Annotated in this window: 107 protein-coding genes, 4 tRNA genes and 1 riboswitch (2 of these 112 only partly in view); of the genes, 51 read left to right on the top strand and 60 right to left on the bottom strand. The window is 65.8% G+C overall.

The features are described 5' to 3' along the window. The 3 genes in view from AB3147_RS05040 to AB3147_RS05050 are tightly spaced (at most 8 nt apart) and all read left to right on the top strand, a layout consistent with a single transcriptional unit that may run on beyond the window. Positions 1-612: the 3' portion of an ABC transporter permease gene (locus tag AB3147_RS05040; RefSeq protein WP_175123213.1), read on the top strand. It extends 303 nt beyond the left edge of the window; the window shows 612 of its 915 coding nt (coding positions 304-915); its start codon lies off the left edge, out of view; the stop codon is at positions 610-612. A gap of 8 nt (positions 613-620) precedes the next feature. After that, positions 621-1,607 (top strand): ABC transporter ATP-binding protein, encoded by a 987-nt coding sequence (locus tag AB3147_RS05045; protein WP_175138816.1) that lies wholly within the window; start codon positions 621-623, stop codon positions 1,605-1,607. Further along, the gene (locus tag AB3147_RS05050; RefSeq protein WP_175138815.1) at positions 1,604-2,599 is read left to right on the top strand and encodes an ABC transporter ATP-binding protein; all 996 of its coding nucleotides are present in this window, start codon (positions 1,604-1,606) and stop codon (positions 2,597-2,599) included. The genes AB3147_RS05045 and AB3147_RS05050 overlap by 4 nt, the downstream gene beginning before the upstream one ends. 49 nt (positions 2,600-2,648) lie before the next feature. On the opposite strand, the gene AB3147_RS05055 is transcribed toward AB3147_RS05050, so the two are convergent. Then, positions 2,649-3,170, bottom strand: a complete 522-nt coding sequence (locus AB3147_RS05055) for a hypothetical protein (protein WP_367351508.1) — start codon at positions 3,168-3,170, stop codon at positions 2,649-2,651. 221 nt (positions 3,171-3,391) lie between these two features. Here AB3147_RS05055 and AB3147_RS05060 point away from each other — a divergent pair, with 221 nt between their 5' ends. The 4 genes from AB3147_RS05060 to AB3147_RS05075 all read left to right on the top strand — a co-directional run bounded on the left by AB3147_RS05060 (position 3,392) and on the right by AB3147_RS05075 (position 7,201). Then, complete coding sequence (locus tag AB3147_RS05060; RefSeq protein WP_367351509.1) at positions 3,392-4,312, top strand: DMT family transporter; 921 nt, start codon at positions 3,392-3,394, stop codon at positions 4,310-4,312. Between the two features lie 115 nt (positions 4,313-4,427). Further along, entirely contained in the window at positions 4,428-6,101 is a 1,674-nt protein-coding gene (gene ettA, locus AB3147_RS05065) for an energy-dependent translational throttle protein EttA (protein ID WP_175123208.1), read from the top strand. A gap of 150 nt (positions 6,102-6,251) precedes the next feature. Further along, a complete protein-coding gene (locus AB3147_RS05070) occupies positions 6,252-6,785 on the top strand; it encodes an isochorismatase family protein (RefSeq protein ID WP_105237533.1) in 534 nt (177 codons plus the stop codon). A 191-nt stretch (positions 6,786-6,976) separates the two neighbouring features. Next, complete coding sequence (locus tag AB3147_RS05075) at positions 6,977-7,201, top strand: glycine zipper 2TM domain-containing protein (protein ID WP_056321146.1); 225 nt, start codon at positions 6,977-6,979, stop codon at positions 7,199-7,201. Between the two features lie 90 nt (positions 7,202-7,291). On the opposite strand, the gene minE is transcribed toward AB3147_RS05075, so the two are convergent. The 4 genes from minE to AB3147_RS05095 form a co-directional block, all read right to left on the bottom strand. Beyond that, the gene (gene minE / locus AB3147_RS05080; protein ID WP_006217654.1) at positions 7,292-7,549 is read right to left on the bottom strand and encodes a cell division topological specificity factor MinE; all 258 of its coding nucleotides are present in this window, start codon (positions 7,547-7,549) and stop codon (positions 7,292-7,294) included. A gap of 3 nt (positions 7,550-7,552) precedes the next feature. After that, positions 7,553-8,368 carry a septum site-determining protein MinD gene (minD, locus tag AB3147_RS05085; RefSeq protein ID WP_008158705.1) on the bottom strand — a complete coding sequence of 272 codons (816 nt, stop codon included), beginning with the start codon at positions 8,366-8,368 and terminating at the stop codon, positions 7,553-7,555. 142 nt (positions 8,369-8,510) lie between these two features. Further along, positions 8,511-9,455 carry a septum site-determining protein MinC gene (gene minC, locus AB3147_RS05090; RefSeq protein WP_175137184.1) on the bottom strand — a complete coding sequence of 315 codons (945 nt, stop codon included), beginning with the start codon at positions 9,453-9,455 and terminating at the stop codon, positions 8,511-8,513. A 160-nt stretch (positions 9,456-9,615) separates the two neighbouring features. Then, positions 9,616-11,382, bottom strand: coding sequence for a glutamine--tRNA ligase/YqeY domain fusion protein (locus AB3147_RS05095; protein WP_175123206.1), 1,767 nt, complete (start codon positions 11,380-11,382; stop codon positions 9,616-9,618). Positions 11,383-11,518: 136 nt separating this feature from the next. Here AB3147_RS05095 and AB3147_RS05100 point away from each other — a divergent pair, with 136 nt between their 5' ends. Both AB3147_RS05100 and AB3147_RS05105 read left to right on the top strand, forming a co-directional pair. Continuing rightward, positions 11,519-12,862 carry a cytochrome ubiquinol oxidase subunit I gene (locus tag AB3147_RS05100; protein WP_175137185.1) on the top strand — a complete coding sequence of 448 codons (1,344 nt, stop codon included), beginning with the start codon at positions 11,519-11,521 and terminating at the stop codon, positions 12,860-12,862. Continuing rightward, positions 12,859-13,914 (top strand): cytochrome d ubiquinol oxidase subunit II, encoded by a 1,056-nt coding sequence (locus AB3147_RS05105; RefSeq protein ID WP_239215395.1) that lies wholly within the window; start codon positions 12,859-12,861, stop codon positions 13,912-13,914. Before AB3147_RS05100 ends, AB3147_RS05105 begins: the two co-directional genes overlap by 4 nt. 83 nt (positions 13,915-13,997) lie before the next feature. Here the strand turns inward: AB3147_RS05105 and recQ are convergent, their stop codons facing one another. Together recQ and AB3147_RS05115 are read right to left on the bottom strand one after the other, a co-directional pair. After that, positions 13,998-15,827 (bottom strand): DNA helicase RecQ, encoded by a 1,830-nt coding sequence (gene recQ / locus AB3147_RS05110; RefSeq protein WP_175123203.1) that lies wholly within the window; start codon positions 15,825-15,827, stop codon positions 13,998-14,000. A gap of 92 nt (positions 15,828-15,919) precedes the next feature. Continuing rightward, the gene (locus AB3147_RS05115) at positions 15,920-17,257 is read right to left on the bottom strand and encodes a fimbria/pilus outer membrane usher protein (RefSeq protein WP_255596164.1); all 1,338 of its coding nucleotides are present in this window, start codon (positions 17,255-17,257) and stop codon (positions 15,920-15,922) included. A gap of 219 nt (positions 17,258-17,476) precedes the next feature. On the opposite strand from AB3147_RS05115, the gene AB3147_RS05120 reads away from it, so the two are divergent. The 5 genes from AB3147_RS05120 (at position 17,477) to AB3147_RS05140 (ending at position 23,088) form a co-directional block, all read left to right on the top strand. After that, on the top strand, positions 17,477-18,178 hold the full coding sequence (locus tag AB3147_RS05120; protein WP_008158717.1) for a response regulator: 702 nt from the start codon (positions 17,477-17,479) through the stop codon (positions 18,176-18,178). Beyond that, positions 18,178-19,767 carry a sensor histidine kinase gene (locus AB3147_RS05125; protein WP_367351510.1) on the top strand — a complete coding sequence of 530 codons (1,590 nt, stop codon included), beginning with the start codon at positions 18,178-18,180 and terminating at the stop codon, positions 19,765-19,767. Before AB3147_RS05120 ends, AB3147_RS05125 begins: the two co-directional genes overlap by 1 nt. Positions 19,768-19,911: 144 nt before the next feature. Then, positions 19,912-20,988 carry a Holliday junction branch migration DNA helicase RuvB gene (ruvB, locus tag AB3147_RS05130; RefSeq protein WP_175123201.1) on the top strand — a complete coding sequence of 359 codons (1,077 nt, stop codon included), beginning with the start codon at positions 19,912-19,914 and terminating at the stop codon, positions 20,986-20,988. 103 nt (positions 20,989-21,091) lie between these two features. Then, positions 21,092-22,057 (top strand): threo-3-hydroxy-L-aspartate ammonia-lyase, encoded by a 966-nt coding sequence (locus AB3147_RS05135; RefSeq protein WP_175123200.1) that lies wholly within the window; start codon positions 21,092-21,094, stop codon positions 22,055-22,057. A 104-nt stretch (positions 22,058-22,161) separates the two neighbouring features. Then, on the top strand, positions 22,162-23,088 hold the full coding sequence (locus AB3147_RS05140) for a complex I NDUFA9 subunit family protein (RefSeq protein ID WP_175123199.1): 927 nt from the start codon (positions 22,162-22,164) through the stop codon (positions 23,086-23,088). A 9-nt stretch (positions 23,089-23,097) separates the two neighbouring features. On the opposite strand, the gene ruvA is transcribed toward AB3147_RS05140, so the two are convergent. The 6 genes from ruvA to AB3147_RS05170 all read right to left on the bottom strand — a co-directional run bounded on the left by ruvA (position 23,098) and on the right by AB3147_RS05170 (position 28,637). After that, positions 23,098-23,670 (bottom strand): Holliday junction branch migration protein RuvA, encoded by a 573-nt coding sequence (ruvA, locus tag AB3147_RS05145; protein ID WP_239215391.1) that lies wholly within the window; start codon positions 23,668-23,670, stop codon positions 23,098-23,100. A 128-nt stretch (positions 23,671-23,798) separates the two neighbouring features. Then, positions 23,799-24,347 (bottom strand): crossover junction endodeoxyribonuclease RuvC, encoded by a 549-nt coding sequence (gene ruvC / locus AB3147_RS05150; RefSeq protein ID WP_142050713.1) that lies wholly within the window; start codon positions 24,345-24,347, stop codon positions 23,799-23,801. Further along, a complete protein-coding gene (gene purH / locus AB3147_RS05155; protein WP_367351511.1) occupies positions 24,347-25,936 on the bottom strand; it encodes a bifunctional phosphoribosylaminoimidazolecarboxamide formyltransferase/IMP cyclohydrolase in 1,590 nt (529 codons plus the stop codon). Before purH ends, ruvC begins: the two co-directional genes overlap by 1 nt. A 101-nt stretch (positions 25,937-26,037) precedes the next feature. After that, positions 26,038-26,277, bottom strand: a complete 240-nt coding sequence (locus AB3147_RS05160; protein WP_006217670.1) for a helix-turn-helix domain-containing protein — start codon at positions 26,275-26,277, stop codon at positions 26,038-26,040. A gap of 36 nt (positions 26,278-26,313) precedes the next feature. Beyond that, positions 26,314-27,339, bottom strand: coding sequence for a tRNA dihydrouridine synthase DusB (gene dusB / locus AB3147_RS05165; RefSeq protein ID WP_175184421.1), 1,026 nt, complete (start codon positions 27,337-27,339; stop codon positions 26,314-26,316). A 116-nt stretch (positions 27,340-27,455) separates the two neighbouring features. Continuing rightward, on the bottom strand, positions 27,456-28,637 hold the full coding sequence (locus AB3147_RS05170; protein ID WP_175137189.1) for a UbiH/UbiF/VisC/COQ6 family ubiquinone biosynthesis hydroxylase: 1,182 nt from the start codon (positions 28,635-28,637) through the stop codon (positions 27,456-27,458). Positions 28,638-28,715: 78 nt separating this feature from the next. Here AB3147_RS05170 and AB3147_RS05175 point away from each other — a divergent pair, with 78 nt between their 5' ends. Next, on the top strand, positions 28,716-29,180 hold the full coding sequence (locus AB3147_RS05175; RefSeq protein WP_239215388.1) for an NINE protein: 465 nt from the start codon (positions 28,716-28,718) through the stop codon (positions 29,178-29,180). 18 nt (positions 29,181-29,198) lie between these two features. On the opposite strand, the gene AB3147_RS05180 is transcribed toward AB3147_RS05175, so the two are convergent. Beyond that, entirely contained in the window at positions 29,199-30,542 is a 1,344-nt protein-coding gene (locus AB3147_RS05180) for an aminopeptidase P N-terminal domain-containing protein (protein ID WP_367351512.1), read from the bottom strand. A 147-nt stretch (positions 30,543-30,689) separates the two neighbouring features. Then, a riboswitch (yybP-ykoY riboswitch) is annotated at positions 30,690-30,881 on the top strand. 43 nt (positions 30,882-30,924) lie between these two features. Here AB3147_RS05180 and AB3147_RS05185 point away from each other — a divergent pair. The 5 genes from AB3147_RS05185 to AB3147_RS05205 all read left to right on the top strand — a co-directional run bounded on the left by AB3147_RS05185 (position 30,925) and on the right by AB3147_RS05205 (position 38,124). Next, positions 30,925-31,929 carry a sodium:calcium antiporter gene (locus tag AB3147_RS05185; protein WP_175123193.1) on the top strand — a complete coding sequence of 335 codons (1,005 nt, stop codon included), beginning with the start codon at positions 30,925-30,927 and terminating at the stop codon, positions 31,927-31,929. A gap of 438 nt (positions 31,930-32,367) precedes the next feature. Next, positions 32,368-32,700, top strand: coding sequence for a hypothetical protein (locus AB3147_RS05190; RefSeq protein WP_175123192.1), 333 nt, complete (start codon positions 32,368-32,370; stop codon positions 32,698-32,700). Positions 32,701-33,129: 429 nt separating this feature from the next. Beyond that, positions 33,130-35,988, top strand: coding sequence for a magnesium-translocating P-type ATPase (gene mgtA / locus AB3147_RS05195; protein ID WP_367351513.1), 2,859 nt, complete (start codon positions 33,130-33,132; stop codon positions 35,986-35,988). Between the two features lie 51 nt (positions 35,989-36,039). Beyond that, positions 36,040-37,143: a porin gene (locus AB3147_RS05200; protein WP_367351514.1), complete on the top strand. Its 1,104-nt coding sequence runs from the start codon at positions 36,040-36,042 to the stop codon at positions 37,141-37,143. A 108-nt stretch (positions 37,144-37,251) separates the two neighbouring features. After that, positions 37,252-38,124 carry a cytochrome c oxidase assembly protein gene (locus tag AB3147_RS05205; protein ID WP_367351515.1) on the top strand — a complete coding sequence of 291 codons (873 nt, stop codon included), beginning with the start codon at positions 37,252-37,254 and terminating at the stop codon, positions 38,122-38,124. Positions 38,125-38,176: 52 nt separating this feature from the next. Here AB3147_RS05205 and galU read toward each other — a convergent pair whose 3' ends face one another. Beyond that, the gene (galU, locus tag AB3147_RS05210) at positions 38,177-39,028 is read right to left on the bottom strand and encodes a UTP--glucose-1-phosphate uridylyltransferase GalU (RefSeq protein ID WP_175123188.1); all 852 of its coding nucleotides are present in this window, start codon (positions 39,026-39,028) and stop codon (positions 38,177-38,179) included. 56 nt (positions 39,029-39,084) lie between these two features. Between galU and AB3147_RS05215 the strand changes: the two genes are divergently transcribed. After that, positions 39,085-40,608 carry a M48 family metalloprotease gene (locus tag AB3147_RS05215; protein ID WP_367351516.1) on the top strand — a complete coding sequence of 508 codons (1,524 nt, stop codon included), beginning with the start codon at positions 39,085-39,087 and terminating at the stop codon, positions 40,606-40,608. 7 nt (positions 40,609-40,615) lie between these two features. Here AB3147_RS05215 and AB3147_RS05220 read toward each other — a convergent pair whose 3' ends face one another. The 4 genes from AB3147_RS05220 to AB3147_RS05235 form a co-directional block, all read right to left on the bottom strand. Continuing rightward, the gene (locus tag AB3147_RS05220; protein ID WP_056568815.1) at positions 40,616-41,716 is read right to left on the bottom strand and encodes a YheT family hydrolase; all 1,101 of its coding nucleotides are present in this window, start codon (positions 41,714-41,716) and stop codon (positions 40,616-40,618) included. Between the two features lie 17 nt (positions 41,717-41,733). Then, positions 41,734-42,156 (bottom strand): YybH family protein, encoded by a 423-nt coding sequence (locus AB3147_RS05225; RefSeq protein ID WP_175123185.1) that lies wholly within the window; start codon positions 42,154-42,156, stop codon positions 41,734-41,736. Positions 42,157-42,196: 40 nt separating this feature from the next. Beyond that, entirely contained in the window at positions 42,197-42,415 is a 219-nt protein-coding gene (locus AB3147_RS05230; protein ID WP_175123184.1) for a zinc-finger domain-containing protein, read from the bottom strand. Between the two features lie 88 nt (positions 42,416-42,503). Beyond that, entirely contained in the window at positions 42,504-43,424 is a 921-nt protein-coding gene (locus AB3147_RS05235; RefSeq protein WP_175123183.1) for a branched-chain amino acid transaminase, read from the bottom strand. 173 nt (positions 43,425-43,597) lie between these two features. On the opposite strand from AB3147_RS05235, the gene AB3147_RS05240 reads away from it, so the two are divergent. The 3 genes from AB3147_RS05240 to AB3147_RS05250 all read left to right on the top strand — a co-directional run bounded on the left by AB3147_RS05240 (position 43,598) and on the right by AB3147_RS05250 (position 46,444). After that, positions 43,598-44,347, top strand: coding sequence for an AzlC family ABC transporter permease (locus tag AB3147_RS05240; RefSeq protein WP_367351517.1), 750 nt, complete (start codon positions 43,598-43,600; stop codon positions 44,345-44,347). Further along, positions 44,344-44,679: an AzlD domain-containing protein gene (locus AB3147_RS05245; RefSeq protein ID WP_175123181.1), complete on the top strand. Its 336-nt coding sequence runs from the start codon at positions 44,344-44,346 to the stop codon at positions 44,677-44,679. Before AB3147_RS05240 ends, AB3147_RS05245 begins: the two co-directional genes overlap by 4 nt. Positions 44,680-44,962: 283 nt before the next feature. Further along, positions 44,963-46,444 (top strand): DEAD/DEAH box helicase, encoded by a 1,482-nt coding sequence (locus AB3147_RS05250; RefSeq protein WP_175184116.1) that lies wholly within the window; start codon positions 44,963-44,965, stop codon positions 46,442-46,444. A gap of 92 nt (positions 46,445-46,536) precedes the next feature. Here AB3147_RS05250 and AB3147_RS05255 read toward each other — a convergent pair whose 3' ends face one another. After that, positions 46,537-46,920, bottom strand: coding sequence for a thioredoxin family protein (locus AB3147_RS05255; protein ID WP_175123179.1), 384 nt, complete (start codon positions 46,918-46,920; stop codon positions 46,537-46,539). Between the two features lie 63 nt (positions 46,921-46,983). Here AB3147_RS05255 and AB3147_RS05260 point away from each other — a divergent pair, with 63 nt between their 5' ends. From AB3147_RS05260 to AB3147_RS05270, 3 genes are all read left to right on the top strand, one after another. Then, complete coding sequence (locus tag AB3147_RS05260; protein WP_218344911.1) at positions 46,984-47,793, top strand: EI24 domain-containing protein; 810 nt, start codon at positions 46,984-46,986, stop codon at positions 47,791-47,793. Positions 47,794-47,824: 31 nt separating this feature from the next. Beyond that, positions 47,825-48,640, top strand: a complete 816-nt coding sequence (locus tag AB3147_RS05265; protein WP_239216271.1) for a competence/damage-inducible protein A — start codon at positions 47,825-47,827, stop codon at positions 48,638-48,640. A 148-nt stretch (positions 48,641-48,788) separates the two neighbouring features. Beyond that, positions 48,789-49,652: an IclR family transcriptional regulator gene (locus AB3147_RS05270; protein ID WP_175123176.1), complete on the top strand. Its 864-nt coding sequence runs from the start codon at positions 48,789-48,791 to the stop codon at positions 49,650-49,652. Between the two features lie 100 nt (positions 49,653-49,752). Here AB3147_RS05270 and AB3147_RS05275 read toward each other — a convergent pair whose 3' ends face one another. After that, entirely contained in the window at positions 49,753-50,730 is a 978-nt protein-coding gene (locus AB3147_RS05275) for a tripartite tricarboxylate transporter substrate binding protein BugD (protein WP_056568785.1), read from the bottom strand. Between the two features lie 381 nt (positions 50,731-51,111). Between AB3147_RS05275 and phaP the strand changes: the two genes are divergently transcribed. Next, positions 51,112-51,690: a TIGR01841 family phasin gene (gene phaP / locus AB3147_RS05280; RefSeq protein WP_105237564.1), complete on the top strand. Its 579-nt coding sequence runs from the start codon at positions 51,112-51,114 to the stop codon at positions 51,688-51,690. Between the two features lie 128 nt (positions 51,691-51,818). Here the strand turns inward: phaP and AB3147_RS05285 are convergent, their stop codons facing one another. From AB3147_RS05285 to AB3147_RS05305, 5 genes are all read right to left on the bottom strand, one after another. Further along, entirely contained in the window at positions 51,819-52,862 is a 1,044-nt protein-coding gene (locus tag AB3147_RS05285; protein ID WP_218344910.1) for a quinone-dependent dihydroorotate dehydrogenase, read from the bottom strand. A 62-nt stretch (positions 52,863-52,924) separates the two neighbouring features. Beyond that, positions 52,925-53,662 (bottom strand): arginyltransferase, encoded by a 738-nt coding sequence (locus tag AB3147_RS05290; protein WP_175137197.1) that lies wholly within the window; start codon positions 53,660-53,662, stop codon positions 52,925-52,927. 84 nt (positions 53,663-53,746) lie between these two features. Continuing rightward, positions 53,747-54,517, bottom strand: a complete 771-nt coding sequence (gene aat / locus AB3147_RS05295) for a leucyl/phenylalanyl-tRNA--protein transferase (RefSeq protein WP_367351518.1) — start codon at positions 54,515-54,517, stop codon at positions 53,747-53,749. Then, the gene (locus tag AB3147_RS05300) at positions 54,514-55,095 is read right to left on the bottom strand and encodes an NUDIX hydrolase (protein ID WP_175123172.1); all 582 of its coding nucleotides are present in this window, start codon (positions 55,093-55,095) and stop codon (positions 54,514-54,516) included. The genes aat and AB3147_RS05300 overlap by 4 nt, the downstream gene beginning before the upstream one ends. 10 nt (positions 55,096-55,105) lie before the next feature. Beyond that, the gene (locus AB3147_RS05305) at positions 55,106-56,038 is read right to left on the bottom strand and encodes a LysR family transcriptional regulator (protein WP_246282845.1); all 933 of its coding nucleotides are present in this window, start codon (positions 56,036-56,038) and stop codon (positions 55,106-55,108) included. Between the two features lie 133 nt (positions 56,039-56,171). Between AB3147_RS05305 and AB3147_RS05310 the strand changes: the two genes are divergently transcribed. Together AB3147_RS05310 and AB3147_RS05315 are read left to right on the top strand one after the other, a co-directional pair. Next, positions 56,172-56,573: a DoxX family protein gene (locus AB3147_RS05310; protein ID WP_105237569.1), complete on the top strand. Its 402-nt coding sequence runs from the start codon at positions 56,172-56,174 to the stop codon at positions 56,571-56,573. 117 nt (positions 56,574-56,690) lie between these two features. Then, positions 56,691-57,146 carry a nuclear transport factor 2 family protein gene (locus AB3147_RS05315; RefSeq protein WP_239216276.1) on the top strand — a complete coding sequence of 152 codons (456 nt, stop codon included), beginning with the start codon at positions 56,691-56,693 and terminating at the stop codon, positions 57,144-57,146. 15 nt (positions 57,147-57,161) lie between these two features. Here the strand turns inward: AB3147_RS05315 and AB3147_RS05320 are convergent, their stop codons facing one another. From AB3147_RS05320 to AB3147_RS05345, 6 genes are all read right to left on the bottom strand, one after another. Next, positions 57,162-57,761 (bottom strand): DUF2946 family protein, encoded by a 600-nt coding sequence (locus AB3147_RS05320; protein WP_367351519.1) that lies wholly within the window; start codon positions 57,759-57,761, stop codon positions 57,162-57,164. A 4-nt stretch (positions 57,762-57,765) separates the two neighbouring features. After that, positions 57,766-58,101 carry a hypothetical protein gene (locus tag AB3147_RS05325; protein ID WP_367351520.1) on the bottom strand — a complete coding sequence of 112 codons (336 nt, stop codon included), beginning with the start codon at positions 58,099-58,101 and terminating at the stop codon, positions 57,766-57,768. Positions 58,102-58,201: 100 nt separating this feature from the next. Next, a tRNA-Cys gene (locus AB3147_RS05330) sits at positions 58,202-58,275 on the bottom strand. 55 nt (positions 58,276-58,330) lie between these two features. Then, a tRNA-Gly gene (locus AB3147_RS05335) sits at positions 58,331-58,406 on the bottom strand. 155 nt (positions 58,407-58,561) lie between these two features. Further along, a tRNA-Gly gene (locus AB3147_RS05340) sits at positions 58,562-58,637 on the bottom strand. A gap of 224 nt (positions 58,638-58,861) precedes the next feature. Continuing rightward, positions 58,862-58,937 (bottom strand) — tRNA-Gly (locus AB3147_RS05345). A 204-nt stretch (positions 58,938-59,141) separates the two neighbouring features. Between AB3147_RS05345 and murB the strand changes: the two genes are divergently transcribed. After that, entirely contained in the window at positions 59,142-60,185 is a 1,044-nt protein-coding gene (murB, locus tag AB3147_RS05350) for a UDP-N-acetylmuramate dehydrogenase (RefSeq protein WP_367351521.1), read from the top strand. A 125-nt stretch (positions 60,186-60,310) separates the two neighbouring features. On the opposite strand, the gene dapB is transcribed toward murB, so the two are convergent. Together dapB and AB3147_RS05360 are read right to left on the bottom strand one after the other, a co-directional pair. Then, entirely contained in the window at positions 60,311-61,102 is a 792-nt protein-coding gene (dapB, locus tag AB3147_RS05355) for a 4-hydroxy-tetrahydrodipicolinate reductase (RefSeq protein WP_367351522.1), read from the bottom strand. Between the two features lie 16 nt (positions 61,103-61,118). Then, complete coding sequence (locus tag AB3147_RS05360; protein WP_175137203.1) at positions 61,119-61,655, bottom strand: outer membrane protein assembly factor BamE; 537 nt, start codon at positions 61,653-61,655, stop codon at positions 61,119-61,121. 154 nt (positions 61,656-61,809) lie between these two features. Here AB3147_RS05360 and fur point away from each other — a divergent pair, with 154 nt between their 5' ends. Further along, complete coding sequence (fur, locus tag AB3147_RS05365; RefSeq protein ID WP_056321269.1) at positions 61,810-62,229, top strand: ferric iron uptake transcriptional regulator; 420 nt, start codon at positions 61,810-61,812, stop codon at positions 62,227-62,229. Between the two features lie 136 nt (positions 62,230-62,365). On the opposite strand, the gene recN is transcribed toward fur, so the two are convergent. Further along, on the bottom strand, positions 62,366-64,027 hold the full coding sequence (gene recN, locus AB3147_RS05370) for a DNA repair protein RecN (protein WP_175137204.1): 1,662 nt from the start codon (positions 64,025-64,027) through the stop codon (positions 62,366-62,368). A gap of 13 nt (positions 64,028-64,040) precedes the next feature. Continuing rightward, a complete protein-coding gene (locus AB3147_RS05375) occupies positions 64,041-64,940 on the bottom strand; it encodes an NAD kinase (protein WP_367351523.1) in 900 nt (299 codons plus the stop codon). Positions 64,941-65,081: 141 nt separating this feature from the next. Between AB3147_RS05375 and hrcA the strand changes: the two genes are divergently transcribed. From hrcA to dnaJ, 7 genes are all read left to right on the top strand, one after another. Next, positions 65,082-66,086, top strand: a complete 1,005-nt coding sequence (hrcA, locus tag AB3147_RS05380) for a heat-inducible transcriptional repressor HrcA (protein WP_062840377.1) — start codon at positions 65,082-65,084, stop codon at positions 66,084-66,086. A 45-nt stretch (positions 66,087-66,131) separates the two neighbouring features. Next, a complete protein-coding gene (hemH, locus tag AB3147_RS05385; RefSeq protein WP_175123164.1) occupies positions 66,132-67,247 on the top strand; it encodes a ferrochelatase in 1,116 nt (371 codons plus the stop codon). Further along, positions 67,237-67,473: a hypothetical protein gene (locus AB3147_RS05390; protein ID WP_218344905.1), complete on the top strand. Its 237-nt coding sequence runs from the start codon at positions 67,237-67,239 to the stop codon at positions 67,471-67,473. Before hemH ends, AB3147_RS05390 begins: the two co-directional genes overlap by 11 nt. A 126-nt stretch (positions 67,474-67,599) precedes the next feature. Next, entirely contained in the window at positions 67,600-68,157 is a 558-nt protein-coding gene (grpE, locus tag AB3147_RS05395; RefSeq protein WP_175123162.1) for a nucleotide exchange factor GrpE, read from the top strand. Between the two features lie 14 nt (positions 68,158-68,171). Continuing rightward, positions 68,172-68,576: a thioredoxin family protein gene (locus AB3147_RS05400; protein ID WP_367351524.1), complete on the top strand. Its 405-nt coding sequence runs from the start codon at positions 68,172-68,174 to the stop codon at positions 68,574-68,576. Between the two features lie 84 nt (positions 68,577-68,660). Further along, the gene (dnaK, locus tag AB3147_RS05405) at positions 68,661-70,586 is read left to right on the top strand and encodes a molecular chaperone DnaK (protein WP_175123160.1); all 1,926 of its coding nucleotides are present in this window, start codon (positions 68,661-68,663) and stop codon (positions 70,584-70,586) included. 109 nt (positions 70,587-70,695) lie between these two features. Continuing rightward, positions 70,696-71,826, top strand: coding sequence for a molecular chaperone DnaJ (gene dnaJ / locus AB3147_RS05410; protein WP_367351525.1), 1,131 nt, complete (start codon positions 70,696-70,698; stop codon positions 71,824-71,826). A gap of 135 nt (positions 71,827-71,961) precedes the next feature. Here dnaJ and AB3147_RS05415 read toward each other — a convergent pair whose 3' ends face one another. The 3 genes from AB3147_RS05415 to AB3147_RS05425 form a co-directional block, all read right to left on the bottom strand. Further along, entirely contained in the window at positions 71,962-72,243 is a 282-nt protein-coding gene (locus tag AB3147_RS05415) for a DUF4148 domain-containing protein (protein WP_313064936.1), read from the bottom strand. Between the two features lie 1,106 nt (positions 72,244-73,349). Next, positions 73,350-73,739, bottom strand: a complete 390-nt coding sequence (locus AB3147_RS05420) for a DUF4148 domain-containing protein (RefSeq protein ID WP_279974832.1) — start codon at positions 73,737-73,739, stop codon at positions 73,350-73,352. Between the two features lie 287 nt (positions 73,740-74,026). Further along, complete coding sequence (locus tag AB3147_RS05425) at positions 74,027-76,774, bottom strand: M16 family metallopeptidase (RefSeq protein WP_367351526.1); 2,748 nt, start codon at positions 76,772-76,774, stop codon at positions 74,027-74,029. A 132-nt stretch (positions 76,775-76,906) separates the two neighbouring features. Between AB3147_RS05425 and AB3147_RS05430 the strand changes: the two genes are divergently transcribed. The 3 genes from AB3147_RS05430 to AB3147_RS05440 all read left to right on the top strand — a co-directional run bounded on the left by AB3147_RS05430 (position 76,907) and on the right by AB3147_RS05440 (position 78,794). After that, a complete protein-coding gene (locus AB3147_RS05430) occupies positions 76,907-77,506 on the top strand; it encodes a GNAT family N-acetyltransferase (RefSeq protein ID WP_367351527.1) in 600 nt (199 codons plus the stop codon). Positions 77,507-77,754: 248 nt separating this feature from the next. Then, positions 77,755-78,135 (top strand): hypothetical protein, encoded by a 381-nt coding sequence (locus AB3147_RS05435; RefSeq protein ID WP_218344900.1) that lies wholly within the window; start codon positions 77,755-77,757, stop codon positions 78,133-78,135. Positions 78,136-78,236: 101 nt separating this feature from the next. Continuing rightward, the gene (locus tag AB3147_RS05440; RefSeq protein ID WP_175123153.1) at positions 78,237-78,794 is read left to right on the top strand and encodes a GNAT family N-acetyltransferase; all 558 of its coding nucleotides are present in this window, start codon (positions 78,237-78,239) and stop codon (positions 78,792-78,794) included. A 46-nt stretch (positions 78,795-78,840) separates the two neighbouring features. Here the strand turns inward: AB3147_RS05440 and AB3147_RS05445 are convergent, their stop codons facing one another. Both AB3147_RS05445 and AB3147_RS05450 read right to left on the bottom strand, forming a co-directional pair. Next, positions 78,841-80,013 carry a vWA domain-containing protein gene (locus AB3147_RS05445; protein ID WP_175184131.1) on the bottom strand — a complete coding sequence of 391 codons (1,173 nt, stop codon included), beginning with the start codon at positions 80,011-80,013 and terminating at the stop codon, positions 78,841-78,843. Positions 80,014-80,038: 25 nt separating this feature from the next. After that, a complete protein-coding gene (locus tag AB3147_RS05450; RefSeq protein WP_175123151.1) occupies positions 80,039-80,920 on the bottom strand; it encodes an AAA family ATPase in 882 nt (293 codons plus the stop codon). Positions 80,921-81,095: 175 nt separating this feature from the next. On the opposite strand from AB3147_RS05450, the gene AB3147_RS05455 reads away from it, so the two are divergent. Together AB3147_RS05455 and AB3147_RS05460 are read left to right on the top strand one after the other, a co-directional pair. Further along, positions 81,096-81,449 carry a c-type cytochrome gene (locus AB3147_RS05455; protein WP_367351528.1) on the top strand — a complete coding sequence of 118 codons (354 nt, stop codon included), beginning with the start codon at positions 81,096-81,098 and terminating at the stop codon, positions 81,447-81,449. A gap of 12 nt (positions 81,450-81,461) precedes the next feature. Then, on the top strand, positions 81,462-81,824 hold the full coding sequence (locus AB3147_RS05460) for a c-type cytochrome (RefSeq protein WP_175123150.1): 363 nt from the start codon (positions 81,462-81,464) through the stop codon (positions 81,822-81,824). A gap of 64 nt (positions 81,825-81,888) precedes the next feature. Here AB3147_RS05460 and AB3147_RS05465 read toward each other — a convergent pair whose 3' ends face one another. Further along, complete coding sequence (locus AB3147_RS05465) at positions 81,889-82,314, bottom strand: DUF1841 family protein (RefSeq protein ID WP_056321316.1); 426 nt, start codon at positions 82,312-82,314, stop codon at positions 81,889-81,891. Positions 82,315-82,519: 205 nt separating this feature from the next. Here AB3147_RS05465 and icd point away from each other — a divergent pair, with 205 nt between their 5' ends. The 3 genes from icd to AB3147_RS05480 all read left to right on the top strand — a co-directional run bounded on the left by icd (position 82,520) and on the right by AB3147_RS05480 (position 86,972). Continuing rightward, on the top strand, positions 82,520-83,776 hold the full coding sequence (gene icd / locus AB3147_RS05470; protein ID WP_056568692.1) for an NADP-dependent isocitrate dehydrogenase: 1,257 nt from the start codon (positions 82,520-82,522) through the stop codon (positions 83,774-83,776). A gap of 155 nt (positions 83,777-83,931) precedes the next feature. Next, on the top strand, positions 83,932-85,203 hold the full coding sequence (locus tag AB3147_RS05475) for an O-antigen ligase family protein (RefSeq protein WP_367351529.1): 1,272 nt from the start codon (positions 83,932-83,934) through the stop codon (positions 85,201-85,203). Between the two features lie 212 nt (positions 85,204-85,415). After that, positions 85,416-86,972: a methyl-accepting chemotaxis protein gene (locus AB3147_RS05480; protein WP_239216290.1), complete on the top strand. Its 1,557-nt coding sequence runs from the start codon at positions 85,416-85,418 to the stop codon at positions 86,970-86,972. Here the strand turns inward: AB3147_RS05480 and AB3147_RS05485 are convergent. The 9 genes from AB3147_RS05485 to kdpF all read right to left on the bottom strand — a co-directional run bounded on the left by AB3147_RS05485 (position 86,935) and on the right by kdpF (position 97,607). After that, complete coding sequence (locus tag AB3147_RS05485) at positions 86,935-87,834, bottom strand: 4-hydroxy-tetrahydrodipicolinate synthase family protein (RefSeq protein WP_367351530.1); 900 nt, start codon at positions 87,832-87,834, stop codon at positions 86,935-86,937. The two genes, AB3147_RS05480 and AB3147_RS05485, sit on opposite strands and share 38 nt — an antisense overlap. Before the next feature lie 3 nt (positions 87,835-87,837). Beyond that, a complete protein-coding gene (locus AB3147_RS05490) occupies positions 87,838-88,164 on the bottom strand; it encodes a hypothetical protein (RefSeq protein WP_279974826.1) in 327 nt (108 codons plus the stop codon). Between the two features lie 139 nt (positions 88,165-88,303). Further along, positions 88,304-89,065 carry a TorF family putative porin gene (locus AB3147_RS05495; RefSeq protein ID WP_367351531.1) on the bottom strand — a complete coding sequence of 254 codons (762 nt, stop codon included), beginning with the start codon at positions 89,063-89,065 and terminating at the stop codon, positions 88,304-88,306. A 160-nt stretch (positions 89,066-89,225) separates the two neighbouring features. Next, positions 89,226-89,918, bottom strand: coding sequence for a two-component system response regulator KdpE (kdpE, locus tag AB3147_RS05500; protein ID WP_367351532.1), 693 nt, complete (start codon positions 89,916-89,918; stop codon positions 89,226-89,228). A 9-nt stretch (positions 89,919-89,927) separates the two neighbouring features. Further along, positions 89,928-92,789, bottom strand: coding sequence for a DUF4118 domain-containing protein (locus AB3147_RS05505; protein ID WP_367351533.1), 2,862 nt, complete (start codon positions 92,787-92,789; stop codon positions 89,928-89,930). Positions 92,790-92,840: 51 nt separating this feature from the next. After that, positions 92,841-93,449 carry a potassium-transporting ATPase subunit KdpC gene (gene kdpC, locus AB3147_RS05510; RefSeq protein WP_218344893.1) on the bottom strand — a complete coding sequence of 203 codons (609 nt, stop codon included), beginning with the start codon at positions 93,447-93,449 and terminating at the stop codon, positions 92,841-92,843. A 40-nt stretch (positions 93,450-93,489) separates the two neighbouring features. After that, positions 93,490-95,718, bottom strand: coding sequence for a potassium-transporting ATPase subunit KdpB (kdpB, locus tag AB3147_RS05515; protein ID WP_438860965.1), 2,229 nt, complete (start codon positions 95,716-95,718; stop codon positions 93,490-93,492). Between the two features lie 21 nt (positions 95,719-95,739). After that, entirely contained in the window at positions 95,740-97,518 is a 1,779-nt protein-coding gene (gene kdpA / locus AB3147_RS05520) for a potassium-transporting ATPase subunit KdpA (RefSeq protein ID WP_367351534.1), read from the bottom strand. Then, positions 97,518-97,607, bottom strand: coding sequence for a K(+)-transporting ATPase subunit F (gene kdpF, locus AB3147_RS05525; protein ID WP_056321339.1), 90 nt, complete (start codon positions 97,605-97,607; stop codon positions 97,518-97,520). Before kdpF ends, kdpA begins: the two co-directional genes overlap by 1 nt. Positions 97,608-98,345: 738 nt before the next feature. Here kdpF and AB3147_RS05530 point away from each other — a divergent pair. Next, entirely contained in the window at positions 98,346-98,624 is a 279-nt protein-coding gene (locus AB3147_RS05530) for a DUF4212 domain-containing protein (RefSeq protein WP_175123140.1), read from the top strand. Next, positions 98,624-100,714: a sodium:solute symporter family protein gene (locus tag AB3147_RS05535; RefSeq protein ID WP_218344890.1), complete on the top strand. Its 2,091-nt coding sequence runs from the start codon at positions 98,624-98,626 to the stop codon at positions 100,712-100,714. The genes AB3147_RS05530 and AB3147_RS05535 overlap by 1 nt, the downstream gene beginning before the upstream one ends. Here AB3147_RS05535 and AB3147_RS05540 read toward each other — a convergent pair. Genes AB3147_RS05540 through trxB form a run of 5 tightly spaced genes read right to left on the bottom strand, consistent with a single transcriptional unit; the run spans position 100,711 to position 104,454 of the window. Beyond that, entirely contained in the window at positions 100,711-101,841 is a 1,131-nt protein-coding gene (locus AB3147_RS05540; RefSeq protein WP_218344889.1) for a hypothetical protein, read from the bottom strand. The two genes, AB3147_RS05535 and AB3147_RS05540, sit on opposite strands and share 4 nt — an antisense overlap. Then, positions 101,828-102,475 (bottom strand): hypothetical protein, encoded by a 648-nt coding sequence (locus AB3147_RS05545; protein WP_255596150.1) that lies wholly within the window; start codon positions 102,473-102,475, stop codon positions 101,828-101,830. The genes AB3147_RS05540 and AB3147_RS05545 overlap by 14 nt, the downstream gene beginning before the upstream one ends. 32 nt (positions 102,476-102,507) lie before the next feature. Next, complete coding sequence (locus AB3147_RS05550) at positions 102,508-102,837, bottom strand: DMT family transporter (protein WP_056568656.1); 330 nt, start codon at positions 102,835-102,837, stop codon at positions 102,508-102,510. Further along, the gene (locus AB3147_RS05555) at positions 102,834-103,508 is read right to left on the bottom strand and encodes a Smr/MutS family protein (protein WP_218344888.1); all 675 of its coding nucleotides are present in this window, start codon (positions 103,506-103,508) and stop codon (positions 102,834-102,836) included. The genes AB3147_RS05550 and AB3147_RS05555 overlap by 4 nt, the downstream gene beginning before the upstream one ends. Beyond that, positions 103,495-104,454, bottom strand: a complete 960-nt coding sequence (gene trxB / locus AB3147_RS05560) for a thioredoxin-disulfide reductase (RefSeq protein ID WP_218344887.1) — start codon at positions 104,452-104,454, stop codon at positions 103,495-103,497. The genes AB3147_RS05555 and trxB overlap by 14 nt, the downstream gene beginning before the upstream one ends. Before the next feature lie 42 nt (positions 104,455-104,496). On the opposite strand from trxB, the gene AB3147_RS05565 reads away from it, so the two are divergent. Together AB3147_RS05565 and lolA are read left to right on the top strand one after the other, a co-directional pair. Further along, positions 104,497-106,878: a DNA translocase FtsK gene (locus tag AB3147_RS05565; protein ID WP_175137219.1), complete on the top strand. Its 2,382-nt coding sequence runs from the start codon at positions 104,497-104,499 to the stop codon at positions 106,876-106,878. Further along, a complete protein-coding gene (lolA, locus tag AB3147_RS05570; protein ID WP_175123354.1) occupies positions 106,878-107,501 on the top strand; it encodes an outer membrane lipoprotein chaperone LolA in 624 nt (207 codons plus the stop codon). The genes AB3147_RS05565 and lolA overlap by 1 nt, the downstream gene beginning before the upstream one ends. Before the next feature lie 392 nt (positions 107,502-107,893). Here lolA and AB3147_RS05575 read toward each other — a convergent pair whose 3' ends face one another. The 4 genes in view from AB3147_RS05575 to AB3147_RS05590 are tightly spaced (at most 39 nt apart) and all read right to left on the bottom strand, a layout consistent with a single transcriptional unit that may run on beyond the window. After that, the gene (locus tag AB3147_RS05575; RefSeq protein WP_175123134.1) at positions 107,894-108,331 is read right to left on the bottom strand and encodes a RidA family protein; all 438 of its coding nucleotides are present in this window, start codon (positions 108,329-108,331) and stop codon (positions 107,894-107,896) included. Positions 108,332-108,370: 39 nt separating this feature from the next. Next, the gene (locus tag AB3147_RS05580; protein ID WP_218344886.1) at positions 108,371-109,840 is read right to left on the bottom strand and encodes an N-acyl-D-amino-acid deacylase family protein; all 1,470 of its coding nucleotides are present in this window, start codon (positions 109,838-109,840) and stop codon (positions 108,371-108,373) included. A gap of 13 nt (positions 109,841-109,853) precedes the next feature. Beyond that, the gene (locus AB3147_RS05585) at positions 109,854-110,726 is read right to left on the bottom strand and encodes a MurR/RpiR family transcriptional regulator (RefSeq protein WP_175123132.1); all 873 of its coding nucleotides are present in this window, start codon (positions 110,724-110,726) and stop codon (positions 109,854-109,856) included. A gap of 29 nt (positions 110,727-110,755) precedes the next feature. Next, a protein-coding gene (locus tag AB3147_RS05590) for an ABC transporter ATP-binding protein (protein ID WP_175184148.1) crosses the window boundary here: on the bottom strand, positions 110,756-111,271 show its 3' portion. The gene runs 483 nt beyond the window's last position; 516 of the gene's 999 nt are visible here — the last part of the coding sequence; the start codon falls outside the window, past its right edge; its stop codon occupies positions 110,756-110,758.

Here is a 111,271-nt window from a genome sequence, read left to right on the forward strand (position 1 = left end):
TCGGTGCTGCTGTCGATGGTGATCGGCATCGTGCTGGGCTTGATCTCCGGTTATGCCGGCGGCCGCATCGACGCGTTCATCATGCGCGTCGCCGACGTGCAGCTCTCGTTCCCCGCCATCCTGATCGCGCTCCTGATCGACGGCGTGGCGCGTGCGGCAGTGCCGCGCGAACTGCACGAGATCATCGCCTTTCCGGTGCTGATCGGCGCCATCGCGCTGGCCGGCTGGCCGCAGTACGCGCGCACGGTGCGCGGCTCGACGCTGGTGGAAAAGAACCGTGAATACGTGCAGGCCGCCCGCGTGATCGGCGTGGCCTCGCCCGTCATCATGTTCCGCCACGTGTTGCCCAACGTGCTGGGTCCGGTGCTGGTGCTGGCCACGGTTCATCTGGCCACCGCCATCATCACCGAGGCGACGCTGTCGTTCCTGGGGGTGGGGGTGCCGCCGACCGCGCCGTCGCTGGGCACGCTGATCCGGATCGGCAACGATTTCCTGTTTTCCGGAGAGTGGTGGATCACCATTTTCCCGGGCGCGGCGCTGGTGCTGCTTGTGCTGTCGGTCAACCTGCTGGGTGACTGGCTGCGCGACGCACTGAACCCGCGGCTGAACTGAGGTAAACCATGAGCGCATTACTCGAAGTCCGCAACCTGCGCGTGGAGTTTCCCACGCGCCGCGGCACGCTACGCGCCCTGGACGACGTGTCCTTTTCCATCCAGGCTGGCGAAGTCCTGGGCGTGGTGGGCGAATCCGGCGCCGGCAAGTCGCTGACCGGCGCCTCCATCATCGGCCTGCTCGAACCCCCGGGCCGCATCGCGGCCGGCGAGATCCTGCTGGCCGGCCGCCGCATCGACAACCTGCCCGACGAACAGATGCGCCGCGTGCGCGGCCGCGAGATCGGCGCGGTGTTCCAGGACCCGCTGACGTCGCTGAACCCGCTGTACACGGTGGGCCGGCAACTGGCTGAAACCATCGTCACCCACCTGGACATGACCTGGTCGCAGGCGCGCAACCGTGCGGTCGAGCTGCTGGCGTCCACCGGCATTCCCGCCGCGCGCGAGCGCATCGACCACTACCCGCACCAGTTCTCCGGCGGCATGCGCCAGCGCGTCGTGATTGCGCTGGCCCTGGCCGCCGAGCCGAAACTGGTGGTGGCCGACGAACCCACCACCGCGCTGGACGTGTCGATCCAGGCGCAGATCATCGAACTGCTCAAACGCCTGTGCCGCGAAAACGGCACGGCGGTCATGTTGATCACGCACGACATGGGCGTCATCGCCGAGACCGCCGACCGCGTGGCGGTGATGTACGCCGGCCGCGTGGCCGAGATCGGGCCGGTGGCCGACGTGATCCACAAACCGCGCCATCCCTATACGTCGGGACTGATGGGGTCCATTCCCACGCTGGAAGGCCACACCGAGCGGCTGGTGCAGATCGACGGCAGCATGCCGCGCCTGAACGCCATCCCGCCGGGCTGTGCGTTCAATCCCCGCTGCGGCCAGCGCCTGCCGCGCTGCGCGCACGACCGCCCCGAGCTGATGCCCGCGGGCACGTCGCGCGCGGCCTGTTGGCTGCATGACGAAGGCAATACGTTGGAGGTGGCCGCATGAGCACGCCCTTGGTTCAAGTAAAGGACGCGGCGCGCTGGTTCGACGTATCGCCGCCCTGGCTGGAGCGCACGCTGGCGCGCAAGCCCAAAGTGATGCTGCGCGCGGTTGACGGCGTGTCGTTCGACATCGCCCGCGGCGAAACGCTGGCGCTGGTGGGTGAATCCGGCTGTGGAAAATCCACGGTCGCGCGCATGCTGGTCGGGCTGTATGGCCTGACGCGCGGCGACATCCACTTCGACGGCCAGCCGCTGTCGCGCATGTCCGAGCCCGGCGGGCGCGCTTTGCGCAAACGCTTGCAGATGATCTTCCAGGATCCCTATGCCAGCCTGAATCCGCGCTGGCGCGTGGGCCGCATCATCGCCGAGCCGATGCTGACGCACACGCAGATGTCGCCCGCGGACCGCGTGGCGCGCGTGGGCGAACTGCTGCGGCAAGTGGGCCTGGATCCCGCGGACCAGAGCCGCTATCCGCACCAGTTCTCGGGCGGGCAGCGTCAGCGCATCTCGATCGCGCGCGCGCTGGCGGTCAATCCGGAATTCCTGGTGTGCGACGAGCCCACCTCGGCGCTGGACGTGTCCGTGCAGGCGCAGGTGCTGAACCTGATGAAAGACCTGCAGCGCAAGCTGGGGCTGACGTACCTGTTCATCTCGCACAACCTGGCCGTCGTGCACCACGTGGCGGATCGTGTGGGCGTGATGTACCTGGGCCGCATGGTGGAAGTGGCGCCGCGCGACGAACTCTTCGCGCGGCCGCGCCATCCTTACACGCGGATGCTGCTCGAGGCGATTCCGGACATCAACGGCGCGGGCAAGCCGCGCACGGCGGTGGCGGGCGAGGTGCCCAATCCCCTGAATCCCCCGTCCGGCTGCACCTTCCATCCGCGCTGCCCGCACGCCAACGACCGTTGCAAGGCCGAAGCGCCGGTCGCGAAGCTGGCGGGGGTGTCGATCGTGGCCTGCCACGCGGTCGAGGAAGGCCGGATCACCGTGTGATTCTGTAAACGCCGTGGACCGGGCGCCTGTCCGGGCCGCGGCGCGCCGCTCAATGGCGGTGGTTGTGGTTGTGGACGTCGTCGTACGGCGTGTCGTCGTCTTCGTCGTCCCCGCCGTCGTCTTCTTCGTCTTCCTCGTCGGGATCGGGCTGCGGTTCCTCGGTCAGGGCAAAGGGCAGCACGTCTTCCAGGTTGTCGGACCAGGCGGATTCTTCACCGTCGTGGTCCAGCTTGATGAAGCGCTCGCCGTCGTTCAGCGAGATCTGGATCGCCCACAGGTACAGACAGTCGTAGGTGTCGTCATCGGACTGCGGCAAGCCGCCACGGTTGCCGAGCAGGCGCGCGCCCGGCCCGCCCATCTGCACATGGGTCTGTTCCTCGTCCGTCTCGGCCTTCTCGTCCATTGGGACGCCGTAGGTCACCCATTCGGTGCCTTCATCGCCCAGCACCACTTCCGCCAGCACGGGTTTGCCCAGATAGGCGCTGAGTGCATCCGCGGTCTTGGCCAGCATGTCCAGTTCGGGTGCGCTGAAATGGGTCAAGGAAGCGGGAGGAGTGGCAGAGGCGGACATGAAGGTTCCTGGGCGCGATGAAGCCGCGACGGCACGGCAGATACGTCAGGCGCTATTGTCGCGCGAACCGCGCTGCGGTGCATCGGGCGCTTGGATTACGAAGAAACGCGGGCGGTCTTCGGATGGCGTGCCGGGGCGCCAACATATCAGTGACGTATACAGCGGGTCGGACGGAGCCTACACTGGCCTGCTTTTCGTCTTTCTGCCTTCCCGTTTCATCCATGCGCTCCGACGCCCCGCAGCTCCCCCTCCGATTTTTCCTGTTTCCGCTTCTGGCCGCCCTGATCTGGTCGGTCAATATGATCGTCACCAAGATGGCCGCGGGCGTCATCGCGCCGGCGGCCATCGGCTTTTATCGCTGGGCGCTGGCGGGCATCGTCCTGACCCCGTTTGCCCTGCCCGGCGTCTGGGCGCAACGCCGCCAGGTGCTGGCGCACCTGCCGAAATTCGCCGTGCTGGGCGGACTGGGCATGGCGCTGTACCAAGGCCTGGCGTACGTGGCGGCCGCGTCCACCACCGCCACCAACATGGGCTTCATCACCGCGATGATCCCGCTCATGACCATCGCCGTCATGGCGGTCATCATGCGCGAGCGCCCCACGGCCATGGCGGTGCTGGGCAGCCTGGTGTCGCTGGCCGGGCTGGCGCTGCTGATCGGCGAGGGCGACCCGGCCCGGCTGCTGTCCGTGGGCGCCAACCACGGCGACGTGCTGATGGGGCTGGGCGCGCTGGCCTATGCGCTCTATGGCGTGCTGCTGCGCCGGTGGGCGCTGCCTGTGGGGCCGTGGCAGTCGCTGTACGTGCAGGTCGCGTTCGGCATTCTGTTCCAGCTTCCCGCCTTTCTGATGGCGGCGCCGTCGCCGCTCAATGCCGCCAACGTGCCGCTGGTGCTGTATGCGGCGGTGTTTCCGTCGCTGTTTGCGCCGTATCTGTGGATGCAGGGCGTGCGCCATCTGGGCCCCAACCGCGCCAGCATCTTCCTGAACGTCATGCCGGTGTTCACCGTGGCCATCGCGGCGCTGCTCCTCGATGAAAAGCCGCATCTGTTTCATATCGCGGGCGGTGCGCTGGCGCTGGCCGGCGTGATGCTGGCGCAGATGCGTACGCCGGGTCTGCCGGGCCGGCCCGAGAAGGCCAACTGAAGGCGGGCAAAGGCCCGGATCAAGGCGAGATGGGGCCGGATCACCGCTGCCGCACGCCGGTCAGGGATCCGGCCTACAATCAACGGTTTCTCAGCTATATCTCACCTACGAGCCCATGGCCCAATACGTCTACACCATGAACCGCGTCGGCAAGATCGTGCCGCCCAAGCGGCAGATCCTGCGCGATATCTCCCTTTCGTTTTTTCCTGGCGCCAAGATCGGCGTGCTGGGCCTGAACGGCTCGGGCAAGTCGACGCTGCTGAAGATCATGGCGGGCGTCGACCGCGAGATCGAAGGCGAAGCCGTGCCCATGCCGGGCCTGAACATCGGCTACCTGCCGCAGGAACCGCAGCTCAACCCCGAGCACACGGTCCGCCAGGCGGTTGAAGAAGGCCTGGGCGCCGTCGTCACCGCCAAGAAGCGCCTGGACGAGGTCTACGCCGCGTACGCCGAACCCGACGCCGACTTCGACGCGCTGGCCGCTGAACAGGCCGAACTCGAAGCCATCATCGCCGCCGCCGCCTCCAGCGGCGCGGACGACATCGAACACCAGATGGAAATCGCCGCCGACGCGCTGCGCCTGCCGCCCTGGGATGCCACCGTCGGCAACCTGTCCGGTGGTGAAAAGCGCCGCGTGGCCCTGTGCCGCCTGCTGCTGTCCAAGCCCGACATGCTGCTGCTCGACGAACCCACCAACCACCTGGACGCGGAAAGCGTGGAGTGGCTGGAGCAGTTCCTGCACAAGTTCCCCGGCACCGTCGTCGGCGTGACCCACGATCGCTACTTCCTGGACAACGCGGCCGAATGGATCCTGGAACTGGACCGCGGCTACGGCATTCCCTGGAAGGGCAATTACAGCTCGTGGCTGGAACAGAAGGAAGACCGCCTCAAGCAGGAAGAGTCCTCCGAATCGGCACGCCAGAAGACCATCAAGAAAGAACTGGAGTGGGTGCGCCAGAATCCGAAGGGCCGCCAGGCCAAGGCCAAGGCGCGTCTGGCGCGTTTCGAGGAACTGTCCTCGTACGAATATCAGAAGCGCAACGAAACCCAGGAAATCTTCATTCCGGTGGGCGAGCGCCTGGGCAACGAGGTCATCGAGTTCAACAACGTCAGCAAGGCCTACGGCGACCGTTTGCTGATCGACAACCTCAGCTTCAAGGTGCCGCCGGGCGCCATCGTCGGCATCATCGGCGCGAACGGCGCCGGTAAGTCCACGCTGTTCCGCATGATCGCCGGCCGCGAGCAGCCGGATTCGGGCGAAGTCAAGATCGGCCAGACCGTGAAGCTCGCCTTCGTCGACCAGTCGCGCGACGCGCTGGAAGACAAGAAGACGGTGTTCGACGCCGTGTCTGATGGCGCCGACATCCTGACCGTCGGCAAGTTCGAGATGTCCTCGCGCGCCTACCTGGGCCGCTTCAACTTCAAGGGCGGCGACCAGAACAAGGTCGTGGGCCAGCTCTCGGGCGGCGAACGCGGCCGCCTGCACATGGCCAAGACGCTGATCGCCGGCGGCAACGTCCTGCTGCTTGACGAACCGTCCAACGACCTCGACGTCGAAACGCTCCGTGCGCTTGAAGATGCGCTGCTCGAGTTCCCCGGCAGCGTCATGGTCATCAGCCACGATCGCTGGTTCCTGGACCGTATCGCCACGCACATCATGGCCTTCGAAGGCGATTCGCAGGTCGTGTTCTTCGACGGCAACTATCAGGAATACGAAGCCGACAAGAAGCGTCGCCTGGGCGAAGAGGGCGCCAAGCCCAAGCGCCTGCGGTACAAGGCATTGAAGTAAAAACGACAGGCTCCACCGCCAAGAATCCCGGCCACGCGCCGGGATTTTTTTTTCTGGTGTCAGACACCGGAATCGGTCCTACCTTTGCAGGGGTGTCAGACACCGCCCCACAGCGTTATGCTGACCCCTTGCCCCCAGGAGTCCCTCACCATGCTGCTGTCCGCCTCCGATTCCACCCTGTTGATTGTCGACATGCAGGGCCGCCTGATGCCTGTCATCCACGAAGGCGACGCCGTGCTGAACGCCGCGCACAAGCTGGCGCAGGCGGCGCGGTTGCTCGATGTGCCGGTCGTCGCCACCGAGCACCACAGCAAGATGCTGGGCGTCACCGTGGACCCATTGCGCGAGCTGGTGCAGGCCACGTTCCAGAAGATGCACTTTTCGTCAGCGCGTGAACCGGGTTTTGACGGCTGGCTGCCCGCCTCGCGCAAGACGGTGCTGGTGGCCGGCTGCGAGGCGCATATCTGCGTGCTGCAAACCGTGATCGGTCTGGTGGACCTTGGCTACAAGACGGTGCTTGTCGCGGATGCGGCCGGATCGCGCAAGCCGTCGGACCATCATGCCGCGCTGCGCCGCGCGCGCGCTCACGGCGCGGAGATCGTCACGACAGAGATGGCGATTTTCGAGTGGATGGAGACGTGCGAGCACCCGCGCTTCCGCGACGTGTTACGTCTGGTCAAATAGCCGCCGGCCCTTGCAACATCGTTCCCAGGGGAGTGCAAAAGTTCGCTCTCCCTTTGACACAATTCCTGGGTAAACCTAACACCGTGTCCCCGGATAATTTGCGATCCTGAAAGCTCTAAACCCCTAAAGGTCCGCTCGCTCGCATTTTGATTCTCCGGTGCGGCCCCGGGTAAAAGAATAGGAGCTACATCATGAAAATCGCATCGCTTTCCAAGATCTGTGCCGCTGTGGCGCTGGCTGCCACCATGGCGGGTTGTTCATCGTGGGATGGCATGAGCCATCGCCAGAAGAGCACCGTGGGGGGCGCCGCTCTCGGCGGCGTCGCGGGTGCGGTGATCACTAACGGCGGCGTGCTCGGCACGGTCGGCGGCGCTGCGATCGGCGGTGTGATCGGCGACCAGGTCGGCAAGCGTTAAGCGTTCCTGGTCCCAAAAAGCAACGCCCGGCAATGCCGGGCGTTTTTTATGCGCAACGCGCGCCGGCAAGGCCGGCGCACAGCAGAGACGTCACGTCTCGTTCTGCGGCATTTCGATCTTCACTTCCAACACTTCCAGCGTGTCCTGGCGTTCCAGGTGCACCTTGATGTCTTCAGGATTGATCTTCACGTACTTGGAGATGACCGCGATCAGTTCCTGCTGAAGCTGCGGCAGGTAATCGGGCGAATCCCCGCGGCCACGCTCGTGGGCAAGGATGATCTGCAACCGTTCTTTGGCGACGGACGCGGAGGTCTTCTTTTGACCGAGCAGAAACGACAGGAAGGACATCGCTTACTTGCCTCCGAACAGGCGTTTCAGGAAACCCGGCTTTTCGTAGTCGGTAAAGCGCAGGGCCTTGTCTTCGCCAAGGTAACGGCTGACGACGTCCTTGTAGGCTTCCGAGACGTCGGTGTCTTTCAGGTGAATGGCCGGCAGGCCCTGGTTCGACGCCTGCAGCACGGCTTCCGATTCGGGAATCACGCCGATGAGCTTGATGCGCAGGATGTCTTCGATGTCGGTCAGCGACAGCATCTCGCCGTCGGACACGCGCTTGGGGTTGTAGCGGGTCAGCAGCAGGTATTCCTTGACCGGCTCGTCGCCCTCGACCGCGCGCTTGGACTTGGCAGCCAGGATGCCCAGGATGCGGTCCGAGTCACGCACGGACGAGACTTCCGGGTTGGTCACCACCAGCGCGTCATCCGCAAAATACGCGGCCATCAGCGCGCCGGTTTCGATGCCGGCGGGCGAATCGCAGACGATGTAGTCGAAACCCATTTCCTTCAGGTCATTGATGACCTTTTCCACGCCTTCCTGCGTCAGCGCATCCTTGTCGCGCGTTTGCGAGGCGGGCAGGATGAAAAGGTTTTCAAGCTGCTTGTCCTTGATGAGCGCTTGCTTGAGGGTCGCTTCGCCCTGGATCACATTGACGAAGTCATACACCACGCGACGCTCGCAACCCATGATGAGGTCGAGGTTGCGCAGGCCGACGTCGAAGTCGATGACAGCGGTCTTGTGGCCCCGCATCGCGAGGCCCGCGGAAAAACTGGCGCTCGTCGTGGTTTTGCCCACGCCGCCTTTGCCGGAAGTCACCACAACAATGCGTGTCATGACGATCAAACCCTTATGTTCGAATAAATCGCGTTATCGTAAAGCAAAAAGCCCGTGTAAGGCTTCTTACAGGATGTGTTGAGATTTGAGCGGGCCGCGGCCGCGCCGCCGTCTCGCAGGATGCCGCGCCCGGAGCGCGGCATCAGGCCTTCAGCGCTTCGATGCGCAGCGTGTCGCCATCCAGGCGGACCAGCGCAGGCTGGTTCTGCAGCGTGCCATCAAGCTTGTCTTCGACCACGCGGTAGACGCCCGCCACGGCCAGCAATTCCGCATCCAGATGCGTCGTGAAGATGCGTGCCGACGTGTCGCCGCGCGCGCCGGCCATGGCCTTGCCGCGCAACGGACCGTAAACGTGCACGTTGCCGTCGGCGATGACTTCGGCGCCCTGGCTGACCATGCCGATCACCACCAGATCCGTATGCCGTGCGTAAACGCGCTGGCCCGAGCGCAGCGGCCGCGTGACCACCAGCGCCGACGACGAGTGCGGGGCGGCGGCCGTCGGGCTGGGCGCGGACGTGGTGCTGCTGGCCGCGCGGGCGGGCAGGGGATCGGCGTCGGCCGCGGGCTTTTCGGCCTGCGCTTCGGCCTTTGCATCGGCAACGTCAGCGGCCGCCGTCTTGTCCTGCGCCGCGGTATCGGCGGCAGACGTCTGCGCGGCAAGCGCCGACGTGTCGGTGGGTGCGGGCGCGATCTCGACGGCGGCGGCCGGCACGGACGGCACGGGCGTCGCGACGTCATTCGGCGGCGCGGTGTCCACCACGGGGGCGGGTCGCGCGGCAGGCGTGGACAGTTCGACCGGGGTCAGGCCGGCATCGCGCGCGGCTTGCAGATTGGCGCCTTCGGCCACCACGCCGATCGGAGGCAGGTTGTGGCCGCGCAGCGACGCGACCAGCGCCGGCCAGTCGATCGTTTCCTCGACCCGGCTGGCGTCGATGACGACGGGCTCGTTTTCAAAGAAGCTGCCGGCATCCGCCATACGCTTGGCCAGCGCTGCGTTCAGGCGTTCGGGATCGGCGCTATGCAAAACCACCCGGATGGCATACAGGGTGGCGCTCTTGAAGTCCAGGGCTAGGGATTCAGTGTTCATCTTGATTGTGGCTGGCGGTCCGGGCGGCGGAAAACGGCGCGCGCAACCGGCTGCGGGATGTCGGGGATGATAACCCGCCAGGGGCGGCCTGCGCCGGGCGCAGGGCGAAAGAAAAAGGCGCCACAAGGCGCCTTTTCCCGGTATTGCGCACGCGGGCGCGTCAGCCTTGCACCCACGAATCGCGCAGGGTCACGATGCGGTTCAGCACCGGCGCGTCGGGCGTCGAGTCCTTCAGGTCAGCCGTGAAGTAGCCCAGGCGCTCGAACTGCCAGGTCGCGCCCGGCGTGGCCACCGTGCCCGGTTCCAGCCAGGCCGTGACGGTCTGTTTGGAGTTGGGGTTCAGGCAGGCCAGGAAGTCCTTGTCGCCGCCGTCCGGACGCGGATCCGCGAACAGGCGGTCGTACAGGTGGATCTGCGCGGGCACCGCGTGCGCCGCGCTGACCCAGGTGATGTTGCCCTTGACCTTGACGCTGTCCGCGCCCGGGGTGCCGCTCTTGGTGTCGGGCAGGTATTCGGCCTGCACTTCGACGACCTCGCCGGCCTCGTTCTTGGTGAAGCCGGTGCAGCGCACGACATAGCCGTACTTCAGACGCACCGTGTTGCCCGGGAACAGGCGGAAATACTTCTTGGGCGCTTCCTCGCGGAAGTCGTCGCGCTCGATCCACAGCTCGCGCGACAGCGGGAACTCGCGCACGCCGGCTTCCGGGTCGTGCGGATTGCGCGGCGCGGTGCAGGTCTCGGTCTGGCCTTCCGGGTAGTTGGTGATGACCAGCTTGATCGGGTCCAGCACGGCCACCGAGCGGGCGGCGATGGGGTCCAGGTCGTCGCGCACGGCCTGTTCGAGCAGGCTGTAGTCGATGCGCGAATCGGACTTGGAGACGGCGGTGCGGTCGCAGAACAGGCGGATCGACGCGGGCGTGTAGCCGCGGCGGCGCAGGCCGAAAATGGTGGGCATGCGCGGGTCGTCCCAGCCGTCCACATGGCCTTCCTTCACCAGCTGCAGCAGCTTGCGCTTGCTGGTGACGACGTAGCTCAGGTTCAGGCGGGCAAATTCGTACTGGTGCGGCAGCGGCTGGGCCAGCTTGCCCAGTTCGGCCAGGCGCGTCAGGATCCAGTCGTAGAACGGGCGCTGATCTTCAAACTCAAGCGTGCAGACGCTGTGCGTGATGCCTTCCAGCGCGTCTTCCACCGGGTGCGCCCAGCTGTACATCGGGTAGATGCACCACTGGTCGCCGGTGCGATGGTGCGTGGCGTGGCGGACGCGATACATGACCGGGTCGCGCAGGTTGATGTTGGGCGACGCCATGTTGATCTTGGCGCGCAGCACCAGGCTGCCGTCCGGATGCTTGCCGTCGCGCATTTCGCGCAGCAGCGCGATGGACTCGGCGGCCGGGCGGTTGCGCCAGGGCGAATCCGTGCCGGGTTCGGTCAGCGTGCCGCGGTTGGCGCGGATTTCTTCCGCGCTCTGTTCGTCGACGTAGGCGTGGCCGGCTTCGACCAGGGCTTCGGCAAACTCATACATATAGCCGAAGTAGTCGCTGGCGAAGTACAGGTTCTCGCGGCCGTCGGCCTTCCAGTCAAAGCCCAGCCAGTGGACGGCCTCGATGATGGCGTCGACGTATTCCTGGTCTTCTTTCTCGGGGTTGGTGTCGTCGAAACGCAGGTGACAGACGCCGCCGAAGTCGCGCGCCAGGCCGAAGTTCACGCAGATGCTCTTGGCGTGGCCGATGTGCAGGTAGCCGTTGGGCTCCGGCGGAAAACGCGTGCGGATGCGCGCCGGGTCCGCGTCTCCCTGCTGCTGCATGGCCGCCGGGCCAGGCTTGCCCGCCCAGCGCTTGCCCTGGAAGCGGTTGGCTTCGAGGTCGTCTTGGACGATGTTGAGCAGGAAGTTTGATGCGGCGGGGGTCGGCGTCGGGGCGGTGGTCATTCTTGAAAGAATAGGAAAAAGCAGCGACAAAGCGTCAATTTTGCCACGTTCCGCAGCGCGGCCATTTTTGCCACGCCTTCAACCGGTTTCGATCGGCCCCCATAGTCATGTAACTGGCTCTACACTACGGGCCATTATGGATATCTCGACCCTATCCCTGGCCCGGGCGCAGTTTGTGGCCAGCCTTAGCTTCCTGGCGCTTTTCCTAGCCGTCTCTCTGGCGCTGGCCTGGGTGCTGCTGTTCTTCAAGATCCGGGCCCGGTGGTCCAGCCACGGTGGCTGGACGGCGGCCTACCGCTTCTGGGTCCGCATCTTTGCGCTGTCCTTCGTGTTGACGCTGGCCGCCAGCGTGCCCGTCCTGATCCAGATCGGCAGCCTGTGGGCGGGCCTGATGGACAAGATCGGCAACGTGGCCGGTCCGCTGCTGGGTTACGGCATCCTGTCCGTCTTCATCCTCAAGTCCTGTTTCCTGGGCGTCATGCTGTTCGGCCAGCGCCGCGTGTCCGATGGCGCGCACACGCTGGCCGTCCTGATGGTGGCGGCCGGGCAGCTCGTCGCCGTGTTCTGGGTGCTTGCCCTGCAATCGTGGATGCAGACGCCGGACGGCGCGCTGCTGGTCGACGGCCGCTACCAGGTCTATGACTGGCACAAGGTCGTGCTCAATCCCTCGGTTGGCTGGCGCATGGCCGTGGTGATGGTCGGCGCGGCGCTGGCCGCCTCGTTCCTCATGATGGGCGTGACCGCGCTGCAGGCGTTGCGGCGGCCGCTGGGCGAGGGCGAGCGCAGCGCGTTCAAGACGGCGCTCGTGGTGGCCGTGGTGGCCGCGTTCCTGCAGGTGCCCGTGGCGACCGGCGCGGGTCAGATGATGGCAAAGCTGCAACCGGCCAAGGCCGCGGCCGCGGCGGGCTTCTGGGAAAGCGGCCCCGTGCCGCAACTGGTGCTGTTCGGCTGGCCCGACGCGCGCGGGCACGTCAACGAAGGCGACCTCACGATCAATAACGCCGGCGGCATGTGGCTGCATCGCAATGCGGACGGCACCTACCAGGGCCTGGACAAATATTCGGGCATGCTGCCGCCGGTGGCGCTGACCTTCTGGTCGCTGCGCGTGGCCGTCGGCCTGGGACTGCTGATGCTGGCCGTGGCGTGCGTGACCTTCCTGTGGACGTTCCGGCGCGGCATGGACCCGTCGGTCCTGCCGCCTTGGTGGCAGCGGGTCCTGTGCGGCATGATGTTCTCCGGCGGCATCGCCGTGGTGGCCGGCTGGTGGGTCTCCATCATCGGGCTGCAGCCTTTTGTCGTGAACGGCACCGTTACGCAGTCCGAGGTCCTGGGTTCCGTGCCCTCCAGCACCGTGCTGTACGGGCTGGCCGGCTACGGACTGCTGTACGCGCTGCTGCTGGCCGCGTTCGCCGGCATGCTGTTCCATGCGGCGCGCTACGGCGTCGTGCCTGTGCGCAAGCTGAGCGGAGGTGCGCCATGATCGCCATGCTGGCTGCGTCGCAAGGCCTGAGCCCCGACGATCCTTCGTTCTGGATGCCGCTCGCCTTCATGGCGCTGCTGTTTGTCGTGATTGCCGCGGGCATGGTCCTGGACGGCTTCGACCTCGGCGTGGGCATCCTGCTGCAGATCGCGCCGGAACACGAGCGTGGCCGCATGATGAGCCTGCTCAGCCCGTGGCGCGACGCCAACGAGTTCTGGCTGCTGCTGGGCATGGGGCTGTTTGCGGCGGCTTTCCCGTTCGCCTGGGGCGCCGTGCTGGGCAAACTTTATGGGCCGCTGACGTTCATGGTGCTGGGCGTGGTGCTGCGCAGCGTCGCCTTCGAATTCCGCATCCGCGCCCGCAACGAAATGAAGCCGCGCTGGATCTTCGCATTCTGGATCGGCTCGGTCATCACCGCGTTCGGCCAGGGCACGCTGCTTGGCCGCATCGCCACGGGCTACCAGTCCGACGCGGGTTATGGCTGGTTTGCGATGTTCGTGGGCCTGTGTGCGGTGGCCGCGTACGTGTTGCTGGGCGCGTCGTGGCTGGTCATGCGTGTCGAGGGCGACCTGCAGCGCCGCGCGGCCAACTGGGCGCGCCACGCCATCCGCTGGACGGCCGTGGGCATGGTGTCGATCGCGGTCACGCTGGGCCTGGCCAACGCCGGCATCTTCTACAAGTGGAGCAACATTGCCCACCTGAGCCTTGCGGCGTCGGTGTGGGTGCTGATGCTGGCCGGCTTCGTGGCCGCGGAAATGCTGCTGGCGCGGCTGCCGGGCCGCGCCGACCGCTTCAGCTGGCTGCCTTTCGTGCTGACGGTGGCGCTGTTCCTGCTGATGCTGAGCGGGCTGGCGTACAGCCTGTTCCCGTACCTGATCCTGGACGACATGACGCTGTGGGACGGCGCGGGCGCGCTGGGCTCGATGCGGCTCGTGATGGCGGGCGCCGTCGTGGGGATTCCGATGGTGCTGGTGTTCAACATCCTGGCGTACCGGTCGGTCTTCGGCAAGGAGCGCCGCCCCGTGCCGCTGCTGCCGCCGCCGTCGTATTGAGCCGCTGCTGTTGTACTAAGCGATTCGACGCAGGGCGGATTGCCGGACAGGCATTCAGCCCGGCCTCGGGCGCTACCCGGGCGCTACAGCACCGGCCGCGCCACCCGCTGCAGGATTTCTTCGCCGTAGGCTTCCAGCTTGCGGGCCCCCACGCCGTTGATGTGGCTCAGTTCGTCCATGGACTCGGGCTGCGCCAGCGCGATCTCGCGCAGCGTGGCGTCGTGGAAGATCACGTAGGCAGGCACGCCGTGGCTCTTGGCGACTTCGCCGCGCCAGGCGCGCAGTGCCTCGAACACCGGCTGCAGTTCGGCCGGCAGGTCGATCGCCGCCGCCTTGGGCCGTCCGCTGCCCGTCTTGCCGGAACGCGGCTTCTTTTCGGATTCGCGCCGCAGCATGAGCTGGTGCTCGCCCTTGAGCACCGCGCGGCTGCCTTCGGTCAGGGCCAGCGTGCCGAAGCCTTCGTTGTCCACGGTCAGCAGGCCCTGCGCCAACAGCTGGCGCAGCACACCACGCCACGCGGTGTCGGAGAGGTCGGCGCCCACGCCGAACACGCTGAGCGACTCGTGGCCATGCTGCTTGGTGCGGTCGGTGACCTTGCCGCGCAGGATGTCGATGATGTGGCCGGCGCCGTAGCGCTGGCCGCGTTCTTTCCAGAGCCGGTACACGGCTGACAGCACCTTCTGCGCCGCCACCGTGCCGTCCCACGCCTGCGGCGGATCCAGACAGACGTCGCAATTGCCGCAGGCGGTGATCTGCTGCCCAAAGTAAGCCAGCAGACGCACGCGCCGGCATTCCACCGTTTCGCACAGGCCCAGCATGGCGTCGAGCTGCTGGCCCAGGCGCCGGCGATAGGACTCGTCGCCGGGCGATTCGTCGATCATGCGGCGCTGCTGCACCACGTCTTGCAGGCCATAGGCCAGCCAGGCGGTGGCGGGCAAGCCATCGCGGCCGGCGCGGCCGGTTTCCTGGTAGTAGCCTTCGACGGATTTGGGCAGGTCGATGTGCGCCACGAAGCGCACGTCAGGCTTGTCGATGCCCATGCCGAACGCAATGGTGGCAACCATGACCACGCCGTCCTCGCGCAGGAAGCGCGATTGGTTGGCCGCCCGGATCTGGGGGCTGAGGCCCGCGTGGTACGGCATCGCATCGATGCCCTGATTGCACAGGAATTCGGCTGTTTCTTCGACCCGGGCGCGCGACAGGCAGTACACCACGCCGGATTCGCCTTCGTGCTCGGTGCGGATCATGTCCAGCAACTGCTTGCGCACCTCGTTCTTTTCGACGATGCGGTAGCGGATGTTGGGACGGTCGAAGCTCGAGACGAAATGGCGCGCTTCATCCAGGGACAGGCGCTGCGCGATCTCGGTGCGGGTGACGGCGGTGGCGGTGGCCGTGAGCGCGATGCGCGGCACGTCGGGCCAGCGCTCGTGGAGCATGGACAGGCCCAGGTATTCGGGCCGGAAGTCATGACCCCATTGCGACACGCAGTGCGCTTCGTCGATGGCGAACAGGGCGATGCGGCCGCGGTCCAGCAATTGCAGGCAGCGGTCGGTCAGCAGGCGCTCGGGGGCGACGTAGAGCAGGTCGAGCTCGCCATCCAGAAAGGCCTGTTCAACTTCGCGCGCCACCCGCCAATCCTGCGTGGAATTCAGGAACGCCGCGCGCACGCCCAGTTCGGTCAGCGCGTCGACCTGGTCCTGCATCAGCGCGATCAGGGGCGAGACGACGATGCCGGTGCCTTCGCGCACCAACGAGGGAATCTGGTAGCAGAGCGACTTGCCGCCGCCCGTGGGCATGAGAACGAGCGCGTCGCCGCCGCCGATCACCTGTTCGACAATGGCTTGCTGGTCGCCGCGGAAGGATTCGTAACCGAAAACGCGCTGCAACACGCCGAGGGCGCGCGCGTCAGACATGGGGGTAGGCCGGAAGCATCATGGCAGCGATTTTAAGCCCCAAATCCCGGCCGCCCGTTCCGGAGGGAGATTTTGGCCACGCTATCCGGCACTTACCAGCTGAGCCAGGTGCCGCGCATGAAGGTGTCGACCGGCATGCTCAGGTTGGCGCGCCAGCCGTAGTCGCCCGTCACGATGTCGCGGTCGGCGCCGACGGCCAGCTTGACCTTCGGAGCCACGAACATGCTGTGGGACAGGCCCACGCGCTGTTCGGCCAGGACCGAGCCTTCGCGCAGCCCGGAATACGTGCCGCTCAGCGTGCCCCAGCCGGACAACGGGACGCCCGCCGATACGGTGTTGCGCGTCTGGGCCGTGGACGCGACGCCGTCGGAATAGGTGGACAGGTCGCCGTAGCCTGCGCCGATCTGCTCGTTGGTGTAGCCCAGCGTCACCGTGTCGGCCACGTCGATGCTGTAGCCGAAGCGGTAGCGGTAGCCGCTGGCCGCATCGAAGGTGCTTTGGGTGGCGCCGGCCCGGAAGGTGCCGAATTCGCCGGCGTTGTACGTGGTGCCTACGCCGCGGGTGGTCAGGGACGGGGCGCTCTGCATCTGGCCTTCGACCGTCACCACGGGCGTCAGCCCGTAGCGCACGCTGCCGCTGCCGACGGACGCGCCGTAGTCCACGGCGCCGGACTTGGCGGCTGGGTCCATCAGGTTCAGTTTGCCCACCGATGACGAGTAGCCGAAGCTGCCCTCGGGCAACGTGGCGCCGCTGCCGCCCCAGTTGGCGATCTGCAGTCCGCCCACCGGCGCGCCGCTGCCCCACGCGGGCGCATTCGGATTGACGTTGCCCACGGTGAGAGAAGGGCCGACGGTGTTGTTGTAGACCCAGTTGCGGCTGCCGCCATAGCGCAGGCCATCCAGTCCGCCGACGGACGAGAACCAGGGGCGCGAGGGGCGGGAAACCCCGGAAATCACCACCACGGGTATTTTCGGGAGATCGCCGTCTTCCAATGCAAACGAGTAGTCCGGGGGGATGTCGACGGCGGAAGCCGGCGTTGCCAGGGGATCGCAGGACAGCGGGACCGTCGGCGCGTTGCCCGTCAGGCCCATGCCGGTGCCGGGGATGAAGCCTTCGGCCGGGTCGTCAGCGCCATCGCGCACCGTGGTGTCCATGCCGGGTTCCGTCGCGTGCAGGTCGCACGGCGTCGGATCCAGCGGCACGGCCCGATCTTCCAGCGACGGGGCGGGGCGCACCGGCAGCGACTGAACCGGCGAGAGCACGCCGATGCCGCGCGCCACGCGCGTGACGTCGCCCGCCGGGGGCGGCGTCCAAGTAAAAGGGGACACGTCGGGCTCGTCACCAAAAGCGGGCGCCAGCGGCCAGGCCAGGCCCGCCGTCAGCGCCGCGTGCAACAGCCCTCTGCGCCAGGGGTTAGCTGTGGCGGCCATGGGGACAGTGTAGGGAGCACCCTGCCGGGCATCTGTAAACGATCTTTAGGAAAGTCCACGAAGGGCGGCAGGCGAAGCGACATTCTAGGGCCAGTTCGGGGGCGAGGGGACCCCCGTTGCAAAAAGCCCGACACATCATCCGTACATCGTGCAACGGGTATATTTCAGATGATTTCCCGCCCCTTGCGGGCGACGGCGACGCGCCGCACTATGACGCCCATGGACAATTCCCACACCAAGCTGCTGGTCGTCGACGACGATCCGGCGCTGCGCCAATTGCTGGCCGACTACCTGAACCGGCATGGCTACGACACTTTGCTTGCCCCGGACGCGACCGACCTTTCCTCGCGCATTACCCGTTACGCGCCCGATCTGCTGGTGCTCGACCGCATGCTGCCCGGCGGCGACGGCGCCGATGCCTGCCGCCGCCTGCGCGAGCAGGGCGAGGACATTCCCGTCATCCTGCTGACCGCGCGCGACGAAGCCGTGGACCGCATCATCGGCCTGGAGGCCGGCGCCGACGACTACGTCGGCAAGCCCTTCGATCCCCGCGAACTGCTGGCCCGCATCGAGGCCGTGCTGCGCCGCAAGCGCGGCCCGTCCGCGCTCACCAAGGACGCGCCGGTCTCGTTCGGACCATTCGTGTTCGATCCGTCCACGCGTCAGCTGTCCCGCGACGGCACCGTCGTCAAGCTGACGGGCGGCGAGATCAACCTGCTTGAAGCCCTGGTGCGCAACGCCGGCAAGCCGCTGTCGCGCGAACGCCTGCTGGCGCTGGCCCGCGACGACGACGCCGGCGAGCGCAACGACCGCGCGATCGACATCGCAATCCTGCGCCTGCGCCGCGTCATCGAAGACGATCCCAAGCAGCCGCGCTGGATTCAGACCGTCTGGGGCATCGGCTACCGGTTCTCGCCCTGATGCGCTTTTCCCCCGGCATTCTGGTGCCCCGCTCGCTGCGGGCACGGCTGATCCTGCTGATCCTGGGATCCGTCCTGCTGACGCAGGCCGCCACGTTGGTGACCGTGTCCTACTTCCGGCACAAGTTCATGGAAGACGTGGCCATCGGCTACATCGTCACCACCATCCGCACGCTGCGGGCCGCCGTGTCCCAGGTGCCGGCCGAAGACCGCGCCGATTTCGTGCGGGCCGCGTCGCAGAACCAGTGGCGGTTGTGGTCGCGTGTGCTGCCCGCCGAAGCCAAGCTGCAGCGCTTCAACGGCCGCCGTCCGCCACCGCCACGCGCCGCGCCGCGCCCGCCGCCTCCGCCGCCGCCGTCCTCCCAGGATGCCCAATTTCACGGGCCGCCGCCGCCCCCGCCGCCCGAAGTCCGCGACGACGAGCGCGACACGCACGCCGCCCAGGCCGACGGGCGCGGCGACGCGCAGCGCACCGGCGATGGCGCCCGCGACCGCGAGGAGTCCAACCGCCGCTACAAGCCCGAGCCCGACGACATCCGCCGCGATCTGCGCGTGCTGGTCCAGCAGCTCAACGAACGCCTGAACGACGGCACGCGCGTGGCGTTGTCGCGCGGCCCCACGCCGGAAATCTTCATTTCGCTGGCGCCCAACCCGGCCACCGAAGACGCACCGCGGCTGCGCGAGTGGCTGGTCATTCCGCTGGAACGGCTGGACCCGCCCGTGGCTACGCCCTTCATCGCCGCCTGGCTGGGCGGTCTGGGCCTCCTGCTGCTCCTGGCCGTGGGCTTTTCGTGGCACATCACGCGGCCGATCACGCGCCTTGCCGATGCCGCGGACCAGTTGGCCGCCGGCCAGCCGCAGCGCGTGGAGCCATCGGGGCCACATGAAACCCGCGTGCTGGGCGAACGCTTCAACGCCATGCTGGATGCGTTGTCCGAATCCGACTCGGTGCGGCGCACCCTGCTTTCCGGCCTGCCGCATGACTTGAAGGGGCCGCTGTCGCGCATGTGGCTGCGCGTTGAAATGGCCGACGATTCCACGCTGAAGGAAGGCCTGCGCACCGACCTGCGCGACATGCAGCACATGGTGGATCAGTTCATCGGCTTCGTGCGAGGCACCGATCCGGCGGCCTACCGCTATGCGCCCATCGTGCTGGCCGAATGGCTGACCGAGCGCGTGGGCGCCTGGCAGGGCGCCGGCACCGCCATCGGCCTGGACACCGCCCAGGATGCCAGTGGGGCGGTGGTGCAGGCCGACGCCGTGGCGTTGGGCCGTCTGCTGGACAACCTGATCGGCAACGCGCTGAACCACGGCGCGCCGCCGGTGGACATCGCGCTGCGCCGCGAAGAAGGGCACGCGGTGCTGGACGTGGCCGACCACGGCCCGGGCATCGTACCCGAACGCCGCCTGGAGGCCTTGCGGCCGTTCAGCCGGCTGGACGACGCGCGCACCCGCACGGGCAGCGTGGGCCTGGGCCTGGCCCTGGCCGAGGCCATCGCGCGGGCGCACGGCGGATCGCTCGAACTGCGCGAGGCCGAATCCGGCGGCCTGTGCGTGCGCGTGCGCCTGCCGCTGTCCCAGGCTGCCTGACCGCAGGCCGCCTGATCGCAGGCCGCCTGATCGCAGGCCGCCTGATCGCAGGCCGCCTGCCCGACGTGTCCTCGGGGCGGCCCCGGGGCGGGCCGCGCTACGGTACGATTCATCCTGCTTCGTCCTTTGCCCGTACCCCGCACCATGGCCATCCAGTCCGATTCGCTTTCCTCCCGTCCCGACGCCCCTCGCATCGTGGCGCCGCAGCCGGTGTCGCCCAACGAGGAGTCGATCGAACGCGCGTTGCGGCCCAAGGCGTTACAGGAGTACGTCGGGCAGCAGCGCGCCCGCGAACAGCTCGAGATCTTCATCGCAGCGGCCAAAAAGCGCGGCGAGGCCCTGGATCACGTCCTGCTCTTCGGCCCGCCGGGCCTGGGCAAGACCACGCTCGCGCACATCATCGCCCACGAAATGGGCGTGCAGTTGCGCCAGACCTCAGGCCCGGTCCTCGAACGCCCGGGCGACCTGGCCGCGTTGCTGACCAACCTGGAAAAGAACGACGTCCTCTTCATCGACGAAATCCATCGCCTGTCGCCCGTCGTCGAGGAAATCCTCTACCCGGCGCTGGAAGACTTCCAGATCGACATCCTGATCGGCGAAGGCCCGGCCGCGCGCAGCGTGAAGCTGGATCTGCAGCCCTTCACGCTGGTAGGCGCCACGACGCGCGCCGGCATGCTGACCAATCCGCTGCGCGACCGCTTCGGCATAGTCTCGCGGCTCGAGTTCTACAACGCTGCCGATCTCGGCCACATCGTGACGCGCAGCGCTGGCTTGCTCAATGCCGTCATCACGCCGGACGGCGCAGCCGAGGTGGCGCGGCGCGCGCGCGGCACGCCGCGTATCGCCAACCGTCTACTGCGCCGGGTGCGCGACTACGCCGAGGTCAAGGCGGGCGGCACGATCGACGCCGACGTCGCGGGCCGCGCGCTTGCCATGCTGGAAGTCGATCCGCAAGGGCTGGACCTGATGGACAGGAAGCTGCTCGAAGCCATCGTCCACAAGTTCGATGGCGGCCCGGTCGGCGTGGACAGCCTGGCCGCGGCCATCGGCGAAGAGCGCGACACGATCGAGGACGTCATCGAGCCGTATCTCATCCAGCACGGCTACCTGCAACGCACGCCGCGCGGGCGCACCGCCACGCTGACCACCTGGCGCCACCTGGGCCTGGCGCCGCCTGCGGGCACCGCCACCGGCGGCAGCGGCGACCTCTTCGGCAAATAATCCGCGCCACGCGCCGTCATGCCAACGGGCGGCGCGCAAACCGCGCGACGGGTTTATGATCCGAGGGTTTCGTTTCCCCCTCGCGATCTAAGGACCTTATTCCATGCAGCCCGAATTGCCCTCCTATGATGACGTCGTGCGCGCCAGCGAGCGCCTGGCCGGCAACGCACACCGCACGCCCGTCCTGACCTCGGCCACCGCCGATGCCATCGCCGGCGCGTCGCTGTTCTTCAAGTGCGAGAATTTCCAGCGCATGGGCGCGTTCAAGTTCCGGGGCGGCTACAACGCCATCGCGCGCCTCACGCCCGAGCAGCGTGCCGCCGGCGTGGTGACGTTCTCGTCGGGCAATCACGCGCAGGCCATCGCGCTGGCCTCGAAGCTGCAAGGCGTTCAGGCCACGATCATCATGCCGCTGGACGCGCCCGCGGCCAAGCGCGCGGCCACGGAAGGCTACGGCGGCAAGATCGTCACGTACGACCGCTACACCGAAGACCGCGAGACCATCGCCCGCCGCATCCAGGCCGAAACCGGCGCTACGCTGATCCCGCCGTACGACCACGAGGACGTGATCGCGGGGCAGGGCACCGCCGCCAAGGAGCTGTTCGAGGAAGTCGGCGAACTGGACTACCTGTTCGTGTGCCTGGGCGGCGGCGGCCTGCTGTCGGGCTCGGCCCTGTCCGCCTTCGCGCTCAGCCCGCGCTGCCTGGTGTACGGCGTCGAGCCCGAAGCCGGCAACGACGGGCAGCAGTCCTTGCGCAAGGGTGAAATCGTCCGAATCCCCGCGCCCAAGACGCTGGCCGATGGCGCCGCCACCACGCACCTGGGCAACATCACGTTCCCCCTCATCCAGAAGTACGTGCGCGACATCGTCACGGTGACGGATGAACAGCTCGTCACGACCATGAAGTTCTTTGCCGAGCGCATGAAGATGGTCGTGGAACCCACGGGCTGCCTGGCCGCGGCGGCCGTCATGCAGAACGTGGTGCCGGTGCGCGGGGCCCGGGTCGGCGTCATCATCAGCGGCGGCAACGTCGACCTTCCGGCCTACGCCCGGCTGCTGGCGGGCTGACGCGCATCAAGCGGCGCGCGCGGCGTGCGCCCTGCGCGCGCTTGCGCCTGCCGACCTGGCAAGGCAGAATCGAACCTCGATCCTGACGAACCGGAGGCTACGCCATGCGTATCCTTGTCATTGGCGGCACGGGCTTCATCGGCCGCCACTTGGTAGCACGGCTTTGCGCGGACCCGCATCAGATCGTCGTGCCCACGCGGCTCATTGCACGCGGACGCGACCTGCAATTACTTCCCACCGTCACGCTGCTTCAGGCGGACATCCATGATGACGCCGCGCTCGACGGCATGGTCCGGGGCTGCGATGCCGTCGTGAATCTGGTGGGCATCCTGCATGGCAATCTGGGCCGGCCATATGGGTCGGACTTCGCGCGGGCCCACGTGCATCTGCCGCAGCGCATTGCGCAGGCCTGCGTGCGCCACGGCGTGCGTCGCCTGCTGCACGTCAGCGCGCTGGGCGCCGATTCCAGCGGCGACAGCATGTACCAGCGCTCCAAGGGCGACGGCGAGGCCGCCATCAAGGCGGCCTACCAAGACCGCGGCGATATCGGCTGGACCATCTTCCGCCCGTCGGTGCTTTTCGGCCCCGACGACAACTTCACCAATATGTTCGCGTCGCTGGCGCGCTGGCTGCCGGTATTGCCGCTGGCTGGCGCCAACGCGCGCATGCAGCCCATCTATGTGGGCGACGTGGTGACCGCCATGACGACGGCGCTGGCCGACTCGCATACCTGCGGCAAGACCTACGAACTGGGTGGACCGCAGGTCTACACGCTGGGCGAGATCGCGCGGCTGTGCGCCGCCTGGAGCGGCCATCCGCGTCCCGTCATCAGCATCCCGATGGGGGTGGGTCGCATGCAGGCCCGGCTGTTCGAATGCATGCCGGGCACGCCGCTGATGTCGCGCGACAATCTGGATTCCCTGCGCCGCGACAACGTATGCGGCGGGCCGATCGCCCCCGAGCTGCATGTGGTGCCCACGGGGCTGGAAGCCGTGGCGCCGCGCTACCTGCAGCACGGCAAGACGGCCTAGCGCGATTACTCAGCGCACCAGCGCCTTCAGCGCCTGCTTGATGCCGTCGGACACGCCCACGCCCTCGGGCAGCGTCTTCAGCGCCGACAGCGATTCCTTCTCGGAGTAGCCCAGCGCCAGCAGGGCATTCAGGATGTCGGACTGGTTGTCGTGCGTGACGTGCGCCGCGGCGCCGATGTCCGCGCCCAGCTTGCCGCGCATCTCCAGCAGCAGGCGTTCCGCGGTCTTCTTGCCGATACCCGGCACGCGGGTCAGGCGGCCCGACTCCTGCAGCGTGATGGCCTGCGCCAGATCCGAGACCGACAAACCCGACAGCACCGACAGCGCGGTTCGCGCCCCGATCCCGCTGACCTTGATGAGCTCGCGGAACGCGCTGCGCTCGCCCGCCGACGCAAAGCCATACAGGATGTGCGCGTCTTCGCGCACGGTCAGGTGCGTGTAGAGCGTGACGCGCGCGCCCGTGTCGGGCAGCGAATACAGCGTGCTCATGGGCACGTCGATGTCGTACCCGATCCCGCCCACATCCACGCAGATCGTGGGGGGCAGTTTTTCGATCAGGGTTCCGGTGATTCTTCCGATCATGGTGAGAGGCCTGGCAATGGTGGAGCCGCGCAATGCGCGGCAGATGCGGGGATTCTATACGTGCGGGCGCGCGAGCGGGCGGGGCCGCGTAGGCGTGATGTGACGCAGCGAAAAAGGGAAAGCGGGGATCAGCCGATCAGCCGGCCGTTGCGGATGCGGGTCTTGCCGCCCATGCGCAGCGCGCTGCCCAGGCGTTCCAGCTTGTCCTGCAGCGGACCCACGTGCGCGTGGCAGATCGCGCAGGCCAGCGCGTCGGCCGAGTCGGGGGCGGGCACGCCGTCCAGCGCCAAGAGGTGCTGCACCATCATCTGCACCTGCTCTTTCGCCGCGCGGCCGGTGCCGACCACGGCTTTCTTGATCTGCAGGGCGGTGTATTCGTGCACGTCGAGCGAACTGTCGGCCAGCGCGCACAGCGCCGCGCCGCGCGCCTGCCCGAGCAGCAGGGTGGAAGCGGGATTGGTGTTCAGGAAGACGATTTCCAGCGCGGCCACGTCGGGTTGCGTGTCGCGGGCCACCTGGCGCAGATTGTCCAGGATGACCTTCAGGCGTTCGGACAGCGTCAGCGCCGGCGGGACCACGATGGTCCCGCTGGCCACGTAACGCAGCCGCGAGCCTTCGGCATCGATCACACCGAAGCCGGTGCGGCGCAGGCCGGGATCGATGCCGAGGACGCGCATCAGTGGCGGAAGTGGCGGGTGCCGGTCAGCACCATGGCGATGCCGTGCTCGTCGGCGGCGGCGATGACTTCGTCATCGCGCACGCTGCCGCCCGGCTGGATCACGCAGGTCGCCCCCGCCGCCACCACGACGTCCAGGCCGTCGCGGAACGGGAAGAACGCGTCGGACGCCACGGCCGAGCCCTTCAAGGTCAGGCCGGCGTTTTCCGCCTTGATGGAGGCGATGCGCGCCGAGTCGATGCGGCTCATCTGGCCGGCGCCCACGCCCAGCGTCATGCCGCCGCCCACGAACACGATGGCGTTGGACTTGACGTACTTGGCGACCTTCCAGGCGAACGACAGGTCGTTCATTTCCTGTTCGGTGGGCTGGCGCTTGGTGACAACGTTCAGGGCGTCACGCGGCACGTTATAGGCGTCCGGCGTCTGCACCAGCCAGCCGCCGCCCACGCGCTTGATGTCGAAGGCGTTCTGGCCCGTGCCCATCGGCACTTCCAGCACGCGCACGTTCTTCTTGGCGGCCAGGATGGCCAGCGCGGCGCCGTCGTAGGCAGGGGCCAGCAGCACTTCCAGGAATTGCGCGCTGACGGCTTCGGCGGTCGCGGCGTCAACCGGGCGGTTGAAGGCGATGATGCCGCCAAAGGCCGACGTCGGGTCGGTCTTGAAGGCTTGCTGGTACGCGCCCAGCGTGTCGGTGGCCACGGCCACGCCGCACGGATTGGCGTGCTTGACGATGACGCAGGCGGGCGCCTCGAAGCTGCGCGCGCATTCCCACGCCGCGTCGGCGTCGGCGATGTTGTTGTAGGACAGTTCCTTGCCCTGCAGCTGGCGGTAGCTGCCCAGCAGGCCCGCCGGACGCTGCGCGTCCACGTAGAAAGCGGCGCTTTGATGCGGGTTTTCGCCGTAGCGCAGGGCTTGTTCCTGCTTGACCTGCAGCGTCAGCGTGCCGGGCCATTCGTTGCGGGCGGGCACGGCTTCCTGCACGGGTTCGGCTTCGGTCAGGCTGGTCAGGTAGGCGGCGATGGCGCCGTCATACGAGGCCGTGTGTGCGTAGACCTTGGCGGCCAGCGCCAGGCGCAGGCCGTAGGAGGTCGAGCCGCCCTTGTCCATTTCGGCCAGGACGCGCGAGTAGTCGACCGGGTCGATCACGACCGTCACGCCGCCGGCTTCGGTGCCGTGGTTCTTGGCGGCAGCGCGCAGCATGGCAGGGCCGCCGATGTCGATGTTCTCGACGGCGTCGGCAAACGTGCAGTCGGGCTTGGCGACCGTCTCACGGAACGGGTACAGGTTGACCACCAGCATGTCGATGCGATCGATGCCGGCCGCCTTGATCGTATCCATGTGCTCGGCGCTGTCGCGGCGGGCCAGCAGGCCGCCGTGGATCTTCGGGTGCAGCGTCTTCACGCGGCCGTCCAGGATCTCGGGCGAGCCGGTGTGGGCTGCCACTTCGGTGACGGTCAGGCCGGAATCGGCAAGCAGCTTGGCGGTGCCGCCGGTCGACAGCAGGCGCACGCCACGCGCGGCCAGGGCGCGGGCAAATTCAACGATGCCGGTCTTGTCGGACACCGAAAGCAGGGCGGTTTCGATTTTCATGATGGGACGGAGTGGGGCGGAGACGCCTTTCTCGTTCTGGTCGGATGGGAAATCTGGAGGGGGCGGCGGCGCCAAGCATGCGCCGCCCGCGCGGGGGAAAGCTAAACCTGGATATTGTGCGCCAGCAACTTCTTGCGCAGGGTGTTGCGGGTGATGCCCAGCATCTCGGACGCCCGGGACTGGTTGCCGCCCGACCGCTCCAACGCTACTTCAAGCACCGGGCGCTCCACGCAGCGCATGACCATGTCCCACATATCGTGGGGCTCGGACTCGCCCAAGTCTTCGAAATAGCGCTCCAGGCTGGCGCGCACGCATTCTTCCAGGACATCTTTCTTGCTCATTTGAGTACAGATATTTTTATGTTGGTGTTTAGGCGGTCATGCCGCCAATAGGGCTTCTGCGGCCGGCGCCGGGGTAGGGGCGCCGTCGCGTGATAGCGTGTCGAACCAGTCCGCCACCGCCCGCCATTGGTCGCGGGTGTTGTCGATCAGGTTCATGCCGGCGCAGAACGAATCCGCGCCCGGCAGGCCGTCCACATACCAGCCTATGTGCTTGCGCGCGGTGCGAACGCCGGTGTGCTCGCCATAGAAACGGTAGTGGTCGTCGAGATGTTCGAGCAGCAGCTCGCGCATTTCCCTATAAGAGGGAGGGGCCAGTGTTTCGCCCGTGCGCAGGTAGTGGTCGATTTCGCGGAAGATCCACGGACGGCCCTGGGCCGCCCGGCCAATCATGACCGCGTCGGCGCCAGTGTAATCCAGGACATGCCGGGCTTTGGCGGGCGAGTCGATATCTCCGTTCGCAATCACGGGGATGCCGATTTCGGCCTTGACGGCGCGGATGGTGTCATATTCCGCCTCGCCCGTATAGAGGTCGGCCCGCGTGCGGCCGTGCAGCGTGAGGGCGGCAATGCCGGCGTTTTCGGCCAGCTTCGCGACGCGCAATGCATTGCGGCTGTTGCGATCCCACCCGGTGCGGGTCTTCAGGGTGACGGGCACGCCAAGTGGCGCGCAGGCGGCGACCACCGCGTCCAGGATGCGGACGATCAGGTCTTCATGGCGCAACAGCGCCGATCCCGACGCCACATTGCACACCTTCTTGACCGGACATCCCATGTTGATGTCGATGATCCGGGCGCCCTTGTTGGCGTTGAAGACGGCCGCCTCAGCCATCATGGCGGGGTCCGCCCCGGCGATCTGCACGGAAATCGGGGCGATCTCGCCATCGTGGTTCAGGCGGCGCGAGGTCTTGACGCTGTCCCAGAGTTTCGGGTTGCTGGCGGCCATCTCGGACACCGCGTAACCCGCCCCCAGCTTCTTGCAAAGCTGGCGGAAAGGACGATCCGTCACGCCCGCCATGGGCGCGACAAGAACGTTGTTGGGAAGGGTCCACTGGCCTATGCGCATGCTCACATTTTAACCGGCTCGATCGAACCCCCATTTTTGGGGCGCGAGGGCCTGGTAACAAACAGGGAAGAAAAGAGGGCGATCCAGCCCCTATGCGGGGCCGGATCGAAGGGAGGTCAGGCGCGGAATCCCTGCAGCAGGTGCTGCGCGAGCGGGGCGCGCAGCGGGGAGGCAAGGTCCATCCCCAAGAGCGCGGCGCCGCAGGCGTGTTCGACGGGCGCGAGGCCGGTGGCGAAGATGCGCGGCATGAAATCGGTGAGCCCGGCGGTGATGAAACGATCCAGATGGCGCGCGCTGGCGAATTCGGCGAGCGCGGGGCCGGGGTTTGAGCCGGCGTTGGCAGCGCGACTCGCCAGCCAGCCCGCCAGGGTCTGCGCCAGCCGCGCCGCGTCGCGCAGGCCCAGGTTCAAACCCTGCCCCGCCACCGGGTGCAAGGTCTGGGCCGCGTTGCCGATGGCCGCCACGCGGCCGTGCACCTGTGCGCGGCGGGCGGACAGCGCCAGCGGGAAAACGTGGCGGGGCGCATGGCTGGACAGACGGCCCAGGCGTTCGCCGAAGGCCTGCGTCAGTGCGTGGGAAAACGCGGCGTTATCCAGCGCCGCCAATTCGGCCGCGCGGTCCGGCGCGCTGCACCAGACGACCGAATAGGCGTCCGGCGTCTGCGGGTGCGGCAGCAGCGCCAGCGGGCCCTCGGACGTGAACCGTTCCCAGGCCCAGCCGCGCCGGGGCAGGGTGGCCTGCGCGGTGGTCAGCACGGCGTGCTGGTCGTAGTCGCGCCGCACATCCGTGGCGCCGGCGCCGTCGGATTGCACCGCAACGCCGCAAAGGATTTGTGTTTCGCCCTGCTGGATGCGCACGCCGTCGGCATCCTGGAGGCCGATCTGCGCCGGCGGACCGGCCAGCACGGTGACGCCGGACGCCGCGACGCATTCGTCCAGCTTGGCGTACAGCCCGGAATAGGCCACCACGCTGCCCAGTTGGGGCACGTTGAAATCGGTGTGCTGGATCAGCGTGCGGCCCAACCGGCCGCGCTGCGACACATGGATGTTGCGGATGTCGGCCGAGCGTTCGGGCCAGGCATGCAGCGACTCCAGCAGCACCCGGCTGCCGTGGTTCATGGCGAGCACGCGCGGATCTGCGGCCGGGATGGCCGCGGCCGGCGTGACGGGGACCGGTGCGCTGCCCGCGAGCAGGGCGATGCGCGCCGGATCGGGCGCCACGCGCGCCAGCATCAGGGCCAATACGCGGCCCACGGGGCCGGCGCCAAGAATCGCAATGTCGTAGGCGGAGGAAGTCATGCCCGGATTTTACTCGTCCACTACAATCGCGGCAGCCGCCGCAGCCCGGCGCCACGGCTCCCTTACCGGTTGATTGACATGACGCAGGCTCAGGCTTCCTCTTCGCTTTCCGCCGTATCCGCCCGCCGCCCCCGCAGCAAGGTTGTGGTGGGGCTGCTGGCCTGCCTGCTTGGCGCCTTCGGGGCGCATTGGTGGTATCTGGGCCGGCGCCACGCGTGGCTGGTCACCGCGTTCGCCGCCGTGTGCCTGTTCTGCGCATTCCGCTTCTACCCGGTCTGGTACGACAACCCCGCGTTCTTCCTGCTCTTCATCCCGATGATCGACGGCTTCATCGAAAGCGCCGTCTACTCGCTGATGCCGGACGAGAAATTCGATCGGCTCTGCAATCCGGGCTTGGACAAGGTGTCGTCGACAGGTTGGGGCCCGGTGCTGGTGGCGATCCTGGCCTGCCTGGTCGGCGCCATCGTCACCATGTTCGCTATCGCCATGGTCGTGGTCTACGTGTGGGTGGCCATGGGCTGGCTCGACGGCTACGTGCTGTAAGTCTTTTGCTCCGCCGCGCTATTCGCGCATCAGCGCCTCGATCTCGGTGGCCTGCACCGGGACGCCTCGGGTAATCAGTTCGCAGCCCTCGTCCGTGACCAGCGCGTCGTCCTCGGTGCGGATGCCGATATTCCAGTAGACCTCGGGCACGTCGTCCGCCGGGCGCACATAGATGCCCGGCTCGATCGTCAGCATCATCCCGGTTTCCAGCGTGCGCCACGGCCGCTCCGCGCCGGTTGCCGTGCCCGGCTGGCGGTAGTCGCCCACGTCGTGGACGTCCAGCCCCAGCCAGTGGCCGGTCCGGTGCATGTAGAAGCGGCTGTAGTCGCCCGATTCCAGCACGCCGTCCAGCGACCCCTTCAACAGTTTCAGATCGAGCATGCCTTGCGCCAGGACGCGCAGGGCGGCCTCGTGCGCGTCGTTGAAGGTGCGGCCCGGCGCGGTCGCCTGGGCCGCAGCATCCTGCGCCGCCACCGTCAGGTCGTACAGCGCGCGTTGCGGGCCGCTGTAGCGGCCGTTCGCTGGAAACGTGCGTGTGATGTCGCTGGCGTAGCTGTCGACCTCGCAGCCCGCATCGACCAGCACCAGATCGCCGTCGCGCAGCACCGCCTCGCCGGCCGGATAGTGCAGCACACAGGCGTTGGCCCCGGCGGCGACGATGCTGTTGTACGCCACCGACTGCGCGCCATGCCGGCGGAATTCATAGAGCAGCTCGGCTTCGATTTCGTATTCGCGCATGCCCGGCCGCGCAACGCGCATGGCCCGCGCGTGCGCGCCCGCCGATATCTTGGCCGCGCGCCGCATCGCCGCGATCTCCGAGGCGTCCTTGATCAGCCGCATGTCGGCCAACAGCGGACGCACGTCCTGCTGCCGCGTCGGTGGCGTGTGCCCGCCGCGGCTCTTTTCCTGTGCCGCGGCCAGCCAGCGGCGCAGGCGGCCATCCGTGCGCTTGTCGCCGGCCAGCGGCGCGTACAGCGTGGGGTGGTCCAGCATCAGCGCGGGCACCAGCTCGTCCAGCGCGTCGATGGGGTGGGCGTCGTCAAAGCCGAAGTAGGCCGCGGCAGCCTCGGGGCCGAAGCGCTTGCCTTCCCAGAGTTCATGCTCGACATGGCGCGGCCGGCAGAACAGCACGGCCCGGTCCGTGGCGCCGGCAACCAGGACCAGCCACGCGTCCGGTTCGGTAAAGCCGGTCAGGTAAAAAAAGTCGCTGTCGTGCCGGAAGGGGTATTCCGCGTCGCGGTTGCGGATGGCTTCCTGCGCCGTCGCCAGGATCGCGATGCCGCCACCGTCTGCGCGCATGCGCTCCATCAGGCGCTGGCGCCGCGCGGCGAAAGGGGCGATGTCGTCGGGAGGCAGGCTCATGGCGGGCGGGTCGGGGCGGGCACCCCGGCAAGGGCGAAAGATGGGGCCTACTTTACCCGCCATCCCGCGAATGCAACACCCCGGCGCGCGAATCCGCGAGGACGGCGCGGTGATGACTGGACGGCGCGCGAACCGCTGCTACAATCGCCGCTCTGTCATTGGGGAGTAGCCATCCTTTTCCCCTAAAGGAGTCAGCGTCAACAGACTTGGTGGTTCAGTGCTGCGGAGCAGCCGCTAGAACCCCATGGCGCTGACGGCACCCACGTCCGGCTTGCCGCCGCGTGGATCAGCCAGGCGAGACCTTTGGCCGCGTAGCGTTCACCCTTGGCCGGGCGAGCCGCTGCGTCGCGCCAATGGTATCTGCTCGTCCGGCCGCGTTCCCATGTTGCTCACCCTGTTTCTGTTCTTCCTGTCCGCGGCAGTGATCTACGTCGCGTGCGAGTTCTTCGTCAACGGCGTCGAATGGGTCGGTCATCGCTTCCAGTTGGGCGCGACCGCCACCGGCACCGTGCTGGCGGCCTTCGGCACCGCGCTGCCGGAAAGCGCCGTCACCTTCATGGCCGTTGTCTTCGGCGATACCCCAGAACAAAAGGACATCGGCGTCGGCGCCGCAATGGGCGGTCCTCTCGTGCTGGCCACGCTGGCCTACGCCGTGGTCGGCCTGGCCCTGTGGCGCGCGCGCCGCGGCCAACCCGCGCAGGCAGACTGTATCAACGCGGACCAGCGCCGGCTGGCCCGCGACCAAGCCTGGTTCATGGGCATCTTCATCTTCAAGGTGGGCCTGGGGCTGCTGGCCTTCGCCTGGAAGCCGTGGCTGGGCTTCGTGTTTCTGGCCACCTACGCGCTCTACATCAAGCGCGAGCTGAGCAACGACGAGGAATGTCTGGACTGCGAGGATCTCGAGCCGCTCAAGCTGCGACCCCGCGACGAGAACCCGACCATGTTCTGGGCCGCCACGCAGACCATCATGGCGCTGGTGGTGATCGCCGGCGCGTCGCACGTCTTCGTGAACCAGATCGAACTGCTCGGCATTGCGATGGGCGCGTCGCCGCACGTGGCCGCGCTGCTGCTGGCGCCGGTGGCTACCGAATTGCCGGAAATCATGAACGCGCTGATCTGGGTGCGCCAGGGCAAGGAGCGTCTGGCGCTCGCCAACATCTCGGGCGCCATGATGATCCAGGCCACCATCCCCAGCGCGCTCGGCATCTTCATGACGCCGTGGGTGCTGGATGCGCCCCTGCTGGCCGCAGGTCTCTTCACCATGGTGTCCATCGGCCTGTTGTGGATGCGCTTCCGCCGCGCGGCCATGAGCGTGCCGGCGCTGTCGGCGGTGGGCGGACTGTATGCGCTGTTCGCCGGCTATCTGGGCTGGCACTTCTACGCCTGAGCGCAGTTGCCGGGCAGGCCGCTCCGTGCCTGTCCGGCTTTGCTTCATTTGTGTGTCAAAAGTGCGTCAGACCCTTGTCCATCAGTACAAACCCGCGTAAACTCGCCGTGTTTTCCATCCCAGGAGTTGTCTTCGTGAATACCGATTCCGGCGAAAGTTGTCGATCTTGCATCGACGTCGCTGTCTGACAGGATCCACGCAGAACTCCGTCTGCCGCATCCTGTCATTCAGGTTGCGGTGTATCCCAAGCGCCAGGCATCAGCCCGGCCCATAGTGCAGGCCTTCGGTCTGCCGGGACTCCCCCCGACATAAACCGCCAGAACCGCCGCTAGTCGCAGCGCCAGCGTTCGTGCACGTTCGTCGTGCCCGCCGCAAGGGCGTTGTCCGGCTGCGCTCGTGTTCGCGATCACGCTCCGCCTTCTTGTCATGGAGGTCGTTATGCGTTTCTTCGACTTGTTCCTGCGCCGCGCTGGCGTGGACCGTGCCACCGCCCTGGGCCGCCGTCGCGGCACGTCCCGGCTGACGGTGATCTGTCCTCGCGGTGAGCTCGGCGCCCTGCGCAAGCAGATCTGCCTGGACTTCAGCGCCGCCGGCCTGGATGTCGCGCAAGTGCAGATCGATCAAGGCCAGGAGCCGGATCTCGCATCGGCTTGCATCACCGTCAATTGCCCCCCGGAGCTGCGGGCGGAACTGATGACGCAAGCGCGCCGTCTGAGCGCCAACCCTGCTGTCCGTCACGTGCATTTCGGCGCGCAGGCCGCATTGGCCTGATCGCGCCTTTTCTTTCAACCCAGGAGAAATCATGCCTAGCGCCTTAGACCCAGAGCCTCGATTGCGCCCTGTGCGCGGCTCCGGCATGCCTATCTGACCCGTCATCTCCCTGCGAGCCGACTGGCCGGATAGACATCCCGGTCCGTACGGAACCCGCAGCCTGGAATCCCCGGCCCAGCACGCGCCCTGCGCGCCCCGGCGCCCGGTCCTGATTCCACCGCCCGCTCCCTTTCCGTTTTCCGCACCCGGCGCGCCATAGACGCGATCCGGACACCGGCAACATTGCTCCGGCGCCTGCGCACGCCCGTCAGTGGCGGTCCCACGGCATTTCCTCGGAAACGCCGCGGCCCGCTGCTGCCCGCGCGCGGCCGCCGCCGGCAGGGTCGTCCGTGTCTCCCGCAACAACTTTAATAAATGCGGAGCACTCCCATGTTTGCTTTCCTGAAGTCCTTTTTTTCTTCCGCTGCGCGTCTGCGCCGCACCGGCCGGCATTTTCGCCGCGCCCCCATTCTCGAGCAAGGCGGGGATCAGGCCGCGGCTTCGTCCGAAGCCGCCCGCCGCGCCAGCCAGCGTATGGTCGAGACGTCCCGGCTCGGTTTCGATTCGCTGTTCGAGCGGTTCGGCAGCGGCTGGGGCGGCCTGTCCGACGCCCAGGCGCTGGCCGCGCGCGAACGCCACGGCGCCAACGAGGTCGACCACGAAAAGCCGCTGTCCTGGCCAGCGCACCTGTGGCTGTCGTACCGCAATCCGTTCAATCTGCTGCTGACTGCGCTGGCCGTGCTGTCGTGGCTGACCGACGTGCGCATGGCCGCGCCCGAGGAACAGTCCTGGACGGCCGTCGCAATCATCGGCTCGATGGTGGTGATCTCGACGGTGCTGCGCTTCGTGCAGGAGCAGCGCTCGAACCGCGCCGCCGAAGCCCTGAAGGCGATGGTGCGCAACACCGCGACGGTGCTGCGCAGCGATGCCGGGTCGCCGGCCGCCGGAGCGCCGGCCGCCGGAGCGCCGGCCGCCGGAGCGCCAGCCTCGGGATCGCCGAACGCGGGCAATGGCCGGCGCTTCTTCGGCGCCGCCCTGCATGCCACCGGCTCGCACCAGTGCGAAGTGCCGCTGGCCGACCTGGTGCCCGGCGACGTGGTGCTGCTGTCCGCGGGCGACATGGTCCCCGCCGATTGCCGCATCCTCAACGCCAAGGACCTTTTCGTTGCGCAGGCCGCGCTGACGGGCGAATCGCTGCCCGTCGAAAAGCACATGTCCCCGCGTGAGCAATCGGCCAATGCCCTCGAGCTCGAAAACATTGCCTTTATGGGCACCAATGTGGTCAGCGGGGCGGGCAGCGCGCTGGTGGTGGCCACCGGCTCGGACACGTACTTTGGCCAGTTGGCGGGCCGCGTCACGCAGACCTTCCGCGCGCCCACGCAGTTCCAGCAGGGCATCAATCGCGTGAGCTGGATCCTGATCCGCTTCATGCTCGTCATGGCGCCGGTGGTGATGCTGATCAACGGGTTCACCAAGGGTGACTGGCTCGAGGCGCTGCTGTTTGCGCTGGCCATCGCGGTGGGACTGACGCCCGAAATGCTGCCCATGATCGTCACCGCGACGCTCGCCAAGGGCGCCGTGCGCATGTCGCGCCGCAAGGTGGTGGTCAAGCGCCTGGATGCGATTCAGAACCTGGGCGCCATGAACGTGCTGTGCACCGACAAGACCGGCACGCTGACGCAGGATCGCATCGTGCTCGAGCGCCATACCGACGTGTATGGCGCGGCCAGCGACGACGTGCTGGCGTACGCGTATCTGAACAGCTACTACCAGACGGGCCTGAAGAACCTGCTGGACGTGGCGGTGCTGGAGCATGCCGAGGTCGCGCGCAGCCTGGATCTGGCGGGCCGTTACCGGAAGATCGACGAGATCCCGTTTGATTTCTCGCGCCGCCGCATGTCCGTCGTGGTGAATGAGACCGAGAACGGCCGCGACCACCACGAACTGATCTGCAAGGGGGCGCTCGAGGAAATGCTCTCGGCCTGCACGCGGCTGCGCGTCGGCAATGAGGTGCATCCGCTGACCGACGCCCGCCGCGCCGATATCCGCCGCGTGACCGCCGGTCTGAACCGCGATGGCCTGCGCGTCATCGCGGTGGGCGTCAAAGAGTTGCCGCCCACGCAGCAGGCCTATGGCATCGCAGACGAATCCGATCTGGTGCTGGTGGGGTACATCGCCTTCCTGGATCCGCCCAAGGAGTCGACGGGACCCGCGCTGGCCGCGCTGAAGGACTCGGGCATCGAGGTCAAGGTGCTGACCGGCGACGTTGAACTGGTCACGCGCAAGGTCTGCCGCGAAGTGGGACTGGACGTGCGCAAGGTGTACCTGGGCGCCGAGATCGAGGCGATGGACGACGAGGAGCTTGCCGCCGCCGTGCGCGAGGCCAACGTGTTCGCCCGCCTGTCGCCCATCCACAAGGAACGCATCGTGCGCAGCCTACGCGCGCAGGGCAACACGGTGGGGTTCATGGGGGATGGCATCAATGACGCGCCGGCGCTGCGGGCAGCCGACGTGGGCATTTCGGTGGATTCGGCGGTGGATATCTCGAAAGAGGCTGCCGACATCATCCTGCTGGAAAAGAGCCTGATGGTGCTGGAGGACGGCGTGATCGAAGGCCGCAAGACCTTCTGCAACATGCTCAAGTACCTGAAGATGACGGCCAGCTCGAACTTCGGCAACGTGTTTTCAGTGCTGGTCGCAAGCGCCTTCCTGCCGTTTCTGCCGATGCTGCCGATCCACCTGCTGCTGCAGAACCTGATGTACGACATTTCGCAGACGGCGATCCCGTTCGACAACGTCGACGAGGAACTGCTGAAGCAGCCGCAGCGCTGGGACCCGGACGGCCTGGGTCGCTTCATGGTGTTCTTCGGCCCGATCAGCTCGATCTTCGATATCGCCACCTATGCCGTCATGTGGTACGTGTTCCAGGCCAATGCGCCCGAACACCAGACGCTCTTTCAGTCCGGCTGGTTTGTCGAAGGCCTGTTGTCGCAGACGCTGATCGTGCATATGATCCGCACGCGCCGGATTCCCTTCCTGCAAAGCCGCGCCTCGTGGCCGCTGATGGGTATGACGCTGATGGTGATCGCGCTGGGCCTTGTGCTGCCGTTCTCGCCGTTGGCGGAATACTTCCAGCTGCAGGCGCTGCCCTGGAGCTATTTCCCCTGGCTCGTCGGCATCCTGCTCGGGTATTGCGTGCTGACGCAGGCGCTGAAGGGTTTCTGGGTGCGCCGCTACGGCTGGCAGTAGGCTGATGCAACCGGCGGCGGGCTCAACCCGCCGCCAACGCAAGGAAAGATCATGAGAATTGCATTGTGCGCCGCCTTGTCGGCGGCCGGCCTGATTCCGCCCTGTACCGCGCTGGCCGCGGATGCCGGGGCCGGACTGCAACTATATGGCGTGGTGGACGCGGGCGTTGCCGTGACCCGGGTGTCGGGGCAGGGCAGTCACAGCGGCCTGCTGAACGGCGGGCTGACCGACTCGCTCTGGGGGCTGCAGGGGACGGAAGACCTTGGCGGCGGTTGGGCCGCCAGCTTCCAACTGGAAAGCGGCTTTGACCCGTCCAGCGGCACCGCGGCCGACGGCAGCCGCCTCTTCAACTATGGCGCCTGGGTCGGCCTGGCCCATGCGGACTATGGCGACTTGCGGTTTGGCCGCCAGTACACCGTTGGTCAGACCTACGGCGACGCGCTGGAGATCGCCTCCTGGAAAGACATGGGCATGGGCGCCACCTTCAAGGCGTCCGACAACTACCAGTTCAGCAACATGGTGAACTGGTATTCGCCGCAGTGGCGCGGGTTCCAGGCCGGGGTCGGATACGCCTTCGACGCGGATGGGCAGGACAACTTCCGCACCAACCAGAACACTCGGGCAATCAGTGTGGGCCTGAAGTATGAGGACGGCCCGCTGCTGGCCGTGGCGACTTGGGAGCAACTGCGCCTGGCCGATCCGCCCGCGGCGGCCGAGGGGCGTCCGCAGGCGATGCAACTGGGCGCCTCGTACGACTTTGAGGTGGCCAAGGTGTCGGTGGCCTGGTCGCGCCAGCGCAACGGTTACGTGGGACTGGACGGCGGCGACCCGGATGGCTTGGGCGTCGGGCTGGGCCCGGCGGCCTTCGTGCAGGGCCGCACGGTCGATGCCTGGCTGGTCGGGGTCAGCGTGCCTGCCGGGCCGGGAGCGGTGCTGGTGCAATGGTCTCTGGCCAAACCCGACTGGCGTTGGGCCAATGGCATGACGGCGCGCAATGCGCAGGTCGCGACGCTGGGCTATACCTACGACCTGTCCCCACGCACGACTCTCTACGCCTTCGCCGGCTACGCGTCGAACTACACGCTGGACAACCAGTTCGACCCCGGCAACGCCCACACCACGCGCATCGGCACGGGCGTGTCGCACCGCTTCTGACGCATGCCGCCGCCGGCGGCGCCCGGCAGCGGACAATGGCGGGGTCTACTACAATCGCCTGAGATCGGCGCCCGGCGCGCCGGTTCTTGTCTTCGCGTCGTTTCTCGGATGGCCCGCATGGATAGTCTCGAATGGCTCGTACCCTGGGAGTTCTCTCCCACGCTGGTGGCTTCCTTCCTGGTGGCCATCGTGCTGTTCGTACGCGGCCAGCGGGTCCACCACGTCACCCGTGCGCGCAGCATTCTGTTCTGGACGGGGATGGTCCTGCTGTACCTGTCGCTGCACACCCGCCTCGACTATTACGCCGAGCGCATGTTCTTCATTCATCGCATCCAGCATCTGGTCCTGCATCATCTGGGACCGCTGCTCGTCATGGCGGCCTTCCCCGGACAGGTGATGCGGGCGGGCCTGCCGATGCGGTGGCGCGTGCGACTGCGCGACTTCCTGCGCACGGGCACGGGCCGCGCCACGGTGGCCGTGCTGACCAACAAGATTTTCGTGCCGGCCCTCTTCGTGTTCCTCGTGCTGGTCTGGCTGATCCCGTCGGTGCAGTTTTATTCGATGCTGGATTGGCGCCTGTACCGGCTCATGAACTGGTCGGTGGTGATCAGCGGCTTCATGTACTGGAACCTGATTCTGGACCGTCGTTCCGCGCCCCCGGCGGCCATGTCGCCCGGCGGTCGGGTGATCTCGCCCGTGGCGACCATGTTGCCGCAGATGGTCGCGGGCGCCGTCATCGCCTTCACGGAAAGCGACATCTACCCGCTCTTCGAGCTGTGCGGCCGTGCCATCGCCATGTCGGCGCAGACCGATCAGACGATCGGCGGGCTGACGATGTGGATCCCCGCCGCGCTGGTGGAAGTGATCGGCCTGATGGTGGCATTGGGAACGCTGATGCGTCTTTCCGCCAAGGGGCGGCTGCGCAAGGCGGATCGCGATGCGCGCGCGCGCGCCAAGTCCGGCGCGGCGCTTTCGTCGTAAGCCCGGCCGGGAATGCCGCGCTGATTGGCGCATTCCCGTCAGGCCGTGCGGGTCATTCCGGCAGCAGGCCGTGATACTTCTTGCCCAGCGCCACGGTGGCCTGGAACATGCCCGCCTTGTTGCCGCAGTCGTAGCGCACGCCGTCGAAGCGATGCGCATAGACCTCGCGCTCGCGCATCAGCGAGGCGATGCCGTCGGTCAACTGGATCTCGTTGCCCGCGCCCATCTTGGTCGAGCGCAGATGGTCGAAGATCGCGGCTTCCAGCACATAGCGGCCCACAACAGCCAGCGTCGACGGTGCGGCCTCCGGGTCCGGCTTTTCGACGATGTGCGTGACGCGCTCGGTGCGGCTGTCCGCCGGCGTTTCGCCAGTATGGGTGGCCACGATGCCGTACTTGCGCGTGTCGGCGCGCGGCACGTCCTGCACGCCCAGCACGCTGGCGTTGCGCGCCACGGCCACATCCACCAGTTGCTTCATGGCAGGCGTATTGGCGTCGATCAGGTCGTCGGCCAGCAGAACGGCAAAGGGTTCGTCACCCACGGCGGGCGCGGCCGACAGCACGGCGTGGCCCAGGCCCAATGGGGCCGACTGGCGGATATAGAGGCAATTGACGTGCGCGGGTAGAATGCCCCGCACCATTGCCAGGAGTTCATGCTTGCCCTTGCTTTCCAGGTCGGTTTCCAGCTCGGGTGCAGAATCGAAATGGTCCTCGATGGCGCGCTTGTTGCGGCCGGTCACGAATATGAGATCAGTGATGCCGGCGGCGACGGCCTCTTCCACCGCGTATTGAATCAGGGGCTTGTCGACCACAGGCAGCATTTCCTTGGGCATCGCCTTGGTGGCGGGCAGGAAGCGTGTACCCATGCCGGCGACAGGGAAAACGGCTTTACGGACGGGACGCATTGATACCTCGTTGAGGATTCGATGAAACATTTTAAGCTCATCGCTATCATAGGCTTATGAACCGCAGGAACATGCCATCCATTTGCTCGATTGCGAAACGGGGCGCGATCGCTAGCCTTTGCGCGGCGCTCGCCATTCCCGTTGCTCCCGTCACCGCGTGGGCGCAGCCGGTCGGGTTGCCTTCCATGGGCGCCGCCTCGTCGTCCGACCTGTCGCCCATGCTGGAGCGCACGCTGGGCGAAGCCATCATGTCGCAGGGGCGCCGCGACCCCACTTACATCGACGACTCCGAACTCAGCCAATACCTCACGACGATGGGGCGCAAGCTGGCGCAGTTTGCGCCGGGCGGCGTGCCCGAGGTCGAGATGTTCGGCGTGCGCGATCCCGAAATCAACGCATTCGCGATGCCGGGCGGCTTCATTGGAATCAACACGGGTCTGATCGTGTCGTCGGCCAGCGAGTCCGAACTTGCGGCCGTGGTCGCCCACGAAATCGGCCACGTCGTGCAGCGCCACATTGCGCGCGGCATGACCCAGCAGAATCAGAACGGCATGCTCATGCTGGCCAGCCTGGCGGGCGCGTTGCTTGCGGCGCTGGCGGGCGGCGGCGGCAATCTTTCCATGGGCGTGGCCGCCTTCGGCCAGGCGGCGGCCATCAACCGGCAATTGGGCTTTTCCCGCGACGCCGAACGCGAGGCCGATCGCGCCGGCCTGCAGATGCTCACCAAGGCCGGCTACGACGCCGCCGGCATGTCGCAGATGTTTGCGCGGCTGATGAACGCTTCGCGCCTGAACGAAGGCGCGGGCGGCGGCTCGTGGGCCAGTACCCACCCGCTGTCGATCGAGCGCATGTCCGACGTGCAGAACCGCACCCGCGCGCTGCCGGCAACGCGCCATCTGGACAGCGACGACTTTTGGTACATCCGCGCCAAGATGCGCGTGGTGCAGGGCCGCGATACCGTGGGCTTGCGCACCGCCGGGCAGCAATTGCAGGACGAGGCCCAGGCGCTCTCGGGCGTGCGGCAGTCTGCCGCCTATTACGGACTGTCCCTGCAGAACTATCAGCGCAACAATCTTGCGGAAGCGGAACGCTATTGGAATCTGGCGTCCGCCGATGGGCGCAGTTCGCCCCAGTTGGCGAAGCAGGGCGTGGACATCGCGCTGGCGCGCAAGGATTTCCCGCAGGCGCTGTCACTGGCCCAGGCGGGCACCAAGCGCTATCCGGACCACCGGGCGCTGGGCATCGCGTACGCGCAGGCGCTGCAGGGCAATGGGCGGCACGCCGAGGCGCAGGACTACCTGCGCGCCAAGATCAAGCAGTGGGGCAGCGACGAGCCCAGCCTTTACCAGATGCTGGCGCAAAGCGAAGAGCGCAACGGCAAGCCCGTACAGGCGCGCCGCGACCTGGCGCGTTACTACGTCATGACAGGCGCCTATGCGGCCGCGGAATCGCAGCTGCAACAGGCGCGCGGCCTGTCCAAGGACTTCTACGAGCAGTCGCAGATCGACGTGCAGATCAAGGAAGTGAAGGACAAGCTGGCCGAAGAGCGCCAGCTGCTCGAGCGCTTCAAGTCGGGCTGACGGGCGCTTAGAGACCCGTTTCGAAGAACCGCCCCAGCCGCTGCGGCAGCCAGTTCAGATGCCCCGGGAAGCTGCCTGTCGGAAAGCCCGCGTGCCCGCCATCGGAAGGCTGGTGCAGCAGGATGCCCGGCGCACACTCGTCAGGTTTCGGCAGCGAAGCGGCAGGAATGAACGGATCATTGCGCGCGTTCAGCACCAGCGTCGGCACCGCAATCTTTGGCAACCACGGCTTGCTGGAGGCGCGCGTCCAGTAGTCCAGCGCATTGCGAAAACCGTGCATCGGCGCGGTATAGGTGTCGTCGAACTCGCGCAGGTCGTGCGCGTGCGCGATTCGCATGACGTCGATGGAACCCGGAAACCGGTGCGCTTTTTCCAGGACCTTGTGCTTGAGCGTCTTCAGAAAGTGCGCCGTATACACGCGCCGGTTGAAGATGCCGGTGGATAGCGTCTTGCCGCAGGCGACCAGATCCAGCGGCGCCGACACGCCGGCGCAGGCGGTCAGCCACGTGGTGTCTTCCTGGTGTTCCCCCAGGTACTTCAGCAGCGCGTTGCCGCCCAGCGATACGCCGACAGCATGCCAGCGCGCGTGGGGAATGCGCTGGCGCACAGTGTTGAGCAGAAATCCGACCTCGGCCGAGTCACCCGAGTAATACGCGCGGGCCAGCCGGTTGGGCACGCCAGAGCAACCCCGGAAATGCGCGATGACCACGATCCACCCGCGCGCCCGGAAATAATGCGCGACGGACTGCGCATAGCGGCTGTTGCTGCCGCCTTCCAGGCCGTGGAACAGGATCAGGGCAGGGGTGTCGGGCGTTTGCGGCAGCGACTTCCAGTCTGCGTCCGTCATCCAGCGCGCCGCGGCGGTCTTGCCATTGCCGACCGGACGTTGGCCGCTCACCGGCGCGCCATCGGCGGCCTTGTGCGGAAACAGACCAGGGCCTGTCCAGTCGAAGTCGACGAAGTCCGTATCGGGCGTGTCGACGCGATCGCGCACGAACGCGATGCGGTGATACTGCGCGAACAGGGCGGCGTAGACCGTCTGGCTGTCGCCCCCGGGAAGCCAGGGGGGTACAGGGCAGGGCGTTGTATCAAGACGAGCAGCGGCCAACTGGGAATCCACCGCGTTCAATGAAGCATGTCGGGCACGTCGTGCAGGTCGAGCACCCCGGCTTCGGAGGGCGCCTGCGAGGCATGGTGCATGACCATGCGCCAGCCCGTGGGGCCCTTGTGGTAGATGTTGGTGGCATAGCAGTTGGCGAACTGCGTACCCTCACGCGTGCGCACCGCGACCTGTTCCACCAGGACATGCACCGCGCACATCATGCTGAGCATGACAAGCGGGCGCAGTGGACGCACATGCAACGGACCGTTGGCCAGCACCTGTTGCCAGGACTCGTGCACCGCGGAATGGCCGACGACGCGCAGCCCTCCCGGATGGATGCATACGACTTCCTCGTCGTCGGCCCAGACCTGCATCAGGCGGACGGCGTCCGCCTGCTCAAGGGCTTCGTAGAACGCGTGTTCTGCTTCTTCGGGCGTGGCGAACATGGCTGCTGAAACGGTTAAGCGTGTTATGGGGCGGTGCCGCTCAATGGTGGCCGTGCAACACCGTGCCGGCCTTCAGGCGGTACTCGGCGCCACAGTAGGCGCAGCTTGCGGAACCGGTGCGGGCCACGTCCAGGAAGACGCGGGGGTGCATGCTCCAGAGCGGAGCCTTGGGGCCGGGACAGAACACGGGAAGGTCTTCGGCGCCGACCTCGATGACTTCGTTAGCGCGGGAGCCGGCGGCCGGGGCAGCAGCGGTCATGGATATTCCTGAAAAAAAACCGATAGACGGCAGGTTGAAACAATGATGCGGTCTTGCTGGGCAAAAGCGCGCCAATCAGAATTGAGAATCAGACTTTACTTAGCCAGTGATGGTACTTCGGGTTGCGGCCATTCACCACGTCAAAAAACGCGTTCTGCAATAGTTCGGTGACTGGACCACGCCGGCCCGAGCCGATCTGGCGGTTGTCGACTTCGCGGATGGGCGTGACTTCAGCGGCCGTGCCGGTGAAGAACGCCTCGTCCGCGATGTAGACGTCGTCGCGGGTGAGCCGTTTGGTGACCACACGCAGGCCGAGGTCGGCCGCCAGGGCGTGTATGGTCGAGCGGGTGATGCCGGTCAGGGCGGAAGCGATCTCGGGTTCGCAGAGCACCCCGTCCTTGACCAGAAAAAGATTTTCGCCGGAGCCTTCGGCCACGAAGCCGTCGGTGTCCAGCAGCAGGGCCTCGTCGTAGCCGTCCTGCAGGGCTTCGGTATTGGCCAGGATGGAATTGGCGTAGGTGGTGGCGACCTTGGCGCGCGGCATCGTGACATTCACGTGCTGGCGCGCAAATGACGACACCTTCACGCGGATGCCGCCGGACAGCGCCTCTTCGCCCAGATACGCGCCCCAGGGCCATGCCGCGATGGCCACGTGCACCCGGGCGCCCTTGGGCGACACACCCATTTTTTCGGGGCCGTAGAACACGAGGGGTCGCAGGTAGCCGGATTCAAGCTGGTTTTCGCGCACGACCGTCCGCTGTGCCTCGTTGATCGTGTCGCGATCGAACGGCATGGGGATCTGGTAGATGTGCGCCGAATTGAAGAGCCGGTTGGTGTGGTCTTCGAGGCGGAAGATTGCCGTGCCGAGGGTGGAGTTGTAAGCGCGCACGCCTTCGAAGACGGACAGCCCGTAGTGCAGCGAATGCGTCAGGACATGCGTCGTCGCGTCTCGCCATGGGACGAGCTTGCCGTCATACCAGATGAAACCGTCGCGGTCAGCCATCGACATGGTCTTCTCCACACAGTGCGCACCAAACCTGCCGCCGTGCGCCAGGCCATGGGGGCCAAGAATCTCGAGGGCGCTATTGTATCAAGCAGCGAGGTTACAATACGGGCCTATTCGCGCAGTTCATTCCCATCGAGTATCCATGTCGTCCTGCCTGAATCGCCAGGGGCCAGCCGTTGTCCTCTGAAACCGCGCTTCCTGAATCCGAAGACCCAGCCCTGGTCCGCCAGGAACGCGTAACCGCCTTCCGTGCCGGCGTCCATGCCATCGTGCCCGCCCTGATCGCCACCGCGACCTGGGGATTGGTCACCGGTGTGGCGATGGTCAAGTCCGGACTGACGGAATCCATGGCGCTCGCCATGACGCTGCTGCTGTACGCCGGCTCGGCCCAGCTCACCTCATTGCCGCTCATCGCCGCGGGCGCGCCGCTCTGGCTGATCTTCGCGGCCGGCTGCGTCGTGAATCTGCGTTTCATCATCTTCGGCGCCGCCCTGCAGCCCTATTTCCGCCACCTGTCGTGGCCCAAGCGACTGGGACTCGGCTATTTCACCACTGACATGGGCTTCGTGCTGTTCATGCCCCGTTTTGGCGACTCGGTCGAACGCGGGACCCGCGAGCAACTCTGGTTCTTCCTCGGTTCCATCGTGCCGGGCTGGCTGGTCTGGCAGTCGTCGTCGATCATCGGCATCTACCTGGGCGCGCAGGTTCCCACCGATTGGTCCCTGGATTTTGCCGCCGTGCTGGCGCTGCTGGCCATCACGGTGCCGCTGGCCAGTTCCAAACCGATGCTGGTGTCGATGCTGGCCGCCGGCATCGTCGCCTGGGTGGGGCAGGCAATGCCCCTGCGCCTCGGGCTGGCTGCGGCGGTGATCTCCGGTGTCATTGCCGGCATGTGGGCCGAACGCTTCTTCAAGGCGCGTCCATGACAAATTGGTCCTGGGAACTCTACGTCTATTCCGCCATCCTGCTGCTTGCCCTGTGCAGCGTATTGACGCGCGCCGGGTTCATGCTGTTTGGCGATTACATTCCGCTGTCCGACAATGTGCGCCGCGCCTTGCGCTACGCACCCGCCGCGGCGCTGACTGCCATCGTGGTTCCCGATCTGCTGCCCTGGAAGGCCGGGCTGGGCCCTGTGTTCGACTACAAACTGGTCGCCGGGCTGGTCGCCATCCTCGTGTTCCTGCGCACCCGCAGCGCGGTGCTCGTGATCGTGGTCGGCATGCTGGTGCTCTGGGGTTTGCGCTGGCTGGCCAGCTGACGGCCACAAATCCAGGGTCACATCGTCCGTCTGATGGACACTCGAGGCACTTTTTTTGCCTCGGTGGGCCGTTGGATCGTGCTGCCGACCGGCCCTCAAACAGACCGTTTGACCGTGTGGTAAGGCGGCTGCGCTAAAATTCATCAATCCACAGCAATCCGGGCCTGGTACTGCCCTCATAAGTATCGAATCCAGCATGGATGCCCCGATGCCTTATGTAGCAGTGCATGCAGCACTCTCGTTTTGTTCTTTTTCACTGGTCCCGGTACTTGCCTAACCCCTGATGACTGAATCCACTCAAACCGCAGCACCCACCGCTGACGCGCCCGCGCCGACGTTCGACGATTTCGGGTTGCACCCCCTGTTGTTGCAGTCCATCGCCGAAACCGGCTACACCACCCCCACGCCCATCCAGGCGCAGGCCATTCCCGTCGTGGTGTCGGGTCGTGACGTCATGGGCGCCGCGCAGACCGGCACCGGCAAGACGGCGGCCTTCACGGTGCCGATCCTGCACCGTCTCATGCCCCTGGCCAACACCAGTGCTTCGCCCGCCCGGCATCCGGTACGCGCGCTGATCCTGGCGCCCACGCGTGAACTGGCGGACCAGGTCTTCGAGAGCGTCAAGCGCTACAGCAAGAAGACGCCGCTGCGCTCGGCCGTCGTGTTCGGTGGCGTGGATATCGGTCCGCAGAAAGAAGCGCTGCGCCGCGGCTGCGAGGTGCTGGTCGCCACGCCGGGCCGCCTGCTCGACCATGTTGAACAAAAGAACGTGAACCTCAGCCAGGTCGGTATCCTGGTGCTGGACGAAGCAGACCGCATGCTCGACATGGGTTTTCTGCCCGATCTCGAACGCATCATCCGGCTGCTGCCCGCGCAGCGCCAGGGCCTCTTGTTCTCGGCCACGTTCAGCAACGAAATCCGCAAGCTGGGCCGTTCGTACCTGAACCAGCCTGTGGAAATCGAAGTGGCGGCGCGCAACGCCACCGCGACGACCATCACCCAGATCGCCTACAAGATGACCAGCGACGCCAAGCGCGCCGCCGTCGTGCATCTGGTGAAGTCCCGCGGCCTGAATCAGGTCATCGTTTTCTCGAACACCAAGATCGGCACCGCGCGTCTGGCGCGCGACCTCGAACGCGACGGCGTCAAGGCTGAATCGATTCACGGCGACAAAACCCAGGCCGACCGCATGAAAGCGTTGGAAGCCTTCAAGGCGGGCGAGCTCGAAGTGCTGGTCGCAACCGACGTGGCCGCGCGCGGCCTGGATGTGGCGGGCGTGCCTTGCGTCATCAACTACGACTTGCCGTACAACGCCGAAGACTACGTGCACCGCATCGGCCGCACGGGCCGCGCGGGTGCGTCGGGCGAAGCCATTGCCCTGTTCACCGCCGATGAAGAGCGTTTCCTGCTCGACATCGAAAAGCTCATCAAGCGCGAAGTGCCCCGTGGCACGCTCGACGTGCCGGCCGATCTGATCGCCCGCAGCCATCGCCGCAGCGACGGTGGTTCGCATTCGCGCGAAGGGCGCGAGAGCAGCCGCGAAAGCCGCGGCGACCGTGGCGATCGCGGCCGTTCTTCGGACCGCCGCTCCAGCCATCATGGCGGCGGCTCGCGCCAACCGGTCGACGACTTCTTCCTGAAGCCTTACGAGCCCTCGACGACTGCCGCGCCGGCCGAAGAACAGGATTCGCGCAGCAATGCCGCGCCGTCGTCGGCGCCCAAGCGCCAGCTTGCCGTCCTGCTCGGCGGCAGCCGCAAGCCCTGATCGCACGCGATACCGGTCGCCGGTCCTCGGACCGCAAAAAAACCCGCAAGGCCTTCAGGCGTTGCGGGTTTTTTGTTGGGCGCGGCGCGATGTCAGGCGGCCAGCATTCGCGGCAGATCGGGCAGGGCGGTGGTCACGGCCGCGCTGTCTTCGTCAAGGCTTTCCAGCAGACGCTCCAGATGGCCGATATGCGGCAGCATGGGGCCGTAGAACACGACACGATCGCCGATCTGCACCAGCAGCGTAGGGAAGTTTTCGACGTCCACGTCGCCCAGCAATTCAGCGTGATCCTCGATGTCGACCCAGGCAAAGACGTGTTGCGGCAAGGCGCCGGCCAGGGCCTGCAATTTGGGCTTGTATTCTTCGCAGGTGTCGCACCAGGCGGCGCAGAAACAGGCGATGAGCCAGGTGTTGGGCGTGGCGCTCAGCCGCGCGCGCAGCGGGGCGAGATCGGTACCAGGAGTAAGCAGAGACATGTGAGCGGATCGGGGCGGGTTTGACTATCATACCCGGGTTGTTCACCCCTCAATTTGATTGCCATGACCGTCCTGCGTACTGATCCGCCCACCCCCGGAAACGGCCGCCTGTCCGGCGCCGGCGCGGGGGCCGTAAGCGTGGGGCAGGCGTTCAAGCGCGCGCTCGTGTCGCAGTGCCACCCGACCATGCTGTTCGCGGTGCTGCTGCCTTTCCTGATCGCCCTTGTTGGCGCCATCCTGCTGCTCTGGTTTTTCTGGACGCCCCTGACCGACTGGTTGCGCACCGAGGTGTCGCAATGGGACATCGTCAATCGCGTCGACCAATGGTTAGTCGCGGTCGGCCTGTTCTCGCTCAAGATCTGGCTGATTCCGGTCATCGCCGCGGCCATCCTGTTGCCGGTGTCCGGCATCCTGGGCCTGGCCATCGCCGCCGTCTTTGTCATGCCGCTGGTGCTGCGTCACGTCGGTCAGCGCGAATACGCCACGGTGGGCCGCCGCGGCAAGTTCTCCACCGCGGTCAGCGTGTGGAACGCCGTGTGGGTGTCCGCGGCGTTCGCCGCGGGGTGGGTGCTGACGCTGCCGCTCTGGCTCGTGCCGCCCATGGCCGTCGTGCTGTCCATCTTCTGGTGGGCCTTCGCGTTCTCGCGGATGATGCGCGTCGACGCGATCGTCGAGCACGCGAGCCCGGATGAACGCAAACTGATCCTCGAACGGAACAACGGCGGCTTCTGGACCATCGGTCTGATTTGCTCGCTACTGAACCTGCTGCCGCCCGCGTGGATTATCCTGCCGGTGTTTTCCGCGCTGGTCTACGCGCACTACGGCCTGGAAGCCCTCAAGCGCCTGCGGCAGGATCGCGTCATCGACGTCTGACCGGCGTCTTTTCTTATCAATGGAATCGGACATGGCTGCAGAACCCACCGCCCGCCGTATCGGCCTCATCATCGTTGGCGATGAAATCCTGTCGGGACGGCGCCAGGACAAGCATTTTTCCAAGATCGTCGAAATGCTGGGCGCGCGCGGCATGCACCTGAGCTGGGCCGAATTCCTGCCTGACGAGCGCGACCGTCTGGTCGACGCCTACAAGCGCAGCTTCGCCAGTGGCGACGTCGTGTTGTCGTGTGGCGGCATCGGCGGCACGCCCGACGACCACACCCGCCAGGCCGCGGCCGCTGCGCTTGGCCTGCCGCTGGCACTGCATCCCGAAGCCGAGGAGGCCATCGCATTGCGCACGCGCGAAATGGCGGAAAAGGGGCAGGGCACCGCCGACATGAGTGCGCCGGAAAACCAGCAGCGGCTGCAGATGGGCATGTTCCCCGAAGGCTGCGAGATCGTCCCCAATCCGTACAACCGGATCCCGGGATTCTTCATCAAGGATCACACCTTCGTGCCGGGCTTTCCCGTCATGGCGTGGCCGATGCTGGAATGGACGTTGGATACCCGCTATCGTGCGCTGCAGCATATTCGTGCCCACGTCGAGCATTCCTTCCTGGTTTTCAGCATGCCCGAATCGCGCATCACGCCGTCGATGGTTACTGTGGAAAGTCGTTGGCCCGACGTCCGCGCATTCAGTCTGCCCAGCGTCGGCGAGGCGGGCGGCACGCCCCACATCGAGCTGGGCGTGAAGGGCGAACCCGAGGCTGCCGCAGCGGCGCTGGAATTCCTGCGCGCCGAAGTCCTGCGCCTGGGCGGCAAGCTGGCGCCCCCGGCGGCGGCCTGATTTGCGCGCCGGCGGGGCACCGCCGGTCGCGCCCGCTGCGCAAATACCATTTGCCAAACCGGCCGGTAAATTTCACAATACGGGATAAGAACTGTTTGCTGCATTGCCGCAACGCGTGTCTTGCGTGGCGGCGCCAGCCCAAAATTCCATGGCCCGTCTTCCCACCCCTCGCAATCCGCTGGACGCCGAAACCGAAGGCGCATCCGCCCATCCGATCGCCATTCAGGTCATCGAACGCGCGATGCGTCTGCTCGACGCCCTGGCCGCGCAACCGGATCCGGTCACGCTCAAAGAACTGTCGGCCACCACCGGTCTGCACGCCTCCACCGCCCACCGCATCCTGAACGACCTGGTTGTCGGCCGCTATGTCGAGCGGGTCGACAACGGGCTGTATCAGCTGGGCATGCGCCTGCTGGAGCTGGGATCGCTGGTCAAGGGCCGTCTGAACGTGCGCGAGGCGGCCATTCCCGCCATGCGGTCGCTGCACAAGCTGACGGGGCAGACCATCAATCTATCCGTCCAGCAGGGCGACGAGATTGTCTACATCGACCGCGCCTGGAGCGAACGCTCCGGCATGCAGGTGGTGCGGGCCATCGGCGGCCGCGCGCCACTGCACCTGACGTCCACCGGCAAACTGTTTCTTTCCACCGGGGACACGCGCCAGGTGCGCGCCTATGCGCTGCGCACGGGACTGGCCGGCCATACGCGCAACAGCCTGACCGATTTGGACAAGCTGGAACGCGAATTGGCCCTGGTGCGCCGCCACGGCTACGCCCGCGACAACGAAGAGCTGGAACTGGGTGTTCGCTGCATCGCGGCCGGCATCTTTGACGACACCGGCAAGCTGGTGGCGGGGCTGTCGATCTCGGCGCCGGCCGAACGGCTGCAGGACGACTGGATCAAGGCGCTGGTCGAAACTGCCGCCAGCATTTCCGAAGCGCTGGGCTACGAACCCTCCGTGTCCTCGGGTTTCAACGGATTGGGTCTGGCGGCCGAAGCCATGCGGCCGTAGCTGCGGCGCACGCCAGAACAGAAAGCCCCCGTGAGGGGGCTTTTTTATGGGCCGTTGCCGCAAGAGGCGCCGCCGAAGCGGGCGGCCTCTTGAAGCGGGCTTATTGCTTCTCGATGCCGGCCTTCTTGAACAGCTCGGCCCATTGCGGGACCTGCTGCTTGACCTTGGCGGTCAGCGCATCGGGGTTGGCTTCCGACGTCAGCACGGTGGCGCCGAGTTGCTTCATGCGCTCCTGGAACTTGGGATCGGCCAGACCGGCCTGCAAGCTCTTGACCAGCTTGTCCACGACAGGCTTGGGCGTGCCCTTCGGCACCCACATGCCATGCCAGATGCCCACTTCAAAGCCCTTGTAGCCGGACTCGTCCATGGTCGGCAGCTTGGGCAGCGTGGGAACGCGCTTCAGGCTGGTCACGGCGTAGGCCTTCACCTTGCCGCCTTCGATCTGCTGCGTGGTGTTGGTGGTCTGGTCGCACATCAGATCGACCTGCTTGCCCAGCAGGTCGTTCATGGCGGGCGCGGTGCCCTTGTACGGGATGGTCAGCAGTTGCACGCCCAGGGCTTCGACCAGCATCGTGCCGCACAGGTGGCTGGCGGCGCCGATGCCCGCGTTGGCGAGCGAGACCTTGTCCTTGTTCTTTTTGACGTAGTCGGCCAGTTCGGCGATGGTGTTGGGCGGGAAGTCCGAGCGGGCGACGATGGTCATGGGCACGTCGACCACCAGGCCGACCGGCTCAAAGCTCGTGAAGGGGTCATACCCCGGATTCTTGTACAGCGACGGGGCGGTCGAGAAGCCGGCGTGCATCAACAGGATGGAATAGCCGTCCGGCTGGGCACGGGCGACCTGAGTGGTGCCGATGGTGCCGCCGGCGCCGCCCTTGTTTTCAACGACGACCGTCTGGCCCAGGCTGGGCCGCATGGCTTCCGCAAGGGAGCGGGCGACGTTGTCCGTCGGGCCGCCTGCCGCGAACGGCACCACCATGTTGATGGGGCGTTCCGGATATTCCGCGTGCGCGGCGCCGGCCGCGAACAGGGCACCGGCCGCGAGCAGGGCCGAAAGCGTGCGGGGAATGAAAGTCATGAGGTCTCCGATTGCAGGGTTTTGCTTGCTGCGATTGGTTATCTTTCGCTGACATATCATTGGTATTTGTCTGTCATCAGCGTGAAAACAGTGTAGAAAAGAATTGATACCGCGTCATGTCCGGTATTTCCCGAGTTCCGGGAATTCGTTGAGCAGAATCAAGCCCCAGCAGGCGGGCGCACCGTTAAAGTGCAAACACTTGTTGCGCCGCACAAAAACTGCTTGACAAGTTTTTTACCCAGTCTAGAATGGCAATTGTGCAGTGCATCAAACGGGCCGGCGGTAGCTTGTAGTACCAGTTTCCGCGCACGTTTCTTATTTCGTCGCAGACAACCATCCTTACTGCCGGACAGCCTCCGGCTACCCTGAGAGGAGCATTCTATGAGCGCAATTCCGCAACAAGTTCTGGACCGTCAAAAGGCCAGCATCAACACCATCGTTGCCGCCCAGACCGCCGTCTTCGCCGGCTTCGAAAAGCTGGTCGAACTGAACCTGAAGGTCGTGAAGGCCACCCTGGACGAAGTCGCCCAGAAGTCGCAGCAAGCCGCTGAAGTCAAGGATCCGCAGGAAGCCGCCGCGTTCGCGACGGGCCTGCTGCAACCGGGCGCCGAAAAGGCCCTGGCCTACACCAAGCACGTGTATGACATCGTTGCCGGCGTGCAAGGCAGCCTGGTCAAGCTGACCGAAGAACAGATCGCCGAAAGCCAGCAACAGCTGAGCGAAGCCGTCGACCAGTTCTCCAAGAACGCCCCGACCGGTTCCGAAAGCGCCGTCGCCCTGATCAAGTCCTCGCTGGCCACCGCGACCAGCGCCTACGATTCGATGACCAAGGCTGCCAAGCAGGCCGCTGAAGTCGCCGAGTCGAACCTGAACGCCGCCGCCAACGCGACCTTCAAGGCCGCCACGGACGCCGCCGACGCCGCGACCAAGGTTGCCGGCCGCAGCCGCCGCAGCGCCTAAGTATTTGGCGCACGGTGCTGCGCAAAGCGCAGTAATGTAGTACTGTTGAGTGACAGAGCAGAGCTGGAATTAGGGCCACCCACAGGGTGGCCCCTTTTTTTGCCTGCGTTTTCTGTCTTTATCGGCTGTCAGCGGGACGCGACGGCGCGCACGCATTCGCCGACCAGCCCGGGGCCACGGTAGATGAGGCCCGTGTAAAGCTGCACCGCGTCGGCGCCGGCTTCCATCTTTTCGCGGGCTTCCCGTCCGGACAGCACGCCGCCCACGCCGATGATGGCCAGGCTATTGCCCAGCCGTTCCTTCAGGCGGCGGATCACCGCCAGCGACAGTTGATGCACGGGCGCGCCGGACAGGCCGCCAGCCTCCTCCGAGTGGGCCTGGCCCTTCACCGCGTCGCGCGACAGCGTGGTGTTGGTGGCGATGACGCCATCGATGCCGTGGCGCGGAAGGATTTCGGCGATGGCGTCGATTTCTTCCTGTGACAGGTCCGGCGCGATCTTCACCGCCATCGGGACCCGGCGCTGGTGCCGGTCTTCCAAGGCGCGGCGCTTGTCGGCCAGCTGCGCGAGCAGCGCAGAAAGCTCGTCGCCGCTTTGCAGCGCACGCAGGTTCTTGGTGTTGGGCGACGAGATATTCACGGTGACGTAGTCGGCATGCGGGTACACGCCGTCCAGGCCGATCAGGTAGTCGTCGGCGGCCCGTTCGATGGGCGTGTCCGCGTTCTTGCCGATGTTCAGCCCCAGGATCCCGCCTTGCTTGCGCCACGAGCTGCGCTGCACGTTGGCAAGAAAGGCGTCGAGCCCCTGATTGTTGAAGCCCAGCCGGTTGATCAGCGCATTGGCGCGCGGCAGGCGGAACATGCGCGGCTTGGGGTTGCCGGGTTGCGCGCGCGGCGTCACCGTGCCGACCTCGATAAAGCCAAAACCCAGGTTGCCCAGCGCGTCGATGTAGGCGCCGTTCTTGTCCAGGCCGGCGGCCAGCCCGATCGGGTTGGCCAGCTGCATCCCCATCAGCGTGCAGGGCGCCTTGGGCTGCGCGTGCATGAGCTTGCGCGTGGCGCCGCATTCATAGGCGCGCTGCAGGCCCGAGAGGGTGACTTCGTGGGCGGTTTCCGCGTCCATGGCGAAGAGCGCCGGGCGGGCCAGGGGATAGGCGTGGAAGAGGATAGACATGGGCCGGGATTGTAGAGCGATTTGCTCCGTCCCCGTCGATTGCAAACGACGCCGCAACAGATTCAGGCGGGCGGGCGCTCGGGACTGTCGCGCCATTCCCCGTCGACCAGGAACTGCGCCGGACGGAAGGCCGATTTGTAGGACATCTTGCGGCTGTCCGCAATCCAGTAGCCCAGATAGAGCCACGGCAGGTTCAGCGCGCGGCACTGTTCTACCTGCCAGAGAATGCTGTACGTGCCCAGGCCATCGGCGATGTCCGGGTCATAGAACGTGTAGACCGACGACAGGCCGTCGTCCAGCACGTCGATGATGGAGACCATCACCAGCACACCCTCGGCGTTGCGGAACTCGACCAGCCGGGTGTTGACGCGGCTGGTCAAGAGGAACTGCGCGTACTGCGTGCGGCTGTCCTCGTCCATGCCGCCGCCCGGATGCCGGCCCTGCTGATACCGGGTATAGAGCCGGTAGTGTTCCGGCGACCATGCCAGCTCCGCGACGAACGACTGCAGATGCTGATGATCGCGCCACGCACGGCGCTGGCTGCGGTTGGGGGCGAATCCGGCCGTATCCACGCGCACGGGAATGCAGGCCTGGCAGTTGTCGCAATGGGGACGGTAGGTAAATAGACCGCTGCGGCGAAAGCCTTGTTCCACCAATTGGGAATACGTGCCCGCGTTGATCAGATGCCCGGGCGCGGCAACCTGCGACCGGGCCTGGCGACCCGGCAGATAGCTGCAGGGGTAGGGGGCGGTTGCGTAAAACTGCAGCGTGGAGAAGGGAAGTTCTTTCAGCTGGCTCATTGGAGCTGGCTCATGGGAGCTGGCGTATCGGATATCCCGCGTATGGGCGGCAAACCCGGCACGGGAGTGGCTCCATATTAACGCTTAACTCGGGCTGCAATCCGTCCCCTCGGGTGTATCCGGATGCAGCTGGCCCCGCGTGTCCAGCCGGCCGCGTGACCACGGAATGCCGGGCTGTTGAGTGGCTTGCCGAACATGCCGCAGAAAGCGTTCCCGTGGCACGGGAGCCGCGCCCATGCTGGCCAGATGCCGCGTCTGCTGCTGGCAATCGATCCATTCGACGCCCTGCGCGTCCAGGTAGCGAACCAGATGCGCGAGCGCGATCTTCGAGGCGTTCGCGACGCGGGTGAACATGGATTCGCCGAAGAACATGCGTCCCAGGCTGATGCCGTACAGTCCGCCCGCCAATTCCCCGTCGATCCAGGTTTCGATGCTGTGCACGACGCCGGCGTCATGCCACTGCCGGTAGGCGTCCTGCATGGCAGCGGTGATCCACGTGCCCGGCTGGCCGTCGCGCGGCGCGGCGCAGGCCGCCATTACCTGGGGAAACACGGTGTCGACCCGCACCTGCACACTGGGTGTGGCTTCGTATTCCCGGGCGGCGATCTGGCGGAGCAGCTTGCGCAGCGAGTGCGACGGCGCAAAGTCCTTTACGGGCAGCACCATGCGCGGGTTCGGACTCCACCAAAGCACGGGCTCGCCTTCCGAGTACCACGGAAAGATGCCGTTGGAATAAGCCTGGGTCAGCCGTTCCGGCGACAGGTCCGCGCCCGCGGCCAGCAGGCCGTCCGGATCCGTCAGCGCGAATTCCGCAGGAGGAAACGGGGTGTCGGCGGCGAGCCAGGGCAGTTTCAACGGTGGGATTCTAGGGTGTAGTGATGCGGGCCGAAGGTGCCGCGTTTGCGGTCCTCGAAGAACAGGCGCAGGGTGCTGGCGACGGTGCGGAAGGCCAGGTCGTCCCAGGGAATTTCGGATTCGTCGTACCAGCGCGCTTCCAGGCTTTCCGGGCCCGGGTCCAGTTCCGGACCCACCGCCTGGGCGAGATAGAACACGTGCACCTGCTCGATCTGCGGGACGTCGATGATGGTGTAGATGTCGCCCAACTGGATTTTGGCGCCCGACTCTTCCAGCGTTTCCCGCGCCGCGCCTTGCGCCGTGCTCTCGCCGAGCTCCATGAAGCCGGCGGGCAGGGTCCACGTGTTGTAGCGGGGTTCGATCGCGCGGCGGCAGAGCAGGATGCGGTTTTCCCAGACGGGCACGGTCCCGACCACCAGCCGCGGATTCTGGTAATGGATCGCCCCGCAGTGATCACAGATGTCACGCTCGCGGTTATCGCCTTCCGGCACGCGGCGGTTTACCGGAGAGCCGCACTGGCTGCAAAAGTGGGAACGGCGCGGGGCGGGGAAGTATTCGAGGGGCGATTTGGCGGTCATGGGTACGATTCTACCGGCTGCGGCGGGTCGTGGCGCGCCGGGCAGGCGGCGTGGGCGCGGGGCTGCCGAACCGCGCTTCCAGGTGTTCGACGAACGACCGGACCTTGGGCGACAGAAAGCGGCGGTGCGGGTAGACGGCGACCATGGAAATCGGCGTGTGGGCATAGCCGGTCAAGAGGGCGGTCAGACGTCCGGCGCGTATGTCATCCCCGACCAGGAATTCCGGCTGCAGGATGATGCCGTGGCCGGCCAGTGCAGCGGTGCGCAGCACGTCGCCGTTATTGGCCCGCAACGCCGCGTTCACGCGCACCAGATGCGTCACGCCGTCCTTCTCGAAATGCCATTCGTTGCCCGTGCTGGCGTAGGCGTAGTGCAGGCAGCGATGCTGCTTCAGGTCTTCAGGCACGGCCGGCGCGCCGTGGCGCTCCAGGTACGACGGCGCTGCGCAGACCAACAGTTGCTGCGGCGCCAGGGGTCTGGCCACCAGCGACGAATCCACCAGCGGGCCGATGCGCACCGCAACGTCGTAGCCGTCCTCGACCAGATCCACCACGCGGTCGTTCAGGTCCAGGTCGATCACCACGTCCGGATAGCGCTGCAGGTATTCGGCGATGGCTGGCCCCAGATGCAGGATGCCAAAGGACACGGGCGCGCTGACCCGCAATCTTCCGCTGGGCCGCTGGCCTTCCGCCTGCAGCGACAGCTCCAGGTCGGCAACTTCCGCCAGAATGGGCCGGACGCGGTCATAGAAGGCGCGTCCGGCGTCCGTCATGCTGAGCTTGCGCGTCGTGCGATTCAGCAGGCGTACGCCGTACTTCTGCTCCAGATAGGCGATCTGCCGCGTCACCACAGATCGCGCCTGGCCCATCTTGTCGGCGGCTGCCGCGAATGAGCCCAGTTCGACGACCTTGGCATAGGTCTGCATGGCCGTATGGGTGTCCAAGATTGTTTCCTATCGAGGAACAATAATTTGCAATTCTGCATGTTTATCTTTGTTTTTGGAATCGCAAGAATACGGCCCATGAAGGATCTGCCTGCTCCGGGCGATTCGCTTTTCTGCACAAGGATGGATTGCAATGATTGATTCCCGTACCGCGCCGTATGCCGCGCTGCTCTTGCGCGTGGCGCTGGGCGTGATGTTCCTGGCCCATGGCCTGACCAAGCTGCTGGTGTTCACGCTGCCCGGCACCGCCCAGTTCTTCGCCAAGATCGGTTTTGCCAGCTGGTTGGCCTATCCGGTCACGTTTTTCGAAGTGGCCGGCGGCATCCTGCTGATCCTGGGCGTGGTGCCGCGCTGGGTCGCTGCGATTGCCGTGGTGCAGCTCTTCGCGGCGTCGACGGTCCATTTTGGCAATGGCTGGGGCTTCGGCAACCCGGGCGGCGGTTGGGAATATCCGATTTTCCTGACCGTGGCGGCTGCCGTCCTGGCGCTGTTGGGCGACGGCAAGTTCGCGCTGGTCAAAAGCGGCCGCCGCTAAGCCATAGCGGCGTCAAGCCACTGAGCGCTACGCGCATCAATCTGTTTACCGGGCCGGACGTGGCCCGCGCGAAGGCGGGGCCATAGAATGGCTTCGCCTTTTTTATCTGGAGTCGATATGTCCCGGCCTATGTTCATGCGCACGTTTGCCGCACTGCTGTTTTCCGTCCTGGCCTGCGCCGCGCAAGCCACGCCCGAACAGGAAGCCGCCAACAAGGCTGCCGTCCTGGCGTTCTATGAAAAAGGCTTGAACCAGAAAGACGCGGACGCCGCGCTCAAGTACGTGGGCGATCGTTATGTGCAGCACAATCCCAACGCGGCCGACGGCCCCGAGGGCTTCCGGCAATTCATCGCATTCCTGCGCGACAAGTATCCCGCCTCGCACAGCGAAATCAAGCGCGTGTTCACGGATGGCGATTACGTCATCCTGCATGTCCACGCCGTGCGCGAGCCGGGTACGCGCGGCAACGCCATCATCGACATCTTTCGCCTGGAAGGCGGCAAGATCGTCGAACATTGGGATGCCGTGCAACCGATTCCCGAGAAGGCCGCCAACAGCAACGGGATGTTCTGAGTTTGCGCTGACCCGTCAGGCCGCGGGGGCGTGCGGGGCGGGGTCAAATCCCAGGCGCGCGGCGATATCTGCCTGCGCGATTGCGTGCAGCGGCGCCGCCGCGTACACGTCAGGCCAGTCGGCTGTCATCGCATCGCTGGTTGCCAGTTCGGCCAGCGCGTCCAGCAGCGGAGCGCCAGCTTGCGTCCGCATCATCTCCAGCAGCGGCTGCAAATCGCGGTCCAGCACGATGCCGGCGCCCATCGGCGTCGATGCGTAGAGCTGGCCTTCATCATCCAGCCACCACGCGCTGACTGCGTCGACGGTCGCATCCGTGTGCGTGATGAGGCCACGATTGTCATCGGCAAGGCGCAACACCAAGGGCGCTGCGTCCAGACGTACGAACACCCGCTGCGGGCCGTTCTGGAAAAACCAGCGGCCGTCATCGTCGCGTTCGTAATTGCGGCTGATGAATTCCAGGATCTGCGTATTGGTGATCGGCTCGCCCGGTCCGCCCTCATTGGCCTGTCCTTGCGGATGAAGGCGCCAGCGGCCGCGCGCATCCAGCGACAGCCATCCGTAGACAGCCGGCACATTCGGCCAGCGGGCGAGGGCGTCCTTTACCGATTGATCCATGGTCTCAGGGGCGGATGACGATCGTGGGCGAGATGACGATGCCAGGTTGCACCGGCATCACGGGCACCGCCACGGGTTGCGGTGCGTAGCCATAAGCATAGTCGTCACGGCATTTGCGCTTTTCGCTGTAGTCGCCGTTGCGCTTCCACTTGCGCTCGACCTTGCAGGCGCCATCCCAATACTTTTCCTTGTACTCGCCGCCCTTGTGGCGGTGGTGATGGTGCTTGTCATGCGCCTCGGCAGCCAGCGGCGCTAGTGCGATCAGCGCGGCGGCGGACAGGCTCAGGAAAGCGGGGCGGGCAATAAAGTGGCGCGGTTGCGATACCGGGATGTTGTGCATGGACTCATCGTTCAAATGAAAACGGGGTCACCATAACAATCATCCGGCTGACCGGGCGTAGGGATGGGTAACGAGATGCTGGGGAGGGGGGAAAAGATGCTGGAGGCGCAAGCCGGAATCGAACCGACGTACACGGATTTGCAATCCGCTGCATAACCACTCTGCCATTGCGCCAGCACTTGCAAGAAAAAAGGAAGCGCGGTGTTGGCCGATGCTTCCTCTTTGTATTTGGAGCGGGAGACGAGTCTCGAACTCGCGACCTCAACCTTGGCAAGGTTGCGCTCTACCAACTGAGCTACTCCCGCGGGGGTACTGCTGGGGTACTGCTGGGTATTACTTATTACTACTAAGCTACAAGCTTTCGCTTGTTCTGATGAATGCCTGTATTGGTATCAGGGCTGTTCACCAAAGACAGCGATTGTACATACTTTTAAGGGTCTTTGCACGGCAGACCGAAATCTGGAGCGGGAGACGAGTCTCGAACTCGCGACCTCAACCTTGGCAAGGTTGCGCTCTACCAACTGAGCTACTCCCGCATTTGCTAATACCCTCATCGCTGGCTGTGCGCTTGAGTCTTCAAGAAGAATCTTCAAGAATCTGGCGGCTGTCCAATCAGCGAGGCGAGAGTATACATTAATTTTTTCATCCATCAAGCCGGCTCGCATGTGCTGCATGAACTGGCTTTTCAGGCATGAAAAAAGGGCCTTTCGGCCCTTGCTTTCAATGATGTGCAGCTTTGAGAAAGCTGCACATCAAAATCTGGAGCGGGAGACGAGTCTCGAACTCGCGACCTCAACCTTGGCAAGGTTGCGCTCTACCAACTGAGCTACTCCCGCATTGGTTCCGCAAACTGCTCAGAACCGCTTTTCTTATTCACTCTGATCAACTTGGTTATCGATCAGAAGGCGCGCAGTCTAGCACGATTTTTTGAGCTTGTCCTGAGCCGCTGTGGCCGTTTCGATTCGAACTTCAAATCGGGTCAAGCACTCAATCAAGTAAACTGAGCGAAGACAGAAACTATAGCACACCACGTAGCACCCATGTCAAATTCCTTCGCCGGACCCGCGTCCGATTCGTTGTCTCCGGCCGTGCAGGACCTTACTCGTCTGAATACGCTGGGACTCGCGTCCCGGGCCGACGCCTTCGTCGCGCTGCGCGATCCGGCGCAATTGCCGGCCTTGTCGGCGCTCGCGCAAGCGGCGCCCTCGCTGCTGGTGTTGGGCGGCGGCAGCAATGTGGTGTTGCCCGAGCGTGTGCCGGGCGTGGTCGCGCGCGTCGCGTTCGAAGGCGTGCGTCTGCTGGAGGCGCGGCCGGACGCATGGATCGTCGAAGCCGCGGGCGGCGAAAGCTGGCACGGATTCGTAGCGGCCTGCGTGGCGCAGGGATGGGACGGCCTGGAGAATCTGGCGTTGATCCCCGGTACCGTCGGCGCCTCGCCGGTGCAGAACATCGGCGCTTACGGCGTCGAGCTGCAGGAGCGGTTCCACAGTCTGACGGCCTGGGATGTGCGCGAGGCACGCTTCGTGGAAATGCGGGCGGCACAGTGCAGGTTTTCATACCGCGACAGCACGTTCAAACATGATGAACCTGGCCGCTGGATCATCGTAAGCGTGCGTTTTGCTTTGCCGCGCCCCTGGCGGCCCGTGCTGGAATATCCCGATCTGCAACGTCATGCGCGGCTGGCGGACGGAGCGCCCAGCGCGCGCGACGTGTTCGAGGCGGTTTGCGAGATCCGGCGAGCCAAGCTGCCGGACCCCGCCGTCACTGGTAATGCGGGCAGCTTCTTCAAGAATCCGATCGTGCCGGCTGCGCAGCGTGAAGCGCTGGCGGCGCGTTTTCCCGGCCTGGTGTCGTATCCGCAGCCCGATGGCCGCTACAAGCTGGCCGCCGGCTGGCTGATCGATCAATGCGGCTGGAAGGGCAAGGCGTTGGGCGCGGCGGGTGTGCATGACCGGCAGGCGCTCGTGCTGATCAATCGAGGCGGCGCCACGGCCGAGGACATCATGGGCCTGGCGCGAGCGGTGCAAGACGCCGTGGCTGACCGTTATGGCGTGCGGCTGGAGCCGGAACCCGTCGTGGTGTGACCGGCCGGACCTGGCTGGCCGCGCCTAGCCGGCCGCGCTTAGCCGGCCGCGCCAAAACAACGGCAAGAACACGGCATGAAAAAAGGACCCCGAGGGGTCCTTTATTTTTAGCGCCGTGAACCGGATCAGAGGCCCAGCACCGACTGCATGTCGTACAGACCGTTGCTCTTGCCGTCGAGGAAGCGCGCCGCGCGCAGCGCGCCTTCCGCGTAGGTGGCCCGGCTGGACGAGCGGTGCGTGATTTCGATGCGCTCGCCGATGCCGCAGAACGACACGGTGTGATCGCCGACGATGTCGCCGCCGCGCAGCACCGAAAAGCCGATGGTGCCGGGTTTGCGCACGCCGGTGTCGCCGTGGCGGCTCCAGGTGGCGACGTCGGGCAGGGCAACGTCCCAGGCGGACGCAATCGTTTCGCCCATCTTCAGCGCCGTGCCCGAAGGCGCGTCGACCTTGTTGCGGTGGTGCGCTTCGAACACTTCGACGTCATAGCCGGCGTTCAGGATGCGGGCCGCCATGTCCAGCAGCTTGAGCGTGGCGTTGACGCCCACGCTCATGTTGGGGGCGAACACGATGGCGGTCTTTTGCGCAGCGACTTCGATTGCGGCGCGGCCATTGTCGTCAAAACCGGTGGTGCCGATGACGGCCTTCACGCCGTGCTTGACGCAGGCTTCCAGGTGCTTGAGCGTGCCTTCCGGGCGGGTGAAGTCGATCAGGCAATCGGCGCCGGCAAGGGCGTCCAGGTCATCCGTGATGGCCACGCCCGTCTGCTTGCCCAACTGGGCGCCGGCATCGCGGCCCAGCAAAGCGGAGCCCGGAACGTCCAGCGCAACAGCCAGCTCCAGGCCGTCGGCCTTCAGAATGGCCTCGATCAGCATCTGGCCCATGCGGCCGTTGGCGCCGGCGATAGCAATACGCATAAAAAAGTCCTTCGGTTTAAAGCAGCGGCTCGGGCGCGTTGCCCGGCTGGCCTGGGTATTGGTTGAGCGGGCTGACGGGCGCATCGGCGTCGCGCTTCTGTTCGTCCTGCTCTTGCTTGATACGCTCTTCGTCCCGATTCAGACGCTTGTCGGCCTTTTCGTCGGCAACGGCATCCGGCGTGTTGATCTGGTAGGGCTGCAGATCAGGCTGCTTGTCGCCTTCCCAGCGCACGAGGCGGTCGTTTTCAAACCAGACGGTGAACTTGCGCTCTTGCGAGTTGCCGTACCCGGGCTTGAAGTAATACGGGTAGTCCCAGCGGTTGGCGTGCAGCACGCTGGTGAGCGTGGGGCTGCCGAGCGCGAAGCGGACTTGTTCGCGGGTCATGCCGGGCTGGAGCAGTGCGACCTGTTCCTGCGTGATCCAGTTACCCTGCTGGACCGGAGCTTTGTAAGGGAAGCCCCATTTGTTTGAGGTGCAGCCCGCCAAGGCGACGGCCAGGGCGGCGACGGCCAAACCGGTCTTCAGAGAGCGGGAGGGAATACGTGCAAACATGGACACTACGCGCCCCTATTATTTGGAAGCAAGCAAAACCGTTATCATAAAGGTTTCATCAGGATAGTTCCGCGAGGCGGCATGAATTCGGCGAGCCGGCTTGCGGTGACCCCAGTCCTTGCCCATGCCAACGCGGACGGAGAGCGATTACACCATGAGCGACCAAAGCGAACTGAAAAACATGGGTTTGAAGGCGACTTTTCCTCGCCTGAAGATTCTTGATATTTTCCGCAAATCGGGTGAACGGCACCTGAGCGCCGAAGACGTCTACCGCGCCCTCATCGGCGAAAACGTCGAAATCGGCCTGGCTACCGTCTATCGCGTGCTGACCCAGTTCGAGCAGGCCGGCATCCTGGCGCGCAGCCAATTCGACAGCGGCAAGGCCGTTTTCGAATTGAACGACGGCGACCACCACGACCACTTGATCTGCACCAATTGCGGCAAGGTTGTCGAGTTCTCGGATCCCGAGATCGAAAAGCGCCAGCAGAAGATCGCCAAGGACAACGCCTTCGCACTGGAAAGCCACGCGATGGTGCTGTACGGCATCTGCGGTAGCTGCCTCAAGGGCCGGTAAGCCAAAGTCGGTAGGCTAGCGGCCGGTCCGTCCGGCTGCTTAGGTGAAAAACAAAGCCCCTTCGATGTGAAGGGGCTTTTTGCATTTGGCCATTGCGTGCGCGTCGGTCGAGGGATGCCCCCACGCGGGGTCAGACTCAGGGCGCAGTCTGCCCGAAGCCTTCCAGCATTTCGCGCGCGTGTTCCCGGGTGGTGGCGGTGAGCTTCATGCCGCCCAGCATGCGCGCGATTTCCTCGACGCGGGCCGGGGCGTCCAGCGGTTCGATGCTGGAGCGCGTGGTGCCGCGCGATTCGGCCTTGCTGACCAGGAACTGGTTGTTGGCGCAGGCAGCAACCTGGGGCAGGTGGGTGACGCACAGCACCTGATGGCGTTCACCCAGCTCGCGCAGCAGCTTGCCGACGGATTCGGCGACAGCGCCGCCCACGCCGCTGTCGACTTCGTCGAAGATCAGCGTGGGGACGCGCGCCGCGCGGCTGGCGATAACCGATAGCGCAAGCGAGATGCGGGACAGTTCGCCGCCCGAAGCGACCTTGGCCAGTGGCCGCGGGGTGGTGCCGGCGTGGCCGGCGACCAGAAATTCGACCTGTTCGCTGCCGTGCGCGGAGGGTGCGGACGGCGCAAGCGCCGGTTCGAAGCGGCCGCCCTGCATTGCGAGCGTCTGCATGGCCTGGGTGACCTGCTTGCCCAGATCCTTGGCAACCTTGCGGCGCGCGGTCGACAGCTTGGCGGCGACTGCGTCGTATTGCGCCTGCGCCGCGGCCGCCTGGGCGCGCAGCGCGTCGATGTCGCCGGCGGCCTGCAGGGCCGCCAGCTCCGCATGCAGGGATTCCCGCAATTCGCACAACGCGTCGGGTTCGGTGCGGAACTTGCGGGCGGTCTCGAACACCAGCCCAAGACGCGCTTCCACGTCCGCAAGCCGCTTCGGATCAAGTTCGACCCGGCTGACATAGTTGTTCAGGTCGGACACGGCTTCGCTGATGGCGATGCGGGCTGATTCCAGTTCGTCATGGACGCCCTTCAGGCCCGGATCGTGCCGCAGCATCTGCTGCAGACGCTGGTTTGCAGCCGTCACCCGGTGATGCGCGGAGTCGCCTTCGCCGTCCAGCGTTTCAAGGATCTGCGAAGCCCCGTCCAGCAGCGATTGCGAATGCGACAGGCGCGTGTGCTCGGATTGCAGGGCTTCCCATTCGTCCGGCCCGAGGTTGAGCTGGTCGAGTTCGTTGACCCGCCATTGCAGGCTTTCGCGTTCCGTCGCGAGGCTTTCCGCGTCTTTTTCAGCGGATTCCAATTGGCGCGCCAGTGCGCGCCATTGCTTCCATGCCTGGCCGACCGCCTGACGCAGATCGCCATGGCCGCCGTGCGCGTCCAGCAGGTCGCGCTGGGCATCGGGACGCATCAGACTTTGGTGCGCGTGCTGGCCGTGGATGTCGACCAGGCTGTCGCCGAGTTCGCGCAGCTGCGCCACGGTGGCCGGTGTGCCGTTGATGTAAGCGCGGCTGCGGCCTTGCGCATCGATGACACGCCGCAGCGAGAGTTCGTCGTCGGCGTCGATCTCGCGTTCGGCCAGCCACGCATGCAGGGCCTTGGGGGTGTCGAAGACGGCGGTGATGTCAGCGCGGGTCGCGCCTTCGCGCAGCATGCTGGCGTCGCCGCGCTCGCCAAGGGTCAGGGCCAGCGCATCGACCAGGATGGATTTGCCGGCGCCGGTTTCGCCGGAAAAGACGGTAAAGCCGGGACCGAAATGGATTTCGGTCTGTTCGACGATGACGAAGTCGCGGATGTGCAGGGTGCGCAGCATGTGGGGGCGCTAACTACTCTACGTTGTCGGAGGCTTCGGGCATCAGGTTCCAGTGCAGCTTGCGGCGCAGGGTGGAGAAGAAGCTATAGCCTTCGGGATGCACGAATCGGATGGTGTAGGGCGCGCGCTGCACGACGATGCGGTCGCCCGGTTGCAGGTCGGACCAGGTCTGCATGTCGAAATGCACACTGGCGCCGACTTCGACGCGGCCCATGGCAGTGAGCGTCATGTTGAGCACACCGGTGTCCGGGATGACGATGGGGCGGTTCGACAGCGTTTGCGGCGCCACCGGCACCAGCACCATGGCGTTCATGCCCGGATGCAGAATGGGGCCGTTGGCCGACAGCGCATAGGCGGTGGACCCGGTGGGCGTGGCGATGATCAGGCCGTCGGCACGCTGCGTATACATGAAGGCGCCGTCCAATTCGACCCGGACCTCGATCATGCCGCCGCGTCCCGCACGGTTCAGGACCACGTCGTTCAGCGCCGAGGCGGAGTACATCTTTTGATCGCCGCGCCACACGCTGCCTTCGAGCAGCATGCGGTCTTCGATCTGGAAGCTGCCCTCGAGCACCCGGGCAAGCGCTGCGTGCGCGTCCTGCAAGGCGATGTCGGTGATGAAGCCCAGGCGCCCGTGGTTGATGCCGACCAGCGGCATGCCATACGGCGCGAGATGGCGGCTGGCGCCCAGCACGGTGCCGTCGCCGCCCATGACCACGGCCAGCGAGGCGGTCTTGCCGATTTCCTCGAGCGTGGCGATGGGATATTCGGTCAGCCCGGTATTGCGCGCCGTGTCCGCGTCGATCAACACTTGCCGGCCCGCTTGCGTCAGCGCGTGCGCAAGGGCTCTCAGCGGTGTGTCCAGGCCGGTGTCCTGGTATCTGCCGATCAGGGCGACGGTGGGAAAGTGCATGGCTGCGTACAAATGAAAAGGGGCAAAACCGTAAAGCTGAATGTACCCAGAATGGGCCAATTAGCCGATTATATGGGGCCGTATATCGGGTTGCGGGACAAAAATCGCCCCAACCGAAAAAGATTCCCTAAAATAGCCGCTATGGATGACCGCGCACGCGCATTACTGAAAGCGTTGATAGAACGCTACATCGCCGATGGGCAGCCAGTCGGCTCGCGGACGCTATCTAAAGTCTTCGACTTGTCCCCAGCCACCATCCGCAACGTCATGGCGGACCTGGAAGAGCTGGGGTTGATCCATAGTCCGCATACTTCCGCCGGCCGTGTACCCACGCCGCGCGGATACCGCATGTTCGTCGATTCGCTGCTGTCGGTACAGTCGTACCAGCTTCAGCCGCACAACATGGGCGAAATGCTCTCTGCCGCCGAACCCACCCGCGCCGTCAATGCGGCCGCCGCGTTGCTGTCGAATCTGACGCAATTCGCGGGCGTGGTGCTCACGCCCAAGCGGGCCCAGGTGTTTCGTCAGATCGAATTCATCCGCCTGTCCGACAAGCGCGTCCTGTTGATCATCGTGACGCCCGATGGCGACGTCCAGAACCGCATTCTCTTCGTCCAGCGGGATTACGCTGAATCCGAACTGCTGGAGGCCGGCAACTTCTTCAACATGCACTTCGCCGGCAAATCGTTCAATGCCGTGCGCCAGACGCTCTCGACCGAGCTGGCCCAGTTGCGCGAAGACATCTCGCGCCTCATGCAGGCCGCCGTCGAGGCCAGCGCCGAAGCCGCCGAGGACGGCGACGCCGTGGTCATTTCCGGCGAGCGCAAGCTGCTGGACGTGACCGACATCGCGTCCGACATGGACCGGTTGCGCAAGATGTTTTCGTTGTTCGAGAAAAAGACCGACCTGCTGCAGTTGCTGGATGTCTCCAGCCGGGCGCAGGGCGTGCAGATCTACATCGGTGGCGATTCGCAACTGGTGCCCCTGGAAGACGTTTCCGTCATCACCGCGCCGTATGGCGTGGATGGCAAGGTGGTGGGCACGCTGGGCGTCATCGGTCCGACCCGCATGGCCTACGAGCGCGTCATACCCATCGTGGACATCACGGCGCGCCTGCTGTCCAACGCCCTCAGCCACAACCAGTAGTTCCATTCAAAGCTACATCCTCCTTGCGGAGGAAGGGGAGTTTTTGTGTTTCTTCGCCTGTTCAAGTATCTCTGGCCTGAGCGCTACCTTCCTGAACCCGAGCAAGAAGACCCCTTCAACGAAGATCCGCCGCCGCGCGTGCCCGGCAAGGTCGGCGTACTGCTGGTGAATCTGGGGACGCCCGACACGCCGACGGCCAAGGACATCCGCAAGTACCTGGGCGAATTCCTGTCCGACCCCCGCGTCATCGAGATCCCGCGCTACCTCTGGAAGCCCATCCTGCACGGCATCGTGCTCGTGCGCCGCCCCAAGCGGCTCGAGCCCCGCTATGGCGGAATCTGGATGAAGGAAGGCTCGCCCCTGATGGTCTACAGCCAGCGGCAGACCGACGGCGTGCGCGCCGCCCTGCAGGCGGCCGGGGTGGATGCCGCAGTCGAGCTGGGCATGCGCTATGGCAATCCCTCCATCCCGCACGCCATCTCCAACCTGCGCAAGCAGGGCTGCGAGCGCATCCTGACCGTGCCGCTGTATCCGCAGTACGCCGCCAGCACCACCGCCACCGTCGTCGACGCGGTTACCCGCTACATGGGCAAGCTGCGCGATCAGCCGGAAATGCGCTTCATCAAGCGGTTTCACGACGACCCCGCCTACCTGGACCCGCTCGCCGCGCGCATCGAGCGGTACTGGAGCGAACACGGCAAGCCGCAGAAGCTGGTCATGAGCTTTCATGGCCTGCCGCGCTACTCCATCGAACTGGGCGACCCGTATTACCGCGACTGCATGGAAACGGCCCGGCTCCTGGCCCAGCGACTTTCGCTGCCCCGCGACCAGATCGAAGTGACCTTCCAGAGCCGGTTCGGCACCGCCCGCTGGCTGGAGCCCTACACCGAACCGACCCTCAAGGCACTAGCCGCATCGGGCGTCACCGAGGTCGATGTGGTGTGCCCGGGATTTGTGGCAGACTGTCTCGAAACCCTGGAAGAAATCAGCCTGGAATGCCGCGACGCCTTTCTCGAGGCCGGTGGCAAGCAGTTCCGTTACATTCCCGCCATCAACGACGATCCGGCCTGGATCGCGGGGTTGTCAGGGCTGGTGGAACGATACTTGCAGGGGTGGATTCCAGACACCACGGACTTGAAGGAGAAGGCGCATGCACCATGATCCCAAGACTGGCGAACCGGTCAAGAAGGGCAAAGTCAGCACTCCCGTCGACGAAGACCGCGTCGAACACGACCTGGACGAGGCCCTGGCCGACACCTTCCCGGCCAGCGACCCCGTCGCGATCCCTTCGGATCCGGACGCGGACGACAAGCGGGTGGACCGCGCACTGAAGGAAAGCTTCCCCGCCAGCGACCCCGTCGCTCCCGCGCAGCCAAGCAAAAAGTAGGAAACCGCGGCCAGGCGCCCGGCCGCGGCGCCGGGTCCTGGGGAATATTTCGCTTACCCGGGCTTGAATTAGGGGTATTGGCCCCCATTCATGTCTCCGAAAGCCATTCTTTTTGGAGGATTCCCCATGACGGCACCCCACGAGCCTGCTGACCAGGCGCCCGAAGTCGGCCAGAACGCCGATGCGGCACCCGCCGCCCAGGACGCCGCGCAGGCCGAGCTGAACGAGTTGCGCGCCCAGCTGGACGCCGCCCAGGCTACCGTCAACGAGCAGCACGACCAGCTTCTGCGTGTGCAAGCTGAAGCCGAGAACGTGCGCCGCCGCGCCCAGGAAGAAGTGTCCAAGGCGCGCAAGTTCGGCATCGAATCGTTCGCCGAAAGCCTGGTTCCGGTCAAGGACAGCCTGGAAGCTGCCCTGGCCCAACCTGATCAGACGGTCGAAACGCTGCGCGAAGGCGTCGAAGTCACCCTAAAGCAGTTGGCCGCCGCATTCGAGCGCAACCTGCTCAAGGAAATCGCACCGGCGCAGGGCGACAAGTTCGATCCGCACCAGCACCAGGCCATTTCGTCCATTCCGCATGAACAGCCCGCCAACACGGTGGTGCAACTGCTGCAGAAGGGCTACGTGATCGCCGACCGCACCCTGCGCCCTGCGCTCGTGGTCGTCTCGGCTGGCCAGGGCTGAACCGCGTATCCGCCATGACCGACGCGCGCTTCGACCCGGCCCAGGTATTCCAGGTGTTCGGCATGCGCCATGTCGATACTGCGGGATTCGACGCGGACGTGGTGCAAGCGCCTGGCGCCGACCTGCGCTGTGTCTTCCTGTGGGGCCAGGATTGCTACAACTGCAACCTGTTCAAGCAGGCGGCGCTGCTGCACCAGGAAACGCTGCTGGGGCTTGGCCTTACGTGGTTCGAAGCCGATGTCTACGCGGATGAACCGCTGGGCCGCCGGTTTTCGTTGCATGGCGTCCCCACTTTTGTGCTGTACCGGTCCGGCAAGCGCCTTGGGCGCATCACCGGCTGGCCCGGATTGCCCCAGTTCACTGCGGCAATCCAGCGCCTGCAGGACCCGGGCCCGGAAATTTCCAGCCCGGCGTCTTGAAAAACCCCACGGGCAGCCCCAGTTACGGGGAGACAAGCAGTTTTCCCCAAATTTTCATAGATTTAATAATCAAGGTAACCCACCATGAGCAAGATTATTGGCATTGACCTGGGAACGACCAACAGCTGCGTGGCTGTCATGGACGGCGGGCAGGTCAAGATCATCGAAAACGCGGAAGGTGCTCGCACCACTCCCTCCATCGTTGCCTACATGGATGACGGCGAGACCCTGGTCGGCGCGCCTGCCAAGCGTCAGGCCGTGACCAACCCGCGCAACACGCTGTACGCAGTGAAGCGCCTGATCGGTCGCAAGTTCGAAGAAAAAGCCGTGCAAAAGGACATCAATCTGATGCCCTACGCCATCGTCAAAGCCGACAACGGCGACGCCTGGGTTGAAGTGCGCGGCAAGAAGATGGCGCCTCCCCAAGTGTCGGCCGACGTGCTGCGCAAGATGAAGAAGACCGCCGAGGACTACCTGGGCGAAGAAGTGACCGAGGCCGTCATCACCGTGCCCGCGTACTTCAACGACAGCCAGCGCCAGGCCACCAAGGACGCCGGCCGCATCGCGGGCCTGGAAGTCAAGCGCATCATCAACGAACCCACCGCTGCGGCGCTGGCGTTCGGCCTGGACAAGACCGAAAAGGGCGACCGCAAGATCGCCGTCTATGACCTGGGCGGCGGCACGTTCGACGTGTCCATCATCGAAATCGCCGATGTGGACGGCGAAAAGCAGTTCGAAGTGCTGTCGACCAACGGCGACACCTTCCTGGGCGGCGAAGACTTCGACCAGCGCATCATCGACTACATCATTGCCGAGTTCAAGAAGGAACAAGGCGTTGACCTGTCCAAGGACGTGCTGGCGCTGCAACGCCTGAAGGAAGCCGCTGAAAAGGCCAAGATCGAACTGTCGTCCGCGCAGCAGACCGAAATCAACCTGCCGTACATCACGGCCGATGCTTCCGGTCCCAAGCACCTGAACCTGAAGATCACGCGCGCCAAGCTGGAAGCGCTGGTCGAAGAACTGATCGAACGCACGATCGAGCCCTGCCGCGTCGCCATCAAGGACGCCGGCGTCAAGGTTTCCGACATCGACGACGTGATCCTGGTCGGCGGCATGACCCGCATGCCCAAGGTCCAGGAAAAGGTGAAGGAATTTTTCGGCAAGGATCCGCGCAAGGACGTGAACCCCGATGAAGCCGTCGCCGCTGGCGCCGCCATCCAGGGCTCCGTGCTGTCGGGCGACCGCAAGGACGTGCTGCTGCTGGACGTCACGCCGCTGTCCCTGGGTATCGAAACCCTGGGTGGCGTCATGACCAAGATGATCCAGAAGAACACCACGATCCCGACCCGGTTCTCGCAGACGTTCTCGACGGCCGACGACAACCAGCCGGCCGTGACGATCAAGGTCTTCCAGGGCGAGCGCGAAATCGCTGCGGGCAACAAGGCCCTGGGCGAGTTCAACCTTGAAGGGATCCCGCCGTCGCCGCGCGGCATGCCGCAGATCGAAGTCACGTTCGACATCGACGCCAACGGCATCCTGCACGTGTCCGCCAAGGACAAGGGCACCGGCAAGGAAAACAAGATCACCATCAAGGCCAACTCGGGTCTGTCGGAAGACGAGATCCAGCGCATGGTCAAGGATGCCGAGGCCAACGCCGAGGAAGATCACCGCGTCGCCGAACTGGCTCAGTCGCGTAACCAGGCCGACGCGCTGGTGCATGCCACCCGCAAGTCGTTGACCGAGTACGGCGACAAGCTTGAAGCTGCCGAGAAGGAAAGCATCGAGGCCGCCATCAAGGACCTGGAAGAAACGCTGAAGGAAGGCGACAAGGCCGCGATCGACGCCAAGGTCGAAGCCCTGTCCACGGCTTCGCAGAAGCTGGGCGAAAAGATGTACGCCGACATGCAGGCGCAGCAAGCCGCCGGCCAGCAGCAAGCGGCCGACAACGCGAAGCCGGTGGACGACAACGTCGTCGACGCCGACTTCAAGGAAGTCAAGCGCGACCAATAATGGCCGGGCACTGACCTGCCTCTGCCGCCCGGTAGCCGGAGAAATCCGCCTACCGGGCGTACTCATTCTGTAGCACTGAAAAGAAGGCTCGGTTTCGAGCCCACGGATCATGGCAAAACGCGACTATTACGAAATCCTGGGCGTGGCAAAAAACGCCTCGGACGACGATCTCAAGAAGGCCTATCGAAAGCTGGCCATGAAATACCATCCGGACCGTAATCCGGACAGCAAAGAAGCCGAAGAGAAGTTCAAGGAAGCCAAGGAAGCCTACGAGGTCCTGGGCGATGACCAAAAACGCGCCGCATACGACCGCTACGGTCATGCAGGCGTCGACCCCAACGCCGCCGGCATGGGCGGCGCGGGCATGGGCGGCGGTTTCGCCGACGCGTTCGGCGACATCTTCGGCGAGATCTTCGGCGGCGCCGGCGGCGGCCGTCGCGGCGGCGGACCCCAGGTCTACCGCGGCGCCGACCTCAAGTACGCGCTGGAAATCACCCTGGAACAAGCGGCAGCCGGTTTCGACACCGAAATCCGCGTCCCCAGCTGGGAAAACTGCGACACCTGCCACGGCTCCGGCGCCAAGCCCGGCACCTCGCCCAAGACCTGCCGCACCTGCGGCGGCTCGGGCGCCGTGCGTATGCAGCAAGGCTTCTTCAGCGTCCAGCAGACCTGCCCCACCTGCCACGGCAACGGCAAGGAAATCACCGACCCCTGCCAGGCCTGCGACGGCGTCGGCCGCATTCGCCGCAACAAGACCCTCCAGGTCAAGATTCCGGCCGGCATCGACGACGGCATGCGCATCCGCTCCAGCGGCAATGGCGAACCCGGCATCAACGGCGGTCCTCCCGGCGACCTGTATGTGGAAATCCACATCAAGCAGCACAAGATCTTCCAGCGCGACGGCGACGACCTGCACTGCGAACTGACCATCCCGTTCACCACGGCGGCACTGGGCGGCGAACTCCAGGTCCCCACGCTGGGCGGCAAGGCCGAGATCTCCATCCCCGAAGGCACGCAATCCGGCAAAACCTTCCGCCTGCGCGGCAAGGGCATCCGCGGCGTGCGCGGCAGCTACCCGGGCGACCTGTACTGCCACGTCGTGGTGGAAACGCCCGTGCGCCTGAGCGAAGACCAAAAGAACATCCTGCGCCAATTCGAGGCTTCGCTGAACGACGGTGGCGATCGCCACTCGCCGCAAAGCAAGTCCTGGACGGACCGCGTCAAGGAATTCTTCAGCTGATCAGTCTTCAGCTGATCGCGCTGCCGCTCAGCGCAAAAAGCCGCGACGAGAGTCGCGGCTTTTTTTCGTTTGGTCGCCAACAATGCTTGGCGCTTCAGGGACAGTGCTGCGGGATCACGCAGAACCGCTAGCCCCTTAGCGGGTGCTCGGCGGGTAGTCGAGTTCGCCGAACGTGTACTCGCCGTTGGCCTTGGCGCGCTCAAGCTGGACGCGCACGTCCTGCTCGGTCAGGTTGGAGGTGCTGGGCTGTGCCGCCGGATAATCCTGCTCGCCAAACGTGTATTGGCCGCTGACCTTGGCTTCCTGCAGCTCGGCCGCCACCTGGGAACGGGACTTGGATTGTTCAACGCCAGCTGCGTGAGCGCCGGCGCCTGCCAGGGCCAGGGAAACAAACAGCGTCGTGGCCAGGATTTTCATGAGTGAGACCTCCAGATTGCTTTAAGTGAAACCGAGTCCGGCGGCCCATCGTCGTGGTCCATCTGATGATCTCGATGGCCAGATGCAGCACGCCAAATCCCGGCATGAACCCGAACGGCATGAAACCACCTTCCAAATTGGCGAGATATCGAAGGGCTTCTAAAAATTACGCATATGCGGGAATACGCAGTCCAGGAAGCCTTTGCCAGCATGCAATGCACAGCCTGCATGCAGGTGCTACACCAAGCGCTCCACTAGGGGCGCAACGCAGCGCTGCCATAAGCTCTCCACCAGCGCGCAACGCACACTTCTGCCCGGGACTCTCCACCATCGCGCAGCGCACAGTTCTGCCCGGAACTCTCCACCATCGCGCATCGCACACTTCTGCCTAGGACTCTCCACCAGCGGGCAACGCACACTTCTGCCCAGGGCTCCCCACCAGCGCGCAGCGCACCCCCGCTGACGCAACGCATCGCGTAAGCGTTGCAAGGCCGCCCGCGCGGCCGACGCAACGCGGGCCCCGCAAGATCCTCCACAGGTGAAAGCTCGTCGCAAAAACGCCAAGAAATCCGCCCGTCCCAGCGTCCGAGGCCGTTCGACACGGCGAGCCTGGTGTGGCCGCGGCACTCGGCGCGCGGGGCGTCGATAAGCCCAACGGAATCCGAAGGAACCGCCAAAGGCGGTGACGAGGATGAGGCAGGGGAAGTCCGGAGCGAAGGTTCCGGACCGCAATCGTGGCCCCGTGCGCCGAGTGCCGTGGCCGCGCCAGGCGCTAAAGAACCCCAATGGCAGCCCAGCAAAATCCCGACGAAAAAAAGAGACCGCGACAATCGCCACGGCCTCTTCGCTACTACCACTGCAACTTCAACTGCGAACTTCAACTGCAAACTGCAACTGCGAACTGCAACTTCAACTGCGAACTGCAACTTCAACTGCAAACTGCAACTGCGAACTGCAACTGCGAACTGCACTTCAACTGCTGACTTCAACTTCAACTGCTGACTTCAACGACTACTGCTACTGCTACTTCAACCGCCGCTGTACACCGAAAATACCGGCCTCAGGCCATGATGCCACCCGAGGCCGGCCGGGCTACAGCAAGCAGCTCACCGGCTGATCGGCGGGTACTCGAGCTCGCCGAACGTGTATTGACCGCTGGCCTTCGCTTGCGCCAGTTCCTGCTGAACGTCGGCACGCGACTTTGCGCTGCCCGACGTTGCGACGACCGGCGGATACTGCAATTCGCCGAACGTGTATTGACCGCTGACCTTGGCTTGCTGCAGCTCGGCTTGCACTTCCTGCGAGCTCAGGCTGGTCTTCTGGGGCAGGGCGGGCGGATAGTCCAGCTCGCCGAACGTGTACTGGCCGCTTGCCTTCGCTGCTTGCAGTTCCGTCGCCACTTGGGCGCTGCTCTTCGCTTGCTCGACGCCGGCGGCTTGTGCGCCGAAACCGGCCAGGGCCAGGGATAGGAAAAGGGTGGTTGCTAGGGTTTTCATGGTGAGACCTCCAATTCGTCGTAAAGAGGGACCGAATCCGGCGGCACTCCGTCGTGGTTCGTTTGCTGTTCCCGATGGACTGAATTGTGCGCGCCTTCCCACCTGGGATAAACCCTTAATCCCTGAAAACATCTTTCCAAATAACCGAGTAATAGATCAGAACGAAAGAATTGACCCCATGAATGGAATGGTCAAGCCCAATCCCAGAATCCTCAAACCGCTACAGCCCACCGACTATGCAAAAAAAACCCCTGCCGAGGCAGGGGCTTTCCCAAACATAGGCTGCATCAGGGTTTCTTGAAATCCCCCGCCAGCGCCGTGCTGAACCCGTCCGGACGCACGTACTTGCGCAGCGCCGCGTTCACCGTCTCCGGCGTCAAGGCGGAAATCTTCTTGTCCATTTCCGCAGACCACGCAAACGTACGGCCGCGCTCCAGGTAATCCAGCCACGTGCTTGCCAACACGTCGTCCTGCGCCCGAGCCAGATTCCGGTAGTTCAGCAGCGCCGTAATGCCCTCCGTGATTTCCTTCTCCGAGAAACCGTCCTTCAGCACTCTTGCCAGTTCCTCGTTGATCGCCTTCTCCAGCCGCTCGCGATTCTGCGGCGCGTATATCGCGTAAATGCTCCAGCTTGCGGTCGGTTCAAACGCCGACACCGACAGCGAGCTGCGCACGTTATACGACAGGCCTTCCGTCTCGCGCACCCGGTTCCACAAGCGCGACGTTTCCGATGCGCCGAACAGGTAATTGGCCAGGTACAGCGCCGGATAGTCCGCGTCCGTATCCTGCACCTTCAACGGCATGCGCGACAGATAGAACGCATTCGCCTTGTCCGGCGTGTCGATATCGAACTGCTTGGCCGGCACGTCGCGGTACGGGTTCGGCACGCGGGTGTAGGCCGGCGCCTTCTTCCATCCGGCCAGTCCCGTGCGCAGGGACTTTTCCACCGCTGCCGGCTCGAAATCGCCCACCGCCGAGAACTCGATATCGCCGGCGCCGTAGAACTTGGCGTGGAACGTTGCCAGCGCCTCGCGGTTCAGGCCGCGCACGCTAGCCAGCGACTCTTCGAACGTCGGCACATAACGCAGATCGTCCGCAGGCCACGGATTGTCGTGGCGCGCCAGTGCGCGTCCGGCCAGCGCCGACGGTTCCGTCATCGCGTTCTGGATCGAGGTTTCAAGTTGGCGTTGATATTCCTCGACCTGCTCTTTCGGGAAGCTGGCGTTGCGGATGATCTCCAGCGCCAGCGCCGTCAACTCAGGCAGATTCTCGCCCTTGGTCGACATCGCCACCTTCAGTGTCGTGCCGCCGCCGGTAAAGCCAAGTTCAGCCTGCAGTTTGTCCAGACGGTCCTGGATATCCTGGCGCGACAGCTTGTCCGTGCCGCGCAGCAGCAGGTCCGCCGCCGCGCTGGAATTGACACGCTGGCCCAGCAGGTCCTTCTCGTTGCCGAACTGGATCAGCATCTGCGCCTGCACGCGGCTGCCGCGCGTCGCCTTGGGCAGCAGGGCCAGCTTCACCGGGCCATTGGGCAGGTCAAGCGTCGTGCGTTGCGTCAGCTTGTCGATGTTGGCCGGCGAGGGATCGAATGCCGACGCCGCCTTGAAGTCCGGATCGCCCTTGTAGTCCTTGAACACGGCGGTGAGGTCCACGCGCTCCGTCTGCGGCGCACGCACCGGCTTCTCGGTTGGGATGTAGCGGCCCTCGATGCGGTTGCTCTGCACCAGATAGGTCGTCGCGGCCTTTTGCACCTCGGCCAGCGTTGCCTTGCGCGCGCGGTCGCGTTGCAGGAAGAACAGGCGCCAGTCGCCCGCGGCGATCGCTTCGGACAGCGCCACGCCCACCTGCTCGGGATCGCTGTACGTCTGTTCCCACGACGTCAGCCACTTGCTGCGCGCGCGGTCCAGTTCCTGCTCCGTGAAGGGCTTCTTGTCGAGCGTCTCCAGCGTGCTCGTCATCGCCTTCATGGCGGCGTCCAGATCCTTGCCCGGCGTCAGTTGCGCGGCGAACATCGCCAGTCCCGGGTCCAGGTTTTCCATCGTGAAACCGAACACGCCCGAGGCCAGCTTGGTCGGCACCAGGGCATGGTACAGGCGGCCCGACGGGGTGTCCGCCAGGATCGTGGTCGCCAGGTCGAACGGCACGAAGTCCGCGCTGCCGCCGGCCGGGATGTGATACATCGCCGCGACCAGCGGTGTGCCGCCGGTGCGGCGCAGCGTCACCGAGCGCTCGCCGTCCTGCGTCGGTTCCACCGTGTATTCCGGCGGCAGCTTGCGGTCGGGCTTGGGCAGCTTGCCCAGCGTGGCTTCGATGTCCGCCAGCGTCGTCTGCGGGTCGAACTTGCCCGCCACGATCAGCACGGCGTTGTCCGGCTGGTAATACTCGTGATAGAAGGCGCGCAGCTGGCCGATATCCACGTTTTCGACGTCCGAACGCGCGCCGATCGTGTTTTTGCCGTAGCTGTGCCACTGGTAGGCGGCAGCCTGCATCTTCTGCATCAGGATGCGGAACGGGTTGTTCTCGCCGCTTTCCATCTCGTTGCGGACCACGGTCATTTCCGAGTCCAGGTCTTCCTTGGCGATCAGCGAATTGACCATCGCATCGGCCTGCCAGCCGAGGTACCACTTCAGCGTCTCGGGGTTGGCCGCGAAGCTCGCGAAGTAATTGGTGCGGTCGCTGGACGTCGAGCCATTGGCCTGCAATCCGCGGCGGGAGAACTCGCCCATCGCGTTGCGGGTGGTCGACGTGCCCTTGAACAGCATGTGCTCCAACAGGTGCGCCATGCCGGTCTGGCCGTAGTTTTCGTTGCGCGAGCCCACCAGGTACGTCATGTTGACCGTGGTGGACGGCTTGGATTCGTCGGGTACCAGGAGCACCCGCAGGCCATTGGCCAAGCGGTATTCGGTGATGCCTTCGATCGAGGCGGCCTCCGTGACGCCGGCCGGCAGGCTGGCGGCTCCGGCCTGAAAGGCCAGGAAGGAGGAAAACAGCAGCACGCCTAGCGGGCGCGGCAGCTTCGACAGGGACAAGCGCATGGCGGACTATTCCTTTGGCATGGCAGAATCCGTTGGAGTGTATACGTTGGCAATGGTTCAGGCGGGCGAAAAGGGCGCCTTCGCCGCCATCGCTGGACTACCATCGCTGGCCGCCATGCTGAGGAAGTTGATATGTCCCTGAACATCGAAGTCGAAACGCCCCGCCTCGTGCTGCGGCAATGGCGCGCGGCGGACCGCAAGCCTTTCGCCGCCCTGAATGCCGACCCGCAGGTGACGCAGTTCCTGTTGCCGATGACGCCCCAGGAAAGCGATGCCCTGGCCGACAGGCTGGCCGCCGGCATTGACGAGCACGGCTGGGGCTTCTGGGCCGTGGAGGCGCAGGGCGTGGCGCCCTTCATCGGCTTCGTCGGCATCAAGCCGCTGGCGCCCACGCTGCCTTTTGCGCCTGGCGTGGAGATCGGCTGGCGTCTCGCGCAACCGTTCTGGGGACGGGGCTACGCCAGCGAAGCGGCTGATGCCGCATTGCGGGTCGGCTTTGAACAGGTGGGCGCGGAAGAAATCGTTGCCTTCACGGCTACGGACAACGTGCGCTCACGCGCCGTGATGGACCGTCTGGGCATGGCCGCCGAACCCGGATGCTTTGACCATCCGGCCGTGCCGGCGGGACACCCGCTGCGTGCGCATGTGCTCTACCGGCTTGGACGTGAAGCATGGCGGCGGCGTCGGGAGGCGGGCGGCGCCAACGACGGCGCCATCTTTGCGGCGGCTTGATGCTCCGCCAAGCCGCGCCAGTGTTGATGTTGCGATGCAGCAGTTCAGCGCTCCCAGGCGATTTGAACCACTTCCCGTCGCGGGTGTAAGCTTTCAAGGACGCATTCACTGTTGCTGACGGGATGCGCGACGGCCGTCTTACCGGCTTCCCGTCCAACGCCAGACGCTGCCTCAGCGCGGCGCCGGTGCTTGTCGTTCGCGCCTTCGCCGCTGGCATCCTGCCGGCGCATTCTACGGAGGAACGACCCATGCTGACCGAAATCGTCACGCGTGCCTTGTCCCAGCTGACTGGCAGCGCCCTTAACGGCGATGGCATCAAAGGACAGTTTCAGTACGCTTATGCCAGTGATGACGGCCAATACGTGGCCATACTTACCCATGACATGACCACCTATGTGGTGGACCTGAGTACGCAGCGGTATTTCGCGGAGTGCGGTGGATCGCCTCGCGGATTTGCCGGCCATGTGCTTGAAATGGAGGGCGCCAGCGCGCGCTCCCATCCGTGGCCCGCCGCGCAAGATTTGTTCGACCTGGACATGGACGCCGACGAATTGTCGTGGCGGCAATGCCCCGGTTTGCGCCACATGAGTACAAGCGCGCATCGATCTGTGGAGAGCCGCGCCGCCTGAGAGTGGCCAGAAGCGGCAACGTTTCACTGAACCGGCGTCATCGCCGGTTTTTTTTCGTCCGCTTGATACCGGCAGGCGGCGCCATCGCTAAAATTCCCGCCATGAAAACGCCCGCCGAATTCCGCGCCCCGCAGGGCGCCACGCTGGTTGACTGCACGCACGAGCGCCACGCCGACCAGATCCTGGCCATCTTCAATGACGCCATTGCGACATCCACTGCGCTGTACGACTACAAGCCGCGGCCGCGCGAAGCGATGGACGGATGGTTCAAGACCAAGCAGCAAGGCGGCTTCCCCGTCGTGGGGCTTGAGAATGCGGACGGCGAGTTGATGGCGTTTGCCAGCTACGGCACGTTCCGCGCGTTTCCCGCCTTCAAGTACTCGGTGGAGCATTCCGTGTACGTGGACGGGCGCTTTCGCGGCCGCGGTCTGGGCGAAGCCATGATGGCCATCCTGATCGAGCGAGCGCGCGCCAATGGCGTGCACGTGCTGGTCGGTGGCATCGACGCCTCGAACCAGGGCAGCATCCGCCTGCATGAAAAGCTGGGGTTTGTACATGCCGGCACGATCCGCCAGGCCGGCTTCAAATTTGGACGGTGGCTCGATCTGGCGTTCTATCAGTTGACGCTGGACACGCCCGACAACCCCGTCGACGGCTGACAGCGCCAACCGCGGCGGCAGCATCGCCGCCGCGACGGCGCAACTTTTACTTCGACAGCACCCGCATCGCCTGCTCCAGGCCTGCAACGGTCACGGGATACATGCGGTCCTGCATGATGTCGCGCATCAGCGCAATGGATTGGCGGTACTGCCAGGACGCCGTGGGCTCGGGATTCAGCCAGACCGACTTGGGCCACGCGTCCAGCAGCCGGCGCATCCATTCGGCGCCCGGTTCCTTGTTGTAGTGCTCGACCGAACCCCCCGGCTGCAGAATTTCGTACGGGCTCATCGTGGCGTCGCCCACGATGATCAGGCGCCAGTCCGGGTTGTACTTGCGCAGCACGTCCCAGGTGTCGAAGCGCTCGTTCTGACGGCGGCGGTTGCTTTGCCACAGGCTTTCGTACGGGCAGTTGTGGAAGTAATAGACCTCAAGGTTGCGGAACTCGCTGCGTGCCGCCGAGAACAGTTCCTCGACCCGGCCGATGTGGTCGTCCATGCTGCCGCCCACGTCCAGCAGCATCAGCACCTTCACCGTGTTGTGGCGTTCCGGGATCATGCGCAGGTCCAGATGCCCTGCGTTGCGCGCCGTGCTGGCGATGGTGTCGTCCAGGTCCAGTTCCAGTTCGGCCCCTTGGCGCGCGAAGCGGCGCAGGCGGCGCAGCGCCACCTTGAAATTGCGCGTGCCCAGTTCGACCTGGTCGTCGTAGTCCTTGAACTGGCGCATGTCCCAGACCTTGACCGCCGTGCGGTTGCCGGCCGATGCGCCGCCCACGCGGATGCCTTCGGGGTGATAGCCGCCGTTGCCGAACGGCGAGGTGCCGCCCGTTCCGATCCACTTGCTGCCGCCGGCGTGGCGTTCCTTCTGCTCGTCCAGGCGCTCCTTGAAGAGCTCCATCAGCTTGTCCCAGCCGTGCTTTTCGATGGCGGCCTTTTCTTCGGGAGACAGGCTTTTCTCGAACTGCTTGATCAGCCAGTCGAGCGGGATGTCCTTGCCCGCGGGCAGCGCAGCTTCGATGCCGCGGTAATACGCGCCGAAGGCCTTGTCGTAGCGGTCGTAGAGGGACTCGTCCTTGACCAGCGTGGCGCGCGCCAGAAAGTAGAACTCGTCCAGCGTGGGCGACATCAGGTCCTGGCGCAGCGCGTCCACCAGCGTCAGGTATTCGTTGACCGAGACGGGCAGCTTGTGCGCCCGGAGGTGATAGAAGAAGTCGATCAGCATGTGCGGGCCGCCCGTGGATGCCGGATCAGCGGCGTTGGCCGCCGCGCGTCATGGCCGCCAGGCGTTCGAGCAGATGCACGTCCTGCTCGTTCTTGAGCAGCGCGCCGGCCATCAGCGGCACGGCAGTGGCCGTGTGGGCGTCGATCTGCGCGGCCGTGACGTCTTCGGCCAGCAAGAGGCGCAGCCAATCCAGGAGTTCGGACGTGGACGGCTTTTTCTTCAGCCCGGGCGCATCGCGCAGCGAGAAGAACGTGTCCAGCGCGGCGCGCAGCACGTCCTGCTTCAAGTCGGGATAGTGGACGGCCACGATGTCGCGCATCGTCTCGCGGTCCGGGAAGCGGATGTAGTGAAAGAAGCAGCGGCGCAGGAACGCGTCAGGCAGGTCCTTTTCATTGTTGGACGTGATGATGACAAGCGGACGGTGGCGCGCGGCGATGGTCTCGCGCGTTTCGTACACATGGAATTCCATGCGGTCCAGCTCGCGCAGAAGATCATTGGGGAACTCGATGTCGGCCTTGTCGATCTCGTCGATCAGCAGCACCACCGGCTCGTGCGACTGGAACGCCTGCCACAGCGTGCCCTGCACGATGTAGTTGCGGATGTCGCGGACTTTTTCGTCACCCAGCTGCGAATCGCGCAGGCGCGACACGGCGTCGTATTCGTACAGACCCTGATGCGCCTTGGTGGTGGACTTGATGTGCCATTGCAGCAGCGGCCGTCCCAGCGCGCGGGCCACTTCCTCGGCCAGCATCGTCTTGCCGGTGCCGGGTTCGCCCTTGATGAGCAGCGGGCGCTGCAAGGTAAGCGCGGCGTTCACGGCGAGCTTGAGATCGTCGGTGGCGACGTAGCTGTCGGTGCCATCGAAGCGGACTGGCTTGGCGGAGGAGGCGGTCTGGGCTGCGGACATGGTCTGATGGCTTCTGTGGTTTGATTGGGATCAACACTAACGCAAGGTATTAATCCTGAGCAATTATCGTACAATCAGGCGGTTTTGCTTTGGGTTCCACCCGCAACGTGTTTGCAGAGGGCCTTTTCGTGTGAGCAGGCCCTAGTCCTTAGCCATACCAAGAAGAGTCATTCCAATGAAGTTGCGAACCTCTCTGAAGTACACGGTTTCCGTGTTGGCCACGATGGCATCCTGTGCGATCGCCGGCCAGGCTGTTGCTGCAGACGCAGCGCCGGTCGGTAATGTCCAGAATGCCCGCGAGAAGGTTTCGATGTGCATCGGTTGCCATGGCATCCCTGGCTACAAGGCATCGTTTCCCGAGCTTTACCACGTTCCGATGATCGCTGGCCAAAACGCCAAGTACATCGAAACCGCCCTCAACGAGTACAAGAAAGGCGCGCGCAGCCATCCCACGATGGACGCCGTTGCCGGCAGCCTGTCCGATCAGGACATTGCCGACTTGGCCGCGTACTACTCGAATCTCAAATAAGGGGGCAAAATCATGAACCGCACCATGCTTGCCCTTGCGGGCGCGACCCTGGCCATCTGGGGCTCTGCCGCCCAGGCGCAGGATCTGGCGGCCGGCAAGGCCGTCTTCGAGAAATTCAATTGCGCGTCGTGCCACGGCGCCGACGCCAAGACGGCGGTGGATCCGGCGTATCCGACGCTGGCCGGGCAGCACGCCGATTACCTGGCGCATGCGCTGAAGGCCTACAAGCGGGGCGCCTCCGGCAGCGCCGCCACGGCCAACGTGCGCAAGAACCCCATCATGGGCGCCTTCGCCACGCAGTTGTCCGACCAGGACATCTCCAACGTGTCGGCGTGGCTGGCCACGCTGCCCAGCGATCTGGGTGTGCGCCGCTAGGACGCAACGCTTTTCGGTCGATGTGAATGAAAAACCCTCGCTGGCGAGGGTTTTTTTCGTTGGGTCAGAGGCTGGCGCGGCGGCGGATCAGGTCGATGTAGGTGTCGCTGTCCAGCGGCGTGCCCAGGCGCTGCGCTTCCCAGACCACCTGGCCCAGGCATTCCATGATTTCGTGCGCGGCGTGATGCGCGTCCGAACGTGCGGTGAGCTGCTGGTAGGCCTGGCGAATGCCCGGCGGATGGTCGATTGACAATTGTTCCGCGATGGCCAGGTGCATGGACAGGTGCAGGAACGGATTCGTGCGGCCTTTTTCCACCGCGTATTCCGCCGTCATGGCGTCCGGGCTTTCGAGGTCCGCGTGATATTCGGGATGCTCGATGATCCAGTCCAGCGCAATCGCCTCCAGCGGGGTCAGGACCTCGTTGGCGCGATGTTTGCGCCAGGTTTCAATAAAGAATTCGCGGACTTGGTCGCGGGAGGGATTGAACATTCGGGAGGGGGCCAAAAGCAGGATGTGGGCGCTTTATTTTACCGCCCCGCGCGGACCGCCGGTTTCGCCCGGCGCTTTGCGATATAGAATGGGTTGCTATCCGCCATCCGGTGTGCGGTTCGCAGGAGGCGGTATAACCCGCGGAATCGGACGCTGTCCGATCCTGGCGCGTGCAAGAAAACCACCCGGAGCAAATGGAGCATTCATGTCCTACCAACATATCAAGGTTCCCGCCGGCGGCCAGAAAATTGCGGTCAACGCCGATTTCTCGCTGAATGTGCCTGACCAGCCCATCATCCCCTTCATCGAAGGCGACGGCACGGGCGCCGACATCACCCCCGTCATGATCAAGGTCGTCGACGCGGCGGTGCAGAAGGCCTACGGCGGCAAGCGCAAGATCCATTGGATGGAAGTCTATGCCGGCGAAAAGGCCACCAAGGTCTACGGTCCTGACGTGTGGCTGCCCGACGAAACCCTGGAAGTCGTCAAAGACTACGTGGTTTCCATCAAGGGCCCGCTGACCACCCCGGTCGGCGGCGGCATCCGGTCGCTGAACGTGGCGCTGCGCCAGCAGCTTGACCTGTACGTCTGCCTGCGTCCCGTGGCGTACTTCAAGGGCGTGCCGTCCCCGGTGCGCGAACCCGAAAAGACCAACATGGTGATCTTCCGCGAGAACTCGGAAGACATCTACGCCGGCATTGAATACATGGCCGAAAGCGAGCAGGCCAAGGAGCTGATCCAGTTCCTGCAGACCAAGCTCGGCGTCAAGAAGATCCGTTTCCCGAACACCTCGTCCATCGGAATCAAGCCGGTGTCGCGCGAAGGCACCGAGCGCCTGGTGCGCAAGGCCGCGCAGTACGTCATCGACAACGACCGCACGTCGCTGACGCTGGTGCACAAGGGCAACATCATGAAGTTCACCGAAGGCGGCTTCCGCGATTGGGGCTATGAGCTCCTGCAGAAGGAATTCGGCGCGCAGCTGATCGACGGCGGCCCGTGGTGCAAGTTCAAGAATCCCAAGACCGGCCGCGAGATCATCGTCAAGGATGTGATCGCCGATGCGTTCCTGCAGCAGATCCTGCTGCGGCCGGCCGAATACGACGTCATCGCCACGCTGAACCTGAACGGCGACTACATCTCCGACGCGCTGGCCGCGCAGGTGGGCGGCATCGGCATCGCGCCGGGCGCCAACATGTCCGACTCCGTGGCCATGTTTGAAGCCACCCACGGCACGGCGCCCAAGTACGCGGGCAAGGACTACGTGAATCCCGGTTCCGAGATCCTGTCGGCGGAAATGATGCTGCGTCACATGGGCTGGACCGAAGCCGCAGATCTCATCATTTCCAGCATGGAAAAGTCGATCCAGTCCAAGAAGGTCACGTACGACTTTGCCCGTCTGCTGGAAGGGGCGACGCAGGTGTCGTGCTCGGGCTTTGGCCAGGTGATGATCGAGAACATGTAAGCCTCGGCCGGGGCTCCTCGCCAGGCTGCCGCTGTGCGCTTGGGGTTCCATCTCGAGTTTGAGCAAAACCCGCCCGCCGTCATGGCGGGCGGGTTTTGTCTAACCACCCGCATCATGCGTATTGCGTGTGCATTGTTCTTTTCAGGTTGATTGTTGTGCCCCGAATGTATGTAAATCTGGTCGCCTGGCTGGTGTTGCTCATGCCCGCCCTGGCGCTGACCAGTCCCGTTGGCGGTCCCGCCGTGCTGTACCTGAGTGCATTGATCGCGCTGACGGCCATTGCCGTCAATGCGGTGAAGCGCTACGAGCCCATGGATTTCCGGGCGCTTTGGCCCATGGCGTTGGCGCTGCTGTCCCCGCTCGTCTGTATGCTGATCACGTCTTCCGTGAAAAGCGTGTGGAGCAATTCCGAACTCGAAAAGCTGCTGCGCTTTGCATTGGCCCTGCCCGTGTTGTGGCTGCTGCTGCGCGCGCCGCAGCGGCTGCTGCGCCATATCGAATGGACCGTATTGGCCGGCGCGCTTGCCGGCTCCATCCTGCTGATCACGATGATGCTTACGGGCGGCCGAGGCGCGGTGGTCGAGGTTGGCGGACGCTATAACGCCGTGGCCTTTGCGAACATGGTGCTGCTGTTCGGGGGAATGACCTTGCTGTCGCTCGGCTGGGGCCCCGGATCGCGCTGGCCGCGACTGGAGACCGGCCTGAAGGTCCTCGCCGCGGCGCTGGCCGTGTGCGCGACCTGGATGTCCGAAACCCGCAGCAGCTGGATGCTGCTGCCCATTCTGGGACTCGTCTTCCTGCTGGGCCTGCGCAACTGGCGGCGGCGCCACAAGGTGTACTGTGCACTGGCCGTGAGCGTGGCGCTGGTCGTCAGCGCGGCGGCCATCTGGACGTTCAGCAGCCGCATGCAGGAGATCACCCACGACGTGCAAGGGTTCGCCACCTCGGCCAACCGTGACACGTCCTTCGGCATCCGGTTGCAACTGTGGCATGCCGCAATCCTGATGTTTGAAAAGAGCCCGGTCGTGGGCATTGGTCCCAGCAAGTTCCGCGACGAGCTGCGTGTGCTGCAAGGGCAGGGCATCGTGACGCAGGAAGTCGTCGACGGTTTCGGCGAGCCGCACAACGACCTGCTGGCGGCGCTGGCGGGGTACGGCGTGCTCGGCCTGCTGAGCATGCTGACGCTGTATCTGCTGCCGGCAGCCATTTTCTTCCGGCGTTTGGCCAGTGATGACCGCGTGATCCGCGTGGGCGCCCAGATGGGCCTTCTTTTCTGCCTGAGCTATTGCGCCTTCAGCCTGACCGAGATGATGTTTCGCAACATGCGCAGCGTGCCCACTTACGCGCTGATCACGGTGACGCTGATTGCGCTGACGACGGCGCGTCCGGTGCTCAGGGTCCCCCCGGCGTCCCAGTCCGTGGCTTGAATTCGCGCTGGCCAGTCCCGCAACCGGCTTCCATAAGAAACGCAAGGCGCGACGCGCCTTGCGTTTTTTTTATCGGACTTGAGCTAGATCAAAGTGACTAGTCAAATCGAATTCAAACGAAGTTTGAAAGGGTATGCTCGACGGCCAAATTACATAAAACGTCACATCCAGCTAGATATTGTTTCTAATTGGTGGCGTGTCAAAGAGAGTCGATGAGTACTTCCAGCTTGCGTAGGGAACTGTTGTGGTTCGTGTTTGCCATTGGCGCCGCCGTCCTGGCGCTGGGCGTGTGGGACGCCTGGCAGCGCCGTGCCGAGATGGTGGACGACCGCAAGACGGAGCTTCGGCATGTCTTGGATATGGCCGCGGGCATCGTCCGCGGCGGCAAGCAGCGCGTGCAGGAAGGCGTGCCGCTGGCCGAGGCCAAGCGCGACGTGGCCCGCCAACTGTCCCAGTTGCGGTACGGCGGGGACGGCTATGTAGGCGCGTTTGGCGACGACTACGATCTGCTGGTGCATCCCGACGCGAAGCTGGTGGGCACGAACGTGCGCGCCACGCGCGACAGCCAGGGGCAGCCGCTGTTTGAAAACCTTTACGCGCAGGGCAAGGCGGGCGGTGGCTATGTACGCTACCTGTTTCCGCGCCCCGGTTCCGAGGACCCGTTGCCCAAGCTGACCTACGCGGCCTATGACGCGGAATGGGGCTGGCTGATGTTCACAGGCCTGTACGTGGACGACGTCGATGCAGCGTTCTACGGCACGCTGTGGCGGCAGGGCAGCGTGACGCTGGTGCTGCTTGCGCTGGTGCTGACGGCGGCGCTGCGCTTTTTCAGCACGCACATCCTGCGGCCATTGAACGAGGCAGTGGCCGTGTGCGAGCGCGTGGCCAATGGCGACCTGTCCAGCGGCATCTCGCGTCATCACCGGGGCGAGATCGGCCGCCTGTTCGACGCAATGGCGCGGATGCAACAGCGGCTGGACGCGGCGGTGCGCAGCATCGTGCATTCCACGGCGTCCATTGCGGCCGCATCCCGCCAGATTGCCGCGGGCAGTGTCGACCTGTCCGACCGTACCGAAAAGCAGGCCGCCGCGTTGGAACAGACCGCGGCCAGCGTGGAGGAAATCACCGCCACTGCCCGCCAAAGCGCCGAGCACGTGCGTGAGGTCAGCGCGCTGGCCGGCGAAGCCGCGCGGCTGGCGCGGCAGGGCAGCGACGAGACGCAGCATGCGATCGACGCGATGCGCGAGATCTCGCAAAGTTCGCAGCGCATCGACGAGATCATCGGTCTGATCGACGTGATCGCGTTCCAGACCAACATCCTGGCATTGAACGCCGCCGTCGAAGCCGCACGGGCGGGCGAACAGGGGCGTGGTTTTGCGGTGGTCGCTGGCGAAGTGCGGGCGCTGGCGCAGCGGTCCGCCACCGCCGCCAAGGAGATCAAGTCGCTGATCGAAGCGTCGGCCGACTCGGTGGCGCGCGGCAGCCAGCGGGTGGAACAGGCGAGCGCCACGATGGGAAGCGTGCTGGAATCGGCAGCCACCAGCGCGCCGCTGATGAGCGAGATCGCCACGGCGTCCGGCGAACAGAGCGCGGGCATCGAGCAGATCAACCAGACCGTGACGCATCTGGACGAAGCGACCCAGCAGAACGCTGCGCTGGTAGAGGAGTTTGCGGCGTCTGCCGCCGCCCTGCACGGTCAGGCGGGGGATCTGGCCCGCGCCGTGTCGATCTTCAGGCTGTCTGCAGCCGCTCAGCCGATGCCGGGATAAGGCTCATAGCCCGCCGCAGTTTCGCGCCCAGGTCGCGGCTGGCGGGCATCATCGGCATGCGCAGCTCGTCGGCGATGAGGCCCTGCATGGCCAGCGCGCGCTTGACCGGCGCGGGATTGGGCTCGCTGAACAGCAACCGGATCAGGGGGCGCAATGGGTCGAAGCAGTCGCGCGCGGCCTCGTCGTGGCCGGCTTGTGCAAGCAGCATCATCTCGACGAAGCGCTCCGGAAACAGGTGCGCGGCGGCTGGAATCGCGCCGCGCCCGCCCGCCAGGAAGTGATCCAGCAAGGCCAGGTCCTTGCCGCAAAGGGCATTGAGGCGGCCCCGCGCATTCAAGGCGCCCAGCACGGCGGGATTGCATTCCTTGACTGCCCCGAAATTGGGCAGCGCCGCCAGCGCTTCCATGGTTTCGACCGTCATGGCGACACCTGCGCGCTTGGGGATGTTGTACAGGATGATGGGCCGCTCGGTGGCCCACGCGATCTGCCGGTAATGCCACAGGATGCCGGCCTGGGATGGTCCCAGATAGTACGGCGGGGGAACCAGGTAGCCGGCGGGTGCGTGGCGGTCCAGTCGTCGCACCGCGGCGGCCACGCCCCGCGTATCGACGCCGCCCGCGCCAAGCACCAGCGGCAGCGCATGCGCGTCGCTGGCGATGGCTTCGATCATGTCGGCTTTCTCGGGCATGCTGAGCAGGTTGCCCTCGCCGGTGGAGCCAAAGAGGACCAGGCCGGCGATGCCGGCGTTGCGGTAGTAGCGGGCCAGCGCCTGCGCGGCGTCCAGGTCCACGTGCCCGCCGCGCATGGGCGTCACCATCGGCAGCCACAGGCCTTCGAATGCGGGTTTGGCAAGGGTGTCCATGGCTCATCGCTCCGTAATGGCGGCGGCCGGGCGCGCCGGACCGAATTCAGCGCAGGGCAGGCCGCGCATGATCGCGGCCATCATGGCGTCCAGTTCGCCGCGTTCGCATTGCAGTTCGAGCGTGCTTTGGGCGTGCGCATGGTCGACCGACAGCAGGTAGACCCCGATGCGATCGCCCAGTGCGCGGTGCAAGGCCAGCCGCACGTTCAAGGCGTCCAGCGTATCGATGCGCACGGTCAGCGCGATCAGGCTGCATTGCGGCTGCGGCGCGGGCTGGGCAGCTAGGGCGGCGTCGAGGGGGGCCGGGCGACGGTGCGATCGGGGAATCATGGCGGTGAGGGGGCGGGGCCGAAGACGGCGACCCGCGAATCCGGTGGTTGACGACGATTCCACTATAGGAATGCCGCCGTAAATCCTGCCGATAAATGCGAGGGCGCCGTATAAAAACGGCGTCAACGGCCGCGGCGTTTCAGAACGTCTTGGTCAGCGACAGGAGGCCCGTGGCGCGGCCCATGTCACGGCCGCGCGTGTTGGTGTAGACGGCGCGGTCGGCGTTGGTGTCCAGATAGGCCAGCGAGACCGACAGCCCTTGCCCGAAGTCCTTGGTCACGCCCAGCTTCCAATCCGTGTAGGAGCCGTTATCCACATTGCGCACGATCTGGCGTCCCGCATGGACGTTGACGACGAGACCCCAGACGCCGGTATCGAAGTTGCCGGACAGGTCGAAGTATTGGCTGTACTTGCTGTCGGCAAAGCCGAACAGGTTGGTCAGCGCAAGGGAGTACTTGAACATCACCGGGCCGTAGCCGATGCCGGCGTAGAGTTCGGTGGTGTCGGGGCTGGTGTAGCCGGACGGATAGTCGCCCGGGTAGTAGTACTGCAGCACGCCCAGGTCGACGGGCACGTTGTCCGTGAGGTTGCCCTTGTAGCCGCCGTAGAAGTCCATCTCGACGGGCGCGGACACGTCGCTGTTGCTGTCGTTCAGCCAGCTGATGCTGGAGTTCCAGTTGCCCAGGTAGAAGCCGCTGGCGTGCGTGAGGTCGAAGCCGCCCTGGATGGCGGGCTGGTTGTTGGTCTGCATGAGGCCGCGATAGCGGTACTGGCTGGCGAGCGTGACGTTGGCCGTCAGCGAGTACGGCGATGCGGCATCGGCGGCGCTGGGGGCATCGGCGGCCTGCGCCATGGGAATGAAGGAAAGCAGCGCCAGTGCTGCGAGGGTGGTGCGGGGCATGTGGAGCCTCCTGGTGTTGAGCGGACCGCAACAATAGGAGGATCGGCATAAAGCGCGAGACAAGACTCGCGCCCTGCGCGTAAAGGGCGCATCAAAAAGCGGGCTTCAAAAGGCGGGTTTTGAAATGGCGTCTATCGAAGCCGGCGTTGAATGCGTCTGCTCAGCCCGCGAAGCGATAGCCCACGCCGATCTCCGTCAGCAGGAACACCGGTTGCGCCGGGTCGGCCTCGAGCTTCTGGCGCAGGTGGCCCATGTAGATCCGCAGGTAATGGTTGCTTTCGACGTGGGATGGGCCCCACACCTGCCGCAGCAGCTCTCGGTGCGTCATGACCTTGCCGCGATGAGCCAGCAGCGCGGCGAGCAGGCGATATTCCATGGCGGTCAGGTGCACGTGCTGGCCAGCGCGTTCGACCACGCGCCGCGAGAAGTCCACGCGCACGTCGCCAAACGTGATCTCAGCCGCATTGCCCGCGCCGCCGCGGCCATGCCGGCGCAGCAGCACGCGCAGGCGCGCCAGCAGTTCGCTCACGCCGAAAGGCTTGGCCAGGTAATCGTCGGCGCCCGCGTCCAGCGCCGCCACCTTGTCGGCCTCGGCGCTGCGCGCGGACAGCACCAGCACCGGCACCTCGGTCCAGCCGCGCAGCTCGCGGATCAGGGTCATGCCGTCGTCGTCGGGCAGGCCAAGGTCGAGCACGATCGCGTCCGGCTGGCGGGTGCCGGCTTCGATCAGGCCGCGCTTGACCGTGTCGGCCTCGTGCACCACGCAGCCTTCGCTTTCCAGCGCCTGGCGGACGAACCGCCGGATGTTGGCGTCGTCTTCGATGATGAGGACTACGGGCTGAAAATCGAACATGTCGCGGACTCAGGCGGTTTCGGGTTGGATTGAGGGCGGGGCGCCCAGCGGCAGGCTGAAGACGAACTGCGCGCCGCTGGCCTGGCCCGGCGCGTGTTCGACCCAGATGCGGCCGTGATGGGCGGCGACGATGGCTTCGCACACGGCCAGGCCCAGGCCGACGCCGGGCGTGGCGGACTCGCGTTCGCCCCGCGTGAATTTTTCGAAGATGCGGCGCTCGGCGCCCGGCGCGACGCCCGGACCGTTGTCGGTGATGGCCACGCGCATTTCGGCATGGTGCGGCACAGACATTTGCGTTTCAGCCGTGTGCACTTCGGCCTCGTGCATCCCGGCCTCGCGTACCCCGTCTTCATGCACGTAGGCATGGATGCGCAACGTGCTGCCGGCCGGCGTGTACTTGGCCGCATTCTCCAGCAGGTTGCACAGCACGCGTTCGATCAGCACGCCGTCGCACTCCACCAGCGGCAGCGCCGACAGGGGCGAAACGTCGACCTTGCGGCCCGCCAGCGGTTCGCGCATGGCCGCCAGCGCGGCGCCGACCAGCTCCTCGATGGATTGCCACTCCATACGCAGCGGCGCGTCGCGGCTTTGCAGCCGCGCCATGTCCAGCAGGTTGACGACCAGCGCATGCATGCGCTGCGCCTGATCGCGCATGGCGCGCACGGTGTCCTGCACGCCGTCGGGCAGCGCGTGCTGCTGGCGCATCAGCGTATCGGTCATGCCGACCAGGCTGGTCAGCGGCGTGCGCAGGTCGTGCGACACCGCGGCAAGCAGCGAGTTGCGCAGCTTTTCGGATTCCATGCTGACCACGGCCTGCTGCGCGACTTCCACGTAATGCAGGCGTTCCAGCGCAATGGCGATCAGCGTGGCGTAGGCCTCGACCTGGCGGCGTGTGTCGGGATTCGCGTAGAGGCTGCGGCGGGGGGCATCCAGTACCAGCACGCCCCGCGTGCGCATGGGCGCCTTGAGCGGCAGGTACAGCAACGCACTGTTCGACAGGGTGGCGGTGCCCGCGCCTGCGGGCTGGCCGTGGTCGTACACCCACTGCGCCAGCGCCGATTCCGGTGCGGTCGTGTCGCCGCTTTCGGGCGAGGCGAGTTTCAAGCGGTCGTCCAGGCCCAGGATGTAAAGCGAGCAGCGCGCGCCGAACGTGGCATGCACGAACGAGCCGGCGAGCGCGACGATCTGCTCGGGCAGGAGGGCGGACGACAGTTCGCGCGCGAATTCGTACAGGCTGCGCGCATCGGCCTCGCGCTTGACCGAGGCCTGCGCCTGCAGCCGCAGGCCGGCGGTAAGTTGGCCGATCAGCAGCCCCACGCCCAGCAGCACGCCGAAGGTCAGCAGATACTGCACGTCGGACACGGCGAACGACGACAGGGGCTGCACGAAGAAAAAGTCGAACAGTCCCACGCTGACGACGGACGCCAGCGCGGCGGGCCCGCGTCCGTGGCGCAGCGCCACTGCGGCCACCGCCAGCAGAAAGAGCATGACGATGTTGGTCTGGTGCAGCGTCGGGAACGCAAGCGCCGACAGCGCCGTGGCCACCGCGCAATAGCACAGCGCCCACGCATAGCCTGCAAGCGGCCGCGCCCCGCGTTCGTCATCGGACGGGCGGGCGCGGCGTCCCAGCGTGAACGGGTCGCGTCCGGGCGGCGCCTGCGCGGGCAGGGGTGGCGCGCCCAGCCGGATGATGTCGATCTCCGGGCAGCCGGCGGCCAGCATGTCGGCAAAGCTGTGGCGCCGCCACAGCCATCCCGGCGACATGACGGCGGTAAGCAGCGCGGTCAGCGACAGCCGCAACCGCTGCCAGCCGCCCGCGCGAGTCCGGCCCACGATCGCCTTGGTGATGTTGTGGCGGCGGACGTAGCGGACGACGGCATCGACCATGTCGCCACCCGCCAGCGTCTCGGTGCGCGCGCCCAGCGCGTCGGCGAGCGCCAGGCTGTGCTGCAGCCGCTCGACGTCGGCCGCCGCGGGCGGCGCGGCGCGCGGCGTGTCGATGGTGACGACGTGCAGATCGCAATCGAGCTGCTGGCTCATGCGATGGGCGCTGCGGATCACGTAGTCGGCGTCGGTATCGGACCCGACGCAGGCGACGATGGCTTCGCGCGTGCGCCACACCGAATCTATGGCGCGGTCGCGGCGATAGGCCTGCACGTCGTCGTCCACGTGCTCGGCGGTGCGGCGCAGCGCTAGTTCGCGCAGGGCGATCAGATTGCCCTTGCGAAAGAAATTGCGGGCCGCGTGGCGCGCCTGTTCGGGCAGGTAGACCTTGCCTTCCTTCAGGCGGCGCAGCAGTTCGTCGGCCGACAGGTCGACCAGCATGACCTCATCGGCCGCGTCGAACACGTCGTCGGGCACCGTTTCCCAGACGCGCACGCCGGTGATGCTGCCGACGGCCTCGTTCAGGCTGTCCAGATGCTGCACGTTCAGCGTCGTCCAGACGTCGATGCCGGCCGCCAGCAGTTCCTGGATGTCCTGCCAGCGTTTGGCGTGACGCGAACCCGGGGCGTTGGAATGGGCCAGCTCGTCGACCAGCACGAGCGCGGGGCGGCGCAGCAGGGCGCCGTCCAGGTCGAACTCTTTGAGGGTGTGACCGCGGTAGGCCACGTCCTTGAGCGGCAGGACCGGCAGGCCGTCGAGCAGCGTGGCGGTCTCGCGGCGGCCATGGGTTTCGACGATGCCGGCGAGCACGTCCGTGCCCTGCGCCGCCTGCGCGCGCGCCGCGGCCAGCATGGCGTAGGTCTTGCCCACGCCGGCCGACGACCCGAAGTACACGCGCAGCTTGCCGCGCACCGCCTGGCGCTCGGCGGCGTCCAGGGTCTTCAATAGCGCGTCCGGATCGGGACGCTCGCCAGCGATGTCAGCCATGAACGCGCAAGGGAGGGGAGGAAACGGCTGGCAATACTATACGCCGCCGCATCAGCGCGCCACGCGCAGCTTGTCCAGCGCCAGGTTCAGCGTCAGCACGTTGACCGCGGGGTCGCCCAGCACGCCCAGCGACGGGGCGGCGGTGTGCGCCCGGATCAGCGCATCGACCTCGCCACGCGGCAGGTTGCGGGCGCGCGCCACGCGGTCGGCCTGGTACGCCGCGGCCGCCGGACTGATGTGCGGATCCAGCCCGCTGCCCGATGCGGTGATCAGGTCGACCGGAACGGGCGCGGCATTGTCCGGGTCTGCCGCTTTCAGGGCCGCGATGCGCGCTTCGATGGCCTCGGCCAGCGCGGGGTTGCGCGGGCCGAGATTCGAGCCGCCGGAAGCCGCCGCGTTGTACGGCATGGGCGTGGTGGCCGAGGGGCGGCCCCAGAAGTATTGCGGCGAGGTGAACGATTGGCCGATCCATTCCGAACCGATCACCTTGCCGTCCTGCTCGATCAGCGAACCGGCGGCCTGGTGGGGAAACACGGCGGACGCGATGCCGGTGGTCAGGAAGGGATACGCCAGGCCGGTGATGAGCGACAGCGCGGCGAAGAGGGTCAGCGCGGGGCGCAGGATGCCGCCTTGGCGCGGCGTGGAGGTTGCTGAGTTCATGAGGATTTCCTTTGCGTAGGGGCTTGATCGCGGGCGGGCATCACACCCAGCCCAGCGCGGCCAGCACCATGTCGACCAGCTTGATGCCGGCAAACGGCACCAGGAGGCCGCCCAGGCCGTAGATGAGCAGGTTGCGGCGCAGCAGCACCGAGGCGCCCAGCGGGCGGTACCGCACGCCCTTCAGGGCCAGCGGGATCAGCACCACGATGATCAACGCGTTGAAGATCACGGCCGACAGGATGGCCGAGGACGGCGTGGCCAGCCCCATGATGTTCAGCACGTCGAGTTGCGGATACACCGTGGCGAACGCGGCGGGGATGATGGCGAAGTATTTGGCGACGTCGTTGGCTACGCTGAACGTGGTCAGCGCGCCGCGGGTCATCAGCATCTGCTTGCCGATCTCGACGATCTCGATGAGCTTGGTCGGGTTGGAATCCAGGTCCACCATGTTGCCGGCTTCCTTGGCGGCCTGCGTGCCGGAGTTCATCGCCACCGCCACGTCGGCCTGCGCCAGCGCGGGTGCGTCGTTGGTGCCGTCGCCGGTCATTGCGACCAGACGGCCTTCCGACTGGTAGTTGCGGATGAGCTTGAGCTTGGCCTCGGGCGTGGCTTCGGCCAGGAAGTCATCGACGCCCGCTTCGGCCGCGATGGAGGCGGCGGTCAGCTTGTTGTCGCCGGTGATCATCACCGTCTTGATGCCCATGCGGCGCAGCTCGGCAAAGCGCGACTGGATGCCGGGCTTGACGATGTCCTTGAGCTCGACGACGCCCAGCGCGCGGTTGCCGTCGCTGACCATCAGCGGCGTGCTGCCGCGGCGCGCCACGTCTTCGGCCAGGCGCAGGGCCTCGGCCGGCACGGTGGCGCCCTGCGCGACCAGCCAGGCCTGGATCGCGTCGACCGCGCCCTTGCGGATCTTGCGTTCGCCCAGGTCGACGCCGCTCATGCGGGACTGCGCGGTGAACGGCACGAACTCAACGCCGGTCATGCGCGGGGCCGGCGCATGGATGGCCTTGTCCGCCAACGCCACGATGCTGCGGCCTTCCGGCGTCTCGTCGGCCAACGACGCAAGGCGCGCGGCGTCCGCCAGTTCGCGCGCGGACACGCCGGGCGCGGGCAGGAAGGTGGAGGCCTGGCGGTGGCCGAAGGTGATGGTGCCGGTCTTGTCCAGCAGCAGCACGTCGACGTCGCCGGCCGCTTCGACGGCGCGGCCCGAGGTGGCGATCACGTTGGCGCTCATCATGCGGCTCATGCCCGCCACGCCGATGGCGGACAGGAGGCCGCCGATGGTGGTGGGGATCAGGCAGACCAGTAGCGCGACCAGCACGGTCACCGTGACCGCCGCGCCGCCGCCGGCTGCCGAGACGGCATACAGCGAGAAGGGCATCAGCGTGACGACGACCAGCAGGAAGACCACGGTCAGACCCACCAGCAGAATGGTCAGCGCCAGCTCGTTGGGCGTCTTCTGGCGCTTGGCGCCTTCGACCATCGAGATCATCCGATCCAGGAAGCTCTCGCCAGGATCGGCCGCGATGCGCACGAAGATCCAGTCCGACAGCACGCGCGTGCCGCCGGTGACGGACGAGAAATCGCCGCCCGACTCGCGGATGACGGGCGCGGACTCGCCCGTGATGGCGCTTTCGTCGACCGAGGCCACGCCAGCGATGACCTGGCCGTCGCCGGGCACCGTGTCGCCGGCTTCGACCAGGACGACGTCGCCGCGGCGCAGCAGGCCTGACGGTTGGCTGACCGCCTGGCCGCGCCATTGCGCGGGGTCGGCATCAGCCGCATCGGCGTCGCGAAAGCCTTGGAGCAGGCGCGCGTCGATGGTGGTGCGCAGGCCGCGCAGCGTGGCCGCCTGCTGCTTGCCGCGGCCTTCGGCCAGCGCCTCGGCAAAGTTGGCGAACAGCACGGTGAACCAAAGCCACACGGTGATACCCAGGATGAATCCCGGCGGCGCTTCGGCCTGCCCGCGCAGGGCCATGATCCACAGCACGGTGGTGAGCAGGCTGCCCACGTAGACCACGAACATCACGGGGTTCTTGAGCTGCGCGGCGGGCGACAGCTTGCGCAGGCTGTCGACGATGGCGGGGCCGACCAGTGCGCGGGACCACATGCCGAAGGCGGGCGCCGCCTCGGGTCCGGCTGCGACGGGGCGGGCCGCGTCAGGCCGGGCCGCGTCAGGCTGAGCCGTGACAGGCTGCGCGCCCGCAGCGGGCGCCCGGGCCACGCTGCCGCCCGAGCTGGTTGTTTCCATTTCAATCTTGGCCATGTTCTTTCCTAGCCTGTTGCATCAGGGTTGCAGGTGTTCCGCGACCGGGCCGAGGGCCAGTGCGGGCACGTAGGTGAGGGCGCCGACCAGCAGCACCGCGCCGATCAGCAGCGTCACGAAGAGCGGGCCGGTGGTCGGCATGCTGCCGGGGCCGGCGGGCAGCCGGCGCTTGGCGGCCAGCGAACCGGCCATCGCCAGCACGGCAACGATCACGGCGAACCGGCCGAACCACATCGCGATGCCCAGCAGCACGTTGTAGAAGGGCGTGTTGGCCGACAGCCCGGCGAAGGCGCTGCCGTTGTTGTTGGCGGCGGACGAGAGCGCGTAGAGGATTTCCGAGAAGCCGTGGATGCCCGGATTGAGCACGCCGGCCTGGCCCGCCGTCACGGACACGGCCAACGCCGTGCCGCCCAGCACGAGCAGCGGGGTGGCCAGGATGACGATGGAAACCATCTTCATGTCGAAGGCCTCGATCTTCTTGCCCAGGTACTCGGGTGTGCGCCCGATCATCAGCCCGGCGATGAAGACGCCCAGGATCGCAAAGGCCAGCATGCCGTACAGCCCCGAGCCCACGCCGCCGTACACGACTTCGCCCAACTGCATCAGCAGCATGGGCGACAGGCCGCCCATCGCCGACAGCGAGTCGTGCATGCCGTTCACCGCGCCGCAGGAGGCAGCGGTGGTGACCGTCGCAAACAGCGAGGTGGCGGCGATGCCGAAGCGCGTCTCCTTGCCTTCCATGTTGCCGCCGGGCGTCACGGCCCCGGCCTGGACGGCCATCGGATTGGGCTGCTGCTCGAAGTACGCGGTGGATAGCGCGAAGACGGCAAACAGCGCCGTCATCGCCGCCAGGATCGCGATGCCCTGGCGCCGGCTGCCCACCATCTCGCCGAAGGTGAAGCACAGCGCGGCGGGGATGGCCAGGATCGCCAGCATCTGCAGGAAGTTCGACAGGGGCGTGGCGTTTTCAAAAGGGTGCGCCGAGTTGGCGTTGAAAAAGCCGCCGCCGTTGGTGCCCAGCAGCTTGATCGCTTCCTGCGACGCCACCGGTCCCATGGCAATCGTCTGTGTGCGCGTCGTGACCGGGTCGGTGACCGCCGCGCCGGCTGCGTCCAGCACGGGCTGGCCCTGCGCGTCCAGGCGCGGTGCGTCGTAGCGCACCGCTTCGACCGTCTGTACTTCCTGGTAGGCGCTGAAGTTCTGGATCACGCCCTGGCTGACCAGCGCCACTGCCAGAACCAGCGACAAGGGCAGCAGCACATACAGCGTGCAACGGACCATGTCGGCCCAGAAGTTGCCCACCGTGGCGGAACAGTGCCGCGCCAGTCCGCGGATCAGCGCGAACAGCACGGCAATGCCGGTCGCGGCGGACACGAAGTTCTGCACCGTCAGCGCCAGCATCTGCGTCAGGTAGCTCATCGTGGATTCGCCGGCATAGCCCTGCCAGTTGGTGTTGGCGACGAAGCTGATGGCGGTGTTCAGCGCCGAATCGGGCGACACGGCGCCCAGGCCCGCGGGGTTCAGCGGCAGCAGCCCCTGCACGCGCTGCAGCGCGTAGACGGCGGCAATGCCAACCAGGTTGAAGACCAGTACGGCGGCGGCATAACGCTTCCAGCCCATTTCCGCCTGCGGGTCGATGCCCGCCAGCCGGTAGATGCCGCGCTCGATCGGCCGGCCCCAGGCGGTCAGCCGGGATCGGCCGTCTTCCATGGCGATGCGGATGTAGCGGCCCAGGATGGGCGCGATCGCAAGCAGGACTGCCAGGTACAGGACCAGCAGTCCAACGAATTCGGGGGTCATCAGAATTTCTCCGGTTTGAACAGCGCGACCAGCAGGTACACGAACAGGAATGCGGCCGTCAGGCCGCTCAGCCAGTAGAGCCAGCTCATGGCTGGTCTCCGGCCGACAATGCGTCGCAGAACCGGACAAGGGCCCAAGTCAGCCCGGCCATCCCTGTGAAGATGGCGATATAAATGAGATCCACGTTTTTTCTCCCCGGGAGGCTTACTCCCTTCGAACAGGCCTGCGCGGCAGAAAGCGGATGCGCGCCGGGCAGGCGAGGTGACCCTTCAGGACACCGGCAGGTTACGGAGCGGGGGGTAAAAACGGGGTATAGCTTGGCGAGCGGGGTGTAAACGGCGCGTAAAGATGATCTGGAATGCTGTGGGTTCCATGCCCGGAATCGGGCGCTTCGCGATGCACGGACTTGGACGGCCAGCGCCATCGGCCATGATCACTAACTGAGCACTGCTCAAGTATTAGGCGGTACGATGGGCCGATTTGCCGGAAAAATCCCAATATTTAGTACGGCGACCCCAAAATGCACTCATATGGTGCATGGAATATGTAAATGAATGCTCCGTCTTAGGGCATTCCCCTAGTGTGGCATTCCCGCATCTGGTGCAGAATCTCTTCCCATGCAGGTGAGGAGACAAAGCCCTGCATGGGCAAATACCGGCGGCACCGGTACATAAAAAAAGTAAAGCAGTACTCAAAAAAAGCAAACGCACAACGGCTGGCACCAGGAAGTGCCAGCCGTTGTCGCATAAAAAGCCGGCAAATCAAGGTTCAGGGCTTTTCAAGCGCTGCGTTTGGCGATATTCAGATGGGATCTGCTTATCCACGCTATGCCGCAAACGCGCCTTACTCCGTCCCGGACATCCATCACGCCCTACTGGCGCCGCAATCTGCGGCTGATCGTGCTGCTGCTCGCCGTCTGGGCGGCGCTGACCTTCATCCCCTCGTACTTCGCACGCAGCCTCTCCTTCGACTTCATCGGTTGGCCCTTCGCCTTCTGGATGGCCGCCTATGGCGCTCCGCTGGCCTACCTGATCATCATCGCCGTCTACGCCCGGGTCATGAATCGCGCCGATGAGCGCGCCGACGAAACCGGGGAGCCGCGCTGATGCCGTTTTTCACCGGAGACACTCCGCAGGAGTTCCGCATCCGGCTGCGGCGCATCTATGTGCTGTACACGGCCGGCTTCGCGCTGATGATCCTGCTGATGGCGCTGGCCGAGATCCTGGGCATGCCGCGCAACTGGATCGGCTATGTGTTCCTGCTGGTCACCGTCAGCCTGTACGCCGGCATCGGCATCGTCTGCCGCACGTCCGACCAGGTCGAATACTACGTCGCCGGCCGGCGCGTGCCGGCCATCTACAACGGCATGGCGACGGCGGCCGACTGGATGTCGGTGGCTTCCTTCATCGGCGTGGCGGGCACGCTGTACCTGACCGGCTACGGCGGGCTGGCCTACATCATGGGTTGGACGGGCGGCTACGTGCTGGTGGCGATGCTGCTGGCGCCGTACCTGCGGCGCTTCGGCCAATACACCATTCCCGATTTCATGGGCGCGCGCTACGGCGGCAACCTGCCTCGGTTGGCGGGGGTCTTCTGCGCCATTCTGTGCTCGTTCACGTATCTGGTGGCCCAGATCTACGGCGTGGGCATCATCACCACCCGGATGACCGGCATCTCGTTCGAACTGGGCATCTTCGTGGCGCTAGGCGGCATGCTGGTGTGTTCGTTCCTGGGGGGCATGCGCGCGGTCACGTGGACACAGGTCGGGCAGTACATCATCCTGGTGATCGCGTATCTCGTGCCGGTGATCTGGCTGTCGGTCAAGCACACCAACATGCCGTTGCCTCAATTGTCGGGTGGGGCCGTGCTGCAGCAGGTGACCGAAAAAGAGGTCTACCTGCAGAACGATCCTTCGGAGATCGAGGTGCGCAGGATCTGGCAGCAGCGCGCCGACGAAATGGGGCGGCGCCTGCAGGCGCTGCCCGAGTCGTGGACGCTGGAAAAGGACAAGCTGCGCAGCCGGCTGGCCCAGTTGAACGCGGGCGATGCGCCCATGGTCGAGATCCGGTCGGCCGAGCGCGAACTGGCTGCCTATCCGCCGACCGTCGAGGATGCGCGCGCCACGTGGTCGCAGGCCAAGGCGACCTTCGAGGCCAGGGCCGCGCCGCCCACGCCACATGCCGAGCCGTTCCCTGCGAAGGACGCCGAGGAACGCAGCAACATGCGCATCAACTTCCTGGCGATGGTGCTGTGCCTGATGCTGGGCACCGCGGGCATGCCGCACATCCTGATGCGCTCCTACACGACGCCGTCCGTCATCGAGGCGCGCAAATCGGTGTGCTGGTCGCTGCTGTTCATCCTGCTGTTGTATTTCATGGCGCCCGCGCTGGCGCTGCTGGTCAAGTTCGAGATCTATACGCAGGTCGTTGGATCGAACTTCCTCAGCCTGCCCAACTGGGTGCATGCCTGGAGCGCGGTCGACACCAATCTGCTCGACGTCAGCGACATCAACCGCGACGGCGTCGTGCAGCTCAGCGAAATCAGCATGGGGGCGGACGTGGTGGTGCTGGCCATGCCAGAGATCGGCGGGCTGCCTTACGTGATTTCGGGGCTGGTTGCTGCGGGCGGGCTGGCGGCGGCGCTGTCCACGGCCGACGGCCTCCTGCTGACGCTGTCCAATTCGCTGTCGCACGACATGTGGTACCGGGTCGTGTCGCCGCGGATGTCGGCGGCGCGCCGGGTGATGGTGTCCAAGATCCTGCTGCTGGTGGTGGCGTTTGGCGCGGCGTGGGTCGCGGCGCGCAAGCCGGCGGACATCCTGTTCATGGTGTCGGCCGCGTTTTCGTTTGCGGCCTCGTCGTTCTTTCCGGCGCTAGTCATGGGCGTGTTCTGGAGGCGCGCGAACAAATGGGGCGCCACGCTGGGCATGGCGGCCGGGCTGGCCGTGACGTTCGCCTATATGACGCATACGCATCCGTGGCTGCGGGAGTCGGTGCTCGGCATCGCCCGCACGCAACCGGTGGATCTGTGGTGGGGCATCCAGCCTATCGCGGCGGGTGTGTTCGGTGCGCCCGTGGCGTTTCTGACGATCGTGGTGGTGTCGCTGCTGACGCCGCCGCCTGACCGGGCCACGTTGGCGCTGGTGGATTACCTGCGCAATCCGGACGTGCGTCACCCGCAGCCGGACAACACCTAGGGGGCGGGGCAGGCGGCCGCGCGGCGGTCGTCGGGATCGGCGCAGGCTGCCCAGGCGGCGCCGGGCATGGCCTGCAACAGCGTCAGGACCTGACCCGGCGCCCATAGCCATTGCACACCGCCGGGCGCGCGGCCCGCTGCCTTCCAGATACGTTGGCGGGCGTCGGCGCTAAGGTCGAAGCGCCCATTGGCGCCGCTGTTGCCGCTGGCCAGCACGGACGAAGGATCGCGCTTGGCGTCGTAGACATCGGCGTCGCCACGCGGCTGCACGATGGCCCAGTCGTAGTGGTAGGAGTCCAGCGCCGGCGGCTGCCAGTTGGGGCTGGGCAAGACGAGGATCGGGTGTTCGCCCTGCACTGCGCGATACGGCAGTGCCGCCTGCGTGCCCAGGCCGTCTTCAGTGTCGCGGACCGGCCGCAGGTAGCGCTGGGCGGCTCCGCCTTTTGCGTCATGCACGATGACCTCGTTCGCCTCGCCGGTTTCGGGCGCGTGGCGGATGGTCCGTAACAGGCGGCCTGCGGCGTCATGCACGTAGCGCACTTGCGGGCGCGTGGCGCCGTCGCAGGCGCCGTCGGCCAGTTCCGCCAGCCAGCCATTGGCGTCGTAACGCAGGCAATGCCGCACCGGGCGATTCTGCCGGCCGTCCCAGGCGCGGGAGCGGAGGTCATAGCCGGTCAGCCTGCCGGCCGCGTCGTACCGAAAGCGGGTTTCGTTGTCTGGCGGCGGCAGGGCGGGGCCGGGCTGGGCGCGCGCCTCATCCACCGTGTGCGGGTTGTATTGGGCAATGCCGCAAAGATGCTGGCGGCCGTCTACGCCGCGTTCGAAGCGCAGCACGGTGACGCCGATGCGCGCGCCGGGTTCGGCTGCATAGACGGACCAGTCCACGCGTTCGGCCCAGAGGATCGGCGTGGCGCGCGGACCGTCTGGCACCTGGACAGGGGGCAGCCAGCTCCGGACGCGGGAACCGTCTTTGCCCAGCAACGTGTTGGTGTCGTCGAGCCGGACGTCGGCGACGACGGTCAGCTTGTCGCCCGAAGCCAGCGGCTGGCACAGGGCCAGCGCAAGCCCCGGCGCCGCGGAAAGCGCGGCAAGGGCAAGCAGGCGCAGAACGCAATCAGTTCGCGGCATTGTGCAGCCATGCAACGAGGCCCCACAACTCGGCGCTGACACCGCCCAGCCTCAGCGTCCCGTCGCGCGACTCCATCAGCAGGAAGGGATAGGCCTTGCGCTCGAGCGTGCCGGCGGGCGGCAGCCGGTAGGGGGTGAAGTGGCCGGACGACAGCAGATAGGTGTTGGTCATGTCGCCAACATCCACGTGCAGGTACCAGACGATCAGATCCGTGCCCTTGAACGCGGCATCGGATTCGGGATACGTGCCGCCTTGGCCGGCGGGAATGCCGCTGGCCAGCACGCCCAGGAAGACCGAGCGCGGTCCGTATTGCGGGTGGTAGTCGCCATCGCTGTTGCGGCGGGTGAAGGCTTCGCGGATGAAGCCAGCGGCTCGCGAGCCGGGCACCACGGATTTGTCGAACATCGCATCGAGCTGCGCGTCGTTCAACGGGCCCCGCGCGGCGGCCAGCCGGTCCATGTCCTGCGTGAAGACGGTCAGCCAGGCCCGGTAGCGCTTGAGCTCGGCCGCCCGGTCAAAGTCGTGGGCGGATGCGCTGCCGGCGAATAGGCAGGCCAGGCACAGGAAGGCCGCCAGCGCGCGGCGCAACGAGCCCTGCGCGAGGAAGCCCTGCGCCAGGAAGCCCTGCGCCAAAAAGCACCGCGCGAGGACTGCGGCGACGGCCGTCAATGCGAGACGGACTTGGAGAAGACGTTCATCACCACCACGCCGGCGATGATGAGGCCGATGCCAATGAGCGCGGGCGTGTCCAGATGCTGCTTGAACAGAACCGCGCCCACGATGGAGATCAGCACGATGCCGACGCCGGACCAGATCGCGTAGGCAATGCCCACGGGGATCTCGCGCAGGGTCAGCGACAGGAAATAGAACGAGATCAGGTAGCCGAAGACGGTAATGACGGACGGCACCAGCCGCGTGAACCCTTCGGACCCCTTGAGGGCGCTGGTGGCGAAGATCTCGGCGACGATCGCCACGCCCAGGTACAGCCATTTCATTTGCGCGGACCCTCAGACTGCCGCAGCAGCACCAGCAGGGCGCCGGCGCCGCCTTCGCGTTCGGGCGCCTCGGAAAACGCCATGACCTCGGCCTTCTGGACCAGCCACGTGCGCGCCTTGTCCTTCAGGACCGGCTCAAGGCCTTCCGAGTTGTAGCCCTTGCCGTGCACGATGCGCACGCAGCGGATGCCGTGTTCCTGGCATTCGTCCAGGAACGACAGCAGCGCATGCCGCGCCTGTTCGACACGCAATCCGTGCAGGTCGAGTTCAGCCCCCGCGCGCCATTGGCCGCGGCGCAGGTTGCGCGCGGTGTCGGGCGCCACGTCGCCGCGCACGAAGGCGGTGCCGCCTTCGGACAGCAGATGCGTGATCTCGCCGCCGTCCGAGACACCGGCATCGGCGCGGCTGGGCGTTTCGCCCAGCGCGTTGGCGCGCCGCAGGGCGGGCGCCGGTTCGGCGGCGGGCTTGTGCGTGACGCGTTCCGTGTGCCGGATCGGCGTGACGGACTTCATCGAACGCTTGAACGCCGCCAGATCGTCCTCGGGGGGCGATGCCGCGCGCGCCGGCGCTGCTGCCGCCCGTTGCGGGGCAAGGGCGGCGCGCTCGCGTTCTTCCTGCAGGTCCTTCTTCAGGCGTTTCAGGTCGGCCACGCCGACCTTATTGCCCCGCATTCTCCAACCACCGTTGGGCGTCCAGGGCGGCCATGCAACCCGTGCCGGCGCTGGTGATGGCTTGGCGGTAGACGTGGTCCTGCACGTCGCCGGCGGCAAACACGCCGGGCACCGAGGTCATCGTGGCCATGCCGGACAGGCCGCTCTTGGTGACGATGTAGCCGTCCTTCATTTCGAGCTGGCCCTGGAAGATTTCCGTGTTGGGCTGGTGGCCGATGGCGATGAAGGCGCCGGTGACGGCCATGTCTTCGGTCGCGCCGGTGTCCACGTGGCGAACACGCACGCCGGTCACGCCGCTGTCGTCGCCCAGCACTTCTTCCAGCGTGTGGAAGGTCTTGAGCTCCATGTTGCCGTTTTCGACCTTGCTCATCAGCTTGTCGACCAGGATGGGCTCGGCGCGGAACTTGTCGCGGCGGTGGATCAGGGTGACCTTGCGGCAGATGTTGGACAGGTACAGGGCTTCTTCGACGGCGGTATTGCCGCCACCGACCACGACCACGTCCTGGTTGCGGTAGAAGAAACCGTCGCAGGTGGCGCAGCCGGACACGCCGCGGCCCATGAAGGACTGTTCGGACGGCAGGCCCAGGTATTTGGCCGAGGCGCCGGTCGCGATGATCAGGGCGTCGCAGGTGTAGACCTTGCCGGTGTCGCCGGTCAGGGTGAAGGGGCGCTTGGAAAGGTCGACCTTGGCGATGTGGTCGAACAGCATTTCCGTGTTGAAGCGTTCGGCATGCTTCTGGAAGCGCTGCATCAGGTCGGGGCCCTGCACGCCATCGGCGTCGGCCGGCCAATTGTCGACGTCCGTGGTGGTCATGAGCTGGCCGCCTTGGGCCAAACCTGTAACAAGAACAGGGTTAAGATTGGCGCGTGCCGCATAGACGGCCGCCGTGTAACCGGCGGGGCCGGAACCGAGTATCAAAACTTTAGCGTGCGTAGGCGTGGACATGGGCAGGTATCTTTAGGGTAACGCCCAATTATAATGAGCCGCATGCCGCGTATCTCGACTGCTTCTCCGCGCGCCTCGCGCAACACCCGCAACGGACCTTCGCCGCTGCAAACGCGCATTTCCGCGCTGTTGCGTGAAGCCCGCTGGATCCTCTTTGCCGCCCTGGCGGCCTGGCTTACCCTGGTGCTCGCCACCTGGAGCGCGTCCGACCCTGGCTGGTCGCACTCGGTTCCGGGCGATGTCGTGCGCAACCAGGGGGGACGCCTGGGCGCCTATCTGGCCGACATCCTCCTCTATCTATTCGGTTTTTCCGCCTGGTGGTGGGTCATCCTGCTGCTGCACCGCGTCCGCGCCGGTTATCGGCGGCTGGCCGCGCAGTTGCGCGTCGCCAACAGCAAGCAGCCCGAAGTGCTGCCGCGTGTCCATTGGGAAGAGGGCATCGGCTTCTTTCTGCTGATGGTGGGCTCGCTGGGCATGGAAGCCCTGCGCCTGGCCAGCCGCGGCACGCACCTGCCGGGCGCCTCGGAAACGTCCAGCGGCGCGGGCGGGGTCATCGGCCAGATGCTGGCCGGCCTGATCGGCAGCAGCATCGGCTTTACCGGCGCCACGCTGGCCTTCCTGGTCATGCTCGCAATCGGGCTCAGCCTGTTTTTCTCGTTCTCGTGGTTGGCGGTGGCCGAGCGCGTCGGTTCCTGGCTGGAAGGCCTGGTCCGCAAGATGCGCAATTCGTATACGGCGCGTCAGGACCGCAAGGTCGGCGAAGTCGCCAAGGCCGTGCGCACCGAACAGGTCGTGGCCAAGCAGGAAAAGCTGGTCCACGAGCAGCCGGTGCGTATTGAACCGGCCATCACCGTGGTGCCCAAGTCCGAGCGCGTCGAAAAGGAAAAGCAGCAATCGCTGTTCTTCCCGCCCACGGGCGGCGCCGAAGGCGACCTGCCCACCCTCGGTCTGCTCGATCCGCCCCTGAACAACCAGGAAACCGTCTCGGCCGAGACCATCGAATTCACCTCGCGCCTGATCGAAAAGAAGCTGGCCGACTTCGGCGTGTCGGTCACCGTGGTCGCGGCGCAGGCCGGCCCCGTCATCACCCGCTACGAGATCGAACCGGCCACCGGCGTGAAGGGCAGCCAGATCGTCAACCTGGCCAAGGACCTGGCGCGGGCGCTCAGCCTGGTCAGCATCCGGGTGGTCGAGACCATCCCCGGTAAGAACCTGATGGGGCTGGAACTGCCCAATCCGCGCCGCCAGATGGTGCGCCTATCCGAGATCCTGGGTTCGCAGACCTATCACGCCAGCCATTCCGTCGTGACCATGGCGCTGGGCAAGGATATCGCCGGCAACCCGGTGGTGGCCGATCTGGCCAAGATGCCTCACCTGCTGGTGGCGGGCACGACCGGCTCGGGCAAGTCCGTCGGGATCAACGCGATGATCCTGTCGCTGCTGTACAAGGCCGACGCCTCGCACACCCGCCTGATCCTGATCGATCCCAAGATGCTCGAAATGAGCGTCTACGAAGGCATCCCGCATTTGCTGGCGCCGGTCGTCACCGACATGCGCCAGGCGTCCAACGCGCTGAACTGGTGCGTGGGCGAAATGGAAAAGCGCTATCGCCTCATGAGCAAGATGGGCGTGCGCAACCTGGCCGGCTACAACACCAAGATCCGCGACGCGATCAAGCGCGAAGAGCCGATCCCCAATCCGTTCTCGCTGACGCCGGACCAGCCCGAGCCCCTGTCCCCGCTGCCGACCATCGTCGTCGTCATCGACGAGCTGGCCGACCTGATGATGGTCGTCGGCAAGAAGATCGAAGAACTCATCGCCCGTCTGGCGCAGAAAGCGCGCGCAGCCGGCATCCACCTCATCCTGGCCACGCAGCGTCCCAGCGTGGACGTGATCACCGGTCTCATCAAGGCCAACATCCCGACGCGTATCGCGTTCCAGGTGTCGTCCAAGATCGACTCCCGCACCATTCTTGACCAGATGGGCGCGGAGACGCTGCTGGGTCAGGGTGACATGCTGTACATGCCGCCGGGCACGGGCCTGCCGGTGCGCGTGCACGGCGCGTTCTGCAGCGACGACGAAGTCCATCGCGTGGTCGAGAGCCTGAAGTCGCAGGGTGAACCCAATTACGTCGAGGGCCTCTTGGAAGGCGGTCTGGACGGCGACGGCGCCGAGGGCGCCAGCAGCGTCACGGGCATCGGCGGCGACGCGGAATCCGACCCGATGTACGACCAGGCCTGCGAAGTCGTGCTCAAGCACCGCCGCGCGTCGATCTCGCTGGTGCAGCGTCACCTGCGTATTGGTTACAACCGTGCGGCCCGGTTACTCGAGCAGATGGAGCAATCGGGTATGGTGTCGGCGATGCAATCCAATGGGAACCGCGAGATCCTGGTTCCTGCAGCCGCCGCCCGAGAGGAAGCATGATGAAGACGTTTCAAAGGCTGGCCGCCGTCGCGGTCCTGGGCCTGTCGCCGACTTTGGTGCTGGCCGCCAGCGCGCAGGAGCAATTGCGCGCTTTCGTGAGCACGGTCACCTCGGCCACCGGATCGTTCTCGCAGTACACCGTCAACGATCAGGGCCGGACGCAGCCCGCGCAGACCGGGGTGTTCTCGTTCCAGCGGCCCGGCAAATTCAAGTGGGCCGTGCAGAAGCCTTATGAGCAGTTGGTGATTTCCGACGGCCGTCAGGTGTTCCAGTACGACCCGGACCTGGCGCAGGTCACCGAGCGCAAGGTCGACGCCGCCATCGGCACGTCGCCTGCGGCCATCCTTTTCGGCTCCGGGTCGCTTGAGCAATCGTTCGACGTATCGGCGTTGCCCGCCAAGGACGGCGTGGACTGGCTGCGCGCCAAGCCGCGCACGGCCGACGCCGGGTTCTCGCGCGTGGACATCGGCATGAAGAACAACCTGCCGGTGCGTGTGGAGCTGCTGGATTCGTTCGGCCAGACCACTCGCGTCGACCTGTCTGGCATTCAGGCCAATCCGCAATTGCCCGCCAAGGAATTCCAGTTCACCGCGCCCAAGGGCGTGGATGTGGTGAAGATGTAGGCGCGGGCTGCTCGTCCGCTGAATGCAGAATGCTCGGTGGAAACCGGGCATTTTTGCTTTGGGTGCGGTGCCTGGCGGCGGCCGTGTAATGAACCCGGTGTCTGACACCCGTGTGAGACGGCCGTCAGCTTGGGCCGGCGTCGCAGGGGTGTCAGACACCTGCCGCCGACACCCGCCGCGCCACGCCGCCGGGCCGCCCCAAGGCGGGGCAGCCCCCTTGGGGGGCAGCTAGACCACGTTAGTGGTCGCGGCGTGGGGGCTGCCACGCCGCCGGGCCGCCCCAAGGCGGGGCAGCCCCCTTGGGGGGCAGCTAGACCACGTTAGTGGTCGCGGCGTGGGGGCTGCCACGCCGCCGGGCCGCCCCAAGGCGGGGCAGCCCCCTTGGGGGGCAGCTAGACCACGTTAGTGGTCGCGGCGTGGGGGCTCCTATACGCCACGCAATCGACTTCCACTTTCGCATCCACGACCAGACTCGACTGCACGCAGGCACGCGCTGGCGGATTCGCGCCGAAATACTCCTTGAACACCTTGTTGAACGACGCGAAATCCCGCGCGTCGTCCAGCCAGACGCCGCAGCGCACGACGTGTTCGGGACCGTAGCCGGCTTCCTGCAGGATCGCCAGCACCTGCTGGATGGCCTTGTGGCTTTGCGCGACGATGCCGCCTTCGATCACTTCGCCGTTGTCCATCGGCACCTGGCCGGACACATACAGCCAGCCGTCCGCAGCGACGGCGCGGGCGAAGGGCATGTGCGAGCCGCCCTGGCCGGTGCCGCCGGCCACGCCGTAGCGGGTGATGCCGTTGTTGTCGGGAGTGGGGGTAGCGCTCATGGGATGGTTCTCCTTGAAGATGTCCGGATGCCGCCGCAGTCAGGCGGCCGAAAGATCGGGGTAAGACTTTCGCAGGTCGCCGCTGCGCGGCAGCCAACGGCCGGCGCGCTCGCCGGTGGCCTGGCCCTTGCGGTAGGACAGGACGCCATTGACCCACACCGCCTCGATGCCCGCGGCAGTCTGCACGGGCTCAGCGAAAGTGGCGCTGTCGATAACGGTGTCGGGGTTGAACAGCACCAAGTCAGCGTGATAACCCTCGCGCACGAAGCCGCGCTCGGCCAAACCGAAGCGGGCGGCAGACAGGCCGGTCATCTTGTGCACGGCCTGGGCCAGCGGAAACAGGCCCACGTCGCGGCTGTAATGACCCAGCACGCGCGGGAAGGCGCCCCACAACCGCGGATGCGGCATGGGATCGTTCGGCAGGCCGTCTGATCCGACCATCGTGAGGCGGTGCGACAGCACGCGTCGCACGTCGTCCTCGTGCATGTTGTGATACACCGCACCGGCCGGTTGCAGCCGCTTTGCCGCCTCCAGCAAGGTCACGCCCCAGTCGGCCGCGATGGCCGCGAGCTTGCGGCGCGCCTGTTCCGGATGCGGCTCGGACCACGTGATGTCGATGTCGAATTCGTCAGTGACCTGCTTCAGATCCAGCGTCGACGAACTGGCCGAATACGGATAGCAGTCGCAACCCACGTGCTGCATGCGCCCCGCGTTCTCCAGCGCGAACAGCACCTCTTTCGTGCGGCCCCAGTTGCCGGCCCCCGCGCATTTCAGGTGCGACACCACCACCGGCACGCGCGCATGCAGGGCGATGTCGAAGGCTTCCTGCATCGCCTCCAGGATGGCGGCGAACTCCGAGCGCAGATGCGTCGTGTACAGCGCGCCGAACTCGTCCAACGCTTCGGCCAGCAGCTTGACCTCGGCCGTGTCCGCCTCGAACGCGGACGCATAGGCCAGGCCCGTGCTCAGGCCGATCGCGCCGTGCGCCAACGCATCGCGCAACTGTTCGCGCATCGCCAGCACTTCTTCCCGCGTCGCCGCCCGGTCCAGCCGGTCCATGTGATTGCTGCGCAAGGCCGTATGCCCGACCAGCGCCGCCACGTTAACCGCCGGCCGCGCGGCCTCGATCGCGCGGGTGTAGTCGGCAAAGGTGGCGTAGCGGAAGTCTTCGCGCTTGCCCAGCAGGTTCATCGGGTCGGGCGGATCGCCGCGCAGCGTCACCGGCGAGGCGCTGATGCCGCAATTGCCCACGACCACCGTCGTCACGCCCTGCGACAGCTTGGGCAGCATGTCCGGGGTGCGGATGACGTTGGTGTCGTCGTGCGTGTGGACGTCGATGAAGCCGGGCGCCAGCACCAGGTCAGTGCCGTCGATGATCTGGCGTGCCGGCGCACCGGGCAGGTCGCCGATGGCGGCAATGCGGCCATCTGCCAGCGCCACGCTGGCGCGGATTTCCGGACCGCCGGAGCCGTCCAGAATCCGGACGTTGCCTATGAGGGTGTCGTACATCGTGGTTTCCAGATCAATCGCCCAGCGGCAGGCGGTTCGGCCCGCCGCGGTGTTCGTCCAGCGCCAGCTTGATGCGGCGCAGGCGTTCGCGGTTTTCTTCCTGGTTCAGCATGGCCAGTTCGGTCGACAGCAGGTCGATGGCCAGCATCATCGCGTAGCGCGAGGCGGAGGGCTTGTAGATGAAGTCGGTTTCGTCGGTGCGGATGGGCAGCACGACGTCGGCCAGTTTCGCCAGTTCGGACGAGGCGTCCGTGATGGCGACGATGCTGGCGCGGTACTGCTTGACGATGCGCGCCGCTCCGACGATTTCAGGCGTGAGGCCCGAGGCCGACAACACCAGCACGGCGTCGCGCTCGTCCAGCGTGGCCGCCACCATGCGCAGCAGCACGGCGTCGCTGTAGACGGCGATGGGATAGCCCAGCCGCACCAGGCGCGACTGCACTTCCTGCGCCAGCACCGCGGATGCGCCGCCCATGCCGAAGACATAGATCATGCGCGCGCCGTCGACGATGGATGCGGCCGCTTCGAACAGCTGCTCGGTGAAGGCCGGCAGATGCGCGCGCAGCGTGCTCTCGATGTCGGCGTAGATGCGGGCGTAAAACGTGCTTTCTTCGGCCGGCGCGCTGGGATCCAGAAAGCGGCTGCCCACCGTGCTGGCCTGCGCCAGCTTCATCTTCAGGTCGCGCGTGTCGTCGCAGCCCACCGTGCGCGCAAAGCGCGAGATGGTGGCGATGCTGACGCCGGCCTTGGCGGCAAGCTGGTCCACCGTGGCGCTGGCGCTCCAGATGATGTCGTCCAGAATGGCGTCGGCCACCTTGCGTTCGGTCACGCTCAATGCGTCCCGCCGACTGCGTATCTGGAAGACGATGTCGCGGATGATGTTCATGTGTGATTCCTGGATCAATTCGGGCGGGCTCAGGCCGCGAGCGCGGGATCGTCGAGTCGGATGCAGGACACGTAATGGTCCGCGCTGACGCCCACGGCCGGCGGCACGGCCGCGGCACAGGCGTCGATGGCGTGCGGGCAGCGCGTGCGGAACACGCAGCCGGAAGGCGGGTTCACCGGGCTCGGGATATCGCCCTTCAGGAGGATACGCGAACGCGGGGCGCGCGGATCCGGCACGGGCGCGGCGGATAGCAGCGCGCGCGTGTAGGGATGGCGGGGGCGGGCGTAGACCTCGCTGGTCGGCCCGCGCTCCATGACGCGGCCCAGGTACATCACCACGACGTCGTCGCACAGGTAATCCACCACGGCTAGGTCATGCGCCACGAACAGCATCGTCAGGCCCAGGTCGCGTTGCAGGTCCTGCAGCAGGTTCAGCACCTGCGCCTGCACCGACACGTCCAGCGCGGATACGGGTTCATCGGCCACGATGAAGTCGGGTTCAACCGCCAGCGCGCGGGCGATGCCGATGCGCTGGCGCTGGCCGCC

Source organism: Achromobacter animicus (assembly GCF_040775605.1).
Classification (GTDB): Bacteria; Pseudomonadota; Gammaproteobacteria; order Burkholderiales; family Burkholderiaceae_B; genus Achromobacter; species Achromobacter animicus.

Excerpts from the sequence above, each read along its gene's own strand:
- AB3147_RS05045 (WP_175138816.1), top strand. The coding sequence starts at position 621 with ATGAGCGCATTACTCGAAGTCCGCAACCTGCGCGTGGAGTTTCCCACG.
- AB3147_RS05050 (WP_175138815.1), top strand. The coding sequence starts at position 1,604 with ATGAGCACGCCCTTGGTTCAAGTAAAGGACGCGGCGCGCTGGTTCGAC.
- AB3147_RS05055 (WP_367351508.1), bottom strand. The coding sequence starts at position 3,170 with ATGTCCGCCTCTGCCACTCCTCCCGCTTCCTTGACCCATTTCAGCGCA.
- AB3147_RS05060 (WP_367351509.1), top strand. The coding sequence starts at position 3,392 with ATGCGCTCCGACGCCCCGCAGCTCCCCCTCCGATTTTTCCTGTTTCCG.
- ettA (WP_175123208.1), top strand. The coding sequence starts at position 4,428 with ATGGCCCAATACGTCTACACCATGAACCGCGTCGGCAAGATCGTGCCG.
- AB3147_RS05070 (WP_105237533.1), top strand. The coding sequence starts at position 6,252 with ATGCTGCTGTCCGCCTCCGATTCCACCCTGTTGATTGTCGACATGCAG.
- AB3147_RS05075 (WP_056321146.1), top strand. The coding sequence starts at position 6,977 with ATGAAAATCGCATCGCTTTCCAAGATCTGTGCCGCTGTGGCGCTGGCT.
- minE (WP_006217654.1), bottom strand. The coding sequence starts at position 7,549 with ATGTCCTTCCTGTCGTTTCTGCTCGGTCAAAAGAAGACCTCCGCGTCC.
- minD (WP_008158705.1), bottom strand. The coding sequence starts at position 8,368 with ATGACACGCATTGTTGTGGTGACTTCCGGCAAAGGCGGCGTGGGCAAA.
- minC (WP_175137184.1), bottom strand. The coding sequence starts at position 9,455 with ATGAACACTGAATCCCTAGCCCTGGACTTCAAGAGCGCCACCCTGTAT.
- AB3147_RS05095 (WP_175123206.1), bottom strand. The coding sequence starts at position 11,382 with ATGACCACCGCCCCGACGCCGACCCCCGCCGCATCAAACTTCCTGCTC.
- AB3147_RS05100 (WP_175137185.1), top strand. The coding sequence starts at position 11,519 with ATGGATATCTCGACCCTATCCCTGGCCCGGGCGCAGTTTGTGGCCAGC.
- AB3147_RS05105 (WP_239215395.1), top strand. The coding sequence starts at position 12,859 with ATGATCGCCATGCTGGCTGCGTCGCAAGGCCTGAGCCCCGACGATCCT.
- recQ (WP_175123203.1), bottom strand. The coding sequence starts at position 15,827 with ATGTCTGACGCGCGCGCCCTCGGCGTGTTGCAGCGCGTTTTCGGTTAC.
- AB3147_RS05115 (WP_255596164.1), bottom strand. The coding sequence starts at position 17,257 with ATGGCCGCCACAGCTAACCCCTGGCGCAGAGGGCTGTTGCACGCGGCG.
- AB3147_RS05120 (WP_008158717.1), top strand. The coding sequence starts at position 17,477 with ATGGACAATTCCCACACCAAGCTGCTGGTCGTCGACGACGATCCGGCG.
- AB3147_RS05125 (WP_367351510.1), top strand. The coding sequence starts at position 18,178 with ATGCGCTTTTCCCCCGGCATTCTGGTGCCCCGCTCGCTGCGGGCACGG.
- ruvB (WP_175123201.1), top strand. The coding sequence starts at position 19,912 with ATGGCCATCCAGTCCGATTCGCTTTCCTCCCGTCCCGACGCCCCTCGC.
- AB3147_RS05135 (WP_175123200.1), top strand. The coding sequence starts at position 21,092 with ATGCAGCCCGAATTGCCCTCCTATGATGACGTCGTGCGCGCCAGCGAG.
- AB3147_RS05140 (WP_175123199.1), top strand. The coding sequence starts at position 22,162 with ATGCGTATCCTTGTCATTGGCGGCACGGGCTTCATCGGCCGCCACTTG.
- ruvA (WP_239215391.1), bottom strand. The coding sequence starts at position 23,670 with ATGATCGGAAGAATCACCGGAACCCTGATCGAAAAACTGCCCCCCACG.
- ruvC (WP_142050713.1), bottom strand. The coding sequence starts at position 24,347 with ATGCGCGTCCTCGGCATCGATCCCGGCCTGCGCCGCACCGGCTTCGGT.
- purH (WP_367351511.1), bottom strand. The coding sequence starts at position 25,936 with ATGAAAATCGAAACCGCCCTGCTTTCGGTGTCCGACAAGACCGGCATC.
- AB3147_RS05160 (WP_006217670.1), bottom strand. The coding sequence starts at position 26,277 with ATGAGCAAGAAAGATGTCCTGGAAGAATGCGTGCGCGCCAGCCTGGAG.
- dusB (WP_175184421.1), bottom strand. The coding sequence starts at position 27,339 with ATGCGCATAGGCCAGTGGACCCTTCCCAACAACGTTCTTGTCGCGCCC.
- AB3147_RS05170 (WP_175137189.1), bottom strand. The coding sequence starts at position 28,637 with ATGACTTCCTCCGCCTACGACATTGCGATTCTTGGCGCCGGCCCCGTG.
- AB3147_RS05175 (WP_239215388.1), top strand. The coding sequence starts at position 28,716 with ATGACGCAGGCTCAGGCTTCCTCTTCGCTTTCCGCCGTATCCGCCCGC.
- AB3147_RS05180 (WP_367351512.1), bottom strand. The coding sequence starts at position 30,542 with ATGAGCCTGCCTCCCGACGACATCGCCCCTTTCGCCGCGCGGCGCCAG.
- AB3147_RS05185 (WP_175123193.1), top strand. The coding sequence starts at position 30,925 with ATGTTGCTCACCCTGTTTCTGTTCTTCCTGTCCGCGGCAGTGATCTAC.
- AB3147_RS05190 (WP_175123192.1), top strand. The coding sequence starts at position 32,368 with ATGCGTTTCTTCGACTTGTTCCTGCGCCGCGCTGGCGTGGACCGTGCC.
- mgtA (WP_367351513.1), top strand. The coding sequence starts at position 33,130 with ATGTTTGCTTTCCTGAAGTCCTTTTTTTCTTCCGCTGCGCGTCTGCGC.
- AB3147_RS05200 (WP_367351514.1), top strand. The coding sequence starts at position 36,040 with ATGAGAATTGCATTGTGCGCCGCCTTGTCGGCGGCCGGCCTGATTCCG.
- AB3147_RS05205 (WP_367351515.1), top strand. The coding sequence starts at position 37,252 with ATGGCCCGCATGGATAGTCTCGAATGGCTCGTACCCTGGGAGTTCTCT.
- galU (WP_175123188.1), bottom strand. The coding sequence starts at position 39,028 with ATGCGTCCCGTCCGTAAAGCCGTTTTCCCTGTCGCCGGCATGGGTACA.
- AB3147_RS05215 (WP_367351516.1), top strand. The coding sequence starts at position 39,085 with ATGAACCGCAGGAACATGCCATCCATTTGCTCGATTGCGAAACGGGGC.
- AB3147_RS05225 (WP_175123185.1), bottom strand. The coding sequence starts at position 42,156 with ATGTTCGCCACGCCCGAAGAAGCAGAACACGCGTTCTACGAAGCCCTT.
- AB3147_RS05230 (WP_175123184.1), bottom strand. The coding sequence starts at position 42,415 with ATGACCGCTGCTGCCCCGGCCGCCGGCTCCCGCGCTAACGAAGTCATC.
- AB3147_RS05235 (WP_175123183.1), bottom strand. The coding sequence starts at position 43,424 with ATGTCGATGGCTGACCGCGACGGTTTCATCTGGTATGACGGCAAGCTC.
- AB3147_RS05245 (WP_175123181.1), top strand. The coding sequence starts at position 44,344 with ATGACAAATTGGTCCTGGGAACTCTACGTCTATTCCGCCATCCTGCTG.
- AB3147_RS05250 (WP_175184116.1), top strand. The coding sequence starts at position 44,963 with ATGACTGAATCCACTCAAACCGCAGCACCCACCGCTGACGCGCCCGCG.
- AB3147_RS05255 (WP_175123179.1), bottom strand. The coding sequence starts at position 46,920 with ATGTCTCTGCTTACTCCTGGTACCGATCTCGCCCCGCTGCGCGCGCGG.
- AB3147_RS05260 (WP_218344911.1), top strand. The coding sequence starts at position 46,984 with ATGACCGTCCTGCGTACTGATCCGCCCACCCCCGGAAACGGCCGCCTG.
- AB3147_RS05265 (WP_239216271.1), top strand. The coding sequence starts at position 47,825 with ATGGCTGCAGAACCCACCGCCCGCCGTATCGGCCTCATCATCGTTGGC.
- AB3147_RS05270 (WP_175123176.1), top strand. The coding sequence starts at position 48,789 with ATGGCCCGTCTTCCCACCCCTCGCAATCCGCTGGACGCCGAAACCGAA.
- AB3147_RS05275 (WP_056568785.1), bottom strand. The coding sequence starts at position 50,730 with ATGACTTTCATTCCCCGCACGCTTTCGGCCCTGCTCGCGGCCGGTGCC.
- phaP (WP_105237564.1), top strand. The coding sequence starts at position 51,112 with ATGAGCGCAATTCCGCAACAAGTTCTGGACCGTCAAAAGGCCAGCATC.
- AB3147_RS05285 (WP_218344910.1), bottom strand. The coding sequence starts at position 52,862 with ATGTCTATCCTCTTCCACGCCTATCCCCTGGCCCGCCCGGCGCTCTTC.
- AB3147_RS05290 (WP_175137197.1), bottom strand. The coding sequence starts at position 53,662 with ATGAGCCAGCTGAAAGAACTTCCCTTCTCCACGCTGCAGTTTTACGCA.
- AB3147_RS05300 (WP_175123172.1), bottom strand. The coding sequence starts at position 55,095 with ATGACCGCCAAATCGCCCCTCGAATACTTCCCCGCCCCGCGCCGTTCC.
- AB3147_RS05310 (WP_105237569.1), top strand. The coding sequence starts at position 56,172 with ATGATTGATTCCCGTACCGCGCCGTATGCCGCGCTGCTCTTGCGCGTG.
- AB3147_RS05315 (WP_239216276.1), top strand. The coding sequence starts at position 56,691 with ATGTCCCGGCCTATGTTCATGCGCACGTTTGCCGCACTGCTGTTTTCC.
- AB3147_RS05320 (WP_367351519.1), bottom strand. The coding sequence starts at position 57,761 with ATGGATCAATCGGTAAAGGACGCCCTCGCCCGCTGGCCGAATGTGCCG.
- AB3147_RS05325 (WP_367351520.1), bottom strand. The coding sequence starts at position 58,101 with ATGCACAACATCCCGGTATCGCAACCGCGCCACTTTATTGCCCGCCCC.
- murB (WP_367351521.1), top strand. The coding sequence starts at position 59,142 with ATGTCAAATTCCTTCGCCGGACCCGCGTCCGATTCGTTGTCTCCGGCC.
- dapB (WP_367351522.1), bottom strand. The coding sequence starts at position 61,102 with ATGCGTATTGCTATCGCCGGCGCCAACGGCCGCATGGGCCAGATGCTG.
- AB3147_RS05360 (WP_175137203.1), bottom strand. The coding sequence starts at position 61,655 with ATGTTTGCACGTATTCCCTCCCGCTCTCTGAAGACCGGTTTGGCCGTC.
- fur (WP_056321269.1), top strand. The coding sequence starts at position 61,810 with ATGAGCGACCAAAGCGAACTGAAAAACATGGGTTTGAAGGCGACTTTT.
- recN (WP_175137204.1), bottom strand. The coding sequence starts at position 64,027 with ATGCTGCGCACCCTGCACATCCGCGACTTCGTCATCGTCGAACAGACC.
- AB3147_RS05375 (WP_367351523.1), bottom strand. The coding sequence starts at position 64,940 with ATGCACTTTCCCACCGTCGCCCTGATCGGCAGATACCAGGACACCGGC.
- hrcA (WP_062840377.1), top strand. The coding sequence starts at position 65,082 with ATGGATGACCGCGCACGCGCATTACTGAAAGCGTTGATAGAACGCTAC.
- AB3147_RS05390 (WP_218344905.1), top strand. The coding sequence starts at position 67,237 with ATGCACCATGATCCCAAGACTGGCGAACCGGTCAAGAAGGGCAAAGTC.
- grpE (WP_175123162.1), top strand. The coding sequence starts at position 67,600 with ATGACGGCACCCCACGAGCCTGCTGACCAGGCGCCCGAAGTCGGCCAG.
- AB3147_RS05400 (WP_367351524.1), top strand. The coding sequence starts at position 68,172 with ATGACCGACGCGCGCTTCGACCCGGCCCAGGTATTCCAGGTGTTCGGC.
- dnaK (WP_175123160.1), top strand. The coding sequence starts at position 68,661 with ATGAGCAAGATTATTGGCATTGACCTGGGAACGACCAACAGCTGCGTG.
- dnaJ (WP_367351525.1), top strand. The coding sequence starts at position 70,696 with ATGGCAAAACGCGACTATTACGAAATCCTGGGCGTGGCAAAAAACGCC.
- AB3147_RS05415 (WP_313064936.1), bottom strand. The coding sequence starts at position 72,243 with ATGAAAATCCTGGCCACGACGCTGTTTGTTTCCCTGGCCCTGGCAGGC.
- AB3147_RS05420 (WP_279974832.1), bottom strand. The coding sequence starts at position 73,739 with ATGAAAACCCTAGCAACCACCCTTTTCCTATCCCTGGCCCTGGCCGGT.
- AB3147_RS05425 (WP_367351526.1), bottom strand. The coding sequence starts at position 76,774 with ATGCGCTTGTCCCTGTCGAAGCTGCCGCGCCCGCTAGGCGTGCTGCTG.
- AB3147_RS05430 (WP_367351527.1), top strand. The coding sequence starts at position 76,907 with ATGTCCCTGAACATCGAAGTCGAAACGCCCCGCCTCGTGCTGCGGCAA.
- AB3147_RS05435 (WP_218344900.1), top strand. The coding sequence starts at position 77,755 with ATGCTGACCGAAATCGTCACGCGTGCCTTGTCCCAGCTGACTGGCAGC.
- AB3147_RS05440 (WP_175123153.1), top strand. The coding sequence starts at position 78,237 with ATGAAAACGCCCGCCGAATTCCGCGCCCCGCAGGGCGCCACGCTGGTT.
- AB3147_RS05445 (WP_175184131.1), bottom strand. The coding sequence starts at position 80,013 with ATGCTGATCGACTTCTTCTATCACCTCCGGGCGCACAAGCTGCCCGTC.
- AB3147_RS05450 (WP_175123151.1), bottom strand. The coding sequence starts at position 80,920 with ATGTCCGCAGCCCAGACCGCCTCCTCCGCCAAGCCAGTCCGCTTCGAT.
- AB3147_RS05455 (WP_367351528.1), top strand. The coding sequence starts at position 81,096 with ATGAAGTTGCGAACCTCTCTGAAGTACACGGTTTCCGTGTTGGCCACG.
- AB3147_RS05460 (WP_175123150.1), top strand. The coding sequence starts at position 81,462 with ATGAACCGCACCATGCTTGCCCTTGCGGGCGCGACCCTGGCCATCTGG.
- AB3147_RS05465 (WP_056321316.1), bottom strand. The coding sequence starts at position 82,314 with ATGTTCAATCCCTCCCGCGACCAAGTCCGCGAATTCTTTATTGAAACC.
- icd (WP_056568692.1), top strand. The coding sequence starts at position 82,520 with ATGTCCTACCAACATATCAAGGTTCCCGCCGGCGGCCAGAAAATTGCG.
- AB3147_RS05480 (WP_239216290.1), top strand. The coding sequence starts at position 85,416 with ATGAGTACTTCCAGCTTGCGTAGGGAACTGTTGTGGTTCGTGTTTGCC.
- AB3147_RS05485 (WP_367351530.1), bottom strand. The coding sequence starts at position 87,834 with ATGGACACCCTTGCCAAACCCGCATTCGAAGGCCTGTGGCTGCCGATG.
- AB3147_RS05490 (WP_279974826.1), bottom strand. The coding sequence starts at position 88,164 with ATGATTCCCCGATCGCACCGTCGCCCGGCCCCCCTCGACGCCGCCCTA.
- AB3147_RS05495 (WP_367351531.1), bottom strand. The coding sequence starts at position 89,065 with ATGCCCCGCACCACCCTCGCAGCACTGGCGCTGCTTTCCTTCATTCCC.
- kdpE (WP_367351532.1), bottom strand. The coding sequence starts at position 89,918 with ATGTTCGATTTTCAGCCCGTAGTCCTCATCATCGAAGACGACGCCAAC.
- AB3147_RS05505 (WP_367351533.1), bottom strand. The coding sequence starts at position 92,789 with ATGGCTGACATCGCTGGCGAGCGTCCCGATCCGGACGCGCTATTGAAG.
- kdpC (WP_218344893.1), bottom strand. The coding sequence starts at position 93,449 with ATGAACTCAGCAACCTCCACGCCGCGCCAAGGCGGCATCCTGCGCCCC.
- kdpB (WP_438860965.1), bottom strand. The coding sequence starts at position 95,718 with ATGGCCAAGATTGAAATGGAAACAACCAGCTCGGGCGGCAGCGTGGCC.
- kdpA (WP_367351534.1), bottom strand. The coding sequence starts at position 97,518 with ATGACCCCCGAATTCGTTGGACTGCTGGTCCTGTACCTGGCAGTCCTG.
- kdpF (WP_056321339.1), bottom strand. The coding sequence starts at position 97,607 with ATGAGCTGGCTCTACTGGCTGAGCGGCCTGACGGCCGCATTCCTGTTC.
- AB3147_RS05530 (WP_175123140.1), top strand. The coding sequence starts at position 98,346 with ATGCCGCAAACGCGCCTTACTCCGTCCCGGACATCCATCACGCCCTAC.
- AB3147_RS05535 (WP_218344890.1), top strand. The coding sequence starts at position 98,624 with ATGCCGTTTTTCACCGGAGACACTCCGCAGGAGTTCCGCATCCGGCTG.
- AB3147_RS05540 (WP_218344889.1), bottom strand. The coding sequence starts at position 101,841 with ATGCCGCGAACTGATTGCGTTCTGCGCCTGCTTGCCCTTGCCGCGCTT.
- AB3147_RS05550 (WP_056568656.1), bottom strand. The coding sequence starts at position 102,837 with ATGAAATGGCTGTACCTGGGCGTGGCGATCGTCGCCGAGATCTTCGCC.
- AB3147_RS05555 (WP_218344888.1), bottom strand. The coding sequence starts at position 103,508 with ATGCGGGGCAATAAGGTCGGCGTGGCCGACCTGAAACGCCTGAAGAAG.
- trxB (WP_218344887.1), bottom strand. The coding sequence starts at position 104,454 with ATGTCCACGCCTACGCACGCTAAAGTTTTGATACTCGGTTCCGGCCCC.
- AB3147_RS05565 (WP_175137219.1), top strand. The coding sequence starts at position 104,497 with ATGCCGCGTATCTCGACTGCTTCTCCGCGCGCCTCGCGCAACACCCGC.
- lolA (WP_175123354.1), top strand. The coding sequence starts at position 106,878 with ATGAAGACGTTTCAAAGGCTGGCCGCCGTCGCGGTCCTGGGCCTGTCG.
- AB3147_RS05575 (WP_175123134.1), bottom strand. The coding sequence starts at position 108,331 with ATGAGCGCTACCCCCACTCCCGACAACAACGGCATCACCCGCTACGGC.
- AB3147_RS05580 (WP_218344886.1), bottom strand. The coding sequence starts at position 109,840 with ATGTACGACACCCTCATAGGCAACGTCCGGATTCTGGACGGCTCCGGC.
- AB3147_RS05585 (WP_175123132.1), bottom strand. The coding sequence starts at position 110,726 with ATGAACATCATCCGCGACATCGTCTTCCAGATACGCAGTCGGCGGGAC.